Annotated in this window: 105 protein-coding genes, 3 tRNA genes and 1 other RNA gene (2 of these 109 cut by a window edge); 76 read left to right on the forward strand and 33 right to left on the reverse strand. The window is 57.7% G+C overall.

What is annotated here, in order from left to right:
* Positions 1-574: the 3' end of a cell envelope integrity protein CreD gene (gene creD / locus ACFSAG_RS02075; RefSeq protein ID WP_381510974.1), read on the forward strand. 833 nt of this gene lie to the left of the window's left edge; only the last 574 of its 1407 coding nucleotides appear in the window; its start codon lies beyond the left edge, outside the window; its stop codon occupies positions 572-574.
* On the opposite strand, the gene ACFSAG_RS02080 is transcribed toward creD, so the two are convergent.
* The 4 genes from ACFSAG_RS02080 to ypfJ are packed head-to-tail and all read right to left on the reverse strand — an operon-like array spanning position 555 to position 3923.
* Positions 555-1703: an alpha-hydroxy acid oxidase gene (locus ACFSAG_RS02080; RefSeq protein ID WP_381510976.1), complete on the reverse strand. Its 1149-nt coding sequence runs from the start codon at positions 1701-1703 to the stop codon at positions 555-557. The genes creD and ACFSAG_RS02080 overlap by 20 nt on opposite strands.
* Complete coding sequence (locus tag ACFSAG_RS02085; RefSeq protein WP_374610761.1) at positions 1703-2917, reverse strand: FAD-dependent oxidoreductase; 1215 nt, start codon at positions 2915-2917, stop codon at positions 1703-1705. The genes ACFSAG_RS02080 and ACFSAG_RS02085 overlap by 1 nt, the downstream gene beginning before the upstream one ends.
* Positions 2918-2932: 15 nt before the next feature.
* Complete coding sequence (locus ACFSAG_RS02090; protein ID WP_381511270.1) at positions 2933-2983, reverse strand: hypothetical protein; 51 nt, start codon at positions 2981-2983, stop codon at positions 2933-2935.
* Positions 2970-3923, reverse strand: coding sequence for a KPN_02809 family neutral zinc metallopeptidase (ypfJ, locus tag ACFSAG_RS02095; protein WP_381510978.1), 954 nt, complete (start codon positions 3921-3923; stop codon positions 2970-2972). The genes ACFSAG_RS02090 and ypfJ overlap by 14 nt, the downstream gene beginning before the upstream one ends.
* Positions 3924-4025: 102 nt before the next feature.
* Here ypfJ and ACFSAG_RS02100 point away from each other — a divergent pair, with 102 nt between their 5' ends.
* The 3 genes from ACFSAG_RS02100 (at position 4026) to katG (ending at position 8529) form a co-directional block, all read left to right on the forward strand.
* Entirely contained in the window at positions 4026-4811 is a 786-nt protein-coding gene (locus ACFSAG_RS02100; protein WP_381510979.1) for a 3-hydroxybutyrate dehydrogenase, read from the forward strand.
* 27 nt (positions 4812-4838) lie between these two features.
* Positions 4839-6158, forward strand: coding sequence for an amidohydrolase (locus ACFSAG_RS02105; protein ID WP_381510981.1), 1320 nt, complete (start codon positions 4839-4841; stop codon positions 6156-6158).
* Positions 6159-6339: 181 nt separating this feature from the next.
* Positions 6340-8529 carry a catalase/peroxidase HPI gene (gene katG, locus ACFSAG_RS02110; protein WP_381510983.1) on the forward strand — a complete coding sequence of 730 codons (2190 nt, stop codon included), beginning with the start codon at positions 6340-6342 and terminating at the stop codon, positions 8527-8529.
* A gap of 91 nt (positions 8530-8620) precedes the next feature.
* Here katG and ACFSAG_RS02115 read toward each other — a convergent pair whose 3' ends face one another.
* The 3 genes from ACFSAG_RS02115 to ACFSAG_RS02125 all read right to left on the reverse strand — a co-directional run bounded on the left by ACFSAG_RS02115 (position 8621) and on the right by ACFSAG_RS02125 (position 10962).
* On the reverse strand, positions 8621-9034 hold the full coding sequence (locus tag ACFSAG_RS02115) for a hypothetical protein (protein WP_381510985.1): 414 nt from the start codon (positions 9032-9034) through the stop codon (positions 8621-8623).
* 140 nt (positions 9035-9174) lie between these two features.
* Positions 9175-9336 (reverse strand): hypothetical protein, encoded by a 162-nt coding sequence (locus ACFSAG_RS02120; protein ID WP_298600070.1) that lies wholly within the window; start codon positions 9334-9336, stop codon positions 9175-9177.
* 24 nt (positions 9337-9360) lie between these two features.
* On the reverse strand, positions 9361-10962 hold the full coding sequence (locus ACFSAG_RS02125) for an isocitrate lyase (RefSeq protein ID WP_374610772.1): 1602 nt from the start codon (positions 10960-10962) through the stop codon (positions 9361-9363).
* A gap of 155 nt (positions 10963-11117) precedes the next feature.
* On the opposite strand from ACFSAG_RS02125, the gene ACFSAG_RS02130 reads away from it, so the two are divergent.
* A complete protein-coding gene (locus tag ACFSAG_RS02130) occupies positions 11118-12500 on the forward strand; it encodes a helix-turn-helix domain-containing protein (protein WP_374610774.1) in 1383 nt (460 codons plus the stop codon).
* Positions 12501-12530: 30 nt separating this feature from the next.
* Here ACFSAG_RS02130 and ACFSAG_RS02135 read toward each other — a convergent pair whose 3' ends face one another.
* The gene (locus tag ACFSAG_RS02135) at positions 12531-13400 is read right to left on the reverse strand and encodes a sterol desaturase family protein (protein ID WP_381510988.1); all 870 of its coding nucleotides are present in this window, start codon (positions 13398-13400) and stop codon (positions 12531-12533) included.
* A gap of 166 nt (positions 13401-13566) precedes the next feature.
* Here ACFSAG_RS02135 and ACFSAG_RS02140 point away from each other — a divergent pair, with 166 nt between their 5' ends.
* From ACFSAG_RS02140 to arsB, 5 genes are all read left to right on the forward strand, one after another.
* Positions 13567-14130: a hypothetical protein gene (locus tag ACFSAG_RS02140; RefSeq protein WP_381510990.1), complete on the forward strand. Its 564-nt coding sequence runs from the start codon at positions 13567-13569 to the stop codon at positions 14128-14130.
* Between the two features lie 83 nt (positions 14131-14213).
* Positions 14214-14567 carry an ArsR/SmtB family transcription factor gene (locus tag ACFSAG_RS02145; protein ID WP_381510992.1) on the forward strand — a complete coding sequence of 118 codons (354 nt, stop codon included), beginning with the start codon at positions 14214-14216 and terminating at the stop codon, positions 14565-14567.
* Positions 14564-15052: an ArsI/CadI family heavy metal resistance metalloenzyme gene (locus tag ACFSAG_RS02150; RefSeq protein WP_374610782.1), complete on the forward strand. Its 489-nt coding sequence runs from the start codon at positions 14564-14566 to the stop codon at positions 15050-15052. Before ACFSAG_RS02145 ends, ACFSAG_RS02150 begins: the two co-directional genes overlap by 4 nt.
* 8 nt (positions 15053-15060) lie before the next feature.
* The gene (locus ACFSAG_RS02155; RefSeq protein WP_381510995.1) at positions 15061-15564 is read left to right on the forward strand and encodes an arsenate reductase ArsC; all 504 of its coding nucleotides are present in this window, start codon (positions 15061-15063) and stop codon (positions 15562-15564) included.
* A 1-nt stretch (position 15565) separates the two neighbouring features.
* The gene (arsB, locus tag ACFSAG_RS02160) at positions 15566-16630 is read left to right on the forward strand and encodes an ACR3 family arsenite efflux transporter (protein ID WP_381510997.1); all 1065 of its coding nucleotides are present in this window, start codon (positions 15566-15568) and stop codon (positions 16628-16630) included.
* 26 nt (positions 16631-16656) lie between these two features.
* Here the strand turns inward: arsB and ACFSAG_RS02165 are convergent, their stop codons facing one another.
* Together ACFSAG_RS02165 and ACFSAG_RS02170 are read right to left on the reverse strand one after the other, a co-directional pair.
* The gene (locus ACFSAG_RS02165; RefSeq protein WP_374610788.1) at positions 16657-17334 is read right to left on the reverse strand and encodes a response regulator transcription factor; all 678 of its coding nucleotides are present in this window, start codon (positions 17332-17334) and stop codon (positions 16657-16659) included.
* Positions 17335-17456: 122 nt separating this feature from the next.
* Positions 17457-18488, reverse strand: coding sequence for a mannose-1-phosphate guanylyltransferase/mannose-6-phosphate isomerase (locus tag ACFSAG_RS02170; RefSeq protein WP_381511000.1), 1032 nt, complete (start codon positions 18486-18488; stop codon positions 17457-17459).
* Between the two features lie 181 nt (positions 18489-18669).
* Between ACFSAG_RS02170 and ACFSAG_RS02175 the strand changes: the two genes are divergently transcribed.
* The 4 genes from ACFSAG_RS02175 to ACFSAG_RS02190 are packed head-to-tail and all read left to right on the forward strand — an operon-like array spanning position 18670 to position 25446.
* Complete coding sequence (locus tag ACFSAG_RS02175) at positions 18670-20058, forward strand: TIGR03013 family XrtA/PEP-CTERM system glycosyltransferase (protein ID WP_374610792.1); 1389 nt, start codon at positions 18670-18672, stop codon at positions 20056-20058.
* The gene (gene prsK / locus ACFSAG_RS02180; RefSeq protein ID WP_381511002.1) at positions 20058-22151 is read left to right on the forward strand and encodes an XrtA/PEP-CTERM system histidine kinase PrsK; all 2094 of its coding nucleotides are present in this window, start codon (positions 20058-20060) and stop codon (positions 22149-22151) included. Before ACFSAG_RS02175 ends, prsK begins: the two co-directional genes overlap by 1 nt.
* Before the next feature lie 2 nt (positions 22152-22153).
* A complete protein-coding gene (prsR, locus tag ACFSAG_RS02185) occupies positions 22154-23515 on the forward strand; it encodes a PEP-CTERM-box response regulator transcription factor (protein ID WP_374610796.1) in 1362 nt (453 codons plus the stop codon).
* Positions 23515-25446 (forward strand): tetratricopeptide repeat protein, encoded by a 1932-nt coding sequence (locus tag ACFSAG_RS02190; RefSeq protein WP_381511004.1) that lies wholly within the window; start codon positions 23515-23517, stop codon positions 25444-25446. Before prsR ends, ACFSAG_RS02190 begins: the two co-directional genes overlap by 1 nt.
* Here the strand turns inward: ACFSAG_RS02190 and ACFSAG_RS02195 are convergent.
* The gene (locus ACFSAG_RS02195) at positions 25439-25780 is read right to left on the reverse strand and encodes a GntR family transcriptional regulator (protein ID WP_374610800.1); all 342 of its coding nucleotides are present in this window, start codon (positions 25778-25780) and stop codon (positions 25439-25441) included. The genes ACFSAG_RS02190 and ACFSAG_RS02195 overlap by 8 nt on opposite strands.
* A 63-nt stretch (positions 25781-25843) precedes the next feature.
* Positions 25844-26413 (reverse strand): nitroreductase family protein, encoded by a 570-nt coding sequence (locus ACFSAG_RS02200; RefSeq protein WP_374610802.1) that lies wholly within the window; start codon positions 26411-26413, stop codon positions 25844-25846.
* Positions 26414-26562: 149 nt separating this feature from the next.
* Between ACFSAG_RS02200 and ACFSAG_RS02205 the strand changes: the two genes are divergently transcribed.
* From ACFSAG_RS02205 to ACFSAG_RS02220, 4 genes are read left to right on the forward strand one after another with little or no spacing between them, the layout of a single operon-like run.
* Positions 26563-28128 carry a peptide MFS transporter gene (locus ACFSAG_RS02205; protein WP_381511272.1) on the forward strand — a complete coding sequence of 522 codons (1566 nt, stop codon included), beginning with the start codon at positions 26563-26565 and terminating at the stop codon, positions 28126-28128.
* A gap of 2 nt (positions 28129-28130) precedes the next feature.
* Positions 28131-29534: an amidohydrolase gene (locus tag ACFSAG_RS02210; RefSeq protein ID WP_381511007.1), complete on the forward strand. Its 1404-nt coding sequence runs from the start codon at positions 28131-28133 to the stop codon at positions 29532-29534.
* Positions 29531-30823 carry an amidohydrolase family protein gene (locus ACFSAG_RS02215; RefSeq protein WP_374610806.1) on the forward strand — a complete coding sequence of 431 codons (1293 nt, stop codon included), beginning with the start codon at positions 29531-29533 and terminating at the stop codon, positions 30821-30823. Before ACFSAG_RS02210 ends, ACFSAG_RS02215 begins: the two co-directional genes overlap by 4 nt.
* A 25-nt stretch (positions 30824-30848) precedes the next feature.
* Positions 30849-31532: an NnrU family protein gene (locus tag ACFSAG_RS02220; RefSeq protein WP_381511009.1), complete on the forward strand. Its 684-nt coding sequence runs from the start codon at positions 30849-30851 to the stop codon at positions 31530-31532.
* Here the strand turns inward: ACFSAG_RS02220 and ACFSAG_RS02225 are convergent.
* Both ACFSAG_RS02225 and ACFSAG_RS02230 read right to left on the reverse strand, forming a co-directional pair.
* Positions 31527-32522 (reverse strand): aldo/keto reductase, encoded by a 996-nt coding sequence (locus ACFSAG_RS02225; RefSeq protein WP_381511011.1) that lies wholly within the window; start codon positions 32520-32522, stop codon positions 31527-31529. The two genes, ACFSAG_RS02220 and ACFSAG_RS02225, sit on opposite strands and share 6 nt — an antisense overlap.
* Positions 32519-33763, reverse strand: a complete 1245-nt coding sequence (locus ACFSAG_RS02230; RefSeq protein WP_381511013.1) for a dicarboxylate/amino acid:cation symporter — start codon at positions 33761-33763, stop codon at positions 32519-32521. The genes ACFSAG_RS02225 and ACFSAG_RS02230 overlap by 4 nt, the downstream gene beginning before the upstream one ends.
* Before the next feature lie 155 nt (positions 33764-33918).
* Between ACFSAG_RS02230 and glmM the strand changes: the two genes are divergently transcribed.
* From glmM to ACFSAG_RS02265, 7 genes are all read left to right on the forward strand, one after another.
* Positions 33919-35256 (forward strand): phosphoglucosamine mutase, encoded by a 1338-nt coding sequence (gene glmM / locus ACFSAG_RS02235; RefSeq protein WP_381511015.1) that lies wholly within the window; start codon positions 33919-33921, stop codon positions 35254-35256.
* Complete coding sequence (locus tag ACFSAG_RS02240; RefSeq protein WP_374610816.1) at positions 35256-35480, forward strand: DUF1272 domain-containing protein; 225 nt, start codon at positions 35256-35258, stop codon at positions 35478-35480. The genes glmM and ACFSAG_RS02240 overlap by 1 nt, the downstream gene beginning before the upstream one ends.
* On the forward strand, positions 35477-36610 hold the full coding sequence (gene thiD, locus ACFSAG_RS02245) for a bifunctional hydroxymethylpyrimidine kinase/phosphomethylpyrimidine kinase (RefSeq protein WP_381511018.1): 1134 nt from the start codon (positions 35477-35479) through the stop codon (positions 36608-36610). Before ACFSAG_RS02240 ends, thiD begins: the two co-directional genes overlap by 4 nt.
* Positions 36607-37161, forward strand: coding sequence for a ribonuclease HII (locus ACFSAG_RS02250; RefSeq protein WP_381511274.1), 555 nt, complete (start codon positions 36607-36609; stop codon positions 37159-37161). Before thiD ends, ACFSAG_RS02250 begins: the two co-directional genes overlap by 4 nt.
* A 231-nt stretch (positions 37162-37392) precedes the next feature.
* Positions 37393-38535, forward strand: a complete 1143-nt coding sequence (locus ACFSAG_RS02255; protein ID WP_374610822.1) for a site-specific DNA-methyltransferase — start codon at positions 37393-37395, stop codon at positions 38533-38535.
* Positions 38532-39623 (forward strand): dihydropteroate synthase, encoded by a 1092-nt coding sequence (folP, locus tag ACFSAG_RS02260; protein ID WP_381511021.1) that lies wholly within the window; start codon positions 38532-38534, stop codon positions 39621-39623. Before ACFSAG_RS02255 ends, folP begins: the two co-directional genes overlap by 4 nt.
* A 66-nt stretch (positions 39624-39689) precedes the next feature.
* Entirely contained in the window at positions 39690-40106 is a 417-nt protein-coding gene (locus ACFSAG_RS02265) for a DUF2177 family protein (protein WP_374610826.1), read from the forward strand.
* Here ACFSAG_RS02265 and ACFSAG_RS02270 read toward each other — a convergent pair.
* Positions 40103-41524 carry a sigma-54-dependent transcriptional regulator gene (locus tag ACFSAG_RS02270; RefSeq protein ID WP_381511023.1) on the reverse strand — a complete coding sequence of 474 codons (1422 nt, stop codon included), beginning with the start codon at positions 41522-41524 and terminating at the stop codon, positions 40103-40105. The genes ACFSAG_RS02265 and ACFSAG_RS02270 overlap by 4 nt on opposite strands.
* A 166-nt stretch (positions 41525-41690) precedes the next feature.
* Between ACFSAG_RS02270 and ACFSAG_RS02275 the strand changes: the two genes are divergently transcribed.
* From ACFSAG_RS02275 to ACFSAG_RS02305, 7 genes are all read left to right on the forward strand, one after another.
* Positions 41691-41813 (forward strand): aa3-type cytochrome c oxidase subunit IV, encoded by a 123-nt coding sequence (locus tag ACFSAG_RS02275; RefSeq protein WP_374610830.1) that lies wholly within the window; start codon positions 41691-41693, stop codon positions 41811-41813.
* A gap of 1 nt (position 41814) precedes the next feature.
* On the forward strand, positions 41815-42945 hold the full coding sequence (locus tag ACFSAG_RS02280) for an NAD(P) transhydrogenase subunit alpha (RefSeq protein ID WP_381511026.1): 1131 nt from the start codon (positions 41815-41817) through the stop codon (positions 42943-42945).
* 11 nt (positions 42946-42956) lie between these two features.
* Complete coding sequence (locus tag ACFSAG_RS02285; protein WP_374610833.1) at positions 42957-43238, forward strand: NAD(P) transhydrogenase subunit alpha part 2; 282 nt, start codon at positions 42957-42959, stop codon at positions 43236-43238.
* A 3-nt stretch (positions 43239-43241) separates the two neighbouring features.
* Positions 43242-44663, forward strand: a complete 1422-nt coding sequence (locus ACFSAG_RS02290) for an NAD(P)(+) transhydrogenase (Re/Si-specific) subunit beta (protein ID WP_381511028.1) — start codon at positions 43242-43244, stop codon at positions 44661-44663.
* Positions 44664-44748: 85 nt separating this feature from the next.
* The gene (locus ACFSAG_RS02295; RefSeq protein WP_381511030.1) at positions 44749-45447 is read left to right on the forward strand and encodes an aspartate/glutamate racemase family protein; all 699 of its coding nucleotides are present in this window, start codon (positions 44749-44751) and stop codon (positions 45445-45447) included.
* 43 nt (positions 45448-45490) lie between these two features.
* A complete protein-coding gene (locus ACFSAG_RS02300; RefSeq protein WP_381511032.1) occupies positions 45491-46705 on the forward strand; it encodes a parallel beta-helix domain-containing protein in 1215 nt (404 codons plus the stop codon).
* Complete coding sequence (locus ACFSAG_RS02305; RefSeq protein ID WP_381511034.1) at positions 46705-47721, forward strand: SO2930 family diheme c-type cytochrome; 1017 nt, start codon at positions 46705-46707, stop codon at positions 47719-47721. The genes ACFSAG_RS02300 and ACFSAG_RS02305 overlap by 1 nt, the downstream gene beginning before the upstream one ends.
* Position 47722: 1 nt before the next feature.
* On the opposite strand, the gene hspQ is transcribed toward ACFSAG_RS02305, so the two are convergent.
* The gene (hspQ, locus tag ACFSAG_RS02310) at positions 47723-48073 is read right to left on the reverse strand and encodes a heat shock protein HspQ (RefSeq protein ID WP_381511036.1); all 351 of its coding nucleotides are present in this window, start codon (positions 48071-48073) and stop codon (positions 47723-47725) included.
* A 133-nt stretch (positions 48074-48206) separates the two neighbouring features.
* On the opposite strand from hspQ, the gene ACFSAG_RS02315 reads away from it, so the two are divergent.
* Positions 48207-48296 (forward strand) — tRNA-Ser (locus ACFSAG_RS02315).
* A 7-nt stretch (positions 48297-48303) separates the two neighbouring features.
* Here ACFSAG_RS02315 and ACFSAG_RS02320 read toward each other — a convergent pair.
* Positions 48304-49146, reverse strand: a complete 843-nt coding sequence (locus tag ACFSAG_RS02320) for an enoyl-CoA hydratase (protein WP_381511038.1) — start codon at positions 49144-49146, stop codon at positions 48304-48306.
* Positions 49147-49290: 144 nt separating this feature from the next.
* Between ACFSAG_RS02320 and ACFSAG_RS02325 the strand changes: the two genes are divergently transcribed.
* Positions 49291-50790, forward strand: coding sequence for an acetyl-CoA acetyltransferase (locus tag ACFSAG_RS02325; protein ID WP_381511040.1), 1500 nt, complete (start codon positions 49291-49293; stop codon positions 50788-50790).
* On the opposite strand, the gene ACFSAG_RS02330 is transcribed toward ACFSAG_RS02325, so the two are convergent.
* Together ACFSAG_RS02330 and ACFSAG_RS02335 are read right to left on the reverse strand one after the other, a co-directional pair.
* Positions 50787-52274, reverse strand: a complete 1488-nt coding sequence (locus ACFSAG_RS02330; protein ID WP_381511042.1) for an MFS transporter — start codon at positions 52272-52274, stop codon at positions 50787-50789. The genes ACFSAG_RS02325 and ACFSAG_RS02330 overlap by 4 nt on opposite strands.
* A 100-nt stretch (positions 52275-52374) precedes the next feature.
* Positions 52375-53433 carry a LacI family DNA-binding transcriptional regulator gene (locus ACFSAG_RS02335; protein ID WP_381511044.1) on the reverse strand — a complete coding sequence of 353 codons (1059 nt, stop codon included), beginning with the start codon at positions 53431-53433 and terminating at the stop codon, positions 52375-52377.
* Positions 53434-53619: 186 nt separating this feature from the next.
* On the opposite strand from ACFSAG_RS02335, the gene ACFSAG_RS02340 reads away from it, so the two are divergent.
* From ACFSAG_RS02340 to ACFSAG_RS02370, 7 genes are all read left to right on the forward strand, one after another.
* Entirely contained in the window at positions 53620-56334 is a 2715-nt protein-coding gene (locus tag ACFSAG_RS02340; protein WP_381511046.1) for a TonB-dependent receptor, read from the forward strand.
* Between the two features lie 85 nt (positions 56335-56419).
* Complete coding sequence (locus tag ACFSAG_RS02345) at positions 56420-57907, forward strand: tryptophan halogenase family protein (RefSeq protein ID WP_381511048.1); 1488 nt, start codon at positions 56420-56422, stop codon at positions 57905-57907.
* A complete protein-coding gene (locus ACFSAG_RS02350) occupies positions 57904-59694 on the forward strand; it encodes an alpha-amylase family glycosyl hydrolase (RefSeq protein WP_381511050.1) in 1791 nt (596 codons plus the stop codon). The genes ACFSAG_RS02345 and ACFSAG_RS02350 overlap by 4 nt, the downstream gene beginning before the upstream one ends.
* 5 nt (positions 59695-59699) lie before the next feature.
* Positions 59700-61319 carry an alpha-glucosidase gene (locus ACFSAG_RS02355; RefSeq protein WP_381511052.1) on the forward strand — a complete coding sequence of 540 codons (1620 nt, stop codon included), beginning with the start codon at positions 59700-59702 and terminating at the stop codon, positions 61317-61319.
* Entirely contained in the window at positions 61319-62221 is a 903-nt protein-coding gene (locus ACFSAG_RS02360; RefSeq protein WP_381511053.1) for an alpha/beta hydrolase, read from the forward strand. Before ACFSAG_RS02355 ends, ACFSAG_RS02360 begins: the two co-directional genes overlap by 1 nt.
* Positions 62218-63726 (forward strand): tryptophan halogenase family protein, encoded by a 1509-nt coding sequence (locus ACFSAG_RS02365; RefSeq protein ID WP_381511055.1) that lies wholly within the window; start codon positions 62218-62220, stop codon positions 63724-63726. The genes ACFSAG_RS02360 and ACFSAG_RS02365 overlap by 4 nt, the downstream gene beginning before the upstream one ends.
* A gap of 155 nt (positions 63727-63881) precedes the next feature.
* Positions 63882-64832 (forward strand): crotonase/enoyl-CoA hydratase family protein, encoded by a 951-nt coding sequence (locus ACFSAG_RS02370; RefSeq protein ID WP_374610862.1) that lies wholly within the window; start codon positions 63882-63884, stop codon positions 64830-64832.
* Here the strand turns inward: ACFSAG_RS02370 and ACFSAG_RS02375 are convergent.
* Both ACFSAG_RS02375 and ACFSAG_RS02380 read right to left on the reverse strand, forming a co-directional pair.
* The gene (locus ACFSAG_RS02375; protein WP_381511057.1) at positions 64829-67333 is read right to left on the reverse strand and encodes an ATP-binding protein; all 2505 of its coding nucleotides are present in this window, start codon (positions 67331-67333) and stop codon (positions 64829-64831) included. The genes ACFSAG_RS02370 and ACFSAG_RS02375 overlap by 4 nt on opposite strands.
* A complete protein-coding gene (locus tag ACFSAG_RS02380; protein WP_381511059.1) occupies positions 67330-69456 on the reverse strand; it encodes an EAL domain-containing response regulator in 2127 nt (708 codons plus the stop codon). The genes ACFSAG_RS02375 and ACFSAG_RS02380 overlap by 4 nt, the downstream gene beginning before the upstream one ends.
* Positions 69457-69560: 104 nt before the next feature.
* Between ACFSAG_RS02380 and ACFSAG_RS02385 the strand changes: the two genes are divergently transcribed.
* Together ACFSAG_RS02385 and galK are read left to right on the forward strand one after the other, a co-directional pair.
* Entirely contained in the window at positions 69561-70625 is a 1065-nt protein-coding gene (locus ACFSAG_RS02385; protein ID WP_381511276.1) for a UDP-glucose--hexose-1-phosphate uridylyltransferase, read from the forward strand.
* A complete protein-coding gene (gene galK / locus ACFSAG_RS02390; RefSeq protein WP_381511062.1) occupies positions 70625-71782 on the forward strand; it encodes a galactokinase in 1158 nt (385 codons plus the stop codon). Before ACFSAG_RS02385 ends, galK begins: the two co-directional genes overlap by 1 nt.
* Before the next feature lie 5 nt (positions 71783-71787).
* Here the strand turns inward: galK and ACFSAG_RS02395 are convergent.
* A tRNA-Pro gene (locus ACFSAG_RS02395) sits at positions 71788-71864 on the reverse strand.
* Between the two features lie 161 nt (positions 71865-72025).
* On the opposite strand from ACFSAG_RS02395, the gene thyA reads away from it, so the two are divergent.
* The 4 genes from thyA to ACFSAG_RS02415 all read left to right on the forward strand — a co-directional run bounded on the left by thyA (position 72026) and on the right by ACFSAG_RS02415 (position 76623).
* Positions 72026-72949: a thymidylate synthase gene (thyA, locus tag ACFSAG_RS02400; RefSeq protein ID WP_381511064.1), complete on the forward strand. Its 924-nt coding sequence runs from the start codon at positions 72026-72028 to the stop codon at positions 72947-72949.
* Positions 72950-73053: 104 nt separating this feature from the next.
* Entirely contained in the window at positions 73054-74337 is a 1284-nt protein-coding gene (locus ACFSAG_RS02405; RefSeq protein ID WP_381511066.1) for a thiamine pyrophosphate-dependent enzyme, read from the forward strand.
* Entirely contained in the window at positions 74334-75359 is a 1026-nt protein-coding gene (locus ACFSAG_RS02410; RefSeq protein WP_374610876.1) for an alpha-ketoacid dehydrogenase subunit beta, read from the forward strand. The genes ACFSAG_RS02405 and ACFSAG_RS02410 overlap by 4 nt, the downstream gene beginning before the upstream one ends.
* Before the next feature lie 4 nt (positions 75360-75363).
* Positions 75364-76623, forward strand: a complete 1260-nt coding sequence (locus tag ACFSAG_RS02415) for a dihydrolipoamide acetyltransferase family protein (protein WP_381511068.1) — start codon at positions 75364-75366, stop codon at positions 76621-76623.
* A gap of 3 nt (positions 76624-76626) precedes the next feature.
* Here ACFSAG_RS02415 and ACFSAG_RS02420 read toward each other — a convergent pair whose 3' ends face one another.
* From ACFSAG_RS02420 to ACFSAG_RS02435, 4 genes are all read right to left on the reverse strand, one after another.
* Positions 76627-81717 (reverse strand): hypothetical protein, encoded by a 5091-nt coding sequence (locus ACFSAG_RS02420; protein ID WP_381511069.1) that lies wholly within the window; start codon positions 81715-81717, stop codon positions 76627-76629.
* A 50-nt stretch (positions 81718-81767) separates the two neighbouring features.
* On the reverse strand, positions 81768-82814 hold the full coding sequence (locus ACFSAG_RS02425) for a hypothetical protein (RefSeq protein ID WP_381511071.1): 1047 nt from the start codon (positions 82812-82814) through the stop codon (positions 81768-81770).
* 69 nt (positions 82815-82883) lie between these two features.
* Positions 82884-83345, reverse strand: coding sequence for a hypothetical protein (locus ACFSAG_RS02430; RefSeq protein ID WP_381511072.1), 462 nt, complete (start codon positions 83343-83345; stop codon positions 82884-82886).
* 8 nt (positions 83346-83353) lie between these two features.
* A complete protein-coding gene (locus tag ACFSAG_RS02435) occupies positions 83354-84370 on the reverse strand; it encodes a hypothetical protein (RefSeq protein ID WP_381511074.1) in 1017 nt (338 codons plus the stop codon).
* A 266-nt stretch (positions 84371-84636) separates the two neighbouring features.
* On the opposite strand from ACFSAG_RS02435, the gene ACFSAG_RS02440 reads away from it, so the two are divergent.
* A tRNA-Asp gene (locus tag ACFSAG_RS02440) sits at positions 84637-84713 on the forward strand.
* Here the strand turns inward: ACFSAG_RS02440 and ACFSAG_RS02445 are convergent.
* From ACFSAG_RS02445 to ACFSAG_RS02465, 5 genes are all read right to left on the reverse strand, one after another.
* The gene (locus tag ACFSAG_RS02445; protein ID WP_381511076.1) at positions 84702-84983 is read right to left on the reverse strand and encodes a DUF2842 domain-containing protein; all 282 of its coding nucleotides are present in this window, start codon (positions 84981-84983) and stop codon (positions 84702-84704) included. The two genes, ACFSAG_RS02440 and ACFSAG_RS02445, sit on opposite strands and share 12 nt — an antisense overlap.
* Positions 84929-85498 carry a 5-formyltetrahydrofolate cyclo-ligase gene (locus tag ACFSAG_RS02450; RefSeq protein ID WP_381511078.1) on the reverse strand — a complete coding sequence of 190 codons (570 nt, stop codon included), beginning with the start codon at positions 85496-85498 and terminating at the stop codon, positions 84929-84931. The genes ACFSAG_RS02445 and ACFSAG_RS02450 overlap by 55 nt, the downstream gene beginning before the upstream one ends.
* A gap of 23 nt (positions 85499-85521) precedes the next feature.
* Positions 85522-85679: non-coding RNA, 6S RNA (gene ssrS, locus ACFSAG_RS02455), on the reverse strand.
* Between the two features lie 11 nt (positions 85680-85690).
* On the reverse strand, positions 85691-86032 hold the full coding sequence (locus ACFSAG_RS02460) for a cell division protein ZapA (RefSeq protein ID WP_381511080.1): 342 nt from the start codon (positions 86030-86032) through the stop codon (positions 85691-85693).
* Positions 86025-86219, reverse strand: coding sequence for a hypothetical protein (locus tag ACFSAG_RS02465; RefSeq protein ID WP_374610892.1), 195 nt, complete (start codon positions 86217-86219; stop codon positions 86025-86027). The genes ACFSAG_RS02460 and ACFSAG_RS02465 overlap by 8 nt, the downstream gene beginning before the upstream one ends.
* 203 nt (positions 86220-86422) lie before the next feature.
* Between ACFSAG_RS02465 and tkt the strand changes: the two genes are divergently transcribed.
* The 5 genes from tkt (at position 86423) to ACFSAG_RS02490 (ending at position 92286) form a co-directional block, all read left to right on the forward strand.
* Positions 86423-88390 carry a transketolase gene (gene tkt, locus ACFSAG_RS02470; protein WP_381511082.1) on the forward strand — a complete coding sequence of 656 codons (1968 nt, stop codon included), beginning with the start codon at positions 86423-86425 and terminating at the stop codon, positions 88388-88390.
* 14 nt (positions 88391-88404) lie between these two features.
* Positions 88405-89412 carry a type I glyceraldehyde-3-phosphate dehydrogenase gene (gene gap, locus ACFSAG_RS02475; RefSeq protein ID WP_374610895.1) on the forward strand — a complete coding sequence of 336 codons (1008 nt, stop codon included), beginning with the start codon at positions 88405-88407 and terminating at the stop codon, positions 89410-89412.
* Between the two features lie 11 nt (positions 89413-89423).
* Entirely contained in the window at positions 89424-90620 is a 1197-nt protein-coding gene (locus ACFSAG_RS02480) for a phosphoglycerate kinase (protein WP_381511084.1), read from the forward strand.
* 87 nt (positions 90621-90707) lie between these two features.
* Positions 90708-91595 (forward strand): fructose bisphosphate aldolase, encoded by an 888-nt coding sequence (locus ACFSAG_RS02485; protein ID WP_381511086.1) that lies wholly within the window; start codon positions 90708-90710, stop codon positions 91593-91595.
* A 31-nt stretch (positions 91596-91626) separates the two neighbouring features.
* Positions 91627-92286, forward strand: coding sequence for an O-methyltransferase (locus tag ACFSAG_RS02490; RefSeq protein WP_381511088.1), 660 nt, complete (start codon positions 91627-91629; stop codon positions 92284-92286).
* Here the strand turns inward: ACFSAG_RS02490 and ACFSAG_RS02495 are convergent.
* Positions 92283-92669, reverse strand: coding sequence for a hypothetical protein (locus tag ACFSAG_RS02495; RefSeq protein WP_381511090.1), 387 nt, complete (start codon positions 92667-92669; stop codon positions 92283-92285). The two genes, ACFSAG_RS02490 and ACFSAG_RS02495, sit on opposite strands and share 4 nt — an antisense overlap.
* Before the next feature lie 35 nt (positions 92670-92704).
* Here ACFSAG_RS02495 and thiE point away from each other — a divergent pair, with 35 nt between their 5' ends.
* From thiE to ACFSAG_RS02610, 23 genes are all read left to right on the forward strand, one after another.
* Positions 92705-93328 carry a thiamine phosphate synthase gene (gene thiE / locus ACFSAG_RS02500; protein WP_381511092.1) on the forward strand — a complete coding sequence of 208 codons (624 nt, stop codon included), beginning with the start codon at positions 92705-92707 and terminating at the stop codon, positions 93326-93328.
* A 79-nt stretch (positions 93329-93407) separates the two neighbouring features.
* A complete protein-coding gene (efp, locus tag ACFSAG_RS02505; RefSeq protein WP_374610904.1) occupies positions 93408-93971 on the forward strand; it encodes an elongation factor P in 564 nt (187 codons plus the stop codon).
* A complete protein-coding gene (locus tag ACFSAG_RS02510; RefSeq protein WP_381511094.1) occupies positions 93971-94789 on the forward strand; it encodes an inositol monophosphatase family protein in 819 nt (272 codons plus the stop codon). The genes efp and ACFSAG_RS02510 overlap by 1 nt, the downstream gene beginning before the upstream one ends.
* 96 nt (positions 94790-94885) lie before the next feature.
* Positions 94886-95260 carry an NADH-quinone oxidoreductase subunit A gene (gene ndhC, locus ACFSAG_RS02515; protein WP_381511095.1) on the forward strand — a complete coding sequence of 125 codons (375 nt, stop codon included), beginning with the start codon at positions 94886-94888 and terminating at the stop codon, positions 95258-95260.
* On the forward strand, positions 95251-95787 hold the full coding sequence (locus ACFSAG_RS02520) for a NuoB/complex I 20 kDa subunit family protein (RefSeq protein ID WP_381511097.1): 537 nt from the start codon (positions 95251-95253) through the stop codon (positions 95785-95787). The genes ndhC and ACFSAG_RS02520 overlap by 10 nt, the downstream gene beginning before the upstream one ends.
* On the forward strand, positions 95784-96401 hold the full coding sequence (locus tag ACFSAG_RS02525) for an NADH-quinone oxidoreductase subunit C (RefSeq protein WP_381511099.1): 618 nt from the start codon (positions 95784-95786) through the stop codon (positions 96399-96401). The genes ACFSAG_RS02520 and ACFSAG_RS02525 overlap by 4 nt, the downstream gene beginning before the upstream one ends.
* Positions 96398-97609: an NADH-quinone oxidoreductase subunit D gene (locus ACFSAG_RS02530; RefSeq protein ID WP_374610914.1), complete on the forward strand. Its 1212-nt coding sequence runs from the start codon at positions 96398-96400 to the stop codon at positions 97607-97609. Before ACFSAG_RS02525 ends, ACFSAG_RS02530 begins: the two co-directional genes overlap by 4 nt.
* Positions 97610-97632: 23 nt before the next feature.
* Positions 97633-97938 carry a nuclear transport factor 2 family protein gene (locus ACFSAG_RS02535; RefSeq protein WP_381511278.1) on the forward strand — a complete coding sequence of 102 codons (306 nt, stop codon included), beginning with the start codon at positions 97633-97635 and terminating at the stop codon, positions 97936-97938.
* Positions 97938-98606 (forward strand): NADH-quinone oxidoreductase subunit NuoE, encoded by a 669-nt coding sequence (gene nuoE, locus ACFSAG_RS02540; protein ID WP_381511102.1) that lies wholly within the window; start codon positions 97938-97940, stop codon positions 98604-98606. The genes ACFSAG_RS02535 and nuoE overlap by 1 nt, the downstream gene beginning before the upstream one ends.
* Positions 98603-99901: an NADH-quinone oxidoreductase subunit NuoF gene (gene nuoF / locus ACFSAG_RS02545; RefSeq protein WP_381511104.1), complete on the forward strand. Its 1299-nt coding sequence runs from the start codon at positions 98603-98605 to the stop codon at positions 99899-99901. Before nuoE ends, nuoF begins: the two co-directional genes overlap by 4 nt.
* A gap of 3 nt (positions 99902-99904) precedes the next feature.
* The gene (gene nuoG, locus ACFSAG_RS02550) at positions 99905-101905 is read left to right on the forward strand and encodes an NADH-quinone oxidoreductase subunit NuoG (protein WP_381511106.1); all 2001 of its coding nucleotides are present in this window, start codon (positions 99905-99907) and stop codon (positions 101903-101905) included.
* Positions 101902-102948 (forward strand): NADH-quinone oxidoreductase subunit NuoH, encoded by a 1047-nt coding sequence (nuoH, locus tag ACFSAG_RS02555; RefSeq protein ID WP_381511108.1) that lies wholly within the window; start codon positions 101902-101904, stop codon positions 102946-102948. The genes nuoG and nuoH overlap by 4 nt, the downstream gene beginning before the upstream one ends.
* The gene (locus ACFSAG_RS02560; RefSeq protein ID WP_381511109.1) at positions 102945-103403 is read left to right on the forward strand and encodes a hypothetical protein; all 459 of its coding nucleotides are present in this window, start codon (positions 102945-102947) and stop codon (positions 103401-103403) included. Before nuoH ends, ACFSAG_RS02560 begins: the two co-directional genes overlap by 4 nt.
* The gene (nuoI, locus tag ACFSAG_RS02565) at positions 103400-103885 is read left to right on the forward strand and encodes an NADH-quinone oxidoreductase subunit NuoI (protein WP_374610926.1); all 486 of its coding nucleotides are present in this window, start codon (positions 103400-103402) and stop codon (positions 103883-103885) included. Before ACFSAG_RS02560 ends, nuoI begins: the two co-directional genes overlap by 4 nt.
* Before the next feature lie 12 nt (positions 103886-103897).
* Positions 103898-104512, forward strand: a complete 615-nt coding sequence (locus ACFSAG_RS02570) for an NADH-quinone oxidoreductase subunit J (RefSeq protein WP_374610928.1) — start codon at positions 103898-103900, stop codon at positions 104510-104512.
* Positions 104509-104814 carry an NADH-quinone oxidoreductase subunit NuoK gene (gene nuoK, locus ACFSAG_RS02575; protein ID WP_115548499.1) on the forward strand — a complete coding sequence of 102 codons (306 nt, stop codon included), beginning with the start codon at positions 104509-104511 and terminating at the stop codon, positions 104812-104814. Before ACFSAG_RS02570 ends, nuoK begins: the two co-directional genes overlap by 4 nt.
* A gap of 9 nt (positions 104815-104823) precedes the next feature.
* The gene (nuoL, locus tag ACFSAG_RS02580) at positions 104824-106866 is read left to right on the forward strand and encodes an NADH-quinone oxidoreductase subunit L (RefSeq protein ID WP_381511112.1); all 2043 of its coding nucleotides are present in this window, start codon (positions 104824-104826) and stop codon (positions 106864-106866) included.
* Positions 106863-108431 (forward strand): NADH-quinone oxidoreductase subunit M, encoded by a 1569-nt coding sequence (locus tag ACFSAG_RS02585; protein ID WP_381511114.1) that lies wholly within the window; start codon positions 106863-106865, stop codon positions 108429-108431. Before nuoL ends, ACFSAG_RS02585 begins: the two co-directional genes overlap by 4 nt.
* Positions 108431-109873 (forward strand): NADH-quinone oxidoreductase subunit NuoN, encoded by a 1443-nt coding sequence (nuoN, locus tag ACFSAG_RS02590; RefSeq protein WP_381511117.1) that lies wholly within the window; start codon positions 108431-108433, stop codon positions 109871-109873. The genes ACFSAG_RS02585 and nuoN overlap by 1 nt, the downstream gene beginning before the upstream one ends.
* Before the next feature lie 23 nt (positions 109874-109896).
* Complete coding sequence (locus ACFSAG_RS02595; RefSeq protein WP_381511280.1) at positions 109897-110586, forward strand: biotin--[acetyl-CoA-carboxylase] ligase; 690 nt, start codon at positions 109897-109899, stop codon at positions 110584-110586.
* 14 nt (positions 110587-110600) lie between these two features.
* A complete protein-coding gene (locus ACFSAG_RS02600) occupies positions 110601-111389 on the forward strand; it encodes a type III pantothenate kinase (protein ID WP_381511119.1) in 789 nt (262 codons plus the stop codon).
* On the forward strand, positions 111386-113029 hold the full coding sequence (locus ACFSAG_RS02605) for a ribonuclease J (protein WP_381511121.1): 1644 nt from the start codon (positions 111386-111388) through the stop codon (positions 113027-113029). Before ACFSAG_RS02600 ends, ACFSAG_RS02605 begins: the two co-directional genes overlap by 4 nt.
* A complete protein-coding gene (locus ACFSAG_RS02610) occupies positions 113026-113310 on the forward strand; it encodes a DUF1467 family protein (RefSeq protein WP_374610940.1) in 285 nt (94 codons plus the stop codon). The genes ACFSAG_RS02605 and ACFSAG_RS02610 overlap by 4 nt, the downstream gene beginning before the upstream one ends.
* Here the strand turns inward: ACFSAG_RS02610 and ACFSAG_RS02615 are convergent.
* Positions 113307-115343 carry the 3' portion of a coiled-coil domain-containing protein gene (locus tag ACFSAG_RS02615; protein WP_381511123.1) on the reverse strand. The gene runs 255 nt beyond the window's last position, so only the last 2037 of its 2292 coding nucleotides appear in the window; its start codon lies beyond the right edge, outside the window; its stop codon occupies positions 113307-113309. The two genes, ACFSAG_RS02610 and ACFSAG_RS02615, sit on opposite strands and share 4 nt — an antisense overlap.

Consider the following 115343-nt stretch of genomic DNA (forward strand, 5'->3'; position numbering starts at 1 on the left):
GCTGGTCGGCATGCCTCGCCCCGAATTGTTGGTCGACAGCGCACGTTCGGCTCCCTCGGTTGGCGGGCCTTCGCAAGCGGCGACTATCGGTCTGATCGAACCGGTTGATCTTTACAGCCAGGTTGATCGTTCGGTGAAATATGGTTTCCTCTTCATCGGCTTCACATTTCTGGCTTTCCTGATGTTCGATGTCGTGGGCGGTGCGCGCGTGGCAGCGGCGGAATATCTGCTGACCGGGGCAGGGCTGGTGTTGTTCTTCGTGCTGCTTCTCGCCTTTGCCGAGGTGGTCGGCTTCACGATTGCCTATCTGATTGCTGCCGGCGCGATTACCGGGCTGCTCACTGCTTATTCAGCGGCCGTGCTGAAAAGCTGGCTGCGCGCGCGGGTTATTGGTGGCTTGTTGGTCGGGCTCTACGCTACGCTCTACGTGTTACTCAACCTCGAAGCCTATTCGCTGCTCATCGGCTCGCTGCTGCTCTTCGTGGCACTGGCAGTCGTGATGTGGGCCACAAGGCGGATCGATTGGTCCGCCAAGCGCCAGGCGGACGAGGAAACTAGCGCCAGCGCAGCATAGAACGGTCAAGTTCCGCGACGGATCGAACGCCCATGAGTTTCATGCCGCGTTCGATCTCGTCGCGAAGCTTGCCGACGACCCGGTCAACACCGGGTTCCCCGGCTGCGGCCAGTGCGTACAGGTATAGCCGTCCGCCCGAACAGGCCGTTGCCCCGGCGGCGAGCGCCTTCAATACATGGGTGCCACGCCGCACACCGCCATCGCAAATGATGTCGATCTTGCCACCAACAGCGTCGGCTATTTCGGCAATCTGATCGAACGGAGAGCGTGAACCGTCCAACTGTCGCCCGCCATGGTTCGAAACCATGATTGCTGTTGCTCCTATGTCGACGGCGCGTTTTGCATCCTCGACCGACATCACGCCTTTAAGGCAGAATTGCCCACCCCATTCCGCGCGGATTGCTTCCGCCATTTTCCAATCCATCGACTGGTCGAGCATGGTGTTGAAATAATCCGCCACCGATACCGCGACATTGGTTCCTTCACTGACATGGGTGGAAAGGTTGGGGAGGGAGAATTTCTCCCGAAAAAGGTAATTCATTACCCATGCCGGATGCGTCGCATAGCTTAAGACCGACGAGGGCGTGAAACGTGGGGGCGAAGTAAATCCTGTGCGCAAGCAACGTTCGCGATTGCCAGCGACAATGGTGTCGACAGTCAGGGTAATCGCATCGAAATTTGCTGCCTTGCAGCGCTCGACCATAGATTCGTTCAGCCCCTTGTCCTTGTGGATGTAGAGCTGGAACATCTTAGGCGTTTTGATCGCTGCGCCTACCTCCTCGATGCTAACCGTGGCGAGGCTCGATATGCCGAACCATGTATTGAACCTCTCCGCCACTGCCGCAACCGCGCGCTCGCCCTGCCAGTGGAAGAGCCGCTGCAATGCGGTAGGCGAAAGGAACAGCGGCATGCCGATCTTCTTGCCCATAACGGTGGTCGACATATCGATATTCTCGACCCCGGCGAGTACATTCGGAACAAGGTCGCAATCGTCAAAGGACGAAGTGTTGCGCCCTTTGGTCACCTCATCATCGCCAGCTCCATCGATATAATGGAACACCGGTGACGGCAGGCGCCGTTTTGCCAATCGGCGGAAATCTTCGACATTGTGGCAATCGGTTAGGCGCATCAGTAAACTGTCCGGTTCTGTTTGGTTGCTTTGGTGGCCAGCGAAAAACGCGGTTCAACAGGTGTCGCTGCGTTGATGACATGAGCGGCAACGCGTTTTCCAACTGCGGGACCATGTTTGAATCCATGCCCAGATCCGCCGCCGACCAGCCACACATTGTCATGGCCGGGCAAGCGATCGATCAGGAAGTCGCCATTCGAGCTGTTTTCATATTGGCAGACGCGCGCGTGTATCAGCGGCGCTTCGGCAAGATCTGGAAACCGGGTTTTCAGATAAGCGCGCGCGCGGGCGACGCCTGCTGCCGACACCTGCCTGTTCTGGGTGTCCGGATCGACTTCTTCGCCATGTGTGTCGAACGCCATCTTGAATCCCTGGCCTTCCAGATCAGGAAAGCCGTAAGCAAAGTCCTGCGCATTTGAATCTGCCCAAACGGGAAGGGCGGGGGCGGCAAACCTTTTGTCCCCTGGAGCCGCGCCAAAATGGAAAACCTCCTGACGTGTGACGAAGATGCGACCACCCAGCACTTCGGGAAAGATTTTCGGCAACCAAGGACCGCAAGCATAGACCAGGCTTCGCGCGGTGATGCCGGCAACTTCGTAAAACCCATTTTGCAGGCGTTTAGGGCTTTCTGCCTTTCCACGAACAGCCTCAAGCCTTGCATCGGCGACAACCGCTTGCACTCCTCGTCCAGCAATCAAGGCTCCGGTTCCGGTTTCGATAAAGCCGGATTCATTGTCGGCAAACCGCATTTGCTGGAAGCGCGCCCGAAGCGCTGCCGCATCGCCCTCCCACCGACCGAGGCCAGATGCACGCAACCATTCGAGGCTTTGCTTGGCGGAAGCATCGTTGTCAGCCGAAAACCACAACACGCCAACCTTGTGCAATATGGGTTGGCTTTGGCGCTGTGACAGTGCGTCCCACTGCGCGAGTGAATCTACGGCCATGCTCGAATAGAGCGGGTCGCCACCATAGCTGACGCGAATGACCCGGCTCTCGCCTCCAGACGAAGACCGGGCATGTCCGGGCGAATATTGGTCGATCAGGGCGACCGACAGACCGGCCTTTTTGAGGTGCCATGCCGACCAGGCACCAAAAACCCCGGCCCCGATCACAGCCACATCAACCACACCTTGGGTCGAGGTTGCGGCCTTTGCCTGCGCGGCAATGCCGATTGCGCCCGCCGCAGCAAGCGTCTCGCGTCGCGTCAATTTCATCCCCGCCCCCGTAGTTTAGAATATGCCCCTGAAGAAATCGCAATTGTTCGGATCAGCGCTTTTCAGCCCCCGTTGTAAAGCGGCCATCCGTTGTTCGGACGTGCCATGTGTGAACATGCTTTCCACCGGTGCCCGCCCGGCGTCTAGCATCTTTCAGCCCCCGTTGTAAAGCGGCCATCCGTTGTTCGGACGTGCCATGTGTGAACATGCTTTCCACCGGTGCCCGCCCGGCGTCTAGCATCAGCTTGTCGTCGCCGATGGCGTGCGCGGCTTTCATGCCTTCTTCAATATCGCCGGGTTCGATGCGATTGGCATTTCGGCCAGCCCAGACCCCGGCATAGCAATCTGCCTGCAGTTCCATGCGGACCTGGAGCGCATTGCCTTCTTCCTGGCTCAGCCGGGATTGGGCACGACGAACTTGGTCGGCTACGCCTGTCAGGTTCTGGATATGATGGCCCACTTCATGCGCGACCACATAAGCGTTTGCAAAATCGCCGCCGCCGCTCATCTGCTGCAATTGGTCAAAGAAACTGGTGTCAAGATAAACGCCATTGTCGGCAGGGCAGTAAAAGGGCCCCATTGCCGCTTGGGCAGCGCCGCAACCTGATTGCCCGCCACCTTGGTAGAATTCGATCTTGGCGGGCTGGTACCGCTGTCCGGCCTCGGCAAAAATTGCCCCCCATGTGTCTTCGGTCGATTTCATCACCCGGCAGGCGAACAGTTCAGCCTCGGTATCGCACGCAACATTGCCACCACTTGCCTGCTGCGTCGCGTCGCCGGGTGCAACGCCACTGCCGCCAAGGTTCAACGAGCCGCTGGAAAAGAGGAAAAAGCCGATTGCAGCAATTATCAGCAGAGTGCCACAACCCATCTTCCGGCCGAGCAGCATTGGCAACAGGCCGAAAAGCAGCGATCCCAATCCGCCGCCGCCACCCATATTGAAACCGCTGCCGCCCGCGCCTTGGTCATTCGCATTGCTGGTTGGATCAAGATCGTCGAGACGCATGGCGATTCTCCTCTTCTGCGTTCAAATCAAGCATTGCGGTTTTGCCTCAAAAGCGCAAGGAAGAAGGCCAATTTACACACCGCAATCCAAAGGACTTCTCCCATGTTTCTCAAAGGCAAAACTGCTCTGATCACTGGTTCCACCTCGGGCATCGGCTTGGGCTATGCCCGGGCGCTTGCTGCCGAAGGGGCCAGCGTCATGATCAACGGCTTTGGTGATGCTGCGGAGATTAGCGGCTATGTCGAGGAATTGATCCGCACCAGCAATGCGGGCGCACTGCATTCGGCTGCAGACATGACCAAACCTGATGAGATCCGGGCAATGGTGGCCGATTGCACTGCGAAGCTAGGGGCTCCCGATATCTTGATAAATAATGCGGGTATCCAGCACGTTTCCCCTGTTGATTCCTTCCCCGAAGACAAATGGGATGCAATTATCGCCATCATCCTGTCTTCGGCCTTTCACACAACGAAGGCGGTAGTGCCGGCAATGAAGGAAAAGGGTTGGGGCCGGATCATCAATACCGGGTCGATGCACAGCCTCGTCGCTTCGCCCTTCAAAAGCGCATATAATGCTGCGAAGCATGGCATTGCCGGTTTCACCAAGACCATCGCACTGGAAGTTGCGCGCGACGGCATAACGGTGAACTGCATTTGCCCCGGCTATGTTTGGACACCGCTGGTGGAAAACCAGATCCCCGATACGATGAGGGCCCGTGGCCTGACGCGTGACCAGGTGATCAATGATGTTCTGCTCGCCGGCCAGCCGCAAAAGCAGTTCGTGCAGGTCGACCAGCTTGCATCATTGGCGGTCTATCTCTGCTCCGATTCCGCAAGCGCAATTACCGGGGCCAACTTGTCGATGGACGGGGGCTGGACGGCGCAATAAGCTGGCATCAAATCAGGGAGAGAAAATATGCGAACAAAATTGTTGATGGCCGCCGCATTGCTTGCGACTGCATCCCATGCACATGCAGCGAACCCGCTGCGTGATGCAATTGCAAAGGATATGCCGTCGCTGATCGAAATCTATCGCGATTTGCACGCCAACCCTGAATTGAGCTTTGAAGAAGTAAAGACCGCCGCAAAGCTGGCTGCGGAAGCCAAGCGTCTTGGCTTTCAGGTAACCGAAGGCGTTGGCAAAACCGGCGTTGTTGCGGTGATGAAAAATGGTGCCGGGCCGACGGTGATGATCCGCGCCGATATGGACGGGCTTCCTGTTATCGAGCAAACGGGGCTTCCTTACGCTTCAAAAGTGCGCGGGGTAAGCAAATCCGGCACTGAAACGGGCATCATGCACGCCTGCGGCCATGATACGCACATGACCGCTTGGGTGTCGACCGCGCGGCAACTTGTCGCAAACAAGGATAAATGGTCGGGTACGCTGGTGATGATCCTTCAGCCCGCGGAGGAAATCGGGGCAGGGGCAAAGGCCATGCTCGACGACGGCCTCTACACCCGCTTCCCCAAACCGGACTATGCGATCGCGTTTCATGATGCTGCGCAATTCCCAGCGGGCACCATCGGCTATCAGAGCGGTTGGGCGCTGGCCAATGTCGATAGTGTGGATATCAAGGTCAAAGGTGTTGGGGGGCACGGCGCCTATCCGCACACCACGAAAGATCCGATCGTGTTGGCGTCGCGCATCGTAACTGCCCTGCAAACATTGGTTAGCCGCGAAGTCGATCCCCAGGATGCCGCTGTGGTGACCGTGGGCAGTTTCCATGCTGGTGCGAAGCACAATATCATTTCGGACGAAGCAACCTTGTTGCTGACCGTGCGCAGCTATTCGGATGAAACGCGCAAATTGCTGCTCGACGGCATTAGGCGTATTGCGAAAGGCGAGGCTATTGCAGCTGGTGTCCCCGAAGACCGTATGCCGGTCGTTTCGGTCAACGAGGCCGAGTTCACTCCCGCAACCTTCAACACATCGCCGTTGACCGAGCGCGTGGCTTCCTTGTTCAAAAAGCAATTTGGCGAACAACGGGTGATTGAAACCAAACCGGTGATGGGCGGAGAGGATTTCAGCCGTTTCTACCTGGCTGACAAGGCCAATGTCCAAAGTATGATTTTCTGGGTGGGTGGCGTGCCCCAAGCAGAGATGGATGCTGCGGCGAAAAGCGGAAAGCCGCTGCCTTCGCTACATTCACCTTATTGGGCGCCGGATGCGGAAAAGGTGATCGCAACTGCTTCCGAGGCGTTGACCCTGGCAGCCATGGACCTGATGAAAAAATAGCATTGTACAGGTTGAGCACAATCAATCGGTTTGTTTCATTTATGTGAATCGATAAATCGAAACTCTCGATTACAGTTGGCGCTAAAAATCGATGGAATTTCCTGTTGGCAAGGTCCATCTGCACGCTGTGGATGCATGACTGCATCCCCATTGGATATTCTCCAACCGGATAGGAATTGCCATGAACGATCAAACGCCTTTCGATACAAGCGGTGGTTGCCCGGTGCACAAGGGTGCAACCCGTTCGCTCCTCGGCCGCACCAACAAGGACTGGTGGCCAGATGCACTGCCGGTGGACATTCTCCACCAGGGTGGAACTTCGCCCGACCCGATGGGGCCGGACTTCAATTACGCCGAAGCATTCAAAAAGCTCGATTATAAGGCGCTGAAGGCTGATCTGACTGCCCTCATGACCGATAGCAAGGACTGGTGGCCTGCGGACTATGGCCATTATGGCCCCTTCTTCATCCGTATGGCTTGGCATGCTGCCGGTACTTACCGCACGGCCGACGGTCGCGGTGGCGCCAACAGCGGTCAGCAGCGTTTCGCTCCGCTCAACAGCTGGCCCGATAACGGAAACCTCGACAAGGCACGTCGCCTGCTGTGGCCGATCAAGCAGAAATATGGCCAGCAGATCAGTTGGGCGGACCTGTTCATCCTCGCCGGCAATGTCGCGATCGAATCGATGGGCGGACCGGTTTTCGGTTTTGGTGGCGGCCGCGCGGACGTTTATGAGCCTGAGAAAGACATTTACTGGGGTGAGGAAGACCTTTGGGTCAACGAAGGTGCGAAAACACGCATCCGCCCTGAAGACAAAGCTGAATTGGCCAACCCGCTCGCTGCCATTCAGATGGGCCTCATCTATGTGAACCCGGAAGGCCCGGGCGGCAATCCGGATCCGCTGCAGTCGGCCCGCGACATGCGCATCACTTTTGCGCGCATGGCGATGAACGATGAAGAAACCGTCGCTCTTACCGCAGGCGGCCATGCTTTCGGTAAAGCCCATGGCGCGAAGCCGTCGGATACTTTCGGCATGAGCCCGGAATCGGAAGCCATCCACCAGCAAGGTTTTGGCTGGCTGATCGACGCCGACGAGATTGCCAAGGGCAATATCACCACTTCGGGAATCGAAGGTTCCTGGTCGAACAACCCGACCAAGTGGGGTGGTGACTATTTCCGCCTGCTGTTCAAATATGATTATGAACTGACCCACAGCCCGGCTGGTGCGCAGCAGTGGACTCCGATCAATCCCGATCCGGAAGACATGGCACCCGACGCACGCGATCCTTCGAAGCGCGTCCCGACCATCATGACCACTGCCGACATGGCCCTGAAGATGGATCCCGAATACCGCAAGATTTCGGAGCGCTTCCTCAACGACCAGGCAGCGCTTGACGATGCCTTTGCGCGCGCTTGGTTCAAACTGTGCCACCGCGACATGGGACCGAAGGTCCGCTACCTCGGCCCCGAAGTGCCGGCTGAAGACCTGATCTGGCAGGATCCGGTTCCGGCTGGAACCAAGCCTTCGGACGCAGATGTCGCAGCGTTCAAGGCCGCCATCCTGAACAGCGGGCTGACTGTCAGCCAGTTGGTCAAGGCTGCATGGGCGTCGGCTTCAACCTATCGCAAGTCTGACCATCGTGGTGGCGCCAACGGTGCACGCGTCCGTCTTGCGCCGCAAAAGGATTGGGCGGTCAACGAGCCTGCCGAACTGGCGACGGTGCTTGCCAAGATCGAAGAACTGCGTGGTTCGCTTTCGGTTGCCGACGCAATCGTTCTGGCTGGCAGCGCAGCAGTCGAAAAGGCAGCCAAGGATGCCGGCTTTGACGTAACCGTTCCGTTCACCGGCGGCCGTGGCGATGCGACGCAGGAATGGACCGATGTCGACAGCTTTGACGTGCTCGAACCGCAGGTTGATGGCTTCCGCAACTATATGTCGCAGAAGTTCTCGGTGAAGACCGAAGAACTGCTGATCGACCGTGCGGCGCTGCTTGGCCTGTCTGGTCCCGAGCTGACTGCACTGGTCGGCGGCCTGCGCGTGCTGGGTGCCAACCATGGCGGACGCAGCCATGGCGTCTTCACTAACCGCGTTGGCCAGTTGACCAACGACTTCTTCGTCAACCTGCTCGATATGGACACCTTCTGGGATGTCGTCGAAGGCAGCGAAGATGAAGAATATGTCGGTTACGCTCGTGGCGGTCGTACCGAGCGTTGGCGTGCTACCCGTGCAGATCTGGTGTTTGGTTCGAACTCACAGCTCCGCGCCATTGCCGAAGTCTATGCCGAAAAGGGCAACGAACGGAAGTTCGTCGAAGACTTTGTGAAGGCTTGGGTGAAGGTGATGAATGCGGATCGATTCGATCTGAACTGATCACACAGCAGACCTAACGACAAAGGCCGTCGCGGATTGTTCGCGGCGGCCTTTTTCTTTGCCCGTATCGGCTTCGCAATTTTGAGAAATGTTACTCCTCGCCGGAATCCGTTGGGCGCGCAAACCCAGGCTGTGCGTATGTCGTTTCGGCATATGCAGGCATGCCCGGTTGCTGTGGCGCGGCACCGGGAATAACAGGAACGCCATTGTTGCCATTGTTGTCGCGATCGTCGCTCACGCCAAGTGGCTTGGCATCGTTCATGGGTTGGCCGAAGCTTTCAAATTCGTCTTCGCCCCACTCATCGTCCTTGGAATCTCCGTCGTTGGAATCCTCATCGCCATTTTCCGTAGGAGTCGCTTGCGCGATGGTGGGTCGCGGGGTCGAAATTGGCGTCGCCACCGGTTTCACGACCTTTTCGGAATCCTCGTCGGACGAAGGGACCGCCAGGATCACCAACGCGAATAGGCCCAGAACGCCGAGAATGATTTTGAGAACATTGTCCATGATCGAACCCGTAAATGTAAAAATCCGTGATTTCGGTAGCAGAGGGTGCTTAAAATTTCCTTGCCGGATGGTGGCGCAAAAAAGGCCGCCGACCCGATGGTCGGCGGCGCAGTCGCTTTTCCTCCCCAGGAAAACTCGTTTCAACCCAGTTTGGCGGCACTTCCAAGCCGGTGGTAAAGGCGGGCGAACTTCTTCGATTCTTCACCATCTTCCACGGTGGGCAAATATTGGGCCAGCGCCTTGCGGATCAGCTTGAAGTCCTCGGTTGAAAGGACTGCGCGGGAACGTGCGGGTTCACTCATGGCTATCTCCTTCTAGACTGCTAATCAGGCCGCGTTTGCGAACTGGTTCATGGTGTTGTCTTTGCCGCCCGCTTTGAGGGCTGCTTCACCGGCGAAATATTCCTTATGATCATCGCCAATGTCCGAACCTGACATATTCTGGTGCTTCACGCAGGCGATGCCCTGGCGGATTTCCTTGCGCTGGACGCCGGCAACATAACCGAGCATGCCCATCTCGCCGAAATAGTCCTTGGCTAGGTTGTCGGTGCTCAGCGCCGCAGTGTGGTAGGTCGGCAACGTGATCAGGTGGTGGAAGATGCCCGCGCGCTTTGCAGCATCGCGCTGGAAGGTCTGGATGCGACGGTCGGCTTCGATGCCCAGCTCGCTTTCGTCATAGGACGCGCTCATCAGGTTCGCACGGTCATAGGCCGACACATCCTTGCCTTCGGCGGTCCAGGCATCGAACACCTGTTGGCGGAAATTGAGCGTCCAGTTGAAGCTGGGCGAGTTGTTGTAAGCGAGCTTCGCATTGGGAACGACTTCGCGGATGCGATCGACCATGCCTGCGATCTGTTCGATGTGCGGCTTTTCGGTTTCGATCCAGATCAGGTCAGCGCCGTTCTGCAGCGAGGTGATGCAATCGAGCACGCAGCGGTCTTCGCCGGTTCCCGAACGGAACTGGAAGAGGTTGGAAGGCAGCCGCTTCGGTTTCAGCAGCTTGCCGTTGCGGGTGATAACGACATCGCCATTGCCAATCTGGCTGGGATCGATTTCGTCGCAATCGAGGAAGCTGTTATACTGGTCGCCCAGGTCGCCCGGTTCTTTCGAGAAGGCAATCTGCTTGGTGAGGCCAGCGCCGAGCGAGTCAGTGCGGGCAACGATGATGCCGTCAGGAACGCCGAGCTCGAGGAAGGCATAGCGGCAGGCGCGGATTTTCTGCAGGAAATCCTCGTGCGGAACGGTGACCTTGCCATCCTGGTGGCCGCACTGCTTTTCATCCGAAACCTGGTTTTCGATCTGCAATGCGCAGGCGCCTGCTTCGATCATTTTCTTGGCGAGCAGATAGGTTGCCTCGGCATTGCCGAAACCTGCGTCGATATCAGCGATGATCGGAACAACGTGGGTTTCGAAATTTTCGATCTTGTTCAGCAATTCGGCTTCCTTGGCCGCATTGCCTTCTTCGCGAGCCTTGTCGAGTTCGCGGAACAGCAAGTTGAGCTCACGGCTGTCGGCCTGACGAAGGAAGGTGTACAGTTCCTCGATCAACGCGGGAACGCTGGTCTTTTCGTGCATCGACTGGTCGGGCAGGGGGCCGAATTCGCTGCGCAGCGCCGCAATCATCCAGCCGGAGAGATAGAGGTAGCGCTTCTTGGTGGTGCCGAAATGCTTCTTAACCGAAATCATCTTCTGCTGCGCGATAAAGCCGTGCCAGCAGCCCAATGACTGGGTGTAGTTGGCAGGATCGGCATCATAGGCAGCCATATCCTCACGCATGATTTTTGCGGTGTAGCGGGCGATGTCGAGACCCGACTGGAAGCGGTTTTGCAGGCGCATGCGGGCGACAGCTTCGGGGCTGATCGAGTCCCAGGTTCCGTTCTGCGAACCGATGAGTTCGCCTGCTGCCTTGATTTCTTCCTGATAGGTCATTGTGACAAATCCTTGTTTGGGGAGATTGCTATGACGCAAAATTGACAATGTTGGCGCATGGAAGCGAGTCAGATTTGTCAAAAATGTTGTGTGTGCGTCGCACAAAATGCGCCTGAGCTTGTAATATTGTAAATATATTGACATAAGCAGCGCCAATGACCGAGCAGAAACTTTTCGCAGGGCACGCCGTGCGCCGTATCCGCCGCGCCAATGGCCTAACGCAAACCGCGATGGCAGAGGCGCTGGCGGTTTCGCCGAGCTACCTCAACCTGATCGAGCGCAACCAGCGGCCGCTCACCGCGGCGATCCTGCTCCGCCTGGCCGAGCGTTTCGATTTTGATGCGCGCAGCCTGACCGGCGCGACCCCCGGCGGCGGAGTGGAGGCGCTCCGCCGGCGGCTTGCAGACCCGCTATTTGCCGATCTCAACCTCGACAAATTGCAATTGGAGGACTGGATCGCCGCCGCCCCCGATGCCGCCGAAGCCTTCGCCCGGGCCTTTGACCGGCTGTCGGGCGCAGGCCCCGCGCAAGAGGCTGACGCCATCGCCGCGGTACGCAGCGAGATCGAGCGCTGGCGCAACCATTTCGCCGATCTCGACGCGCAGGCAGAGGCGCTGGCCGACGAACTGCGTCTGGCCAATGCCGACCTTTATGGGGCTATTGCCGAGCGGCTGCGCGTCAAGCACCAGCTTTCCATCCGCATCCTGCCCGTCGATGTTCTGCCCGACCGGCTCAAGCGGCTCGACCTGCACGCGCGCCAGTTGCAGCTTTCCGAGCTGCTCGATCCCGCCAGCCGAACCTTTGCCGCCGCGAGCGAGCTTGCCACGCTGGAGGCGCGCGCCGAAATTGACGGCCTCGTCAAAGGCGCAAATTTCGCCGAACGCGCGAGCGAGCGTTTCTATCGCCGCCACTTGACCAGCTATTTCGCCGCCGCGCTGATGATGCCCTATGCGCGTTTCCTGCGTGCATGCGAGGGGACGGGCTATGATATCGAGTTGCTCCAGCGTCGTTTTGGCGCAGGCTTTGAGCAAGTCGCGCACCGGCTGACCACGCTGCAACGCGTCGGCGCGCGCGGCTTGCCCTTCTTCATGCTGCGCATCGACCGGGCAGGGCAGAGCAGCAAGCGCTATGCCGGCGCCAGCGCCTCGCCCCTGGTCGAATCCGACGCGCGCTGCCCGTTATGGCGGCTGCACACCGCATTTGATCGTCCGGGCCAGTTGGTGAAGGATCTGGTCGAGCTGGAAGATGGCGGTCGCTGGTTCACCATCGCGCGCACCGTGCAACCGCAGGCGGGCAGGGAAGGCGGCATCCGCGCCGAATTTGCGGTAGGGCTGGGGATCGATGCGAGCCTTGCCGCGCCGCTTGCCGCCGCGCGCGGGAGAGACCTTGCAACGGGAGAGGCCACCCCAATCGGACTGGGCTGTCGCGCCTGCACCCGCCCCGATTGCCCCCAACGCAGCGCCCCGCCGGCGGGGAGGGTGCTGGTGTTCAACGAACGCGAGCGCGGATTAACGCCGTTCGTATGGGCAGGGGAGTGAGGGGGTTAAGAACCCGCCACACTTTCTAACTCAACCCGTGCCCTGCCGTGCCCGCCTGCGTTCAATCCATGGTTGGAACGGGAACAGGAACTGTTCGAGGATCGACAGCCGCTTGCGATCATCCTGGCCAGCAATGGCCGATTCCCCCTCGCGAAATGTGCCGAACATCCGGTCGAACAGGATGATGCAATTGCCATAGTTGCAGCGCGTGTCTTCAAAGCTTTCCGCCGTGTGGTGCAGGCTGTGGTGCTGGATGGTGGTGAAGAAGAAGGAAAACCATTTCGGCGGATCGGCACGAACATTGGCATGTGCATAATAGGATATCGCGCCCAGCGAATTGAACGCTGCAAACATCGGTGCCTTGTCGAAATCGAGCAAGGCAATCACGCTCAGGCTGATCAGGAACAGTTCAATCGGATTGCCGACATAACCCTTCATCGCATTCAATTGCGTGATGTGGTGGTGCGGCGCGTGGGTGGACCATAAAAAGCCATTGTTGTGCATCCATCGATGCATCCAATACTGCCCGAATTCGACCAGCAGCATCACGATCGCAACCTGCACCAGGAAAGGCAGTTCCGCGATCCATGGCGTTGCCAGGCCCATTGCTTCCTTGGCCTCGCCCATCGGGCCATTGGCAAATGTATCGCTGGCCCATGAAATCGCGGTGATGCCAAGCAGGACGTAGAACAGATCGGTCAGGAATTCTTGCCGGTTGATCCGCCAACCAACGTGGCGTTCAGCGACAAATTCCATCAACTGGACAAAGGTGAGCGCCACCAGGCCCACCGCGGTAATCATCCACCATTTGTCGACCCATTCGGCAGGCGCAAAGGCCCAGAATGCAAGAATTGCCGCTACAGTCGCTGGCGGCAGCAAATTGAACAGAGCTTGTTTCATCAGTCGTCCCCCTCCCAAAGTGATGGGCAGCGCTGTTTTCCAGCGACACTTATTTCGAGCGACCAACGTCAATTTACTTGTAAAAAGCCGTCACGTCGAGCGGAAACCATCCATTTCCCCAATGGGTGGTTTGTGGCACACAGATGCAGAAGGGGAGGCACGATTGATGCGCTATTTGCCCGCACTCTTAGCTGCGCTGTCATTAAGCGGATGCTCCGGATTGGAACACCCCCAACGGGCCAGTACAGAGCAGCCGCTGGTCGCTGCCGAGCGGCTGATCGACGCCTTCTATTCATTCGACCCCAAGCAATTGCGCGCTGCAATGAATGATGCGCCGGCATCACAGCCGCAATTGCTGTATTATCAAGGCTGGGCGCAGGGTGGGAATTACGCGATCCTCGACCGACAGCCCTGCCAGATTGCCAGCGATAGCGAAATCACCTGTGCAATCACCGTAAGGGACGATCTGATTGCAGCCCTAGGCACCGGTTTTTGGGTGACCGACAAATTTCACCTCACAATCCGCGATGGACGGATAGTCGCAGTTCGCAACAGCTCAAACGATCCACCCGAATTTGAACTGGCGCTGAAATGGCTGCAGCGTGAGAAGCCTGAGGTGATGACCGGCCCTTGTCGCGGCTTTTTCGCAGGTGGCCCCACCCCTGGGGATTGTGTTCGCGCTGTGGTCGCCGGGTTCAAAGCCTATCGCGTGAACCACGAGGCGAAGTAGAACATTTCCATAGTTATCGAAATGATGCTTGACTCCGATGTGCGATTCGATATTTCAACGAATATCGAAATGAAGGAGTCGCTATGGACGCCGACGCAATCATCAAAGCGCTTAGTGCGTTGGCGCAAGAGCATCGCCTGGCGGCGTTTCGCTTGCTGGTGCAGGCGGGGGCTTCGGGTCTTCCCGCCGGGGTGCTGGCGGAGCGACTTGGGGTGCCGAACAGCTCGCTTTCCTTCCATCTTGCCCAGTTGAGCCATGCCGGTTTGATCCGGCAGGAGCGGCAGGGGCGTTCGCTGATTTACTCCGCCGATTATGCCGCGATGAACGGGCTGATCGGTTACCTCATGGAAAATTGCTGCGCGGGTGCGGTTTGTGGTTCGGACGATGCCTCGTCTGGCTGCGCACCTGCCATATCCGATGAAAGGAAAAGTGCATGAAACGCTTTCACGTCCATGTCGGGGTCGAAAAACTCGACGCCTCGATCGCTTTCTATTCGGGCCTGTTCGGGCAGGAGCCTTCGGTGGTGAAACCCGATTATGCCAAATGGATGCTGGAGGATCCGCGCATCAATTTCGCCATTTCGCAGAAATGCGGCGCGGTGAAGGGTATTGAGCATCTGGGTATCCAGGTCGAGGACCAGGGTGAGCTCGCCGAAGTCTATGGCCGCCTGAAAGCCGCCGACCGCCCGGTGCTGGAGGAAGGCGCGACCACTTGTTGCTATGCGCAATCGGAAAAAAGCTGGATCGCCGATCCTGATGGCGTGGTGTGGGAGGCTTTCCTCACCAATGGCGAAGCAACCGTTTACGGCGGCAATCCTGAATTGCAGCAGCTGGTTTCGGCAAATGCTGCGGCCAATGCCTGCTGCGCGCCGAAGCAGGAAGCGGCAGCGCCCGCCACCACCAATACTGGCTGCTGCGGCTGAGGTTATAAATGCCAGAGATACGCAATGTGCTGGTGCTGTGCACCGGCAACAGCGCCCGTTCGATATTGGGGGAGGCTTTGTTCAACCTCCACGGAGAAGGGCGCGTGCGCGGCTTTAGCGCTGGGAGCAAGCCCAAGGGGGTGCCGCACCCCGGCGCGCTCCGGCTGCTGGCGCGGCGCGGGATCGATACGTCCACCTTCCGCTCGAAAAGCTGGGATGAATTCAGCGCACCCGATGTGCCGCAAATCGACCTTGCCATCACCGTGTGCGGCAATGCCGCGGGCGAGGTGTGTCCTGTCTTCATCGGCAGCCCGTTAAAGGCGCATTGGGGCCTTCCCGATCCCGCCGATGTGCGCGGCAGCGAAGCTGAAGTCGATGCGGCCTTTGAAGAGACTTGGCGCTTGCTCGAAATGCGGGTGAAGGCCTTCTTCGCGCTTGATCTGGCGGTGATGGACAAGGCGCAGGCGCAGATGGCGCTGGCAGAAATTGGCAGGATGGAAGGGGCAGCCTAATATGGCAGAAAGCAATTTGAAGCGGCTGTCTTTCCTTGACCGCTATCTGACGCTGTGGATTTTTCTGGCCATGGTGCTGGGCGTTGGTCTGGGTTCGACTTTCGCCGGATTGCCGGAGGCGATCAACAGCCTGTCCTGGGGGTCGACCAACATCCCGATCGCCATAGGCCTGATCCTGATGATGTACCCGCCGCTCGCGAGGGTGCGTTATGAGGAGCTGCCGCGCGTGTTTGAGGACAAAAGGGTGCTGGCGATTTCGCTGGTGCAGAACTGGATCATCGGCCCGGTGCTGATGTTCGCGCTTGCGGTGATATTCCTTTCCGACAAGCCCGAATATATGACCGGCCTGATCCTGATCGGGCTGGCGCGGTGCATTGCGATGGTGATCGTGTGGAACCAGTTGGCAAAAGGTGACAACCAGTATGTTGCGGCGCTGGTGGCATTCAACTCGATCTTCCAGATATTGTTTTTCAGCGTCTATGCCTGGTTCTTCCTCGCTTTCCTGCCGCCGCTATTTGGCCTTGAGGGCAGTGTCGTCAATGTCAGTTTCTGGACGATTGCTGAGGCGGTTCTGATCTATCTCGGCATACCCTTCCTTGCCGGCTTCCTGACGCGCAAATGGTTGGCGAAAGCCAAAGGCGAGGCGTGGTATGAACAGGTCTTCCTGCCGAAGATCGGACCCATAACGCTGGTCGCGTTGCTGTTCACGATCGTCGCAATGTTCAGCCTGAAGGGGAATGAGATTCTGACACTGCCGGGTGATACCATCCGCATTGCTATCCCCCTGACCATCTATTTCGTCGTCCAGTTCACCATCAGCTTTTTCATGGGCAAGCTGATCGAGAGCGACTATCCGCGCACCACAGCTGTGGCGTTTACCGCAGCGGGCAACAATTTCGAGCTGGCGATTGCGGTGGCGATTGCCGCCTTTGGTCTGGCGTCACCCGTGGCCTTCGCGGCGGTGATCGGGCCGCTGGTTGAGGTGCCGGTACTGATCCTGCTTGTCAATGTGGCCTTCTGGTTTGGGCGGCGCTGGTTTGCAGACAGCGTACCCGTCAGTCGCTAAGCTCCAGAGAAGCGGCTGTCTCCGGCCTAAAAGCCGTCAAACACATAGCCCATGGCGCGCACGGTGCGCAGACGGTCAGGCACGTCCTGCGCCTTCAACGCGCGGCGCAGGCGGCCGATCCAGACATCGACGGTGCGTTCGTCGATGCTGGCGTCGTCCTTACCCAAAATCTCGATCAGGCTGGTGCGCGACCAGACGCGGTCGGGATTTTCGATGAAATGGGCGAGCAGCTTGAACTCGTTCGGGGCAAGTGCGATGCGCCGGTCGCGATAGCGGACAAGAACCGCGGCGAGATCGACCTGCAATTCGCCTGATTTCAGTCTTGTCGCCGGCGGCACAGTGCCCTGTGACCGGCGATATTGCTGCAGCCTCGTCGCCAGCCTTTCGGCATCGGCAGGGCCCAGCAGATAATCATCCGCCCCGCTGCGCAGCGCGCGCTTCTTCGCTTCGCTGTCATCTTCATCGAGAACCATCGTGATATGGGCATAGCGCGTTGCCGGGGTTTCGCGCAGGCGCCGACACATTTCTATTCCCGATATGTCGGGCAGCAGCCAATCAACGAAACACCAATAGTGCAGCCCCTCTGCGAGCGGCGGTAACTCGGCATGGCAGCCGGCAATATCGATATCCTCCACCCGCGCATGCAATTGCGGCAGGATCGATAAATCGCGTGAAGCGAGGATGACGGCTTCCCTGTGCGACATATCCGGCATTCCCATTTTGCAAACAGGCTGCCTTTTTGCTGCCATCAGATGACAAATTCGTGACGGTCTTGATCACCGCATCAAAGCTGGTGCCCGCAGTAAGAAAAACCGGTTGATGTCTTTTAACTGCTGAACTTTTTGACTTCCTGGCTTTTCCCGCGGGGAAGGATCAGGATTTCATTGTCGTGGACGACAACGATCAAATCGCTGGTGCCGATCATGTTGACGCGCATCGCGCCACTGCGGACCAGATTGCCGTGGCTGTCCAGCAGGCGGGCATTACCCTGCACACTGTTACCATCAGCATCATGTTCGCTGATGTCATAGAGGCTGTCCCAGCTTCCGACATCGGACCAGCCCATGCTGACTGGAGCAACCGCCACACGGTCGGCCTTTTCCATAACCGCATAGTCGATGCTATCCGATGGCGAAGCCGCAAATGACGATTGATCGGGACGGATGACGGCGCCATCGCGCACGGCGTCCGTCATGGAGGCTTTCGCAGCAGCCAGCATTTCAGGTGCCAGCCTTTCCAGACAGCCAAGATAGATATCGGCACGGAAAAGGAAAATGCCGCCATTCCAGGCGTGATTGCCGGCATCGATCATCGATTGGGCGGTGGCGGCATCGGGCTTTTCAACAAAGCGTTCGACGCGCGCGACTGCTGCTGTCAACGGCTCACCCATGCGGATATAGCCATAGCCGGTTTCCGGCGCGGTCGGTTCGATCCCGAACGTGACCAGCCAGCCATCCTCGACAAGCGGAAGCGCTGCCATGATCGCTGCATGGAAAGCAGCGACATCTGCGATCAGGTGGTCGCTTGGCATTACCAGCAGCGGCGCATTGGGCGTATCTGCCGCCAATGCGGCGAGCGCAATGGCGGGCGCGGTGTTGCGTGCGCATGGTTCAAGGATGACGGTTGCATCGGGGACGCCAGCCTCAATCGATTGGGCCGCGATCAAATCGGCGTGCGCGCCATTGCCGACTACAATCGGCGGCGCAAAGAAATCGCGATCCATGCAGCGCGCCAAGGTCAACTGGTACATTGTCGCATCGCCTGCCAGCGTAAGAAACTGTTTGGGCTTGTCGGCGGTGGACGTTGGCCACAACCGCGTGCCGCCGCCGCCCGAGAGGATCACTGGTGTTATCTTCATGGCGAAAAGCCCTATTCGATGGCGAACCATTCCGCAATTACCGAGTGTCGCGCAATTTGACAGTTTCGCGCTATTTCAAAATGTTGAAAATATTCGCAAAAATCACAAAGTGTAAAATTAAGCGACACTTTACCTTTGCCTGTTATCGCATGGGCGAAATGGTGGCAGGTCGCAAACCTCGATGATCAGGTTGTTCAAGCATTATGTCCCTTACGCCGTGTTGTTCCTGGCGTTGGTGGACCTGTGCCTGCTGCTGGTGGCGGCCGAAACCGCCTGGGTCATCCGCGCCAACCAGATTGGCATGCAGGTCGATTATATCGGCAACCGCATCTGGCCGCTCATCACTTTCGCCGCTTCGGTCCAGATCGCCGCCATGGCGGTGGGTGTCTACAGCCAGGAATCGCTGCAATCGCTCCGTTTTGCCATTGCACGGTTGATCGTTGCGGTATCGCTGGGCGTAATCTTCATGGCGGTGATGGCTTTTGCTTTGCCCGGCATGACCTTGTGGCGTTCGAACTCACTCTATGCGATGATCCTTTCATTTGCTTATCTGGCGCTAAGCCGCCTCATCCTCGGAAGTTTGATTGGTGGCGAAAGCTTCAAGCGCCGGCTTTTGGTGCTGGGTGCCGGCAAACGGGCGCAACGCATCAAGGATCTGGAGGCACGCCGCGGCTCGGGTTTTGTCGTCGTCGGCTTCATCGCGATGGACGAAGCAAAGCGGGTCATCCCCGAAGCGATCAACCGTTCGGCGATCTATAACCTTGCCGATTTTGTCGTGAAACTCGGCGCCAGCGAGGTGGTTCTTGCGCTTGAAGAACGGCGCAATGCCCTGCCATTGCAGGATTTGCTGCGGATCAAGACCACCGGGGTGCATGTCAACGACATTTCCAGTTTTCTGGAGCGGGAGACCGGACGGGTCGATCTCGACAGCGTCAATCCAAGCTGGCTTATTTTTTCCGATGGCTTCTCTTCGGGCCGCCGTCTTTCGGGGATCGCCAAGCGCCTGTTCGATATTGCCGCCAGTGCGGTTTTGCTCGCCATGACATTGCCGGTGATCCTCTTGTTTGCACTGCTCATCAAACTGGAAAGCCGGGGTCCCGCCTTTTACCGGCAGGAACGTGTCGGGCGTTATGGCGTTGGCTTCAACCTCCTCAAATTGCGTTCGATGCGCGTTGATGCGGAGGCGGAAGGCAAGGCGATATGGGCGGCGAAAAACGATCCGCGTGTGACCCGCGTCGGCAAATTCATCCGCAAGGTGCGCATCGACGAACTTCCGCAAACTTGGTGCGTGCTGAAGGGCGATATGAGCTTTGTCGGCCCGCGCCCCGAGCGCCCTGAGTTCGTATCCGACCTTGAAAAGCAGCTGCCCTATTTCGCTGAACGCCACATGGTGAAACCGGGAATAACCGGCTGGGCGCAGATCAACTATCCCTATGGCGCGTCGATTGAAGATAGCCGGCAGAAGCTGGAATATGATCTTTACTATGCAAAGAACTACACGCCATTCCTTGACCTGCTGATCCTGCTGCAGACCATCCGTGTGGTTATCTGGCCGGAAGGTGCGCGTTGATGGGTGACGCATTCGCCTGGATTGGTTTTTGGGGCCATTCGGCAGTCGGCTTCCTATATGCAGCGCTTGCCATCTGGGTGTTCCAGCAATTTGGCGGCAAAAGCCGCCAGCAAATTGCGCTGATTGCTGCGCTGTCGGCCACGGCATTTTGGGGCATCGCCACCATTTTGGGTGGGCCGGGAAGCCTTCTGGCCTCTAGCGGGGAAACGCTGCGCAACATGGGCTGGCTGGCCTTCCTGTTCGCGCTGCTTTCGAACGGCGAAGGCAAGCAGCATCCCCGCACCATCAGGATGCTGTATGGTGCGCTGTTCCTTGCGCTGATTTTCCAGCCGATCATCGATTTCGCCTTGCTCGCTGCCTTGCCGGACAGCGCCGAAGCCAGCGCCGCCGCTGCCAAGACCGTGCAATTGCTGCGCATGATTTTTGCGATTGGTGCGATCGTGTTGGTGCACAATCTCTATACGGTCTCCGCGCCCGAAGCGCGCTGGGGGATCAGCCTGCCGATGGTCGCGCTTGCTGCGATCTGGATGTACGACCTTAACCTGTACACTATCGGATATCTCTCCGGCGATTGGCCTGCCGAATTCATCGCGATGCGCGGGCTGATCACAATGCTGCTTGTGCCCGTATTTGCGATGGCGACGCGCCGGAACAGCAATTGGCGCATCCGGCTGTCGCGTTCGGTTACTTTCCAGTCGGTGTCGTTGCTCGCGATCGGTGCCTATCTGTTCGGAATGGTGCTGCTTGCGACAGCGCTCGAACTGGTCGGTGGCAGCTATGTCCGCATGGCGCAGATCACGCTGATTTTCGGCATGTCGCTGGCGGCGATGCTGGTCCTCCCTTCGGGCAAGTTCCGCGCGTGGCTGAACGTCATCATCGCCAAGAATTTTTTCCAGCACCGTTATGATTATCGTGCCGAATGGATGCGCTTTGCCGAAACCATCGGCTTCCCCAGCGATGCCGCGCCATTTCATGAACGTGTGATCAAATCGCTGGCCGACATTTTTGAATCGCCTGCCGGATTGCTGCTTACCCGCGACGATGAATCGCGGCTGGTGTTGCAGGCCCGCTGGAACTGGCCGACCGCCGATATCCCGACCTATGCCGGCAATTCGTTGACCGTGCCCTTTTTTGAGCGGACCGGACACATCCTGCTGATGGAGGATGTGCGCGAGGGCGAGGATGAGCGGGTCGATCATGCCGCCATCCCGCAATGGCTGTATGATGAAAATCGCGCTTGGGCGGTTGTGCCGCTTGTCCATTTTGGCCGTCTTGCGGGTATCGCTATCTTGGCAAAGCCCCCGATAAAGCGCAGGCTCGACTGGGAAGATCTCGACATGATGCGCGTCGTCGGGCGTCAGTTGGCCAGCTATCTGGCCGAGGCCACGAGCCAGGAACAACTGACCGAAAGCCGCCAGTTCGAACAGTTCAACCGCCGTTTCGCCTTCGTGATGCACGACATCAAGAACCTTGTCAGCCAGTTGAGCCTGCTCGCGCGGAATGCAGAGAAACATGCGAGCAACCCCGAATTCCAGGCCGACATGATCGAGACGCTCAAGGGTTCGGTGGGCAAGATGAATGACCTGCTCGCGCGCCTTTCGCAGCATAGCCAGACCCGCCATTCCGCGATCGAGCCGATGGATGTGGAGAGCACCGTCAGCGCCGTGATCCACGCCAAGCGCCTGATCTACCCGATCGAGACCGATTTCTCGCCCGGGCTGTTTGCGCTTGCCGATGCGGGGCGGGTGGAAACGATACTCAACCATTTGCTGCAAAATGCGATCGACGCGACCGATGACGGTTCACCGATCCGCGTCAGTGCTGCACGGCAGGACGATTGGGTCGCTATTCGCGTGATCGACAAAGGTTGCGGCATGAGCGAGGCCTTTGTCGTCAACCAGCTGTTCAAACCCTTTGAATCCACCAAGAGCGGTGGCTTTGGCATCGGCGCCTATGAGGCCCGCGCATTGGCGCAATCACTCGGCGGCCATTTGCACGTCGACAGCCGGTTGGGGAAGGGGACGCGAATGACCCTTCTTTTACCCGCTACGCAAGAAACCCCCAATGACAATGAAGTCGATAAGGCAGCATGATTATGGAACAGACCAAAAAGAAACTGCTCATCGTCGAAGACGACCAAGGGCTGCAGCGCCAGCTGAAATGGTCGTATGAGGATTTCGAGGTGTATTGCGCCTCGAACCGGGCAGAGGCGCTTGCGTTGTTGCGGGCAGAGGAACCCGATGTCGTGACGCTCGACCTTGGCCTGCCGCCCGATCCCGATGGGGTGACTGAAGGGTTCGCCGTGCTTGAGGAAATCCTGCTGGTCAAACCTGACACCAAGGTGATCGTTGCTTCGGGCCATAATGCCCGCGAGAGTGCGATGCGCGCAATTTCCGCTGGCGCATGGGATTTCTACCAGAAGCCGGTCGATATTGATGAACTGCACCTGATCGTCAAACGCGCCTTCCATGTGCGTGACCTTGAACTCCAAAACCAGAAGGCGCAGGCGCCCAAGGCCGACGGCGAAATGCTGTTTGGATCGATGATCACTGCATCGCCGCAGATGCTGAAGGCAGCGCGCACTATCGAGCGCGTTGCCAACACCAACGCATCGGTGATGCTGTTGGGTGCAAGCGGGACGGGCAAGGAATTGCTCGCACGCGGATTGCATGATGCAAGCGACCGCAAGGGCAAGCCGTTCGTCGCGATCAATTGCGGTGCGATTCCTGAAAACCTCCTCGAATCCGAACTGTTCGGCCATGAGAAGGGTGCGTTCACCGGAGCGATCAAGACTACAGAGGGCAAAATCGAGCTGGCCAATGGTGGCACGCTGTTCCTTGATGAAGTCGGTGATATTCCATTGCCGCTGCAGGTGAAGCTGCTGCGTTTCCTGCAGGAGCGGGTGATCGAACGCATTGGCGGGCGCAAGTCGATCCCGGTCGATGTCCGCATCGTCTGCGCCACGCATCGCGATCTCAATCAGATGATTTCCGACAAGGAGTTTCGCGACGATTTGTATTACCGGCTTGCCGAAGTGCCGGTGCATATTCCGCGCCTTACCGAACGCCAGGGCGATGCCGTGCTGCTCGCCAAACATTTCCTCAGCCGCTTTGCGCGTGAAATGAACCCGTCGATCAAGGGATTTGCCGCCAGTGCATTGACGGCAATCGACCAATGGGATTGGCCGGGCAATGTCCGCGAGCTCGAAAATCGCGTGAAACGAGCAGTGATCATGGCCGAGGGCAAGTTCATTTCGGTCGATGATCTGCAATTCGATCTGATCGACGACGATGATCGCATATTGAACCTGAAAGCAGCACGCGAGGCTGCCGACCGGCACGCCATCGGGCGAGCGATTGCACGCACAGAGGGCAATATCTCCAACGCTGCAAAGTTGCTGGGCATCAGTCGGCCGACGCTTTACGATCTGCTCAAGCAGTATGAGATCCATGTTTGATGCAACGCATTTCGCGTCCGTTGTTCGGTTTCGGCTTGGCAGCCATCGCCCTGTTGGGCGGGATTGCGCACGCCGCAATTGAAGCCGACGCGCGCGAAGCGTTTGATGCGGCCAAGGCGCATATCGAAGCTGGTGACCTGAGATCGGCGAAGGTCGAACTGCTCAACGCGACTGCGGCTGAACCCAAATGGATAGAGGCGCAGCTGAAGCTGGCCGAAGTCGCGCTTGAGCTTTTCGATCCGGTCACCGCGAAAGAGCATATCGACAAGGCCATCGCGCTGGGGGCATCCGAAACGGCTTATGCCCATCTGCTGGGGCACGCACTTTGGCTGGCGGGGGATAGCGCGAAGGCTGAAGAGGCGTTGACCCAAAAGGTCATTGCCACAGATAAGCTGCCATATGCCTATCGCATTCTGGGGCGCGTCTACATGGATCAGGGCGATACCATAGCCGCGGAACAGGCGTTCGACAAAGGGCTTGCGCTAGCGCCAAAGGACGGTCGGCTTTGGACGGAGAAGGCACGGCTGCGTTATGTCGTTGCCGATCTGGGCGGGGCCAATGCTGCACTCGAAAAGGCGCTTTCGATCAATCCCGGAAACATTCGCGCAATCGAACTGCGCGGGCGTACGGTGCGTGATCAGTTTGGGTTGATGGCGGCCTTGCCCTGGTTTGAAAGGGGTTTGGAGATCGATCCCAACGATGTCCCGCTGCTCGAAGAATATGGGGCCACGCTCGGCGAACTAGGCCGCTATCGCGACATGCTGGCGCAGGCGCGCAAGATACTGTCGCTCGACACCGGAAATCCAAAGGCATTTTATATGCAGGCGACGCTCGCCTCGCGGGCAGGGGATTATGCGCTGGCGCGTCGGATCATGCAGAAGGTGGCCGGGCGGTTTGGCGAATTGCCCGGACCGCAGTTGCTGATTGCGGTCAGCGACTATGAACTGGGCAATTTCAACAAGGCAGTCGAGCGATTTGCGCGGCTCGCCTCTGCACAGCCGGACAATATCGAGCTGCAATTGCTGTTGGCGCGGGCGCTGCATCGCTCGGGCGATCATGCTGCAGCCTGGGATGCAGTTTCTCCGATTGCGGGCAGGGCAGATTCAAGCCCTTACGCTGCGCAACTGGCCGGTCGGATATTGGAGGCGATGGGCGATCGCGAAGCGGCCGGGGCCTATCTCGATCGTGCTGCTTTCCCGCAGATCGCTCTGCCAAAACCCTTGTCCGCGCAGGCAAATGCCGCGTCAGAAGCCGCGCGATTCCCTCGGGATGCGACCAAGGTCGTGCCTTATGTCCGCCTGTTGCTCGCTTCGGGCCAATATGAGCAAGCGCGCCGGGCGATAGCGCCTTTGTTGGCCGGCAATGACGGGGTGCTGGCTGCGCAATTGTTGGCGGGCGATGTGGAGATGGCGGCCGGTAACGCGCAAGGAGCGATCACTGCCTATCAACGGGCAAGGAGACTGGCGCTCAACGAAGCCGTGTTGGGACGCCTCGTCGCGGCTTATCGATCAGTGGGAAATGCGGATGCGGCGAGCAGCACGATTGCCGAGTATCTTGCTTATAATCCGTCGGGGATCATGGCGCAGCGCTTGGCTGCATTCGACCTAATCGATCGCAAACGGTGGGGTGAAGCGCTGCCCATGCTGTACCGGTTACGCGCACGGACCGGTTTCAACGATTCGGTGCTCAACGCCAATATTGCCCGCACTTTGACGGCATTGGGTGAACATGACGATGCGGTGCGCGAAGCAAGGCTGGCTTACAGGAACGACCCTGCCAACATCATGACGACTTATGCGTATGGCAGAGCCTTGCTGCTGCAAGGGGACGATGCAAAGCGGGCAAGGGATGTTTTGGGCAAGGCAAACAAATTGGCGCCGGAAGACAAGGCAATCGCGCGCGATTACCGCGCGGCGCAAAAGCTCAATTGAGCGCTAGCAGTTCTGACGGTTCGATGCCCGCACGTTGCATCTGTGCACGCACCTCTGGCCAGACATTCTTGATGAAATGATCGCGTTCGGTGTTGCGCAGGCGGGACACGGCACCACGTGCAACGAACAGGCCAACGCCGCGCTTTACATCGACAAGGCCATTGTCCTGAAACAACTGATACGCCTTTGCGACGGTCAGCGGATTGGCGCCTTGCTGCGCAGCAAATGCCCGTACCGATGGCAGCATATCCCCTTCTGAAAAACGTCCATCGAGGATCGCGGCCGCGATTTCATCGCGCAGTTTCAGGTATACGGGCTTGCTTTCGGTTTTCATGCCACCTTACTGCCATAACACAGTAGGTCGCGTCAAGTTAAACGGCCAATTAAATTTTACATTTTACGGCCAGTTTCGAACAATGCTTTCAGGCGCAGGACGCGGCCGTTCTTCGAGCGGCTGGCCAGCGGTGCCGATGAAGAAAAGGCCGGCAATCTGTTCGTCTCCGACACAAATTTCCGATCGGACGATGGGGTCATAACTCGCCCACCCGGTAATCCAGCTGGCGACAAATCCATATGCATGCGCCGCATGGAGCAGGTTCATACCAACCGCGCCAACGCTCAATTGCTGTTCCCACAACGGAATTTTTGGGCTGGGCTGTGGGGCGTAAAGCAGCAACACAAGGGTAGGGGCCATCAGCGCAGGTGCGATGGCTGCCTCGATTTGTGCGGGTCGCGCGTCGGGATTGGCCGCAACAAAGGCGCGTTCCAGCAAGGCGGCAAAGGCCTGCCGGTCTTCTATCTTTATCAAGCGCCAAGGGAACAGCTTGCCATGATCGGGGGTGCGCATGGCGAGGCCCAATATGGCATCGAGGTGGGCGGCATCCGGCCCGGGCGCTATCATGTCGCGCGGCTTACCCGAGCGGCGAGAGGCGAGATAGGCAGGCAGTGAGGACAAGTCGTTGAACATGCCGCCACCGTTCATCGAAAAGCGGTAACAAGCGCAACAAAATTCTTCACAGGCGCAATTTTTCCGTTAGGTTGCCCAACCAATCGCCCCGGGGAGGGCAAAAATCATATCGTTAGGGAAGGTGGGTTCGCGTGACCGATTTGAAACCTATGGGCCTTTGGGTCGAAGGCGACTGGATCGCTGCAATTACTGTCGTCGTTTTGGGTATATTCCTCGCCATTGGAGCGAAAATTGCCATCCAGAAAGAACCCGAATTTGCTGGCCATCCCAAGGGCCTATACATGCTCTTCTTTGCCGAAATGTGGGAGCGTTTCTCCTATTACGGCATGCGCGCATTGCTCATTTTCTACCTGACCAAGCATTGGCTGTTCAGCGACGGCAAGGCGAACCTGATCTATGGCGCCTATACCAGCCTTGTTTACATCACCCCGGTCCTTGGCGGCTATTTGGCCGACCGATATCTGGGCCAGCGCAAGGCGGTTCTGTTTGGTGGCCTTCTCCTTGCAATCGGCCACAGCCTGATGGCAGTCGAAGGCGGCGGCGGGCAGAGTGACCCGGCGATCAACGTATTCTGGGCTGCTTTGGCGTTCATCATTGTTGGCTCGGGCTTCCTGAAGGCCAACATCTCGGTGATGGTCGGCCAGCTTTACAAGATGACCGATATCCGCCGCGATGGTGCCTACACCGTGTTCTACATGGGCATCAATGTCGGTGCGGCGATCGGTACCATCCTTGTCGGTTATCTCGGTGAAACCATCGGCTGGGGCTGGGGCTTTGGCCTTGCCGGCATCGGCATGCTCGCTGGCCTCATTGTCTTCGTGCTCGGCAAGAAGGCTCTTAACGGTGCTGGCGAAGCGCCTGTACCGCTGACCAAATCGCGCGAAATGACACTTTACGGCATCGGAATCGCTGCAGTCGCAGTCTGCTGGGCGTTGGTCCAGTATCAGGATGTCATCCAGGGCTTGCTCGTCGTCTCGGGTGTCGGCCTGCTTGGTTATGTCCTTTATGAAAGCTTCAAGCTCGACAAGGAACCGCGCGAGCGCATGTTCGCCATCCTGTTCCTGATTTCGCTGAACCCGCTTTTCTGGGGCCTGTTCGAACAGGCAGGCGGTTCGATGAACCTGTTTACCGACCGCTTCGTAGATCGTGGCGGCGTGCCGGCGGCAATCTTCCAATCGATCAACCCGATCATCATCATGATCTTTGCGCCGATCTTTGCTGGCCTGTGGGTCTGGCTTGGCAAACGCGGGAACGAGCCTTCGGCACCGGCCAAATTCGGCCTTGCTTTGTTGCAGATGGGCCTCGCCAATCTGGTACTTGTCTGGGGAGCAGAGGCATTTGGTGTCGCGGCGATGACCCCGGTCATCCTCGTCTTTGCTTATTACCTGCTGGCCACCACGGCAGAGCTTTGCCTCTCGCCAGTCGGCCTGTCGGCTATGAACCGGCTGGCGCCGAAATTCCTCGCCTCGCTCATCATGGGTGCGTGGTTCTACATGACTGCGGTTGGCAACTTCGTCGCAGGCAAGATCGGTGAAGCCACTGGCGGGCATGATGGCCAGATGACCAAGCAGGGCCTGCTCGACGTTTATGAGCTGTTCGGCTGGATTTCGATCGGTGTTGCCGTCGTCGTCCTGCTGCTGGCCCCCATCGTCAAACGCTGGATGCATCTCGATACGCTGAAGGATGAAGAACCCCAAGCGGAGAAGGCGGCTTGAACATGACAGGACGTTTTCGCTGGTCGATCCTTGCCGCGCCGCTTGCCCTGATTGCCTGTTCGAACACCTCCGAAGCGCCCAAAAGCGCTTCGGCGGACGCACCGGCAGAAAAGCCTGCAAAGCTCAACAAGGATCCTTATCCTTCGACCTACAAGCCCTATCCGGGCGTCGCCACCGCGATCCGCAACGTCACCATATTTGATGGCGAAGGCGGACGGATTGACAATGGCGTTGTCTTTTTTGCAGGCGACAAGATCCAGTCGGTAGGTGGACCTGATACGCCGATACCGGCGGATGTTGCTGTCTTCGATGGTAACGGCAAGTTCGTGACGCCGGGCATCATCGATATCCACTCGCATCTTGGCGATTATCCGACCCCGTCGGTCGATGCACATGATGATGGCAATGAGGCGACCTCGCCAACCACGCCCGAAGTATGGGCCGAACACAGCGTCTGGCCGCAGGATCCGGGTTTCAGCCGCGCGCTCGCTAATGGTGGCATCACCACGCTGCAGATCCTGCCGGGATCGGCCAACCTGATGGGCGGCCGTTCGGTGGTGCTGAAGAATGTCTATGCGCGCACCGTGCAGGGGATGAAATTCCCCGGCGCACCTTATGGCCTGAAAATGGCATGCGGTGAAAATCCGAAGCGCGTTTATGGCGCGCGCGGACGGATGCCGTCGACCCGCATGGGCAACCTCGCCGTCAACCGCCAGACTTGGATCAAGGCGCAGGAATATCGGAAGAAACGGGATTCGGGTAAGGACTATACCCGCGACATCGGGATGGAAACGCTTGCCGGTGTCCTTGATGGCGACATCACCATCCAGAACCACTGCTATCGCGCTGATGAAATGGCCATCGTCCTCGATATGGCCAAGGAATTTGGCTACAAGGTCTCGACCTTCCACCATGCGGTCGAATCTTACAAGATTGCCGACCTGCTGCGCGAGAATGGCGTCTGCTCGGCGGTGTGGGCGGATTGGTGGGGCTTCAAGATGGAAGCCTATGACGCGATCCCAGAAAATGCCGGCATCCTGCACAATGCAGGTGCGTGCGTGATCATCCACTCGGATGACGAAAACCAGATCCAGCGGCTCAACCAGGAAGCGGCAAAGGCGCTTTCGGATGCGCGCCGTATGGGTTTCCAGATTTCGGATGCCGATGCAATCCGCTGGCTGACCTACAACCCGGCCAAGGCAATGGGCATCGACAAGATGACCGGCAGCCTGAAGCCGGGCAAGATGGCCGATCTCGTACTGTGGAACGGCAATCCTCTGTCGGTCTATTCACGGCCTGAAAAGGTATGGGTCGATGGCGCTTTGCTGTTCGATGCAGCCGACGCCAAGCGGCGACCGGTGAGCGACTTCGAGCTTGGCCAGCCCGGTGAAGGAGATGTGAAATGAGGCATCTTCTGTTCGCAGCAGCGGCTTTGGCTGCTTTGGCTTCGCCCGCATCGGCCGAGACAATCGCCATAACCGGTGGCAAGCTGGTTATCGGCGATGGCAGCGCGCCGATCGAAGGTGGCACAGTCGTCATCCGTGATGGCAATGTAGTCGCCGCTGGTGCTGGTGTCGCCATTCCGGCCAATGCCCGCACCATAGATGCGTCAGGCAAATGGGTGACACCCGGCGTGTTCGCCGGTTTCAGTCGGCTCGGCCTTTCCGAAGTCGATGCCGTCAACGGCACCAACGACAAGAGCGGCGGCAAGAGCGGCTTTTCAGCGGCAATCGACGTTGCTCCAGCTATCGATCCGTTCCGTTCACCTATCGCTGTAAACCGCAGCGCGGGTGTGACCCGCGCGGTGGTTGCGCCTGAAGCTGCGGGGAATATCTTCGCGGGGCAGGGTGCGGTGATGGACCTTGGTTCGGACTCAGATGCTGTAACCAAGGCGCGCGTTTTCCAGTTTGTCGAATTGGGTGAGAATGGGGCAGCCGCCGCTGGCGGAAGCCGTTCATCCTCGCACCTGCTGTTCCGCGCCATGCTGCGCGAGGCGCAGGATTACGCCACTGGTCGCAACGCATTTGACGATGAGTTGTTGCGTGCGGAAGACGCCAAGGCGCTACAAGCTGTATTGCGCGGCGAGCAGCGGTTGCTTGTCCGTGTCGAAGCGGCGAACGACATCTTGCGCGTGCTTGAGTTGAAGCGTGATTACCCGGCAATCAAGATGGTGCTTGTCGGCGTCAGCGAAGGTTGGCGGGTTGCAGATCGCATCGCGGCAGCAGGCGTTCCCGTAATTGCATCCGCGCTCAACGACCTTCCGGCGACCTTTGAATTGCTCGGGGCAACCCAATCGAACATCGGGCGGATGAAGGATGCGGGCGTCAAGGTCTCGATCGGCATGATCGATGACAGGGATTCGCACCAGCTTCGCTACACCACGCAATATGCAGGCAATCTCGTCAGCCTCCAGAAGGTGCCAAGGGCCACCGGCTTGAGCTGGGATGAAGCATTTGCTGCGATCAGTTCTGGCCCCGCCGAGGCAATCGGCATGGGTGACAGGATCGGCAGCCTCAAAGCAGGCCGGGTCGGCGATGTCGTGGTTTGGGATGGTGATCCGCTCGAGCTTTCAAGTGCACCGGTTGCGGTTTTTGTCGATGGGGTCGAACAACCGCTCGGCAACCGACAGAATCGTCTGCGCGATCGCTATCGTACACCGCAGGAAGGCAGCTTGCCCAAAGCCTATGAACATTGACGCCTGACGGCGGGAGGAGGGACAAATGGATAGCCTGTTACCTTTGCTGACAGCGTGTGTGTTTTTCGTTGGAAGCCATTTCCTTTTGTCCCACCCCTTGCGGCGCCCCTTGGTAGGGCGAATGGGCGAAAAGGGCTTTCTTGGCCTTTACTCGCTCGTTTCGTTCGTCGGGCTTGGCTGGATGATGTGGGAATTTTCGCGAGCGCCTGTGGGCGAGTTGTATTGGGCCCCGACCAACGCCATCTGGATCGTCGCCAGCATCCTGACCTTGCTCGCCGCAATCCTGTTTGCCGGATCTTTTCAGGGCAACCCCGCCTTGCCCAATCCAGATGGCGACGTGATCCGCACATTGGCGGCCAAGGTGCCTACCGGTGTGTTTCGCGTGACGCGGCATCCGATGATGTGGGGCTTTGCGCTATGGGGTCTGGCCCACATCCTGATTGCGCCGCGCATGGACAGCTTCCTGTTCAACGGCAGCTTCGTGTTCCTCGCTTTGGCTGGATCGTACGGACAGGATCGAAAGAAAGAAGCCTCGTTGGGCGATGCATGGGCGAAGTGGGAACGCCAGACCAGTTTCCTGCCGCGCCTTTCGCAGTTGGCGAAAGTCGAGCCTCGTTTCCTACTGATCGGCGTGATATTCTGGCTGGGCGCCACATGGGCGCACAACCTGTTTGGCAATTATGGAGCGGGCATCTACCGCTGGCTATAGCCTGACCATCCGCATGCCTGCCTCACCATAGCGCGGGCCAGCGGTGCCACCGCGCGGAGCGGCGGCTTCCAATTTGGCCAGATCGTCCGCATCCAGCGAGACATCGGTGGCTTTGGCGCTGTCCTCCATCGTCACGCGGCGCTTGAAACCGGGGATTGGAACGATGTCCTCTCCCTGGGCAAGCAGCCATGCAAGCGCAACCTGCGCATTCGATGCGCCATGTTTTGCGGCAACATCGCCCACAGCGTCGACTACCTTGAGGTTCGCGGCGAAATTCTCGCCTTGATAGCGGGGGTCATTCCGGCGCCAGTCATTTTCGGGCAAATCATCAAGGCTGCGGATCGATCCCGTAAGGAACCCACGGCCGAGCGGCGAATAGGGAACAAAGCCGATGCCGAGTTCGCGGCAGGTGGGAAGGATTTCCTCTTCGATATCCCGTTCCCACAGCGAATATTCGCTTTGCAGCGCGCTGATCGGCGCAACGGCAGCGGCGCGGCGCAGCGTCGCAGGGCCAGCTTCAGATAGCCCGATATGCTTGATTTTGCCCTCTTTCACGAGGTCCGCCATCGCGCCAACCGTTTCCTCGATAGGCACATTGGGGTCGACACGGTGCTGGTAGAACAAGTCGATGCAGTCGATGCCGAGGCGTTTCAGGCAGCCCTCGACCGAAGCCTTTGCATTGGCAGCGGAACCGTCGACACCAACAATCTTGTTGCCGTCGAAACGGAAGCCAAACTTGGTGGCAATCACCAGCTCATCGCGCTTGCCCTTGATCGCTTCGCCAACCAGTTCTTCATTCTGGAAAGGGCCGTAAATCTGCGCAGTATCGAAAAAGGTGATGCCAAGGTCGATGGCGCGGTGGATCGTCTTGATCGCTTCATCGGGATCGGCAGCCTCACCATACAGGATGTTGCCACCTTTGATCATCGGCATACAGCCGACGCCGATGGCGGAAACCTTCAGGCCATGACCGAGATTGCGATATTTCATGACTGCTCTCCTTCGTGAGCGGGATCATCCTCGCCGACATGCTTGTCGACGGTGGCGGTTACCGCCATGTCCATGGTGACATTGCCCAATGTCCGCATGATATCTGGGAAAGTCTCGATAGCAATCAATAAACCCAATGGTTCGACTGGCACGCCCATGGCGATGCAGATGGGCGCAATCGAACTGATGAAACTGATCGAACCGGGCAGGGACACCGCGCCCATCGTCGTGATTGCACCTGCGGCGAGACCCAAGGCAATCTGCCCGGCGGTGAGTTCGATGCCCATCAGATGCGCGATGTAGAGCGCGACGCCAAAATTCATTGCAGGGCCAGTGGCGCGGAACAGCGCGACGGCGATAGGCAGGATGATTTCCGAATTACGCGTGCGCACGCCGAGCTGGTTCAAGCCCTGCAGCATGGCAGGAAGTGACGCGAGCGAGCTTTGCGTCGAAATTGCCACCGCCTGCGCGGGAATTGCGGCGCGGAAAAAGACGAAAGGGTTCTTTCCAGCGCCTGCAAATGCAATCACAAAGCTGAGTAGCCAGATCACCGAACCGGTTGCCACCAGCACGATGACATAATGGGCAAGGGCGCCAAAGGCCGCGCTGCCCGCGGTGACACCCAGGCCATAGGCAAGGGCAAAAACGCCAATCGGGGCAAGCGCCAGCACCCAACCCACAATCATCACCATTGCATCGGCGACTGCGTCGAAAAGCGAATGGATCGAGCGACGCTTGTCCTCTGGCAGTTTGACCACCGCGAAGGCGAACGCGAGCGTGAAGACGATAAGCGGCAGTACATCGGTGTTCGCCGCCGAACCAATTGGGTTGGTCGGCACGATCTTTTTGATGATTTCAGTGAACGGCTCGGCCTGCTCGATCGGGGCCATGGTTGTCAGGCCTGATATCAGTGCCTGTGCAGCCTCACGCGGGATGGGGAAAGCGGATGTGAGCGTGGGGATCATGAAGGCGGCGATTGCCGAAGATGTCCACAGCAAGGTGATCATCATGACAACGCCGGTAAACGCGATCTTGCCCGCACGCGCCGCCGCAGCAGTCTGAACGATGCCGACGATCAACAGGGCAACGACAAGCGGCACCACGGTCATGCGCAGGGCATTCAGCCAGACTGTGCCGATGACGCTCGCCGCGTCGTTCAATATCGGCGCGGCATCGCCAATCAATTCGCCTGCCAATATGCCCGCCACCAGCATTGCCAAGATAAAGAAAGTCTTGTTCACGGCCCGATTTGCTCCCTGATATTGGATCAACCTTTTATCTGCATGCCCAACCACCGCAAGCCGGTAAAATGACTGGGAGTTTTCACATTTGCAGCTTTGCGGGATGCCGTTCGATGGACTAGGAGAGAGGCATATTCAGGGTTACGGGAGTCGTGATGGGACGCAAATATTTCGGCACTGACGGCATAAGAGGACGCACCAATGCGGGTGCGATGACCGCCGAAATGGCCATGAAAGTTGGGCAGGCTGCGGGCGCGCATTTCTTGCGCGGCGATCACAAACATCGCGTCGTTATCGGTAAGGATACGCGTCTTTCGGGCTACATGGTCGAGAATGCATTGGTTGCCGGTTTCACCAGCGTCGGCATGGATGTCGTCCAGTTCGGGCCGATACCCACACCCGCGGTGGCCCTGCTGACGCGCTCGATGCGTGCTGACCTTGGCGTCATGATTTCGGCGAGCCACAACCCTTATGAGGATAACGGCATCAAATTGTTTGGCCCGGACGGGTTCAAGCTTTCCGATGCTGATGAAATGGCTATTGAGGCGCTTCTCGACCAGCCCCCCAAACTGGCTAAGTCGATGGATATTGGTCGCGCCCGACGCGTAGAGGACGCGCGTGGACGCTATATCCATGCAGTGAAGGCGACGCTTCCCGAGCATATCCGGTTCGATGGCCTTCATGTCGTGCTCGACTGTGCGCATGGTGCAGCTTACCAGGTTGCGCCAGCGGCAATATGGGAATTGGGTGCCAAGGTTACCGCCATCGGCGTCAACCCCAATGGCAAGAATATCAACGATCGCGTGGGCTCAACGCACACGGCGACCTTGCAGGAAACCGTTGTCGCTGCCGGGGCGGATATCGGCATCGCGCTCGATGGTGATGCCGACCGCCTGATCGTTGTCGATGAAAAGGGGCGGGTGGTCGATGGCGACCAGATCATGGCCCTTCTCGGTACATCGATGAGCCGAAACGGCCTGCTTCGCGGCGACGGGATCGTTGCAACGGTGATGTCCAACCTAGGGCTCGAACGCTATCTGGCCAGTCAGCATCTGGAATTGGTGCGCGCCAAGGTCGGTGACCGCTATGTGCTGGAGGAAATGCGCGCGCGCGGGATGAATGTGGGCGGGGAGCAATCAGGCCATATGATCCTGCTCGACCACGCAACGACCGGCGATGGCACTATTGCAGCTCTGCGCGTGCTTGCCGAACTGGTCGACAGCGGCAAAAAGGCGAGCGAACTTCTCCACTTGTTTGATCCGGTTCCGCAATTGCTGCGCAATGTACGCTATTCGGGTGGCAAGCCGCTCGATAATGCCAATGTGCAGTCGGTGATTGCCGAAGCGGAGCGCGAACTGAGCGGTACTGGGCGATTGGTCATACGGCCCTCCGGTACCGAACCGGTGATCCGTGTCATGGCAGAGGGCGACGATGCAAAACAGGTCCGCGCAATTGTCGATCGCATTTGCCAAGCCGTTGAGGAAGCTGCCTGATGCTTGAGATGCGCCCCGATTGCGAACGCTGCGGCACGGATCTGCCCGCACATGTCGGTGGCGCATTCATCTGTTCGTTCGAATGCACATTTTGCGCGGAATGCGCGGATGACATGGACGAGCGCTGCCCTAATTGTGGCGGTGAATTGCTCGACCGGCCGACGCGTTCGAAGAAGCTGCTCGAAAAATATCCAGCCTCCAGCGAACGGAAGCACAAAGGATGAGCACAGCACGCATCCTTATCATTGCGGGTTCCGATAGCGGCGGCGGGGCTGGCATCCAGGCGGACATCAAAACCGTTACGATGCTCGGCGGCCATGCGATGACGGCGATCACGGCAATCACCGCGCAGAACACGCTCGGCGTCGATGCAGTGCACATGGTGCCGACGCAGATGGTAATCGACCAGATTGCCGCCGTCGTCAGCGATATCGGCGTCGATGCGGTCAAAATCGGGATGATTGGGAGTGCGGAAACCGCACATGCGGTTGCGGACAGCCTGTCGGAACTTTCCTGCCCAATCGTGTTCGATCCGGTGATGGTTGCCACCAGCGGAGCCATACTTGCCGATGACGATACGATATCGGCGTTCCAGCGGTTGATGCGTCTTGCGACATTGACAACGCCCAACCTGCCAGAACTTGAAGCATTGGGCGGGCGGGCTTCGCTGCTCGAACGCCATATCCCGCTGCTGATCAAGGGCGGGCATGCGGAGGGCGATTTCATTGTCGACCGGCTCGACCTCGCAATCGGGCAAAGCAGCGAATGGACCGATCCGCGCATCGAAACGCGCAATACGCATGGTACGGGCTGCACCTTGGCAACTGCGATTGCGACCGGCCTCGGGCAGGGTTTCTCGCTTGAACAGTCGATCGAACGCGCGCGGTTGTTCGTGCGGCTTGCGCTGCACGATGCTCCGGGGCTCGGGCAGGGGCATGGCCCGATGGGGCACCAATATGTGCGCGAGGATGCGATGGTGCCGGGGCCTTCGCTGAACCAGGTAACCGTCGGCAGCACCAACTATGCGGCGTCGGTCGATTTCTACAAGGCGCTGGGGCTGCAGCAGATCGTCGATAGTCCGTCCAATGGCTATGCGCGGTTCGAAGTACCCAATGGCGCAACCTTCTCGATCCACGAGAGCGAGGATATCGGCACATCGACGGTGGTCTATTTTGAAAGCAAGCGGCTCGATGCGTGGGTCAGCGAGTTGGTGAGCGAAGGTTTTGCCTTTGAACAAATGCCGCAGGATGAAAGCTGGGGCTGGCGCGAGGCACGCTTGCTCGATCCTTCGGGCAACATTGTTTGTCTTTACAGCGCAGGCGAAAACCGCCGTTATCCCGAATGGCGGATATGATCATAGGCGTTGATGAAGCGGGCAGGGGGCCATTGGCAGGGCCGGTGGTGGCAGCAGCCGTCATCCTGTGCGACGAGGGCATTGAGGGCCTCGATGACAGCAAGAAACTTTCGGCAAATCGCCGGGCTGAACTCGAAGTGGTAATCAAGCGATCGTGCCGCTGGGCAATCGGTGTGGCGGATGTTGAGGAAATCGACCGGATCAACATATTACAGGCGACGATGCTCGCCATGACGCGCGCGGTTGAGGCTTTGTCGGTGCAGCCGCTGAAAATATTGGTGGACGGTAACCGGCTTCCCAAATGGTCTTATCATGCCGAAGCCGTGATCGGGGGCGATGCGCTCCATCCCTGCATCTCGGCCGCAAGCATCATCGCCAAGGAACATCGCGACCGTTTGATGCGCAGCTATGACGCCATGCATCCCGGCTATGGCTGGGCTTCGAACAAGGGCTATGGATCGGCAGGGCATCTGGAAGCGCTGCGGCGTTTGGGGCCGACGCCTTTGCATCGGAAGAGTTTTGCGCCGGTTGCGCAGCTCGAATTATTGTAAATAGATGTAAAATCTTGCTTGGTGAGTCTTTCGGGCAACACCACTAGGGGTTGAGTCCGCTTGGAATCGCCAGACTCCATATCTTGTGCCGGACTCCTTTCGTTCCGCCCAGATTTGCGATTCCGCTAGGGATTCCAACGAGTCGCGGCCTCCAAAATCGCTTGACCTGCGAGTCCGGAAGACTCATCGCTGGCCCCTGATTTGCGCTGTTCAGGCGGGGAGCCTCGTTCAATGGGTGTTATGGAAAAGATTGCGGTCAAATCGAAAGCCGCAACAAAGGTCGCAAAAGTTGATAAGAAGAGCCTGCCTCTCGATCAGATCCTGAAAATGGATTGCATCGAAGCGATGCGCTCATTGCCCGATGCGTGCGTCGACATGGTTTTTGCCGACCCGCCGTATAATCTGCAACTGGGCGGCGACCTCCAGCGCCCTGATGGCAGCCAGGTCGACGCGGTCGATGACGATTGGGACAAGTTCGACAATTTCGCGGCTTATGACAAGTTCACCCGTGAATGGCTCATCGAAGCGCGGCGCATCTTGAAACCCAATGGCACCTTGTGGGTCATCGGCAGCTATCACAATATCTTCCGTGTAGGCGCATCGTTGCAGGACCAGGGTTTCTGGATCCTCAATGACATCATCTGGCGCAAATCGAACCCGATGCCCAATTTCAAGGGCACGCGCTTCACCAATGCGCATGAAACGCTGATCTGGGCGGCAAAAAGCGACAAGGCGCGCTACACCTTCCACTATCGTTCGATGAAGACCTTGAACGACGAGCTGCAGATGCGCTCGGATTGGGTAATTCCCATTTGCGGCGGCAAGGAACGGCTGAAACTCAACGGCACCAAGGCGCACCCGACGCAAAAGCCCGAGGCGCTGCTCTATCGCATCCTGCTGGCGTGCACCAATCCGGGCGACGTCGTGCTCGATCCCTTTTTCGGCACCGGCACGACCGGCGCAGTTGCCAAGCGGCTCCAGCGTCACTGGATTGGCTGCGAACGCGAAGACACCTATTGCAAGGTCGCCGAAGAGCGCATCGCAATGGCTTTGCCGCTTGATGAGTCGGCGCTGGAAACGATGCAATCGCCCAAGTCGCAACCGCGCGTTTCGTTCGGCCAATTGGTTGAGAACGGCTATATCCGCGCAGGGGCTCAATTGACCGACAAGAAACGCCGTTTTGGGGCAATTGTGCGCGCCGACGGTTCGCTCAAATGGACCGACAAATATGGTTCGATCCACAAGATCGGCGCGATGGTCCAGAATGCGCCGAGCTGCAATGGCTGGAACTTCTGGTACTATCAGACGCGCGAGGGCGAGTTGAAGGTTATCGATGACCTGCGGCAGACCTATCTGCTCGCTAACGAGCCGTGAGACAAATCTACCTCCGGCCTTGCGCCTTCATTGAGACGCCGGTTGGATTTGACGGACAGGCCGCCCGCCTTGCCGGCACGATGGTCTATTTCTCGGCGCTGGAGGTAATCCAGACCGAGGGCGGGAAGCGCCATTCGAAAGCGCTTGTCGCGCTATCCGAACTTGAAACGCATCTTTCGGATTTGCCTCAGGAGCTTGGCGACAAAGCCCGGCAGCAATTTGCCCATATCACAGCCTCGCGCCCTGCCATCAAAATGGGCGCGCGTACCATCCAACTCGATCAACCGCGGGTGATGGGGATCCTCAATTGCACCCCCGACAGCTTTTCGGATGGCGGCACGCATGGTGACGTTGAAGCACAAGCGCTCGCCGGCGGGGAAATGGCTGCTGCCGGCGCGTCGATTATCGATGTTGGCGGGGAATCCACCCGTCCCGGCGCACCGCTCATTTGGGAAGGCGATGAAATAAAGCGGGTGCAGCCCGTTATCGAGAGGCTGGCCAATGCAGGTCACGCGCTTTCGATCGATACGCGCAAGGCCGCGGTGATGGAGGCGTCGTTGCAGGCAGGCGCAAGCATGATCAACGACATTTCCGCGCTGCTTTATGATGATCGCGCACTTGCCGTTGCCAAGGCCAGCGACTGCCCGATCGTCCTGATGCATGCGCCGAGCCAGTCGAGCGATCCGCACAAGAATGACGGATATCATGACGTGCTGTTCGACGTGTATGATTGGCTTGAAGAACGCGTGGACGCGCTGGTGGCGGCGGGCATCGCGCGGCAACGGTTGCTCATCGATCCCGGCCTTGGGTTTGGCAAATCATTGTCGGACAATCTGGTGCTCGTGAACAATCTTTCGCTGTTCCACGGAATTGGCTGCCCAATCCTTTTCGGCGCCAGCCGCAAGCGCATGATCGGTGCATTGTCGAACGAGGCTCCGGCTGATGCGCGGCTCGGCGGATCAATTTTCCTTGCGATGAAGGCAGTTGAGCAGGGCGCACATATCGTGCGAGTCCATGATGTCCCGGAAACAGTCCAGGCAATCCATGTCTGGCGCGGGCTGCGCGATTCGGCTTTGACAGCAGGTTAGGCGGCGGGTTTAACCCGTATCGTTTGCCTTCTCCCAGATGCTATCCTGCCGATAGGAGATTGAAGCATGATCGCAAAATATGTTGTAGCCTATGTCGCAACGGGCGTGTCCTTTGCGTTGATCGACAGCGTCTGGCTGCGAACGATGTACGAGCGGTTGTATAAGCCCGAAATCGGCGAACTGATGTATCAAGGCGGTTTTCGGCTTGGCCCAGCGGTAACTTTCTACCTGCTGTACATATTAGGTATGATGATTTTTGCGGTAGGCCCTGCATTGCACAGTGGCAAATGGCAGACAGCGGTGCTGTGGGGCGCGCTGCTCGGCTTTTTCTGCTACATGACCTATGATCTGACCAATTATGCGACGCTAAAGGTGTGGAGCACCAAGGTGACAGTGCTCGACATCATTTGGGGAACATTATTGACCGGTTCCGCATCGTTCGGCGGATGGTGGATTACGACATTAATCTTCGGGAAGAACTAAGCCGCGCTGCTTTCAATGCCGAGATCGGCGAGCTTGCGGTACAACGTCGATCGGCCGATGCCCAATCGGCGCGCAACCTCGGTCATGCGGCCGCGATAATGGCCAATCGCCAGGCGGATGACGTCGGCCTCGATTTCTTCCAGCGGACGCATGTTGCCGTCCTGCTCATAAAGTGAAACGCCGACACCTTCGTTGTGGTTCATCACCGTTTCGGAACGCCGCCCCACCGCCGAAGCGATTTGCGGAAACTCGTCAGGCGTGAGTGCGTCGCGTTCGCACAGCACGGCAGCGCGAAAAAGTGCGCTCTGCAACTGGCGGACATTGCCCGGCCAGTTATAGCTGCGCAGCAATGATAAGGCCTCTTCGGTGATTCCAAGGCTTCGAAGGCCGGGCTGGTTCGCCATGCGGCCGAGGAAATGGCGGGCAAGGGCGGGAATATCGCCGATCCGATCGCGCAATGGCGGGATATGCAATTGGACGACGTTGATCCGGTAATAAAGATCTTCGCGCAGAACGCCGCTTTCAAGCTTTGCCGTCAGGTCATTGTTGCAGGCGGTGATGACACGGACATCGATGCGATAGCTGTGCGGCGATCCCAATGGCTGGATTTCACCCTCGGTGAGCAGGCGCACGAGGCGTACCTGCGTTTCGGAAGGAAGCTGGTCGATTTCATCGAGGAAAACCGTGCCGGTATCGGCTTGTTGCAAGATGCCGACGCGGCGATCAAATGCACCTGCAAAGGCGTCTCTTTCATGCCCGAACAGCACGGAATCGAGCAGGTTCGGGGCGATGGCGCCGCAGTTGACCTTCAGGAATGGCAGTCGCGCGCGCGGTGATGCCGCGTGGATGGCATCGGCAACAACCTCTTTGCCGACTCCGCCTTCACCTTCAATCAATATCGGCGCCTTGCTGCGTGCCGCCTTTGCGGCAATGGCGAGCGCGGTGCGGAAAGCCGGCGCGGAGCCGATGATTTCGTCAAATTCCAGCTGATGGCCGATTTTTTCGGTCAAAGGCTGCAATTCGCCAAAATCCTTGGCATGTTCGGCGGCCAGGCTGAGCGCAGCAATCAGGCGCTCTGCCGCCACCGGCTTGATGATGTAATCCGAAGCACCCGCCCGCATGGCCTCGATCGCGCTGTCGGTTGATCCGATTGCGGTCATCAAAAGGACGGGAAGGGCAGGGCGGCGTGACTTGAGCTCCGCAATCAAAGATGCCGCATCGGAACCGGGAACCCATTGATCGAGCAAGATAGCGTCAAGCATCATGCCATCCTGGGTGCCCAGCATGGCGATGGCGGTCTCAGCATCGCGGGCGAAAACCGTCCGCCAACCAGCACGACTGGCGATAGCCGAAACCAACCTGCACTGGGCAGGCTCGTCATCGACAAGCATCAGCAATCGTGTCTCTTTATCCGCCATCGAAATCCCATCGGGCCCCTGGTGAACCAACGCGGTACCAACAAGTGGTAAAGAGCCTATTAAGCATCCAATAAAAATTCTGTTCGCGGGGTGCTTGAGCAATACCCACCATCTGGCTATTAGCCGCGCATGGCCTATAGCAAGGCGGATATTTAGGGAGGCTGAATTGGCTGGAAATCAGGACATGCGCGACGCGAGCGAAACCTACACCGGATTTCTCTCGTTGCTGAAATGGGGAACCATCGTTTCGATCGCAGTTACAGCTCTCGTATTGCTGATCATCGCATAACGTGACCAAAATTGCAGTTCTCAAAGAGGTCGCTCCCGGCGAAACCCGGGTTGCGGCCTCTCCCGAGACGGTGAAGAAATTTATCGGTCTCGGTGCTAACGTGTCTGTCGAATCCGGGGCCGGGATCAGCGCCTCCATTTCCGATGCAGAATATACCGCTGTGGGCGCGACCATCGGCGCTGCTGCTGCGGTTGTGAAGGATGCCGACATCATACTCGGTGTGCAGGGGCCCGATCCAAAGGCGCTCAAAGGTGCGTCCAAGGGGGCATGGATTGTCGCCGGGCTTGATCCTTTCGGTCAGCGCAAGCGCATCGACGATTATGCGGCTGCCGGTGTCGAAGCGCTGGCGATGGAATTCATGCCGCGCATCACCCGCGCGCAATCCATGGATATCCTCTCGTCGCAATCGAACCTTGCCGGTTACAAGGCCGTAATCGACAGCGCTGCGGCCTATGGCCGTGCCTTTCCGATGATGATGACGGCCGCAGGCACGATTAGCGCTGCCAAGGCGTTCATCATGGGTGTCGGCGTTGCTGGCTTGCAGGCGATTGCCACCGCGCGCCGTTTGGGTGCCGTGGTTTCGGCAACTGACGTGCGCTCGGCGACCAAGGAGCAGATTGAAAGCCTCGGCGCGAAACCCATTTTCGTCGAGAATGTTGCAGGTATCGAAGGCGAAGGTGCCGGTGGCTATGCGACGGAAATGTCTGAAGAATATCAGAAGGCGCAAGCCGAGCTGGTATCGAGCCACATTGCCAAGCAGGACATCGTCATCACCACGGCACTGATCCCCGGACGCGCGGCGCCGCGCCTCATTTCGGATGCGCAAATCGCATCAATGAAGCCCGGCAGTGTGATTTTCGACCTTGCAGTCGCGCAAGGTGGCAATGTCGAAGGGTCGAAGGCAGACGAAGTCGTCGTCAAGCATGGCGTCAAGATCATCGGCTATTCGAACACGCCAGCGCATCTTGCAGCTGACGCGTCGGCGCTGTTTGCGCGCAACCTTTTCAACTTCCTTTCTGCCTTTTGGGACAAGGAAGCGGGCAAACCGGTATTGCCCGACGAAGACGAAATCACCGCAGCCATCCGCCTCACCAAGGACGGCAAGGTTGTCAACGAACGGCTGCTGGGCTGACGGAGCAAGACATGGACTTCATATCAATCCTATCGATCTTCGTACTGGCCTGTTTTGTCGGCTATTATGTTGTCTGGTCGGTCACGCCTGCGCTGCACACGCCGCTGATGGCGGTGACCAATGCAATTTCCTCGGTGATTATCGTTGGCGCGTTGATCGCTGCGGCGGCTTCGGGTGCGCCCGGTGCGAAATGGCTTGGCCTGATCGCGGTGGTGCTCGCCAGCGTCAACATCTTTGGCGGCTTCGCAGTCACTGAACGCATGCTCGCCATGTACAAGAAAAAGGACAAGTAAGAGATGGAACATGCAGTCGTTCCCGCATGGGCCATGCTTGCCTACCTCGTTTCCGGGGTATTCTTCATCCTTGCGCTACGCGGGCTAAGCTCGCCGGCATCCTCGCGCCGCGGCAACCGCTTCGGCATGGCGGGCATGCTGATCGCCGTCGTCACCACGCTTGTAACGCATGAGGTTGCGGCGCTCCCTGAAATCCTGGGTGCTATTGCTATCGGTGGCGGCATTGGTTGGGTCATAGCGCGCAAGATCGCGATGACGGACATGCCGCAACTGGTCGCGGCTTTCCACTCGCTGGTCGGCCTTGCAGCGGTGCTGGTGGGTGTGGCTGCCTATCTCAACCCCGAAGCGTTCGGCATTCTTGATGCCAATGGCGAGATTTTGACCGTTAGCCGCGTTGAAATGGGGCTGGGCGTTGCAATTGGTGCGATCACCTTTTCGGGTTCGGTCATCGCTTTCCTGAAGCTTGCCGGGAAAATGTCGGGTTCGCCCATCCTGCTGCCGGGGCGGCATGTGATCAACCTTGGCACTTTGATCGCGATTATTGGCCTTACCGCCTATTTCGCGATGTTGCCGACGACTGGCACCGAATGGGTATTCTGGACGATTGTCGTTCTTTCTTTCGTAATCGGTTTCCTGCTGATCATTCCGATTGGCGGAGCGGACATGCCGGTCGTCGTGTCGATGCTCAACAGCTATTCGGGCTGGGCTGCAGCCGCGATGGGTTTCACGCTGCACAACAGCGCGATGATCATCACCGGTGCGTTGGTTGGCTCGTCGGGCGCGATCCTCAGCTACATCATGTGTAAGGCGATGAACCGCAGCTTCATCAGTGTAATCGCCGGTGGCTTTGGTGCGGATGCATCATCAGGCGGCGGCGAAGCCAAGGAACAGCGCCCATGGAAGCGCGGTTCGGCTGAAGACGCCGCCTATATGATGCAGCAGGCCGAAAGCGTTATCATCGTTCCGGGTTACGGCATGGCGGTGGCGCAGGCGCAGCACGCGCTGCGCGAGATGGCCGATCTCCTCAAAAAGGAAGGCGTCAGCGTCAAATATGCGATCCACCCCGTGGCGGGCCGCATGCCGGGGCACATGAACGTCCTGCTCGCAGAGGCCAATGTGCCCTATGATGAGGTGTTCGAACTGGAAGACATCAACAGCGAATTTGCGCAAACCGATGTGGCATTCATCATCGGTGCGAACGACGTTGTGAACCCTGCGGCAAAGACCGACAAATCATCGCCCATCTATGGCATGCCCGTTTTCGATGTCGACAAGGCCAAGACCGTATTTTTCATCAAGCGCAGCATGGGCGGCGTGGGCTATGCAGGCGTCGATAACGACGTCTTCTACATGGACCAGACCATGATGTTGCTCGCCGATGCCAAGAAAATGGTCGACGATATTGTGAAGGCCTTGCAGCACTAAGCTGCATCACGCTATCCGCTGAAACAATAGTTCGCCCCGGCCAATCGACCGGGGCGATTCGATTCCGTTTTAGGGAAAGTCTAAGATGCGCAAAATCGGCCTGATTGGCGGTATGAGTTGGCATTCGACCGAGTTTTACTATCGCCGCATCAACAAGCAGGTGCAGCGCCGTGCGAACATGATGTGCAGCGCGCCAATGATCCTCGATAACCTCAATTTCTGCGACATTGCCAAAGCGACAACCGAACAGGATTGGGACCATGTTGCCAATGTCCTGATCAATTCGGCCAAGCATCTTGAAGATTGCGGCGCAACTGCGATCCTGATTGGTGCGAACAGCATGCACAAGGTGCATGACCGTGTCAGCGAGGCCGTGAAGGTGCCGGTGCTGCACATCGCCGATGCCGTCGGCCGCAAGATGAAGGCGGATGGGGTTGAATCGGCTGCCTTGATCGGTACCCGCAATGTGATGGCCGAAAGCTGGTATCGCCAGCGGCTCGTCAAGCATGGGGTAACCTTGCTCCCCTGGGAGGCGGATGACGTCGAGGAACTTGATCGCATCATCTATGAAGAGTTGATGGCGGGGCAGGTCGTGCGCAATTCGGAACGCGCGCTGAAAACGATGATCACCGAAATCGACAAGGATGGCGCAGATGCGGTTGTCCTTGGCTGCACCGAATTGGGGATGATCGTCGATACCAAGGCCAATGTCCTGCCGATTTACGACAGCGCTGAAATCCATGCCGACGCCGGCGTGGACTGGATTTTCGGCGACGCCCCCTGACGAAATCCTTGGCAAGTTGCGATGGATATTGCAGACTTGCCGCATGAGGATGAGAGACAAAGGCGTTTACGCCATCGCCGCTGCCACGCTGGCTATTTCCAGCAGTGCAGCCTTTGCCAAAACCATCGTCGTCGCGCCTGGCGATGACGCGCAGACCCGCTTGCAGGAAGCGCTAATTAGCGCGGCGCCGGGTGATGTGGTCGAACTGGGCGCTGGCCGTTTCAAACTGACCGACGGTCTGTCGCTCGATGTGCCCAAAGTGACGGTGCGTGGCAAAGGTAGCGGCCAGACAATTCTCGATTTCACCGGCCAGTTGGGCGCGGGTGAGGGGTTGCTGGTAACTTCCGATGATGTGGTGCTGCGTGATTTCGCGGTCGAGAACACCAAGGGCGATGGCATCAAGTCCAAGGGTGCCGATCGCATCGTTTACTACCAGATCCGCGTCGAGTGGACCGGTGGACCCAAGGAAACCAACGGCGCTTATGGCATCTATCCGGTCGAAAGCCAGGATGTGCTCGTGGATAGCGTGCTCGTTCGCGGTGCATCCGACGCCGGTATCTATGTCGGCCAGTCGCGTAACATCGTGGTGCGCAATTCGGTCGCGCTCGAAAATGTTGCCGGGATTGAGATCGAGAACAGCTACGACGCCGATGTCCACGACAATCTGGCGACCAAGAATACCGGCGGTATCCTTGTCTTCGATTTGCCCAACCTGCTCCAGATGGGTGGAAAGAATGTCCGCATTTTCGAAAATGTCGTAGTCGACAATTCGACCCCCAATTTCGCACCCAAGGGCAATATCGTCGCCAATGTGCCGACCGGAACCGGCGTGATGGTGATGGCCAATCGCAACGTCCATGTGTTCGACAATATGCTCGGCCAGAACGGCACGACCAATGTGATGGTTGTCGGTTATCGTTATCCGCACCAGGACCCGAAATATGATCCGATTGCGCGCGGCGTTGCGATCTGGGGCAACCAGCATGACAAGGCCGGATGGGATCCGAAATTCCCAGGCAGCCAGCAAATCGCAACCGCTCTGGGTGGCAGCTTGCCCCCGATTTTCTGGGATGGAGCGGGCGGCGATGAGGCCAAGCCAGTCGTCGCGGACCCGGTGCCTGCGCTGTCGCTCGGCCTTGCCGACCTGAAAGCATCGCCTGAAAGCGCGCAGCCGGTGATGCTGCAAAACAGCACCAACCTGCCGCAAGAATTGCCGCGCATCCGCCTGCCGGAATCGATGGAGGCTGCGGTCCGCTGATGCGTCTGTTGCTGGCGGCGGTTGCGGCGCTTGCGCTTGCCGTTTCGGTCAAGGGCAAGCCTGCAGATGTGAACGATACCGCGATTCTTTCGGCTGAATATCCGGCGTCGCTCTCGGCATACGGCTTTTTCACAGGCGGGGCGGATAGACCGTCGCCTGCCTTGCTTCCCTATGCGCTGCGCACGCCGTTATTTACCGATTACGCTGAAAAACAGCGCTTCCTATACATGCCTGCAGACGCGAAATTTAGCGTGGATGGCGACGGGCGCCTGCAATTCCCGGTGGGAAGCGCGCTGATCAAGAGCTTTGGCTATCATGATGCTGCGGGAAAGCTAAATATCATCGAAACCCGCCTGTTGCTGCATCGTGCAGAGGGCTGGGTTGCCTTGCCCTATGTCTGGAATGCCGATGGCAGCGATGCTGTTTTGAAGGTGGGAGGAGCACGCAAGCCGGTTGATTTCACCAAGCCCGACGGCACCAAGATGAGCATCAGCTATTCGGTTCCGAACAAGAATCAGTGCAAGCAATGCCATTCAACCAAGGATAGCGTGATGCCGGTTGGACCGGTTTGGCAAAACCTCTCTTTCACCAATGCGAAGGCGCAGCTCGCGTTCGAGGCACGTGGCGCGGCGCCCGCCAAATTGGCAGCACTCGAAGCGAAATGGGACGATTCCAAGTCGGGCGCTTTGGAGGCACGGGCGCTCGCTTATTTGCGGGTCAATTGCGGGCATTGCCACAAACCCACCGGCTCCGCCTCCAACTCCGGCCTGTTCTATGACGATCATGAACGCAATGCCGCTGCGTTGGGCATCGGCAAGCGTCCTGTCGCGGCGGGCAGGGGATCGGGCAATTTCGACTTCGTTATCGAACCCGGGCATCCCGAACGTTCGATCCTGATCTATCGGATGAAAAGCACCGACCCGGGTATCGCCATGCCCGAATTGGGGCGCGCCACCGCGCATGATGAAGGGGTAGCCCTGCTAGAAGCTTGGATAAAGTCGCTGCCAGTTAGCTAGGCTATTGCCGCATCAATGCGGCGAGGCGGTAAGGCCCGCCGGTCCAGGGTTCGAAATAGCCTTCGATCGCGGGATGGTTCACCGGGCCATTGTCGGCATCGGGCAGCAAATTTTGCTGGCTGACATAGGCGATATAGCTGCTGTCCGCATTTTCGGCGAACAGGTGATAGAAGGGCTGGTCCTTATGCGGGCGCACAGCCTCTGGAATGGCTTCGTACCATTCATCGCTATTGGCAAAGACCGGATCGATATCGAACACCACGCCGCGGAAATCGAACACGCGGTGGCGCACAATGTCGCCGATCGAAAAGCGGGCTTCGGCGACGGGCGGCATTTCAGGATTCGCTTTCATGCACCCAATATCGTTGCCCAATCGCATTCTTGCAACCTTGCGCTTGGCAAAGCCGGAATCATTCGCTAATGGCCGCGCTCTGTCGCACGGGCACGCCAGTTTTTGGCACCGACCAACGCCCGCAAAGACGTGCGGACAGATGCCGGAGTGGTCGAACGGGGCGGTCTCGAAAACCGTTGTGCGCGTGAGCGTACCCAGGGTTCGAATCCCTGTCTGTCCGCCATTTTTCCTCAGGGTTTTTTGATTTCCATCGTCGAAATGGGCAGGCCGTAAACCTGCATGTTATGGCTGTGGCAAAGCTGGTGCAGCGCGAAGATCGTGCTCATCGCCTGCGGGCGGCCCATGGCGTCGTGGGCGGCGTTGATCGCTTCCTTTGCCATTTTCAATGCAAAGCGCGGCTTGGCTGCAATCACGCTGGCCAAGCCGCGCGTAGCGGTTTCCAGTTCGGCCAGCGGCACTACGCGGTTGACGAAGCCAGTCAAAACTGCCTCCTGCGCGCTGATCCAGCCGGCAGTGAACAACAGCTCCTTCGCCTTGCGAATGCCGAAATCATATGGATGGTTGAAAAACTCGGTCCCGCACACGCCAAGGTCGATGGTGTTGTCGCAAAAGGCGGCATTGTCGGCAGCAACCACCAGGTCGCAGGCCATCACCAGCATCAGCCCACCCGAAATGCAGCGCCCCTGAACCTGGGCAATGGTTGGCTTGGGCACATTGCGCCAGCGCTCGCTCAGGTCGAGATAGACCTCTTTCTCAACCGAATAGCGGCCCTCGGCACCGGGAGCAGTGAAATCGGCCCAGTTGCCGAGGACATCGAAATCGGTTGGCTGCACGTCGCGTTGTTTCAGATCGTGCCCGCTGCTGAAATCGGGGCCATCGGCTGCAAGGATGATCACGGCGACGCTTTCGTCACGCGCACAGGCGGTGAATGCGGCATCGAGTTGGTACAGCATCGCGAAATTTTGCGCGTTGCGCTTTTCGGCGCGGTTGAGCACGATCCGCGCCACGCCTTCTGCCGGATGTTCGATTTTGACCAGCGGTTCGCCCGCACTGTTGGTTTTCTCGACAGTCATCGCGCTCCCTCTCCCTCCACGCCGCCGGACTCGGCGTTCGCTTGCCAATGGCTATCAATGCTGCACGTGCGCGGCCAGCGGGAAATTTAACTGATCGATTAATATACAGTTGCGCTGAACCGTCTAATTTGGTCAATGGCCGGCATGACTGATATCGAACGCATCCCCGTCATCATTGGCGTAGGCCAGATCAACGACCGCCCCGAAGACCCTGACAATGGGCTTGATCCATTGGGATTGATGGTCGAAGCCTTGAAACGCGCCGAGGCGGACAGCGGGGTTTCGCTGCTTTCGCAACTGGATAGCGTTGCGGTTGTCGACCAGATCAGTTTCCGCAACCTTAACCCGCTCGACCGCAAATTGGCCGAAGCCCTGGGTGCCAATCCATCGGTTTGCTATCAATCCGAAGCGCCGCATGGCGATACGCCAATCCGCCTGCTCAACGAAGCGGCCAACCGCATCGGGGCAGGAGAGATCAAGCTGGCTGCAGTCGCTGGGGCAGAGGCGCTGCGTACCATTGCCGGTCGCCTCGCCAAGCATGCAACGCCGCAAAAGGATGTGTTTGAAGGTGTGCGCAAAGAGGCCAAGCGCGAGCCTGGTTACGCACAACAACATGGGCTCAATGCGCCAGTCGATGTTTACCCGCTTTACGAGAATGCCGGGCGCGCAGCCTATGGCCAGACATTGGCCGAGGGGCAGGCAGAAAGCGGTGAAATCTGGTCACGCTTCAGCCAGGTTGCAGCCGCCAATGACGGCGCATGGATCCGCAAGCCCGCGTCACCGGAAGAAATTATCACATCAAACGAGAAGAACCGCCCGATTGCATTCCCTTACAATAAGCTGATGGTGGCAAATGCGTCAGTGAACCAAGGCGCCGGCTTCATCGTGGCCAGCCTTGCCGAAGCGCGCCGACTTGGAATTGCCGAGGACAAGATGATCTATGTCGGCATGGGCGCGGCGGCGAAGGAGGCTTACAGTTTCCTCCAACGCGATCGCTATGACCGCTCAGTCAGCATGGAAACCTCGATCCGCCGCACGTTGGAACTCAACAAGATGAGCGGCGCGGACTTCGATTTTGTCGAACTTTACAGCTGTTTTCCGTGCGTGCCCAAAATGGCGCGGCGGATACTTGGATGGCCGGTCGACAAACCCGCAACGGTATTTGGCGGTCTGACCTTTGGTGGTGGACCGATCGCCAACTATATGAGTCATGCTGTCGTTTCGATGGTTGAAAAACTACGCAAGGAAGGCACCAACGGCTTCCTGTTCGCCAATGGCGGTTTTGCGACCGACAATCATTGCATCGTCGTTTCGAACAAACCGCTGGCTGCCGCGCAATTCCCGCAGAATTTCGATTACCAGGCAGAGGCCGATGCTGCGCGTGAAGCTGTCCCCGAACTCGACAAGGACTATGTCGGCACCGGCACGGTGGAAACCTACACCATATTCTATGGCCGCGATGGCAGCCCCAAGGGCGGGGTGGTGGTGGCACGCACCCCGAGCGGCGACCGCACGCTCGCACATGTTGATGTAGCGGACGGCGCGATGGTTGAGTTCCTTACCAGCGGCAAGAGCGAACCGGTGGGCACTCCCGGCGCGGTTGTTGCCGATGCTGGCGGGCGCAGGATCTGGGCCCGCGCTTAAGCGGGCTCCTTCACCCGCAACGTTGCCAGCGCTGCCAGCGCCATGACGACGGCGGCAAAGGCCATGGTCCAGATCGGCTCGGTCGGGAAAAACGCCTTCAGGATCGTGCCCATCACCGTCGCCACCAGCAATTGCGGTACAACGATGAAGACGTTGAACAGCCCCATATAGATGCCAAGCTTGCCCTGCGGCAGGCTGGAAGCGAGGATGGCGTAAGGCATGGCGAGGATCGATGCCCATGCGATGCCAATACCGATTTCGGCGAGCAGCAGCATTTGCGGATCGCGGATGAACAGGAAGGCTGCAAAGCCTGCCGATCCGGCAAGCAGGCAAGCCATGTGTGTTTTGACCTTGCCGAAACGGGCCGCCAATTTGGGAAGCAGGAACAAGGCGGCCAGAGCAGCGACGCCATTGTAGACCGCGAAAAGGATGCCCACCCAGTTGCCGCCTTCGTTATAGGCCGCCGAAGCCGGGTCACTCGAACCAAAAACATATTGGGCAACCACCGGCGTGGTATAGATCCACATGATGAACAATGCCGACCAGCTGAAGAACTGGGCGAGGGCCAGCTTCTTCATGATTTCCGGCATTCCCGAGAAATCGCCGACGATGTGGCTCAGCATGTTGTTGCTGCGGCCGCCTTTGGCCAGTTGGATGGCGACAAGGCTCGCAAGGCCATAGCCCGCCATCAGTGCGCCGAGCAGGTAAACTTCCTTCTCAAGGTCCTCATAGGCAACGACCGCCGCGACCGCAAAGCCCAGCACGACCCAGATCAAAGCGCTGTTGGACGATCGGGCAGCGAGGGCACGGATGGTGGAGTCATCGCCTTCGGCATCTTCCTGCCCGAACGCGCGCAACTCTTCTGGACTAAATTCGGTGGTGCTGAACACCGTCCACAAAACGGAAAGCAGGTAGATCAACCCGCCAAACCAGAAGCTGTATTTGACCGTGTCGGGGATGCCGCCGCCAGCGACTTCATTCGCAACGCCCAGATGGTCCAATACCCAAGGGAAGATCGAGCCGACTACCGCGCCCGCACCAATGAATGCAGTTTGTAGCGAATATCCTGCCGTATGCTGGTCCTTGCGCAGCATATCGCCAACAAATGCGCGGAAGGGTTCCATCGATACATTGATCGAAGCGTCCAATATCCAGAGCATCACGGCCGCAAACCATAGGGCAGGGGCCAAGGGCATCACAAACAAAGCGAGCGAGGCCATGATCGCACCGGCAAGGAAATAAGGACGGCGGCGTCCCAATTTGCCGAGCCAGGTCCGGTCGCTCATATGTCCGATGATCGGCTGGACGAGCAGGCCTGTAAGTGGGGCCGCGATCCACAGCGCAGTCAGATTATCCAGGCTCTCGCCGAGTGACTGGAAAATGCGCGACATGTTCGCGTTCTGCAACGCGAATCCAATCTGGATTCCGAAGAAGCCAAACGAAATGTTCCAAAGGCCCCAAAAGCCCTGACGCGGCTTTTCCATCATCCTCTCCCCACTTTATTTTGCCGCAGGTTGGCAGCGAAATCGCGGCGCGGCAATATGATGGGGTCACGCCATCCGTTACGTATACGAATACGTTCGCTTAATGCGCTCCACAGGATTTGCGGACAATGAGCTTGGCTGGAAGCGTTTTGCCCTCGGCACTCTTGCCTTCGATCAGCTTGAGCAAGGTATCGACCAGCACTTCGCCCGCCAAGCGATAGTCCTGCTGGACGGTAGTGAGTGGTGGGTGCGCAAGGCTGGCAGCCGGGATATCGTCAAAACCGATCACGGCAACATCTGACGGAATGGAAAGGCCAGCCTCTTCCACGGCACGGATAGCCCCGATGGCAATCAGGTCACTCGCGGCAAAGATAGCATCGAATTTCACACCACTCGCGATCAATTGCTGCGCGGCATCATAGCCGGATTGTTCGGTGTTGATGGCATTGACCTGCAGGTCTTTCGAGGTCGAAACGCCCGCCGCGGTCCAGGCCTTCTTGGCTCCCAGATAGCGATCACGAAATTCTGGCGAATGCTCTGAAGCATCGCCGAGAAAGGCGATATTTTTACGGCCGTGGGTAATCAGATGTTCCGCCGCCAGTCGGCCGCCATCGAGATTGTCGCAACCGATGGTTGTACCCATTTCATCCTGCCCGCCGGCGAGCCCCCAGCGGACAAAATGGGTGCCCTGTTCGACAAGTTGTTCGAGTTTCGGGCGGTAGAGTTCATAATCGCCATAGCCGAGCAAGATGATGCCGTCCGCCTTGCGGCTATCCTCATAGTCGACATGCCAGTTGGCGGAGAGTTGCTGGAAGGAAATCAGAAGGTCATGGTTCCGCCGTGCGGCCGTGCGCGTGATTGAAGCCAGCATTGAAAGGAAGAACGGATTGATGCCCGTTTCGTCGGGTGTGGGGTCCTCAAAGAATAAAAGTGCCAGCGTGTTGGAGCGCTGGGTGCGCAAACTCGATGCATTCTTGTCGACTTTGTAATTGAGCTGCTGTGCAATTGCCTCGATCCGTTTGCGTGTTTGTTCGGATACAGAAGGGCTGCCACGGAGTGCACGCGAAACCGTAGGCTGCGAAACCCCGGCGAGTTGCGCGATGTCAAAAGACGTAGGCTTATGTGGTGGCATATGTTGCGACCGGCTCTCCTGCGACATTCCATAAGCAGGGTGCGGCATTCGTGCAACGTCGTTACCGCATAATTCTGAATACGTATGTGAATAACTGTCATTCGCTGCGGCGCGCGTAGTATTTGAATGGTGATGGCCAGACTGGGTGGTCATGCATTTGAAGTTGCAACAAGCGGTGCAGCAACGACTGGGCCGCATATGAGGGGATACAGGATGTCTGCTTCGTGGAAAACGAATGAAGTACGTGCGCGCTTGGCGCAAACGACCAGTGCAACCGCGCTGGCGCTTGCCGCTTTTGCTGCGCTGCCGGGTGCAGCATATGCACAAGATGCTGCGGCCGAAGAAGTCGCCGATGAAGAAGAGGCGATTGTCGTAACCGGCTTCCGCGCAGCACTGGAAAGCGCTGTCGCCGAAAAGAAGAACGCCGAACAGATCGTTGAATCGGTTTCGGCGGAAGATATCGGCAAGCTGCCTGACGCGTCGATCGCTGAATCGATCGCTCGCCTGCCGGGTCTCACCTCGCAGCGCCTGAACGGCCGTTCGGCCTTCATCTCGATCCGTGGTTTCGGCCCCGATCTTTCGCAGACCCTGCTGAATGGTCGTGAACAGACCTCGACCGGTGACAACCGCGCCGTCGAATTTGACCAATATCCCTCGGAAATGGTCAGCCAAGTCAATGTCTACAAGACACCTTCGGCAAACATCATCGGTCAGGGCCTTGTTGGCACCGTCGATATCCGCACCGCGCGCCCGCTGGAAACCGGCAAGCGCGTTCTTGCATTTGGCGTGAAGGGCAGCCTTACCGATCTGGGCAAGCTCAACGCAGGTTCGAACGACAAGGGCTATCGCGTCAACGCAACCTATATCGACCAGTTCGGTGGCGACACTGTCGGTATCGCGCTGACCGCCAACTATGTCGACGAATCCTACCAGGTTCAGGAATATAACGCTTGGGGTTACAATGATTTCTCCGGCGCGCGCCTGATTGCCGGTAACAAGTCGTTCGTCACCTCGACCAACCTGAAGCGTTTCGGCCTTGGCGGTACGTTGCAGGGCGACCTTTCGGACAATGTCCGCATCACTGCAGACCTGTTCTACTCGAAGTTTGATGACGATATCATCAAGCGCGGTATCGAGCTTCCGCTGTCGAGCGCTTTTGGCTGGACTTCGGCGGGTATCAACCCGGGTTACACCGTGCAGGACGGCCATATCGTCAATGGCACCTTCACCAACATCGAAGCGGTTGTGAACAACCACAAGCTGGTCCGTTCGGCTGACCTTTTCTCGAGCGGCTTCAACGTCGATTGGGATATCGGCAATGGCTGGAATGCGACCTTTGACTGGGGTACCTCGCGTACCGATCGTAACGAGCTTATTTTTGAATCCAACGCTGGTACCGGCCGTGGCCAAGGCGTTGGCGCTCGTGACACCATTGGTTTCACGCAAAGCACCACCGGAACTGTGTTCCGTCCGACGCTCAACTATTCCGATCCGAACCTGATCCGCCTGACCTCTCCGATGGGCTGGGGTGGCATCGCGGGCGGCCAGGATGGTTATTACAATGACCGCCTTGTTGACGACGAACTGACCACCGTTCGTTTCGACCTCGAAAAGGAACTGGACGGCTTCTTCTCAGCGGTACGCGCGGGCGTCGCTTACAATGATCGCGGCAAGTCGCTTTATGCGGACGAATATTTTGTCGTCCTTGCAAGCGGTGCGGCTGATCTTCGCGTTCCCGACCAGTATCTGCTGCGTCCGACCAACCTGAACTATCTCGGCCTTGGCCCGGTCATCAGCTATGATCCGCAGGAACTCCTTGAAGGTGGAATCTACCGTCTGGTGCCGAACGCGGTTCAGGACGTCATTTCGAAAAACTATGTCGTCGATGAAGAGCTGATCACCGGCTACCTGCAGGCTGCGATCGATACCGAACTCGGTTCGAGCCAGCTGACCGGTAATGTCGGCGTTCAGGTGATCAAGGCTGAACAGAGCAGCACCGGTGCGCTGTTCTTCAACGGTGTGGCGACCCCCACAACGCTGGGAACCAGCTACACTGACTGGCTGCCGAGCCTCAACCTCTCGCTCCGTACGGCTAGCGACTTTGTCATCCGCGTCGGCCTCGCTCGCGAAATCCAGCGTCCGCGCATGGATCAGATGCGCGTGTCGATCGGCTATGGCGTCGATCGTAGCGGCCCGACCCCCGTCATCCGTGGCGGTGGCGGTAACCCGTTCCTTGAACCGATCCGGGCGAACGCTGCTGACCTGACCTTCGAAAAATATTTCGGTACAAAGGGTTATGTCGCTGCGCAGCTCTTCTACAAGAAATTGCTGAACTGGATCTACAACGCGGAATTCCCGTTCGATTACACCGGCTTCCCGCTGGGTGCCGAAGTCGTTCCGTCGCGCATTGGTACACTCAACGCGCCGCTCAATGGTGACGGTGGCAAGATCTACGGTGTCGAACTTGCTGGTACGCTTCCGTTCGAAACCTTTACGCCCTCGCTTGAAGGCTTTGGCGTAACCGGCGGTGTCTCTTACACCAAGAGCAAGCTGCGTCCGGCTCCGGGTCAGCCTTATGGCGACATTGATGGCTATTCGCGCTGGGTTGCCAACGGCACGGCCTATTTCGAAAAGAATGGCTTCAGCGCCCGTGGTAGCGTCCGTTACCGTTCGACCTTCCAGGGCGAACTGTCCGGCTTCGGTGGCAACCGTGTCCGCCGCCGTGCGCGCGGTGAAATGATCGTCGACGCTCAGTTGGGCTATGACTTCCAGCCGGGCAGCAGCCTTGAAGGCCTGTCGCTGTTCATCCAGGGTCAGAACCTGACGAACGAAGCCTTCTCGACCATCAATCCGGGCGCTCCGCTCGAAGTGATCGATTATCAGACCTATGGCCGCCGTTACCAGGCTGGCATTACCTTCAAGTTCTGATACCTAACCTTGGGGGCGCTGCCATCGGTGGCGCCCCTTTCATTTTCGGGCCATAGCGGCTCCGCAAACGAGGCAGGCAGGACCGATGCGCATAGTCATTGTTGGAGGCGGATCTGCAGGCTGGATGGCCGCTGCAGCATTGTCACGGCTTCTGACACCCGATTGGCAGATTACCCTTGTCGAATCCGACCAGATTGGAACTGTCGGGGTCGGCGAAGCCACTATTCCGCAGATATTGTTGTTCAACGGCGTATTGGGAATCGATGAAAACGAATTCCTGAAAGCGACCAAGGGCACGTTCAAACTGGGCATCGAATTTGATGGCTGGCGCGCACCGGGTCAGCGCTACATGCATGCATTTGGGCATGTAGGGCGCGATCTGGGCCTTATTCCTTTTCACCACTATTGGTTGCAGGCCAAGGCGCGCGGCAAGGCCCGCACGCTTGATCATTACAGCCTTTCCGAATGCACCGCGCGGGCGAACCGTTTTTCGCGTAACGACCCGCTGCCGCAAGCGCCGTTGGGCGCACCCACTTATGCCTATCATTTCGATGCCGGGCTTTATGCCGCCATGTTGCGCAAATATTCCGAGGCGCGCGGTGTTGTCCGTCATGAAGGCCGCATTGTCGACATCCCTCTGAACGGCGAAACCGGCGCTGTAACCGCGGTCAAACTCGAAAACGGCAAACTGATCGAAGGCGATCTGTTCATCGATTGCTCGGGCTTTCGCGGGTTGTTGATCGGCGAAGCAGTGGGTTCGGAATATGTCGACTGGTCCAAATGGCTGCCGTGCAATCGTGCTTTGGCTGTGCCTTGTGAATCCGCTGAAAAGCTTTTGCCCTATACGCGGGCTTCGGCGCGCGAGGCGGGCTGGCAGTGGCGCATTCCGCTGCAGCATCGCATCGGCAATGGCTATGTTTATTGCAGCGATTACATCGATGATGATCGTGCAGCGGAAACGCTGCTCGCGAACCTCGATGGAAAGCCGCTGGCTGATCCCCGTCCTATCCGTTTCACAACCGGCCACCGGCGCGAATTCTGGAAGAAGAATGTCGTTTCATTGGGGCTTTCGTGCGGTTTCCTCGAGCCCTTGGAATCGACCAGCCTGCATCTGGTGCAATCGGGCATCAAACATCTGATCGACCTGTTGCCAGCCGGTGAAATCGCCGGGGCCGAGGTTGAGCGTTTCAACCGCCAGATGACGTTTGAGTTTGAAACGATCCGCGACTTCCTGATGCTTCACTACTGGGCCAATGGTCGCGACGAACCTTTCTGGCAGGCTTGCCGCAATCTCGAACTGACCGACAGTCTTCAGCATAAGCTGGAACTGTTCCGATCAAGCGGGCGTTTGTTCCGCTACAATGAAGAACTGTTCACCGAGACCGGTTGGTTGCAGGTGCTGATCGGGCAGGGGATTGAACCCGCCGCCTACCACCCCTTGGCAAATGCCCCCGGCGACGAGGCGGTCGATAAATATCTGGTGTCTATCGAAGAGGTGATTGCCGCCAAGGTCGCCCGCATGCCTGAACATGCGGACTATATTCGCCAAAACTGTTCTTCCGGAGATTTATGATGCGCAAACTGCTCCTCGCCGCAGCTTTGGCCGCCACCGCCATTTCGCCGCTGGCCGCGCAATCTTTCCGCGACCGCCTGCCCGAAGATGAGGTGATCTATTTCGTATTGCCTGATCGTTTTGCCAATGGTGATCCCAAAAACGATACCGGCGGCATCAAAGGTGACCGGATGAAGCACGGCTTCGATCCGACCCACAAGGGTTTCTACCAGGGCGGCGACCTCAAAGGGCTCACGCAGAAACTCGATTATCTGCAATCGATGGGTATGACCGCAATCTGGTTTGCACCCATATTCAAGAATAAACCGGTGCAAGGCGGCCCAGGGCAGGAAAGCGCTGGATACCACGGTTACTGGATCACCGATTTCACCTCGATCGATCCGCATTTCGGAACCAATGCCGAGTTCAAGGCCTTTGTCGACGCCGCCCATGCACGCGGGATGAAGGTTTATATGGACATTGTCGTCAACCACACGGCTGACGTCATCCAGTATCGGGACTGCCCCGGGGACTGCGCCTATCGCAGCATCGCCGATTACCCATGGTCGCGCAAAGGCGGGGTGAAGGGCGAGGCGATCAACCCCGGTTTCCAGGGCGACAGTGTGCAGACCGACGAGAATTTCGCCAAGCTGAACGACATGAATTTCGCGTACCAGCCGTTCGTGCCGGATGCGGAAAAGAATGTGAAAGTGCCCGCCTGGCTCAACGATATCCGATACTATCACAACCGCGGTAACAGCTATTGGAAGGGTGAAAGCGTCGTCTATGGCGACTTTGTCGGGCTGGACGATGTTGCGACCGAAAACCCGCGCGTCGTGCGCGGCTTTATCGATATATTCGGCAAATGGATCGATGATTTCGGTGTCGATGGCTTTCGCATCGATACGTCGAAGCATGTGAATTCCGAATTCTGGCAGGCTTTCGTTCCCGCGATGATGGATCGCGCAAAGGCGCGTGGCATCCCCAATTTCCATATCTTTGCGGAAGTGATGGTCGATGGCACCGACACGGCAACGCTGGCCCGCTATAACCGGTCTGACCTATACCATACGCTCGACTTTGCCTTCACCTGGGCAGTCGTCGATGCACTGAGCGGAAAGAATGGACCGGAGGCGCTTAGCCGCCTGGTCGCCAATGACATCATTTACCGCGATGGTCCCGGTTCGGCGAAGCGGATGCCGACTTTCCTCGGCAATCACGACATTGCGCGATTTTCCACCAATTTGCGTCGCCGGATGCCCGACATCAGTCCCGATGAGCTTTTGCAGCGGGTCCAACTCGGCCATGCCCTGATGTTCACGATGCGCGGCGTGCCCACCATCTATTCGGGCGACGAGCAGGGATTTGTCGGCGACGGGGGCGATCAGGATGCGCGCGAAACGCACTTTGCATCGCAAGTGAAGGTCTATCTCGACAATGACCTGATCGGCACCGACAACAGCCATGCGCAAGACAATTATGCGCAGGACCATCCGATTTACCGGCATATCGCCGACCTCGCCAAAATCCGTCAGGCGTCGCCCGCTTTGCGCCGCGGAAAGACCATCGTGCGCAATCATGGCGAAAAGCCGGGCCTGTTTGCATTCAGCAGGATCGATGAGGAAAGCGGCGAAGAAGTGATCGTTGTCGCCAATACGAGCACCGATGCGATTACCGGAAACTTTGAACTAAGCCCGGCTGCGCAGTGGTTCGAGCCAGTTCGCGGGACTTGCCCGACCCTCAACGCCCCCGGCTCCGCCAGCATATCGCTCGCACCGCTTGACTATGTAATTTGTACCGTAAAATGAATGATATGCAGAAAATAATGATCTCCTCCACTGCCCTGTCCGAATGGTGGCGTGGAGCTGTGATCTACCAAATCTATCCGCGCAGCTTTGCGGATAGCAATGGTGACGGCGTGGGCGATCTACCCGGTGTCACGGGCAAGCTCGATTATGTCGCCTCGCTTGGCGTCGATGCGATTTGGCTATCGCCATTCTTCACATCGCCAATGCGCGATTTCGGATATGATGTTGCCGATTATTGCGGGGTCGACCCGATTTTCGGAACGCTGGACGATTTCGATGCACTGATCGCCAAGGCGCATGGCTTGGGTCTCAAGGTCATTATCGATCAGGTCTATTCTCACACGTCGGACCAGCATCCCTGGTTTGCCGAAAGCCGTTCGTCGCGCGATAATGCAAAGGCGGATTGGTATGTGTGGGCTGATCCCAAACCGGATGGTTCACCGCCCAACAATTGGCAATCGGTCTTTGGTGGGCCTGCATGGACGTGGGATGCCCGTCGCGGCCAGTATTACATGCACAATTTCCTGCGCGAACAGCCGCAGATGAACGGGCACAATCCCGAAGTGCAGGAAGCGTTGCTGGGTGTCGCAAAATTCTGGCTCGATCGGGGAGTCGACGGTTTCCGCGTTGATGCGATCAACTTTGCCATGCATGATTTGCAATTGCGGGATAACCCGCCCGCACCATTGGGCAATGGCGTGCGCACCCGCCCGTTCGATTTCCAGCTCAAAGTCCACAACCAATCGCATCCCGATATTCCGGGTTTCATCCAACGCATTCGTGCGCTTACCGATCGCTATCCAGATCGTTTCACCGTTGCTGAAGTCGGCGGGCCGGAGCCCGACAAGGAAATGAAAGCGTTCACCGCGGGGAATACGCATTTCAACAGCGCCTATGGCTTTGATTTTCTTTATGCCGAAAAACTGACGCCGGCGCTGGTCCGCGAAGCGGTTGAGAACTGGCCCTCAGGCGAGGGTATTGGCTGGCCAAGCTGGGCATTTTCCAATCATGATGCGCCGCGTTGGATCAGCCGATGGGCACCCGAAGGCGCGCGCGACGAATTTGCCCGTATGGCAATGCTGTTGTTCCTGTGCCTGCGCGGGAATGCGATCATCTGGCAGGGTGAGGAACTGGGGCTATCGCAAGTCGATATCCCGTTCGAAAAACTTCAGGATCCTGAAGCAATCGCAAATTGGCCGCTGACCCTGTCGCGTGATGGAACCCGCACACCGATGCCATGGTCTGCGCGCGAGGAAAACTGCGGCTTCTCTACGCACGAACCTTGGCTGCCATTCGGCCCAGATCATGCGTCGCACGCAGTTGACCAACAGGCCGGCACTGCGGGGTCGATGCTCGAAGAGACCAAGCGTTTCATTGCCTTGCGCCAGTCCAATGAAGCTCTGCGTTCTGGCGATATCCGTATTCTTGATGCGAATGGATCTGTTTTGGCGTTCGAACGCAAAAGCAAATGCCAGACATTGCTTTGCATCTTTAACCTCGGTTCCGAAAACATAGAATGGCCCAGCCAACAGCCTGCCAATTGGCGCAAGGTGGAAAGCCTGAACCAGGCCGCAGACTGGACGATCGGTGCCTATGGGGCGCTCGTGTTGGAGAAAATCGGCTGATGAATGCCCTGTCGCGCATCGTGATCGGTCTTTTCAGCCTTTTCTTCGCCGTGCTGGCGGCGCCCGATGCCGATGCGCGTATCGTAAAGATAGAGAATTTCGCCTCTTCATTCGTCAAGGCCCGCAATGTCAGCATATTGCTGCCGCCCGATTATGACGGGTCCAGCAAACGCTATCCCGTGATCTACATGCATGACGGGCAAAACCTGTTCGAGCCCGGCTATGCATATGGCGGAAAGGAATGGGGTGTCGACGAAGCCATGGCAGGCCGGAAGAAGCAGGCGATCATCATCGGCGTCTGGAACACCGATTTGCGGGGCAGGGAGTATCTGCCGGCGAAGGTGGCGGCGAACCTCCCCGCCGATTTGCGGGCGCGGATAGAAGGCCTCCATGGCGGCGCTTCGTTGGCAGATAATTATCTGCGCTTCCTGGTTGAAGAACTGAAGCCCTATATCGACCGAAGCTACCGCACGAAGACCGACCGCAAATCCACATCCTTGATGGGATCAAGCATGGGTGGCCTGATCTCGCTTTATGCTATGGGCGAATATCCCGAGATATTCGGAAATGCCGCTGCGCTCTCGATCCACTGGCCTTTGGCCGATCCGACCAAGGCGAGTGAAGCCGATCGCGATGCAATCGTTGCAGCATTCGACAAATGGATGAAGCAAAGCCGCATGCGTCCCGGCCCCAACCGTTTCTACACCGATCACGGATCGGTCAATCTCGACAGTTTCTACGCGCCCTATAGCAGCCGCATGGACAAGCTGTTTGCAGCCGCGGGCTGGCGCCGCAATCGCAACTGGTCGAGCCGGGTTTTCGAGGGCACCGATCATAACGAGGCCGCATGGCGCGAAAGGGTGGACATCCCGCTCGATTTCCTGCTTTCTCGGACGAAATGAACTCGACCAAAGCTTTGCACATTTGCATCATGGGTGGCGGCACAGCCGGTTGGATGGCCGCGTGCCTGCTGGGCAAACGTTGGCCGCAACACCGCATCACCGTTATTGAATCGCCTGAAATCGGAATAATCGGGGTGGGCGAAGGTTCCACACCGCAATTGCGTGCTTTTTTTGAAACGCTTGGTATCGCCGAAGCCGAATGGATGCCTGCCTGCAACGCGACGTACAAGGCGGGGATTTCATTCCACGGATGGTCGAACAAACCGGGCTTTGAAAGCTATTTCCACCCTTTCCAGACCGAACTTGATCACCACACCGTGCCGCATTTCTATTTTCACACCCGCGCGCGCCGCACGGGGCGTGACGTGTGGGCCCATCCCGATCGGTTTTTCCTTTCGAGCCAGTTGGCGAAGTTGAAACTGGCCCCAATCCCCAATGAAAATTTCCCCTTCGACCTCGGCTATGGCTATCATTTCGATGCCAATCTGGTCGGCGCTTACCTGCGCGGGTACGCGACGGGCAAACTCAATGTAGATCATATCGCACGCACCGTAGTTGAGGTGCAGCTCGATGCGAACGGGCGGGTCGCGGCGCTGCAACTTGAGGATGGCGAGGCCGTTACGGCGGATTTCTTCGTCGATTGCAGCGGCTTTCGTTCCACAATCATGCAACAGGCGCTTGGCGAACGATTTCTCTCCTTTTCGGACAATCTGTTCAACGACAGCGCCGTCGCAATGCCCACCCCGAATGATCCAGAGGGGATAACGTGCCAGACCAAGGCAACGGCGCTTTCGGCAGGTTGGGCCTGGCACATCCCGCTGACCAATCGCGCCGGCAATGGCTATGTTTATTCAAGCCAGTATATCAGCGCCGACCAAGCCGAGACCGAACTGCGCCAGCATCTGGGCATGCTCGAATCCGATGTCGAGGCCCGGCATTTGAAGATGAAGGTGGGGCGAGTGGCCAATAGCTGGGTCGCAAATTGCCTCGCCGTCGGCCTAAGCCAGGGCTTTATTGAACCACTTGAAGCAACCGCGCTGCATATCGTGCAGGCAACGGTCGAAGGATTTGCTGACGCCTTCGAGGCTGGCGGCTTCTCGGATGTAAACCGTGACGAATTCAACCGCAGCATAGGTGCGCGCTATGACGGAATTCGTGACTATATTGTTGCGCATTACCGGCTGAATACCCGGGGCGACGGCGAATATTGGCGCGCCAATGCCAATCACGACAATCTCTCGGATTCGTTGAAAGCGCTGATGACTTGCTGGTTCAAAGGCGGCGAACTGGATGTTGAGGTGCAGCGGCAGGGCATTTCCAAATATTATGCTCCCTTGTCATGGCACTGTCTCTTTGCCGGTTATGGCACTTTTCCCGACCAGAATATGCTGTTTCCGGCTGAACCCGAGCTGCCACTGGCAGATATGGGCCGCATCGATGATTTTATCCGTCGGTGCTGCCTGAACTTCCCCAGCCTGACCGATGCAATGGCGGAATTGAACTAAATCGTCCAAACATGGAACGTTTGCCAGCGCTTGAGCTGCGTAAATTTTCAGACTTCGCCTGATCAGAACGCTATTTTCCCCTTGTTTGTGGGCAATTTGTGCTATGGACGATTTGCCGGTTGGGGTGGCCAGGCATCATTCGCATTGGGAGCGAGATGGCTAGCTATAACCCCTTGTCCGACATTTCGTCGCGCATGACTGTTGATTATTCCCGACCGAATTTCGGTAGCGGGGACCAGTTTGGCCTGCCCATTATCGGTCGCAAGTTCGACGAAATCATTCTTCGCCATGACAAACATGACCAGATTTTCTGGTGCTTCATGAACCAGCGCGGTCGCCCTAGCTATACCTATAGCCTGGGCGCAGAAGTGCAGGAGGTTCAGGACTGGATTTCGGACAATTATGGCCGCCCCGCAAATGGCGGCCCCGATGATTTGCGCTATTTTGTCTGCGGATCGAAGACACCGGGTATCTATAACTTAGGCGGCGACCTGCGCCATTTTGCCGAGTGCATCCGTTCGCGCGACCTCGTCGCAATGCGCAAATATGCAGAGACATGCGTGCGGATGCAGTTTGCCAATTCCAATGCTTTTGGCGCGCCGATCATTACCATGGCACTGGTCCAAGGCGACGCGCTTGGCGGCGGCTTTGAACATGCGCTGGCATTCGACATTCTGGTTGCGGAACGCAGCGCTCGGCTTGGATTGCCCGAGATTGTCTTCAACCTGTTTCCAGGAATGGGTGCTTACAGTTTCCTGTTGCGCCGGGTCGGCCGCAAAATGGCGGAACAGTTCATCCTTGAAGGCAAGATCCACACCGCCGAAGAGTTATACGAACTCGGGATTGTCGATATCCTTGCCGAGGACGGGCAGGGCGAAGCAACGATCGTCGATTATTGCCAGCGCAACCGCAACCGCTTTGCAGCTGAACGGGCGGTCTATCGTGCGCGCCGTGCCGCCGATCCGGTCGAACTGGATGAATTGATGAGGATTACCACCGTCTGGGCAGAGACAGCGATGACTTTGACTGAGGCTGATGTCCGGAAGATGGAACGCCTTGCCGATGCGCAGGAGCGGCGCATCCGTCGCACCCTGACTGCGGTTTAGGCAGCTCCCGAACGTCGTTCGACGGCGGCGATCTCTCCCAATTCCGCTTTCACGCGATCAAGCTCGCGCTCTACCTGGACAAGGTAGATGCGGCCCTTTTCGTTGAATTCGGCTTCGGTGATTTTCTCCAATCGGCCACAAAGGCTTGAAAGCTGGTTGGCGCCGATATTGTTGGCGGCACTTTTGAAGGCGTGCGCTGCAAATCGGAAGAGCGATGGGTCACGTTGGTCGACAGCCTTTGCCATGCTGGCATTGCTCTCCAGCGAATCTTCCAGAAAGCCCTCAAACATGCTGGCAACGAAATCCTGGCCACCTATCGAGTTGAGATAGTCAATATGTTGCTGGTTGATGGCAGCATCTTCGTTGCCGGATTTGGCCGCAGCTTCGATCGGAACAACGATATTCAGCGGGTCCTGTTCCTTGCTGGGCAATGCACCGGCCGCATCGACAGGAGCGCAGTATTTTTCGATGGTGGCGAGCAGCAGCGCCGAATTTATCGGTTTGGTCAAACGCATGTCCATTCCGGCGCTCAGGCAGCGCGCTTCTGTCTCTGACGTTGCGTCGGCGGTGACGCCAATAATGGGCAGATGGAACCGATTGCCCTCAATCTGACGCCACATGCGGCAAGCATCGATGCCATTCAAGCGCGGCATGTTCACATCGAGCAAGAGGATGTCAAACGGCTGCTTTTCGAGGATGTCTAGTACTTCGTCGCCGTCGCAAACCTGCGTCACCTTGTGGCCAGCAGCCTCTAGTATCGCGGTCAGGATGTTGCGGTTGGTGCGGTTGTCATCGGCCACCAGCACCGACCGAGGAGTGTAGCTCGCCTCGACCATGTTTTGCGCCCGCGCCTTGCGTGCATCAAAATGCGGCTTGTGGGCAAAGGAACAACCGATCCGAACGGCGCTGCGCAGCTGGCTAAAGCTCGCATCGGCGGGGATAACCGTCGCAAATGCGGCGCGCAGTTCGATTTCGCCGAGGTCAGGTTCCTTATCGTGGGATACCAGGACGGCTGCGACCTCTGCATTTGCGAAGGTTTGCCAAATGGCAGCATCAGAACCAAAGGCACGTGCCACGCGGTCGTCGATCATCGCAATATCGAAATCCGCAAGATCGAACTGGGAAACCGCCTTTTCCAGTTCCTGCGCGTTGCGGCAGGTAACAGCCTTGACGCTGTAATTGCCGGCATTCTGTGCCTTGGCCAGCAATTCATGCTCGAACATGCCACAAGCCAGGATGCGGACGGGTTGTTCGACCAGCGCCTCGCCATTGCTGGCTTCGTTTTCGATCGCGGTCACTGGAATTTCGACGGTGAAGCAGCTGCCTCGGCCGATGGTGCTGTCGACGGAAATCGATCCGCCTACTTGCGTAACAAGCTGCTTACAGATGGCAAGGCCAAGGCCGGTGCCACCGAAGCGGTTCATAACGGTGTCGTCTGCCTGCTGGAACGGCTCGAATATTTTGTTGACCGCATCGCTGGCGATCCCGATGCCGGTGTCGCTCACGCTGAACCACAACATTGTCTTATCGTCGCTGCTGCGTAGCCCGGCATTTACCGACACGGTTCCGGATTCGGTGAACTTGATCGCATTCCCGGTAAGGTTCAGCAAAATATTGCGGATGATGTCTGCCGGGCCATCGACGCTCTGGTCGCTCATCGGTTCGGCGGCGATCTGCAAGGCCAGCGATTTATCCTTTGCGCGGACCAACATGATATCCCGAATTTCGGTCAGCAGTTCCGTGATGCGCAAGGGGCGTATTACCACCTTGGCGGCCTTGCTGTCGCTTTTGGCAACCTGGATCAATTGATCGATCAGGTGCAACAGATGTTCACCGGCCAAGACGCTGGCTTCGACCATGTCGTGCTGGGTCTTGGGCATCGACATCTGGCGCAAATGATTACCATAGCCGATGATCGCATTCAGCGGCGTGCGCAATTCGTGGCTTACGCTCGCAAGGAAATAGCCTTTGGCACGGTTCGCCTCTTCGGCTTCTTCCTTCGCTTTCGACAGCTTGCGGATCAGCGTCGAGCAATAGGCCGGAATGACAATGAGCGCGAGCGTGAGGCTGTAACCAAGTACCCGATTGGGCGCCCAGTAATCGGTGGTCATGACCACTGTACCAAAGGCAAGCACCGAAACGGCGGATGCGAATACGAGGTAGCGGACGCCATATCGGAAACCGTTGCCGAGAATGACCCACAACAATAGCGGGTAAAAGAACGACATCGTCTCGGTCGCCCGCATCATTACGGCAAAAGCCATGCCGACATCGAGCATGATGGCCGCGATCCAGCGGCGCTCTTCCGGCCAGATGCCTTTGTGGCGCATTGTGAACAAGGTCGCGTTCAGCGTCAGATAGACCGCAAAGGCAGCAAGAATGAAGCTGTTATAGGCCAGGAAATAGACGGCCAGGCACGATGCCGATCCCATGACGAGGCGGTTCAGCAGGATTTCCTGCTCAGGGGCCAGTGGTGCCCGTTTTCCGAAAAGCCGCCTCATTGCTGCACCGCCGCGGCTTGGCCGAATGTTGCGCGCAACTGGTCGACAGTCAGCGATCGGCCGAACAGATAGCCCTGCAGTTCGTCGCAACCCGATGCACGCAGCAACATGCGCTGCGCTTCATTTTCCACGCCTTCGGCCACGACCCGCATGCCCAAGGCGTGGGCGAGGTGTCCGATGGTGGAGATGATGGCACGGTCGGTTGCCGAATGTTCGATGCGCGAAACGAATGTCTGGTCGATCTTGAGCCGATTGGCCGGCAGATCTCGCAGATATTGCAGCGATGAATAGCCGGTTCCGAAATCGTCAATCGACAGTTCGATGCCGTTGCGTCGCAGGCTGCGAAGCTGCTCCATCAACTTCACGCTTTGGTCGAGCAGCAATTCTTCGGTGATTTCGACGACAATCTGGCCAGGCTGAATGCCATATTGCGCAATCTTGCCGAGTATTTCGTCACACAATTTGCCCGCGTGGAATTGACGCGGGGAAATGTTGATCGCGATATGGGGCAGGCGAATGCCTTCTGCCTTGAATTCCGAGATCTGACGGCAAACGGCGTCTATGACCCATTGGCCGATGCGATCGATAAGGCCGGAATCGTTGGCGACGCGCATGAATTCATTCGGCATCAAGCGGCCCCGCACCGGATGTTGCCAGCGGAGCAGCGCCTCAAGCCCGGTATAGCTCGCGTCGCTTGCTTCAACGATCGGCTGATATTCGAGGAACAGTTCGTCATTGTCGATTGCGCGGCGAAGATCGGCTTCGACGCCTGCATTGAACTGCGCAATCTGGTTCAGCTTGGGCGAGAAGAAGCAATGGCGATTACGCCCGCTTGATTTCGCTTCATACATGGCGAGGTCGGCAAGGCGCAGCAGCTCATCGGGGGAATCGCTGTCATCGGGGATCATCGCAACCCCGATGCTCGCCCCAATCAATTGGTCGGAATCGCCGATCGCATAGCTTTTGCCGATCTGGCTCAGCAGATGGTGGCACTTGCTGCTGACATCCTCTACGCTTTTGATATCGCGCAGGATGATCGCAAATTCGTCGCCACCAATGCGTGCGGCGAGTTCATTGGCGTCGAGCGAGCTGCTTATCCGCTCGGAAACCTGCCGCAACAAGGTGTCGCCTGCCTGGTGTCCGCGGGTGTCATTGATGACCTTGAAGCGATCAAGGTCGACGAGCAGCAGCGCCGCCTTGGATTGGCTGCTGTTACATTCTTCGATTGTCTGGCGCATATGCTCAGCGAGCAAAGCGCGGTTCGGCAATCCGGTCAGCAAGTCGTGCAGCGCCAGATGGGTACGGTGTTCCTCGGCAAATTTGCGCGCCGTGATATCGACAGCAGAGGTCAATACCCCGATCACCTGGCCGTCCTTGTTGAGCAAAGGCGACTTGTTGCAATGGAAAGTCAGCTGAACGCCATCGCTGACATAGGCTTCTTCATAATTGGGGATCGAAGGTGCACCTTCGATAATCAGGGCGTTGCGACGTTGTTCGCGCTCCGCCAATTGCGGCTCGAGAATGTCGGAAATCGAACGCCCGATCAGCGTTTCGGTTTCCTGGCCAAGCATCGCAGACTGGTAACTGTTAATGAACAGCACTTTGCCGTTGCGGTCGGTGGCGACGATCATCACCGGAGTGGTATCGATGATCTGCTCAAGCATCGATTTCCCGGCAACTTGTTCGTTGCGCTCTTCTTTGCTTACGGCGGAAATGGTTGCGCGCTGTTCAAGCTCGATGCGCTTGCGGTGCTGTCCGATGAGCAGCTCCGCACGTTCCTTGAACTCGGCATGCGTCACGGGGCTTTGCAAGAAATCGGTCGCACCTGCGTCCAGCGCAGCAATGCGGCATTCGCGATCTTGCCGGGCTGTAATCACGATAGCCGGAATGTTGTGGCTATCGGGGCGGCTGCGAATGCGGCGAATGAAATCGGCCCCTGTCATTTCGGGCATGCGATAGTCGACAATCAGCAAGTCGGGGGTTTCATTGTCGAGCCAGGCCAACGCCTCTACGGCACTCTGGAAGCATACAGAGCTATAGTCCGAACCCATCATTGCTACGAACTGCGCATAGATGCGAAGATTCGTCGCCCGGTCGTCCACGATGACAATGCGTGCATGCATGCTGTCCGCGTTAACGAGGCATCGTCAACGAATGGTTAACCGCAATTTATTTTTGTAAAATGCGAACTTATGTCGGTTGGAATTGCTTGGGCTTTACGCCAACAATGGTGGTCGCTCGTTTCGAAGAGGACAGGGTTTTGAAACAGTCACCACATCGCAGGTTCAACCCATTGAATGGTAAGTGGATTCTTGTCTCGCCACACCGTTCACAACGCCCATGGCTGGGGCAGGCGGAGGCGGTTTCCGTTCCGGAGACAGTGGCGCATGATCCTGACTGTTATTTATGTGCCGGAAATGAACGTGCGAATGGCACCATAAATCCCGAATATTCGGGCGTTTACGTGTTCGAAAACGATTTTGCGGCGCTGTTGCCTGAGGGGAATGCGGCTGCTGCAGAAAATGAACGATTGTTCCGGTCCGAGAGCGCTTCTGGCACTTGCAGGGTGATCTGCTTTTCGCCGGATCACGGGAAGTCGCTGGCGCAGCTCGAATGCGATGAAATTGCGGCTATCGTCGATGTCTGGGCCGAACAGACCGAAGCATTGGCGCAGAACCACGCCTGGGTGCAGGTTTTCGAGAATAAGGGTAGTGTGATGGGGTGCTCCAACCCGCACCCGCATGGGCAGGTGTGGGCCACACGGCATGTCCCCGATGAAATCGCTACCGAAGCCGACAATCAGGTCGCCTATTTCAAAGCGCATGGAGCGCCGCTTTTGCTCGATCTTGTTTCGCAAGAAAAATATAAAAAAGAGAGAGTTGTCGTAGATACCGAATATTGGATGGCAATAGTTCCCTGGTGGGCGAGCTGGCCATTTGAGTTGCTTTTACTGCCCAAATTTGCGGTGTCCTCGCTACAACAACTCGAGCGCGCACAGCGCAACGACCTCGCTGTCGCATTGCAAGAGATTACCATTCGTTACGACAATCTTTTCCAATGCTCTTTCCCCTATTCGATGGGCTGGCACGGCGCACCTTTTGATGGCGGAGACTATCCAGGTGTCCAGCTTCACGCACATTTCTATCCGCCGCTTTTGCGATCTGCGAGCGTTCGCAAGTTCATGGTCGGTTTTGAAATGTTGGCAGAGGCGCAAAGGGACCTGACCCCCGAACAAGCGGCGGCGGCTTTGCGACAGACGAGCCAAGTGCATTTTCTGGCAGGGGATCAGTGATGCATCCCTCTGCAGCCGAGAATGCACGAAGGGCTTTTGTCGAGCATTTCGGTAACGAGCCCGCGCATATCGCCTACGCGCCGGGCCGGGTGAACCTGATCGGCGAACATACCGACTATAATGACGGCTTCGTGCTGCCCTGCGCCATCGGCTTTGGCACTGCGGTGGCCATTGGCCCAAAGTTGGGCGATTTGATTGACGTCATGGCGGCAGATCTTGCGTCAGAGGACAGCTTTTCCGCGGATTCTCCGATGGCCGATTGCCCGGATTTGGAATGGACAAAGCATGTGCGCGGCATGGCGGCGGTGCTGCGGGACAGTGGTTATCAGCTCAGCGGCGCAAATATGGCGATCAGTGGCAATGTGCCGCAGGGGGCAGGGTTATCCTCGTCCGCCTCGCTTGGGGTTGCGCTTGGGCTGGCGTTGAAAGCGCAATTCGGTCTCGATGCTCTTGGCATGGTCGAAATTGCCCTTGCGGCGCAAAGAGCCGAAAATGTGCATGTCGGCTGCGCCTGCGGCATCATGGACCAGCTTGTTTCGGCTTGTGCTCAGGAAGGGCGTGCTCTCTCGATCGATTGCCGTTCGCTTGAGACGCTGCCGGTCGCGATCCCATCTGACGTGTCGATACTGATCGTGCATTCTGGCGTGCGCCGCGAGCTGGCGGAAAGTGCCTATAATGATCGTCGGCAGCAATGCGACGATGTCACCCGGCATTTCAGTGCAAAAGCGCTTCGCGACGTCGGCCTCGACCAACTTCTAGCTGAAAAGCAGAACATCCCGGATGTGCAGTTCCGCCGTGCGCGGCATGTGGTGACGGAAAATGCGCGTACACTGGCCGCGGCGAATGCGCTCAGTCGTGGAGACCTATCGGAAATGGGCAGGTTGATGGCGCAATCGCATGATTCCATGCGCGATGATTTCGAAATCACCGTCGAGCCTGTCGATCGTCTAGTTGCCTTGTTGCAAAGCGCGATTGGGCCTGAAGGGGGAGTGCGCATGACTGGCGGCGGCTTCGGGGGCTGTGTGGTTGCCATCCTGCCACAGGCAAAGCTGTCCGACGCCATTGCCGCGGTAAAGCGCGATTACCGCACACCTGATGGTTCAGAGCCGCTCATCATAGAGACGCAGGCCGCAGGCGGGGCTCGTCTGATTGTTTGATAAAATGGTCGGGGAAAGAGGATTCGAACCTCCGGCCCCTGCCTCCCGAAGACAGTGCTCTACCAGGCTGAGCTATTCCCCGACCGATGCTTAAAGCCGGTCCAGGACCGGCAAGGCAGGCGGTGCCTATAGAAGGGCGTTTCCAGCCTTTCAAGGGTAAAGATAGAATAATCTGGCCATTGCCGCCGAGGCGATCTGCGAATAGCTTCGTGATGTACAGACTCGATGGGGAAGGCGCTCTTTATGAGCCATTATGAAGACCAGTATCTCGACCTGATGCGGCGCATCTGGACCGAGGGAACGGTGCAGGAAGACAGGACTGGCGTGGGTACGCGGTCTTTGTTCGGTGCAACGATGCGTTTCTCGCTGGCCAATAATGCCATTCCATTGCTGACCACCAAGCGCATCTTCTGGAAAACAGCAGCGCGCGAGATGCTTTGGTTCCTCACCGGTGACACAAATATCCGCAACCTGTTAAAACAAAAGGTGCGTATCTGGACCGATTGGCCGTTAGACCGGTATCGCCGCGAAACCGGCGAGCAGATCAGCCAGGAAGATTTCGAACAGCGCATCGTTGACGACATCAACTTTGCCGAGAAATGGGGCGACCTGGGACCGGTATATGGCGCGCAATGGGTCAATTGGCCGAAATATGAGGATGCAGGGCAGGGGCTGTATCGTCGTGCTCAGAAAGGCATCAACCAGATTGAACTGTTGGTGCAGAGCCTGAAGAACAATCCAGGCTCGCGCAGGCATATCTTCGAAGGCTGGAATGTAGCCGAGCTAGACCAGATGGCGCTTCCGCCTTGCCACAAAACCTACCAGTTCCACGTCGCCGATGGCGTGTTGAGCGGGCTGTTGTTCCAGCGCTCATGCGATTTGGGCCTGGGCTTCGGTTTCAATGTCTTTGCAGCGTCGATGCTGATCCGGATGCTGGCAGACCAATGCGGATACCAGCCCGGCGAACTCATCTGGCAGGGCGGCGATGTGCATCTCTATCTGAACCATGGCGAACTGGTCGAAGAACAATTGTCCCGCACCCCTTCGGGCGCACCCAAATTGCACTTACTGCGCAAGCCGGACAGTATCTTTGGTTATGAGATCGAGGATTTCGAAGTCCTCGATTATCACCCGCAAGCCCATATTTCCGCGCCTGTCGCCGTTTAGGTCAGGGTTATTGACCTAAAAAGGAGTCTGAAATAATATAACAAGGGCGGACAACAAACAAATGTGATTCGCGTAGAGCCCTGTAAAGGGAACGAGAGGAAGCGATGACAGGCACCAAGTCCAATCTTGAACCCTTGCGGCTGCACATTCCGGAACCAAAGTTCCGCCCTGGCGACGAAGCCGATTTCAGCGATATTGCCATTCCAGAGGTCGACGCGATCACCCGCCCCGATGAGGCTTCGATGCCCGCCGATATAAGAGCGCTGGCTTATGGGCTGGTTCGCGTGCTCGACGATGATCATCAGGCCAAAGGCAGCTGGAACCCCGGGCTGGATGCAGAGCAGTTGAGCCTGATGCTTCGCAACATGATGCTGACCCGTGCATTCGACGATCGGATGTTCCGTGCCCAGCGGCAGGGCAAAACCAGCTTCTACATGAAATCCACCGGGGAAGAGGCGACATCGGTTGCAACCGCCATGGCGCTAGCCGGCGACGACATGTGCTTTCCCAGCTATCGCCAGCAAGGCATCCTCATCACACGTGGCTATCCGCTCGTGAAGATGATGAATCAGATCTATTCGAACCGGCAGGACCATCTCAAGGGACGCCAGCTGCCGATCATGTATTCGGCACCGGAGCACAGCTTTTTCACCATTTCAGGCAATCTGGCGACGCAATATCCGCAGGCCGTAGGCTGGGCAATGGCCAGCGCTTCGCGCGGGGATACGCGCATTTCTGCGGTCTGGTGCGGCGAAGGTTCCACTGCGGAAGGAGACTTCCACAGCGCGATGACCTTTGCAGCGGTTTATAATGCTCCTGTCATCATGCAGGTGGTGAACAACCAATGGGCGATTTCATCCTTCTCAGGCATCGCCGGTGGAGAGCGTACGACCTTTGCCGCGCGCGGATTGGGCTACGGCATTGCCTCGCTGCGGGTTGATGGCAACGATCCGCTGGCGGTTTACGCTGCAATGCGTTGGGCCGCGGACCGGGCGCGCACCAATAACGGCCCGACCTTTATAGAATATTTCACCTATCGCGCCGAAGGGCATTCCACTTCGGACGATCCGGCTGCCTATCGCGCTGCGAAAGAGTTTGAGAAATGGCCGCTTGGTGATCCTGTTGACCGGTTGAAAAAGCACCTGATCGGCCTTGGTGAATGGAGCGAGGAACAGCACCAGGCACTTCACGAGGAATTGGCGGAGTTTGTGAAGAAGTCCCAGAAGGAAGCCGAGGCGAACGGCATTTTGGGCCATGGCATGCACCAGCCCTTTGAAACCATGTTTGAAGATGTGTTCGAGGAAATGCCCTGGCACCTGAAAGAGCAGTGCGCGCAGATGATTGAGGAGCAGCACCGCAAATTCGGCCCGGAATGGGAGCCGAAATGATGTCGGAAACAAAGACCATGAACATGATCGAAGCGATCAACAATGCGCTCGATATCATGCTGGAGCGCGATCGCGATGTCGTCCTGATGGGCGAGGATATCGGCTATTTCGGTGGCGTTTTCCGTGCGACGGCCGGCCTGCAGAAGAAATATGGCAAGACCCGCGTATTCGACACGCCGATCAGCGAATGCGGCATCATTGGTGCCGGGGTCGGAATGGCAGCCTATGGCTTGCGGCCGGTGCCTGAAATCCAGTTTGCCGATTATATCTATCCCGGTCTCGATCAGTTGGTGAGCGAGGCGGCTCGCCTGCGCTATCGTTCTGCGGGTGATTTCATCTGCCCGATGACGGTACGCTCTCCATTTGGTGGCGGCATTTTCGGCGGGCAGACCCACAGCCAATCGCCTGAGAGCCTTTTCACCCATGTCTGCGGTATCAAGACGGTGGTGCCGTCGAACCCTTATGACGCCAAAGGGCTGCTGATTGCGGCAATCGAGGATAATGATCCGGTAATCTTCTTCGAACCCAAGCGCATCTATAATGGCCCATTCAGCGGCTATTACGACCGCCCGGTAGAGCCGTGGTCGAAACATGCGGCAAGCGCTGTTCCCGAAGGCTATTATCGCATCGAACTGGGCAAGGCTGGCATCGTACGCGAAGGCGAAGCGCTGACCATCCTCACCTACGGCACGATGGTGCATGTGGTGCAGACGGTTGTCGCCGAAATGGGCATCGATGCAGAGATTGTCGATTTAAGAACACTTCTTCCATTGGACGTAGAAACCATTGAAGAATCAGTTAAAAAGACAGGTCGATGCTTGGTTGTACACGAAGCCACCCGCACCAGCGGATTTGGCGCGGAGCTGGCCGCTTTGGTGCAGGAACGGTGCTTCTATCACCTTGAAGCTGCGGTCGAGCGGGTCACCGGCTTTGATACGCCTTATCCCCACAGCCTTGAATGGGCCTATTTTCCCGGCCCGGTGCGCATCAGCAGCGCCATCGAAAAGATCATGAAGGACTGACGCCATGGGCAAATTCACATTCAAGCTTCCCGATATTGGTGAGGGCATCGCCGAGGCGGAGATTGTCGCCTGGCATGTAAAAGTTGGCGACCGGATCGAAGAGGACCAGCCGATCGCAGATATGATGACCGACAAGGCGACCGTCGAAATGGAAAGCCCGGTATCGGGCGTGGTAACGGCGGTTGCTGGTGAGGAAGGTGACGTCATCGCCATCGGTTCGATGCTGGTTGAGATCGAAACCGAGGGTGCCGGGAATGAGGAGGATGACGCCAAGCCTGCACCGCAAATGGCAAAAGCGGAGCCAGAGCCGGTTGCGCCCATCGCCGCTGTTGAGGTTCAGCCTGCTGCGCCCGCCGAAGTTGTGAAGCCTGTTTTGATTGAGGACGTTCCTGCGCAAAGCCGCGAAAAAACCACGGCTTCTCCTGCAGTTAGGGCGCGCGCCAAGGAACTTGGCGTTGATCTTAATGACGTCAAGGCGTCGGGCGGGCATGTGCGCCATGCGGATCTCGATGCCTATTTGAGCTATGGATCAGGGCAGGGCTATCGCGCGCCCGGCGCATCTGCCAAGCGGGCGGATGAGGTGGTTAAGGTAATCGGCATGCGCCGCCGAATTGCTGAAAATATGGCGGCGTCAAAGCGCCACATCCCGCATTTCAGCTATGTCGAGGAATTTGACGTCACTGCACTCGAAGCGATGCGCGCGGATTTGAACGCCAATCGCGGCAACCGCCCGAAGCTGACGATGCTGCCTTTCCTGATCGTGGCGATTTGCAAAACGCTGCCCGATTTCCCGATGATCAACGCGCGCTACGATGATGAGGCAGGCGTGGTGACTCGCTATGGGTCGGTGCATTTGGGAATGGCAACACAGACCGATGCCGGATTGATGGTGCCAGTCATCCGCGATGCGCAGGATAAGAATGTTTGGCAGCTGGCGAGTGAAATCGGCCGCCTTGCCGAGGCAGCGCGCAACGGCTCCGCCAAGAGCGAGGAGCTTTCCGGTTCGACTTTGACCGTTACATCGCTCGGCCCTCTTGGCGGAATTGCGACTACGCCGGTTATCAACCGTCCAGAAGTGGCCATCATCGGGCCGAACAAGATTGTCGAACGGCCGATGTTCGTGGGTGACACGATCGAAGCCCGCAAACTGATGAACCTGTCAATCAGCTGCGATCATCGCGTAGTCGATGGCTGGGATGCGGCGAGCTATGTGCAGGCGCTCAAGAAACTCGTCGAAACGCCGGTGCTTTTGTTCGCCGATTGAGGATTAGAGACCGAGACCTTGGAAGCTGGTCTGGTCAAACTTCAGCTTGAACGTCAGGAAGGGGCCGCTGCGGGTGTAGCGGGCTTCTTCGAAGTCGCGATCCTCGAAGCCGACGAAGTTATAACCCAGCGTGACATTGGCGTTCTTGAATGGTGTAACCGTCAGCGTCGGTCCGCCCGACCAGGCGATGTTCTTGCCATTCGTTCCGATACGGGCCGTTCCGGACGCGCCGATATCGGCAACGTCTGATAGATCGAAGCGCAAGTCAGCGCCGATGACATTGCTCCAGCCTTTGACATCGTCGGCACCAAAACGGTCGCTGTTATAGCGCGTTCCCCAGAACAGGGCATATTCGCCACGTTCGATAAAGCTGCCACCGCGTTCGTCGACAGGGGTGTAGTTCAACGACAGGCTGTTGATGATGCGGGTCGATTTGACGTCACCATCGACGAGTAATGGCGCGCCGCCAACCGGGCCAGGAAGTCCGGCTGTTGCATTCTTGACGGCGTCATACCGATATTCGGTCTTGTTGAGGAATGACCACATGCTGTCAGCGGGGCGGTGCGCCCAGCTGATTTCAGCCTGTGCGGTCGTCGTCGTTGCACCGCCATCCTGCTTGGCCTTGAACCAGTTCAACGCTCCGCCGACGGCTTTGCCTTCACCGATCTGGCGCAAAATGGCATTGGTGAAGCCATAACGCCGGGTCGTATCCCCGTCGCGCCACTCGGCACGGCCAGTCCAGCTCCAGCGCTCACCATGATAGCTCGCGCCGCCGGTAACAGCGATGAAATCCTCGGTCAGCGTGCCGTCGCTGCCCAGGAAACCGCCTGATGCGACAGGGTGCAACGGATTTACAACGTCGCTCCGATCAAAGCCGCCCACGGTCTGGTTGCCGTCGACAGTGAAATCCACCGACCATTTGTCACTGATCTTGAATGATTGCGCGAGCCCATAAGATGCAAAGGTACGGCCGCCAAATTCGCCGATATCCTGCTGGTTGGCGCTGGCGATGATCCGGCCCCCAGCCCAAGGTGCAAGGTCAAAACCAATGCGTGCGGTGCGGGCATCGATATTTTCGCCCTTGGCAATCTCATAGCTTCCCACCAGCGCGATATCGCTGCGGATCGCATAGCGTGCGCCAAAGCGATGGCGGGCGGGGAAGTCGACACTTTCGTCCTGACCGCCAAGTGCAAATTCGGTCTGCGCATCGAGTTCAAGCTTCTCTGTCAGCTTATGCGAACCGGCAATCCGTGCGAGCGTTGATTTGTTCGTCGAGCCGTCGGCAAGCTTGTCATTTGCATGGGTCAGCCCGGCGCGCAGCGAACTCTTCTCGTTCCGATATTCTAGTTCGGTGGAAGCTGCGATGCGGCGGGCACCGGTTTCGATATAATCTTCGTGATAACCGATAGCCGAAATCGAGAGCTTGTCGGTCAAGCGATAGCGACCATCAAGACCGATCTTTTCCGTGCCAACTTCGCTGCGATTATTCTGCCCCACCCCGAAGTTAGCTGATTGGCGACGGTAATAAGCAAGCAGGTCGAGCTTCGATCCATGATGTTCCGCTTCGAGAAGGACAGCTGATGCGCCACCGGCATCTGCAGTTGTGCTTCCAGCGCGGGCATTGCCATCGGTTGCCGCAAATTCAGCGCGGAGTTCGGTGCTTGTTGTCGGGCGATAACGGATATCGGCGCCTACCAGATTGGTTTTATCGGTGTCGGTCTCGTCATGGATAGCGGTTGCAGCAATCTGCAGTTTCTGGTCCGGCGACTGCCATTTGACGCGGCCACCGGCATTGTTGACGCGCTGGCCGATGCCATCCACCTCATATTCGGCGATGATGAATTGCGGATTCAGACCGCTGGAGCGCGACAGGATAGGTTCGCGGAAACGCAGCGTTCCTGCGAGGTAATCGATGTCATAATCGATATGACGAACCAGGTTCCTGCGCTCGATGATGATGTTCGATTGCAGGCGATCGCGCGTTTCGATGGTGATGCGTTCGCTGTTTGCAAGGATATCGCGCGCGGCGAGGGCATAAGGCCCAGTCAAGCCGGTGCCCTGGATTTCCTCGCGGCGATAGCGGTAAGGCGTATCCGCGGCAAAGGCCTGCGCGTGGATCTCATCGTTGCGATACTCGGCCTTGATACCATTGAAGCTGCGCTGGTAGCGTGCCAATTCAGGCTCATCTATGCCGGTCTGATAGTCGCCGAACAGTGCATAGAATTGCGGCCGTTCCAGCTTCAGGTAAAGGCGGCGGATCGATGCGGCGTCGTAGCGCTGCTCGCTGCGATCGGCATAAACGGTGTAATAGCGGCGCGGGTCGATGGTTCCGGCAAAGCGGGCATCTTCCGATTTCTTGTCGCTGTCATAAGCCAGCGTCATCAGCCATTTGCCACTAACCCGGCCCTTGGCATAGAGCGCAATGCGACCATCGACATTGAGGGCGTATTCTTCGCCTGCAATATCTTCAAGGCCTTCTTCCAGCTTGTTGAAACCGATCGTTCCTGCAGCAAAGCCAACGACAGTCCAGGGGCGATCACCCGGATCGAGCCAGGTTTCTATCCGTTGGCTGCGCTTCACTTCTCCATCCTGCATGGGCAAGGTGATGGCCACGGTTCCCGAGGCGGTGGTCGGTTCGAGTTCGATATAGGCAATGCCTTCATCGCCATGCACGCGCCAGACCGGTGCAGCACGTTCGAGGCCGGAAAGCTGGCTGGCTTGCTGGGCATCGATTTCGACGGCTGGGCGATACGGGTCTGTTACCTCGAAATCGCCGACCGCACCATGTGGAATCGGCCGGCCATTGCGATCGGTAAGGCGTACGGCGATGCGCGGGCGCGTAACGCCGTCCGCTACCAGCACCGATTTCTCTTTCACCAGTTTGGCGTTGATCGGTGCATTGGCAAAATAGACGTCGTGCTCAAAAGTTTGCACAGGGTTGCCGTCATCATCAGTTACCTTGGCCACAAGACGATTGTTGCCCGCTTCGATGGCGATACCGCGCCATATTGCTGCGCGCATCTTGCCATCGGCGCTTTTCTTCGTGCCGTCATAGTTCAACGGATCTACCGGCTTGCCATTCACCGTAAGCTCGATCTTTTGCCGGGGCAGGTGCTTGAAAACGACGCGAACGGATTTGACGCGCGGATTGTGGCCGGTTTCGGGGAACAGGAAGCCGACGCCCGGCTGTTGTCCCGCGAACCAATCGCGCTCCGCGCCAGCGGCTTCCTGATCGGTCGCAGCAGCGGGAAGGGGGATCGCCTTGGCAACGGCATTTTCGCGTGGTGCAACCTGTTTGGCACGGAAATCGGCGCGTTTCAGGCTGCCACCGCGCCCTTCAACAAAGCGGGAAATGGCGCTGCCTGCGCTGCGCGTATTCCGGGCGCAATCAACCGGGGCTTGATCAAGCGGGAAAGTCGAAGGATCGACCTGCACCACATGCAATCCGGGGACTATCCCTTCGAAATGATAGCGTCCATCCTTGTCAGTGACGGTGTAGGTACCGTCTTGCAGCATCACACGGACGCCCGCGATGCCTTTTGCCTGACGCGGATCAACTTGGCAGCCGCCTTCGGTTACCCGTCCGATAATCGTAAAGCGTTCGGTTATTCCATCACGCACGATACGGATCGCCGTGTCAGCGGTGTTGCTGATGGTTCCGCGATTGTCGCGGGCCGACGCGAGGTTGACGGCATCACCCGAGCGGGCGTCTGCGCGAACTTCGGTCAGATAGGTCAGTAATCCCGTGGAACCCGCAGAAATCGGCGGAATAATGACCGAGAATTGCGTTCCATCGGCGGTTACATTGGGCGTGATGGCCGTGCCATTGTAGCGGACGCTTCCCAGCCGCAGGCGCATCGAATTCGGCAAAATATCGGTAACCGTTACCGGTCCGCTATTGCGGGTTCGATCCGCGTTTCGAACTTCTATCCGGTATTGAACAATGTCACCTGGCGCAGCTGTCGATGCCGAGGTCGTTTTGCGCAACTGCAGGTTGCCGCCAGGGCGATCCATGGGGATATCGACGCGAACCGGTGCAGGATCGCTCAAAGTGATGATCCCGCCATAAGAACCGGGGGCAATGACAAATTGGCCTCCATCGGGCCGAGTCAGTTGCGCAATCTCAGCCGGGGTCGCCACTGATGGATGTGTGTAAGGCGCTGGCGGCGTGACGAGCAGGCGGTAATTACCCGGCCTCAGGAAGGGGAAACGGTAAAAACCTGTTGGAAAATCATATATTTGTCCGCCAGCATCGCGCACCTGTGAGCCAGCGATAATGGTGCTTGGAAACCGCGAAACGCCGTCGTCTCCAAACACATCTGCCGGCAGCCCGGTGGCTGCGTCGACAATTGTTACCTGTGTGCCATCGACAGCCGTTCCGTCGGCACTGTCGAAGGTCAGGCCAAAGGGATCGACCAGAATATTGATTTCTGTGCTCGCAATTACCCCGCCGCCCAGCGTTTCATCCAGTTCGACCCGCAATTGATCACCAGGTCGTACCGATAAGACGCAATCGCCCCGGATCGGCGTTGGCGGAATGGCACTGGTATTGATCATCGCGACAAAAACCGAGCTGTTCGCTGCTGTTTCGGTCAGCATTATGTGCTCAAGATCGTTGCTGTCCGTGACCACTTCCGCTTCGAAACTGTCAATCGCACTCGGATCGCGGTTTCTTGCTGTCGAAACCAGCCTCAAAACGATCGGCTCGCCCGCACGAATGGCGGATGTTGCGTTTAGGGAGGCAGGATTCGTCGAAAAACCGGCAAAAGCACCCTGCAGATTGATTGGTTGCAGTCCCGACGTGGTTCGACACATGGTTTGCGGCACTGCAAATGAAGCATTTGCATCCGAATTTGCGAAGTGGAACACGTCCAATGCCGTAGGCTGTGGTACGACACCGCGGTTGACGATGATGTCGACATTATTCGACGGTTGCGAAAGCGTTTGTCCACCCGAGGTCCATTCCGCTTGTGCGGTGTTGCTGATGACATCGGGCAGAGTTTGGGCATGCGCGGGAAGGCAGGCGGCAGCCAAGTGGGCAGCTGCCGCCAGCGCTCCTGCGCGCTTGATAAGATTCTTGGTAAACGGCTTCATAAGAAGTTGGGGCGACAGGCGGCGAAGCCACCCATCGCCCTTCGTTCAAATCAATCGATGGTTACGCGGAAAACAAGCGTACGGGTCTGGCCCGCAGCGATGTTCGTCAGCGTGCCCGAAACCGTGTCGGTGCCGGCATTATACGAACCCGTTCCAGCGCCCGGAGTGCAAGTGCTGGTGCCTGCATTGACGACGGTGCCATCGGTTGCCGGCGTAAACGAACCCTGGAAGGTGACGCCGCTTACCGTTGTCAGATTGTCCGAAATGTTGACGTTGGTTGCCGTTGCCGCACCGGCGCCATTGCTGACGGCGATACAATATTCAACAACCGCGCCCGGAATGGCTTTCGGATTGGTTACGCTGACGCCATCGGAAACGACGCGGCTGTATTTAACAACCGAGAGGTTGGCGGCGGCTACCGTGAAATCGTCACCATCGGTTTCGATGCCATCGCGCCCACTGTCGGCGAAGATGGTTTCGATGCCCGCCGTATTGGCAGTCAAATCGGTCGCGGCAGTGATGGCTGTACCGTCGCTATTGCGCGCTGTGGCCGTAAGGGTAACCCCAGCCACCTGGCCATTGGTTTGAGTCAGGGGAATATCGCCGATCACGAAGACGCGCACGCTGGCATCGGGTGCCAGATTGTCGATCGTCGTCGCAATATCGGTGCCCGCTTCGTAAGTACCATTGTTGTTGGCATCCACGAAAACCTGCAAGTTGGCGACGTCAAACACATCGGTGCCACCATGTTCTGCGGTGCCGCCCGACAGTTGAGCACCGGTCAGGTTGAAATCGAGCGTGTCGTTGGTCGTGTTGGTGACAACAAAGGTCGTCACGGCATCCTGTTGGCCCGGCGAAACCGAAGTGGTTCCGGTAGTAGCAGCTTCGGCGACAGAGAAGATCACCTTACGGTCGACATCGAATGTGTTTGATGCAGTGGCAGCGGTCTGGTTGACGCCGCCAACCTGGAAATCGACCGTTACATTGTTTTGTACGTCGGTGCCTACAAGTGTCCCTGCAGCGTGAGCGGAACCTGCGTTCATCAACACCGCCGTGACAGTACTTGTGGCAACGAGGAATTTAAGCTTACTGGTCATGCTTATGCTCCTGTTGCGGTTGGGTTGATTGCAATTTGCCGCCGCAATCCTTGCGGTTTTCGTTGGAGGTCATCTCACGACCCCGCGAAATACGAGCTTGCCAGCAGATCCTGCGGCAAGCGTTTGATTGAGGTTCCATTTGACGTGCGTGACGTCTGAAGGGAGCGCCTGGCGAAAGGCGCCGTCGGCCTTGGGAACTTTCAACTGGGCAAGTGTGCCCCAGTTTTTGCCACCATCGACCGACACGATTTCGGTGCCATCCGCTGTTCCCGAAAATGCCACAGCGCGAGGAATTGGGTTGGTTACGCTCAGTTTCGACGCCGGCTGTGCGCTGGCATTTTTGTAGCGAACGACAAACACAAGTTGATCGCCAGGAACGACGAGTTTCGGTGCTTCCAGAACGGTCGCGGTCGATCCATCGGCACGCTTCTGGACACGCTCGACAAACACTTCGCTCGCCAATTCGAGAGGCGCCGAAAATGCAGGAGCTGCGAGGCAGAAGGCGATCAAGGCTGAGAGGATTTTTATCATGTCCTGGCTCACTGGATCCGTGTCTGGAATGTTACTGTTCGGGTTTCGCCCGAAGGCACATTCCCCAAGGTCACGCTCACGCGGGTTCCGTTGAAATTGCCGGCATCGGTGTCGGCTGCATCGGTCAACGATGCTGCCTGCAGCGTAAGGCTACCGGCCACATAGCTTGTGCCCGCAGGTAATGGATCGTTGATCACCAGATTGTTGAGCGTTCCCGTTCCACCGACGGTCGCAACAAGCGTGTAGGTGATGATCGAACCGGGGACAGCGTTGGAACCACCAAAGGGATCAAGAATGGTCGCCGATTTTGCCAGCACGACAGAAGCAGCGTCCACTCGGATGAAGCCATTGGCATCACCATCGGCGCCCGTCGTTCCAACAACGGCATCGCCGCCACCTTCACCCGCACCGGCAAAAGTCGTTCCCGGCGCGCCGGTTCCCGTACCTGCGCTGGCTACAAGGCTGACGCTAGCGCGATCACCATTCGCTTGCGTCGAAGGGATGTTCGTCAGAACGAAGACATTCACGCTTTCGTCGGGCTGCAACAATGGATCGTTGGTGCCAGCGACATAAACGGTGTCGACGCCAGCATCATAAACGCCGTTATTGTTGGTATCGATTACGATTTGGCCGAATACAGGATCAAAATCGTCACCGCTGTTTGCGACATTGACTGTCAGGCGAAACGATTCCGGACCGTTGCCATTGTTGGTCACACGATAGGTAAGCGAAACCCCGGTGGCTCCGGGTGTCGTCGTTACGTCCCCCGGATCCGTGCTGGCGACGGTGACGTCGAGCAACTCGTCAACGAGGATGACCGACGTGTTCGATTGGATGTCGACTGTACCCGAGCCGGTATCGAAGCTTGCGGTTGCGATATTCTCGATATTCGTGCCGGCAAGCGTACCCGCCGCCCATGCAGGCGTGTGTGCAATTGCGCCAATGGCAAAGGCGCAAACAGACAGCGTCGCAAAACGCGGGCATGCGGCTTGAAGCCGATTATGAAGTGAGCTGGTCCTCAACATGCCACCCTTATGGCAAAAGGGGGTCAAGAAAAGGTTAAGCCACCTTTGCAGGCGTTAATCAGTTAAATCACTGAATAATAGAGATATATATTGTATAAAGCTTGTGGATTCGTGTAAAATCAAACGAGAATGGTAAATGATGGCTGAAGCCGCCGTTATAACCACAGGCACTGACGCGAACCGAATACGCAAGAAAATTTCGTTTCTTACATTCTCGCTGTTGACAGCCGGAGCCACCGCTTCTAGGAGCGCCGTCACCGCATCAAGCGGGTGTAGCTCAGTTGGTTAGAGCGCCGGCCTGTCACGCCGGAGGTCGCGGGTTCGAGCCCCGTCACTCGCGCCATTTTCCGGTTTCCATCCAGATCAGCAATGGCCGCAACGGGGCGATCCAGATCGTGCCCAAAAACAGGTATGCAATAGCCTGCAGCCATATTGGCCATCCGCCGATTGTATCAGCCTGGCTTGCAACGATTGCGGCCAAAACAGCGATCATCAGCAGGATAAGAAACATTCCGGCCGGCTTGCGCCATGTGGGCGGGGGAGGGGGATTGGGATGGTTCATCGGCTGATCCAGCTCTTTTCTGTAAGTATCGCATCCAGCGGAATATCCCATGGATCGGTCGGGACTAGGTCCACTTCCTGAATCGACCAAGCGATTCCGATGGCTGCACTGTTTTCGAGAAGGCTCAGCGCGCGGTCATAATGGCCTGCACCTTGCCCCAACCGCATCAGCCGCGTGTCGAACGCGACTAGCGGTGCCAAAATGATATCAGGACGAACCTCTGGAGCATCGGCCAGCGGCTGAGACAGGCCGAAGGGGCCCATTTCGAGCGGCTCGCCCGCTGACCAGTGAAGGAATCGCATCGGCGAAACCTTGCTTGTGACATGGGGAAGAGCGATGATGCAGCCTTGCGAAGCTGCGCCAGCGAGCAGGTGCGACGGGTCTGCTTCCGATCCAATGCTGATATAGCCTGCCACAACTGTGCCCTTCAGGCATAGCTTCGCGAGCGGGCTGGGGAGGTGGCTGAATGCCAAAGCCTTTTGACCTGGAGCCATAGCCGCAACAAACCGGTCACGCTCGGCCCGGCATTTGCGCCGCAAAGTGGATTTCACATCACCTTCTGGCACCCAAATAACCCTTTGAATAATGTAGCGGAACCACCATGGGTCGTTTCCCGGAATATCCTCTGACGCCATGACGTCAGGTGGGCGCCGTATAACCTGAACCAGGGCTCAGGCAGGGACAGCTCCCATGGATGATCTTATCGCCTCAGGGATGTTCTCATCAGTTCGTGCCGGGCAGTTCCGCCGACAGCCAATCTAAGCGCGCCGGGTCGCTTGCTCAAGCCCCGAGGCAAAAGATTCGACGCGTTCGGCCAGCTTTTCGATCGATTGGGCCATTCGCGTGGCCGTCGCATCGTCGATCGAGCCGGGTTGCGCTTGTGCAGCAGATGCCGAACCACCGTTATCGTTAACCTGGTCCGCCAACAGCAATGCGGCAAATAAAAGCTGGCGGCTTTCATTCAGCCCGCCCGCGCTTCCGCCTGCCTCGCGCGCTTTTGTATCGACCATGCGGCCGAGCTCGAGAAGGCGTTGTTCCTCCCCGTCGCGGCAGGTTACGATATATTCGCGTCCGACGATATTGAGCCTAACCTCAGCCATGAACACCGCCCTCCTTGGCCAATAGCCGGTCGATTTCGGCAACAGCTTCCTGCGTCGCCGATTTCAGCGCGGCATAACGCTGCTCGAGTTCCGGATTGTCAGATGCCGTCGGCAGACTGGCTTGTTCCAGACGCGAAACCGCGCGTTCCAGCCGCCCTATTGCCTCGATCATTTGTTGTTGTGCCATGGCTTGTACCCCGTTCTTGCCACAAACTAGCAAACTAGCGGCAATTGGCAACGCGCTATAGGTACGAAATAGGCGGAAAACATGGCGACTATGGCTTGACCCTTGCCGCCTCGCTCCCCAAAGGAAGCGCGAGCCGACTCGTGCAGTCATCATGGAAAAATTGTGCAGGGGCCGCTCTGTCTGGCGGCAAAAGGGGTAAATGCATGTCCGCCGATCTTCAGATGATGGCAAACGCAATTCGCGCGCTTTCGATGGACGCTGTCCAGGCAGCCAATAGCGGCCACCCGGGAATGCCGATGGGCATGGCCGATGTGGCTACTGTTCTTTACACCAAATATCTGAAATATGATGCTTCTTCGCCAAAATGGGCAGACCGGGATCGTTTTGTACTCTCGGCTGGTCATGGCTCGATGCTGGCTTATTCGACGCTTTATCTCAGCGGTTATGCCAGCCCGACGATCGACGACATCCGCAACTTCCGCCAGCTGCACAGTCCTTGTGCAGGCCATCCCGAAAATATCGAGCTTGAAGGCGTAGAGAGCACCACCGGTCCGTTGGGGCAGGGGCTTGCTATGGCCGTCGGCATGGCGCTGGCTGAGCGGCACTTGAATGCAGTTTTTGGTGATGATCTGGTCGATCACCGGACATGGGTGATCGCCGGTGACGGTTGCCTGATGGAAGGTATCAACCATGAGGCGATCGGTCTGGCGGGGCATTTGGGCCTCGGTCGCCTGATCGTGCTGTGGGATGATAACCGCATCACCATCGATGGTGGCACCGATCTTTCGACGAGCGAGGATATCAAGGCGCGTTACGCCGCAACCGGTTGGCATGTCGAAAGCTGCGACGGCCATGATTTTGCTGACATTTCGAGGGCAATAGATGCTGCTATCGCCGATAATCGTCCCTCGCTGATCGCGTGCAAGACGCTGATTGGCAAGGGCGCGCCCAACAAGCAGGGCACATCAGCAACGCATGGCTCGCCGCTCGGCGCGGATGAAATTGCGGCAACGCGTGCGGAACTGGGTTGGAACCATCCGCCATTCGAAATTCCTGCCGATATCCTCGACGCCTGGCGTGCCGCGGGCAGCCGCGGCGCAGCGGCGCATCAAGATTGGCAAAAGCGTTTAAACTCAAATGCGAATGGCGCTGAGTTCACACGTCGTATGAATGGTGAGTTGCCGCAAACCAGCGCGATGCAGGACTATCTGGCTTCGCTGGTCGCCAATCCCGCCAAGGTTGCGACCCGCAAAGCCTCCGAAATGGCGCTCGAGGCGTTGACAGCAGCCATTCCCGAATTGGTTGGTGGTTCAGCGGACCTTACGGGTTCGAACAACACCAAGACCAAGTCGACCGGTCCGCTGACGCGCAACGATTATTCGGGCCGCTATGTTTATTATGGCATTCGCGAGTTCGGCATGGCTGCTGCAATGAACGGCATGGCGCTGCATGGCGGGATCATTCCCTATGGTGGCACCTTCCTGGTCTTCTCCGATTATTGCCGCAATGCCATTCGCTTGTCCGCTATCCAGCAGCAGCGTGTTGTCTATGTGATGACGCATGACAGCATCGGGCTGGGCGAGGATGGACCAACCCACCAGCCGGTCGAGCATCTGATCAGCCTGCGCGCAATGCCGAACCTGACGGTTTTCCGCCCATGCGACACCGTCGAAACCGCAGAGTGCTGGGATCTGGCGTTGAAAAACAGCAAAGGCCCGACATTGCTGGCGCTTTCACGCCAGAATTTGCCGCAACTGCGCAATGACGTCAGCGAAAACCAGAGCGCCAAGGGCGGTTATCGCCTCCGTGCAGCTTCGGCAGCGCGAAAGGTGGTGCTGATTGCGACTGGTTCCGAAGTCGAACTGGCAATGAAAGTTGCCGATGCGCTTGAAGCGGTCGGGCAGGGCGCCGATGTCGTATCGATGCCGAGTTGGGAGCGTTTCGATGCGCAGGCTGATGGCTATCGTGCCGAACTGCTGTCTGCCGACGTGCTGAAAGTGTCGATCGAAGCTGGCGTTACCCTTGGTTGGCAGCGCTATACCGGCAATGATGGCCTCAACATCGGAATCGACAGTTTCGGGGCCTCCGCGCCCGCCGAAGCGTTGTTCGACCATTTTGGCTTCTCGGTCGATACGATCGTGAGCAAAATCCAAGCTAAGTTAAAAGCTTAAAGGGAGTATTTAATATGGCTACCAAAGTTGCGATCAACGGATTCGGGCGTATCGGACGCCTTGTGGCGCGTGCGATCCTGGAACGGAATGATCACGATCTCGAACTGGTGGCGATCAACGATCTGGCAGATGCCAAATCCAATGCGTTGCTTTTCAAGCGCGATAGCGTCCACGGCGCATTTCCTGGCACTGTTGAAGCTGACGGCAACGACATCATCGTCAACGGCAAGCGTATCCATGTGACCGCCGAGCGCGATCCGGCAAACTTGCCGCATGGTGCAAATGGCGTGGATATCGCGCTCGAATGCACCGGTTTCTTCACCGATCGTGACAGTGCAGGCAAGCATCTGACCGCTGGCGCCAAGCGCGTTCTGATTTCGGCGCCTGCAAAGAATGTCGATAAGACAATCGTTTATGGCGTCAATCACGGCGTCTTGACGTCAGATGACAAGATCGTTTCGAACGCAAGCTGCACCACCAACTGCCTCGCGCCGCTCGCCAAGGTTGTTCACGAAACCGTGGGTATCGAACGCGGCCTGATGACTACTGTGCATGCCTACACCAACGACCAGAAGATCCTCGACCAGATCCATGGCGATATGCGCCGCGCACGTGCTGCCGGGATGTCGATGATCCCGACCACTACGGGTGCAGCCCGCGCGGTTGCTGAAGTGCTTCCCGAATTGAAGGGCAAGCTTGACGGCTCGGCGATCCGCGTGCCCACACCCAATGTCAGCCTTGTCGACCTTACCTTCACGCCCTCGCGCGACACCACCGTTGAAGAGATCAACGCAGCGTTGAAGGCGGCGTCGGAAGGCGCGCTCAAGGGTGTTCTCGGCTATTCGGACGAACCGCTGGTTTCGATCGATTACAACCATTGCCCTAACAGCTCGACCATCGACAGCCTCGAAACCGCAGTTATCGAAGGCAAGCTGGTGCGCGTTGTCAGCTGGTACGACAATGAATGGGGCTTCTCGAACCGCATGGTCGATACCGCCGGCGTGATGGCTGGCCTGCTCTAAGGAAAAACGACATGGCCTTTCGCACGATCGACGATCTCGGCGACCTCACCGGCAAGCGCGCGCTGGTGCGCGTTGACCTGAATGTCCCGATGGCGGAAGGCCGCGTCACCGACCTGACGCGCATTCACGCCCTTGCACCCACGGTCAATGACCTGTCGGCCAAGGGTGCGAAGGTGCTCTTGCTAGCGCATTTTGGCCGTCCCAAGGGGCAAAAGCATAGTGAGATGTCGGTTTCGATGACGCTGGATGCGCTGCAGGAAGTGCTTGGCCGCGAAATCATGTTCGTGCCCGAAATCTATGGCGATGTGGTTGCCCAATCCGTTTCCATTCTTTCCGATGGCGATGTAGCGCTTTTGGAGAATAGCCGTTTTTGGGCGGGTGAGGAAAAGAACGACCCCGATCTTGCCAAGGCAATTGCTGCCAACGGTGACATTTATGTCAACGATGCTTTTTCGGCTGCGCATCGGGCACATGTAACCACAGAAGGGTTGGCGCATCTGCTGCCTTCCTATGCCGGGCGTTCGATGGAAGCCGAATTGAAGGCGCTCGAGGCGGCGCTGGGTAAGCCCGAACATCCGGTCGCCGCGGTTGTTGGCGGGGCAAAGGTTTCGACCAAGCTTGATGTTCTCAACAACCTTGTCGCGAAAGTCGACCATCTGATCATCGGCGGCGGCATGGCGAACACTTTCCTCGCCGCGCGCGGAATCAATGTTGGGAAGTCGCTCTGCGAGCATGACCTGGCCGATACTGCCAATGCCATCATGGATGCTGCCGATGCGGCGGGTTGCACCGTGCATCTGCCTTATGACGTGGTTGTGGCAAAGGAATTCCGAGCCAATCCGCCGGTACGTACTGCCAATGTGCACGAAGTCGCCGCGGACGAAATGATCCTCGATGTCGGCCCTGCTGCAGTTGAGGCATTGGCCGATGTTCTGAAAACCTGCCGCACACTGGTCTGGAATGGCCCGATGGGCGCGTTCGAGATCGAGCCTTTCGATGCAGCCACGGTTTCACTGGCGCGCACGGCGGCCGCTTTGACCAAGGAAGGTTCGCTGGTTTCGGTTGCTGGTGGTGGTGATACTGTTGCAGCCCTTGCGCATGCCGGGGTTACGCAGGATTTCACCTTCATATCGACGGCAGGTGGCGCGTTCCTAGAGTGGATGGAAGGCAAGGAATTGCCCGGCGTCAAGGCGCTCCAAACCAGCTGAGATTTTTTCACGCATCTCCGGGTTGCCAGCTTTGGAAGCGATGGCTATGGGCCGCGCAACATACGTATGCATAAACAGGGAGTTTCCATGAACACCGCTGACATGACCGCCAAGATTGCCGCCGGACAGGGCTTCATCGCCGCGCTTGACCAGAGCGGTGGTTCAACCCCCAAGGCGCTCAAGGGATATGGTGTTGACGAAGGCGCGTGGAGCAATGACGAGGAAATGTTCGGATTGATCCACGAAATGCGTTCGCGGATCATCCGGTCAAAGGCGTTCACGGGCGACCGCGTGATCGGCGCAATTCTTTTCGAGCGCACCATGGATGGCAGTGTTGATGGCAAGCCGACCCCCGCCGCCTTGATCGACAAAGGCGTGGTGCCGTTCATCAAGATCGACAAGGGCCTCGAAGACGAAGCCAATGGCGTCCAGATGATGAAGCCGATGCCCGAACTGGATGCGCTGCTCGCACGTTCGAAGGCGCTTGGCGTGTTCGGCACTAAAGAGCGTTCGGTTATCAACTCCGCCAATCGCGAGGGGATTGCTGCGGTAGTCGCGCAGCAGTTTGAAGTTGGCCAGCAGGTGCTTTCGCACGGTATGATGCCGATCATCGAACCCGAGGTGAACATCAAGAGCGAAACCCGCGCCGAGTGCGATGCGATCCTTTTGGAAGAAACGCTGAAGCAACTCGATGCGCTGGGCAGTGACCAGCAGGTGATGCTCAAGCTTTCCCTGCCGGTTGAGGCTGGCAAGTTTGATGCGCTGGTTGATCATTCCAAGGTGCTGCGCGTCGTGGCGCTGTCGGGCGGTTACAAGCGCCCCGAGGCCTGCATCGAACTCGCCAAGAATCGTGGCATCATTGCATCGTTTAGCCGCGCGCTGCTCGAAGATCTGCGGCACCAGATGAGCGATGACGAATTCGATGCGTCGCTCGATGAAGCAATCGAAGCGATCTACAAGGCTTCGATCGCTTGACAGCAAATAACGGCGCTTCCACTGGTTTCGCATGAGCGAAGCCAGTTGGACAGTGGTCGATGAATATGTATCCAGCCATTTATTGAAGGCTGATGCCGCGCTGGCGGAAGCATTGCTGAACAACAGCGAAAACAACCTGCCGCCAATCGATGTTTCGCCCGTACAGGGCAAAATGCTGATGCTGCTCGCGCAATTGGCAGGGGCCAGGCATATCCTGGAAATCGGCACTCTGGGGGGATACTCGACGATCTGGCTGGCGCGGGCCCTGCCTGCTGATGGCAAGCTTGTTACCCTTGAAGTCGATCGCAAGCATGCACGCGTAGCAGCAGAAAATTTGGAGCGGGCGGGGCTGGCCGACAAGGTCGATATCAAAGTCGGTCCCGCAAAGGACAGCTTGGCGGCTATGCCTGCAGGCGATCCGTTCGATTTTGTTTTCATCGATGCCGACAAGCAGGGAAACATCCATTATGTCGAACAGGCGATCCGCCTTGGCAGATCGGGTACCACGGTCATTGTCGATAATGTCGTCCGCGAAGGTGCGATTGTCGATGAGGGCAATGACGATCCGAGGGTCATCGGGACGCGCAAACTGTTCGAGTATGTCTCAAGCCATCCGAAGCTGAATGCAACCGCAATCCAGACGGTTGGCAGCAAGGGTTGGGACGGTTTCCTGCTTGCGCGCGTGGCTTAAAGACCGCCGGCGAACGCCAGACTGAAGCGGTAATCGCCAGCGTCGATTTTCCCGTCTTTGGGACGTTCCGGGCGAACCGCTGTCAAAGTCATTACGCCGTCTGCAATCGGGGTTGGACCTTCGGTCGACAGGATGAATTCACGGGGGCCATCACCGCGCATCCACAACATCTTCACCCGCACCCGACCGGCCCAAACACATTGGGCACTCTTGAGACAGCGGCTATCTTCGATAACTGCGATCGGTTTCACAATTGGTCCATCGACGTACACGGCATCACCTATGCGGGAATTTGCCGGATCGCGCGAATGTGTGCCGGGGAAAGTGGCACAGCCGGCGAGCAGGGGAATGGCAATGAGCGACGGCAGGATACGCATTTGCATTTACAGCGATTTGCAGCTGCCGCTATGAACGCCGCATGACCAATATTGCTTGCCAACTCTATCTCATTTCCCCGCTTGAAGTCGGTGGTAACTTCCCCGCTTCGCTCGAAGCGGCTTTGTCTGCTGGGCCCGTTGCTGCATTCCAGTTTCGCGTGAAAGAAATAGACCAGCATGAAGCAGCACGCCTGGCCGCTCCACTTCAGGAAATCTGCGCGCGGCATGACGTCGCCTTCATCGTCAATGACAGTGTTTCGCTGGCAAAACGGATCAAGGCCGATGGTGTGCATCTGGGGCAGGATGACGGCGATCCGCGTGAGGCACGCGAGATATTGGGCCGCGATGCGCAAATTGGCGTCACCTGCCACAATAGCCGTCACCTGGCGATGGAGGCAGCCGAGGCCGGCGCTGACTATGTGGCCTTTGGTGCCTTTTTTCCGACGACAACCAAGGAAGTAAAACACCAGGCCGACTTGGAAACACTCGAAATGTGGTCGCAGTTCACCGAAGTGCCTTGTGTCGCAATTGGCGGTATCACGCCCGATAATGCCAAAATGGTGATCGATGCGGGGGCAGACTTCATCGCTGTCAGTGGCGCTGTCTGGAATCACCCTGAGGGACCGGCAGCAGCGGTGAAAGCTTTCAACGCGCTGCTTGCCTAATTGGCTGCATCCCGCTAAAGGCCGCCGCCAACGGCGCTAGCTGCGCCATGCTCTTTCCACCAGTAAAGCGAGTGAAGCGATGAAAATCAGCGGCGTTGATATCCGTCCGGGTAATATCCTAGAATATGAAAAGGGCATTTGGCGCGTTGCCAAGACCCAGCATACGCAGCCCGGCAAGGGCGGTGCGTTCATGCAGGTCGAAATGAAGAACCTGATCGACGGCCGCAAGACCAACGTCCGCTTCCGCAGCGCTGATACCGTGGAAAAGGTCCGGCTCGACACCAAGGAATATCAGTATCTCTACACCGATGGTGACAAGCTGGTGTTCATGGACAATGAAAATTACGAGCAGATCCTGCTCGACGTCGACATGCTCGGCGATGAAGTCGCTTTCCTGCAGGATGGCATGGAAGTGACCCTCGAACTTTATGACGAGCGCCCGATTTCGGTGCAGCTTCCCGACCAGATCGAAGCCACTATTGTTGAGGCTGACGCCGTGGTCAAAGGCCAGACGGCCTCATCGAGCTATAAGCCCGCGATCCTCGACAATGGCGTTCGCGTGATGGTGCCGCCGCACATTTCTTCGGGTACGCGCATCGTCGTCGATGTTTACGCCAAGGAATATGTCCGGAAGGCTGACTGATGCCTGCACTTAGCGGCCTGATGTCGGTCATGGAAAAGGCTGCCCGCAAGGCGGGTGGCCGGTTGCGCCGTGACTTTGGTGAGATTGAACATTTGCAGGTTTCCAAAAAAGGGCCTGCGGATTTCGTTTCAAAGGCGGACAAGAAGGCAGAAGACACAATCTTCCGCGATTTGGAAACCGCACGCCCCGATTGGGGCTTCCTGATGGAAGAAACCGGGGAGATTGCGGGCCGCGACGGCAAGCCGCGTTTCATCGTCGACCCGCTCGACGGCACCAGCAACTTTCTGCATGGCATCCCGCATTTTGCGATTTCGATCGCAGTGCAAGATCCGCATCCTGAGGGTAAGGGCTGGGGCGACGTTTTTGCAGCCCTTGTCTACAACCCGATTACCGACGAAAGCTTTTGGGCGGAAAAAGGCAAGGGTGCGTGGCTGGGCAATCGTCGCTTGCGCGTTTCCGCACGCCGTAACCTCAATGAAGCCCTGATTTCGACCGGGGTCCCCTATAAGGGCCATGGCGATATCGAAGAGTGGAGCAAGATCTACTCCGCTATTGCCCCCGAAGTTGCAGGTATCCGCCGTTTCGGCGCCGCCAGTCTCGATCTCGCATGGCTTGCTGCAGGGCGATACGATGGCTTTTGGGAAAGCGAGCTTTCGCCCTGGGATACAGCTGCGGGGTGCTTGCTGGTACGCGAAGCGGGCGGCTTTGTAACCGACTATCGCGGCCGTTCTCCGGCGATTGCCGACGTGCAGGTGCTGGCGGGTAACGACCAGTTGCATAGCCGTTTGCACAAGCTGCTGGTTGGCGCGCTTAAATAATCACAAAAACGGTGGAAAAAAGGCGCGTCCGCCCCTTGCGGCGGTGCACAATCGTCCCTAAAAGCGCGCCAAATTCAGGCCTGAAGCGAGTCCGTTTTGACCGATCTGTCGCAATATCTGCCGATCCTCCTTTTCCTGGTGATTGCACTGGGATTGTCGAGCCTTTTCGTGTTTCTGCCGATGGTGGTTTCGCGCCTTACTGGTGCGCACCAACCGACAGAGGCAAAGCTTGCCGAATATGAATGCGGCTTTCCCGCATTTGAGGATTCGCGCAGCCAGTTTGACGTTCGGTTTTACCTTGTCGCCATCCTGTTCATTATCTTCGATCTCGAAGCTGCCTTCCTTTTCCCTTGGGCGGTCAGCCTGGGTGACACCGGATGGGTCGGTTGGGGCACGATGATGCTGTTCCTATTCGAACTGGTGATCGGCTTCATTTACGCATGGAAAGTGGGAGCGCTGGAATGGGAGTGATCGCAACACCGCCGGCACCCGGCACTGCGCCCGACATGGATTTCTTCAAGGATCTGTCGAGCGAAGTTGAGGATAAGGGCTTTCTGGTCACCTCGACCGAAGACCTGTTCAACTGGGCCCGCACAGGTTCGCTCTGGTGGATGACCTTTGGCCTTGCCTGCTGCGCGGTCGAAATGATCCATGTGAACATGCCGCGCTATGACATGGAGCGTTTTGGCGTTGCCCCGCGCGCATCGCCGCGCCAATCGGACGTGATGATCGTGGCCGGTACGCTGTGCAACAAAATGGCCCCGGCGCTGCGCAAGGTTTACGACCAGATGTCGGAACCGAAATATGTCATTTCGATGGGCAGCTGTGCCAATGGCGGTGGCTATTACCATTATAGTTATAGCGTCGTTCGCGGTTGTGACCGGATCGTGCCGGTGGATATCTATGTCCCCGGTTGCCCCCCGACCGCTGAAGCGCTGCTTTATGGCGTGATGCAGTTGCAGCGTAAGATCCGCCGCGTCGGGACGATCGAGCGATGAGCCATTCCGCCCCCAAATATGCGCCCAATAAAGGCGTTGCTGCTGCCGTGAAAAAGGCCCTTGGCAAGAATCTGATCGCTGTTGACGAGGCGCATGGCGAGATTGCGGTAACCGTAAAGCGCGATGCGCTGGTTCCAGCGATGATCGCGCTGCGTGATGTCTGCGAATATCAGCAACTGATGGAAATCGCCGGGGTCGACTGGCCCGACCACGATCCGCGCTTTGAAGTCGTTTATTGCCTGCTGAGCGTCACCAAGAACCACCGCATACGCGTCCATGTCTGGACCAATGAGGATGAGCCGGTTCCTTCGGTAACGGGCATTTGGCCGGTCGCTGGCTGGCTCGAACGTGAAGTGTTCGACATGTACGGCGTGACCTTTGCCGGCAATGATGACCTTCGTCGTATCCTTACGGACTATGGCTTTGTCGGCCATCCGCAGCGCAAGGATTTCCCGCTGACCGGCTATGTCGAGCTGCGTTATTCGGAAGAAGAAAAGCGCGTGAAATATGAGCCGGTGCAGCTGGCACAGGATTTCCGCAATTTCGATTTCATGTCCCCTTGGGAAGGCGCGGACTATGTCTTGCCGGGCGACGAGAAGGGAGCGAGCAAATGAGCCTGCAACCTGAACTTTCGCCGACCACCGGCGACGAAGCGATCCAGAACTACACGATCAATTTCGGTCCGCAGCACCCGGCTGCACACGGCGTTCTCCGCCTTGTCATGGAACTTGATGGCGAAATCGTCGAGCGTATGGACCCGCACGTCGGTCTGCTGCATCGCGGGACCGAAAAGCTGATCGAGTATAAGACGTACCTGCAGGCTTTGCCCTATTTCGACCGGCTCGATTACTGCTCGCCGCTGGGTATGGAATATAGCTATGTGCTGGCGATCGAGAAGCTGCTCGACCTCGAAGTGCCATTGCGCGGGCAATATCTGCGCGTGCTTTTTGCCGAACTGACGCGCATCTGCAACCACATGCTCAACCTCGGTTCGCACGTCATGGACGTTGGTGCGATGACGCCGAACCTGTGGATGTTCGAGCTGCGCGAGGATTGCCTCAACTTCTTCGAACGTGCATCGGGTGCACGTATGCACAGCGCGTGGTTCCGCCCGGGTGGCGTCCACCAGGATGTGCCGCTCAAGCTGCTCACCGATATTGCTGAATGGTGCGATACCCGCTTGCCGAAACTGTTCGGCGATGCTGTCAGCCTTGTTGCCGACAACCGCATCTTCAAGCAACGCAATGTCGATATCGCTGTCGTCAACAAGGAAGACGCGCTGAAATGGGGCTTTTCCGGCCCGATGATCCGCGCGGCAGGCATCCCTTGGGATATCCGCAAATCGCAGCCTTATGATGTCTATGACCGGATGGAGTTCGACATTCCCGTCGGCACCAATAGCGATTGCTATGATCGCTTCATGGTGCGCGTCGAGGAAGTCTACCAATCCGCTCGTATCATCAAGCAGTGCATCCAGCACATGCCCGAAGGCCCCGTCGCCTCAACCGACCGCAAGGTCGTGCCGCCGAAACGCGGCGAGATGAAGGCATCGATGGAAGCGCTGATCCACCACTTCAAGCTCTACACCGAAGGCTTCCATGTGCCTGCGGGTAGCGTCTATGTCGCGACCGAAAGCCCCAAGGGCGAATTCGGCGTTTACCTTGTCAGCGATGGCAGCAACAAACCCTATCGTTGCAAGATCCGTCCGACTGCCTTCAGCCACCTGCAGGCCATGGAAATGATGTCGAAGGGCCATATGCTCGCCGATACTACCGCCATCCTTGGTGCAATGGATATCGTATTCGGGGAGTGCGACCGGTGAGCAAGCTGGCCATCGCCGAACAGATGATCGCGCATTACAATGCGCAGGATGCCGATGCCTATGTCGCGCTGATGACCGATGATGCCTGCGAAGCCGGTTATCGCGGTGCGGTCATCCGCGAAGGCAAGGAAGGCACGCGTGCAGGCCTGAAGGCGATGTTTGCCGAATTTCCGGAGAACCGCGCGGAAATCCTCAAAGGATATGAATTGGGCGATTTCGTCGCCTTGCATGAGCGTGTCTATCGCTCTGCTGCTGCCGAGCCATTCGAAGTTATGTCGATTTACAGTTTTGAAGGCGACAAAGTGTCGCGCGTGGAGTTTGTCCGATAATGGCTGACGTTGTCCACATTCCAGACGAAGCCGAAGTCCGCGCCAAATGGGGCGGCTTCGCGTTTACGGCGGCGAACAAGAAAAAAGCCGACGGTTATATCGCGCGCTACCCTGCTGGTCGCCAGCAGTCGGCGGTGATGGCGCTGCTCGACCTTGCCCAGCGCCAAGTTGGGGAAGATACCAAGACGCAGGGCTGGTTGCCGGTTCCAGTAATCGAATATGTCGCCGCATATTTGGGCATGCCCTTCATGCGCGCTTACGAAGTCGCCACCTTCTACACTATGTACAATCTCGCGCCCGTTGGCCGCTATCATGTGCAGGTGTGCGGAACCACGCCATGCATGCTGCGCGGGTCGGACGATGTGATGGCTGCGTGCAAGAATAAAGGCCTGGTGAAGGGCGGAACAACGCCGGATGGCCTGTTCACATTGAACGAAGTCGAATGTCTGGGGGCTTGCGCCAATGCGCCGATGGTGCAGATCAACGACGATAATTTCGAAGACCTGACCTATGACAGCATGTCGGCGCTGCTCGACGCGCTGGCGAATGACAAGCCGGTCAAGATCGGCCCGCAGATCGACCGCCAGACCAGCTGCCCCGAAGGTGGCCCTACGACGCTGAAGGAAATGGTCACCGCCAACCATGATTACCGGAAGGACTGGAAATGAGCCTTCAGGACAAGGATCGCATCTTTACCAATGTCCATGGTTTCCAGCCTTGGAACCTGAAGGCTGCGCAGCATCGTGGCGATTGGGACAAGACGAAGAAGCTGCTCGAAATCGGTGCGGACGAGATCATCGAACGCATCAAGGCTTCGGGCCTGCGCGGACGCGGCGGGGCGGGCTTCCCGACCGGCATGAAGTGGAGCTTCATGCCCAAAACGCCGTCACCCGAGCGGCCCAATTTTCTCGTTATCAATGCGGACGAGTCCGAGCCCGGCTCGTGCAAGGACCGCGAGATCATCCGCCACGATCCGCACAAGCTGATTGAAGGGGCGCTGGTCGCCGGTTTTGCGATGCGCGCGCGGGCGGCCTATATCTATATTCGCGGCGAGTTCATCTACGAAGCCAAGGTGCTCGAGGCAGCAGTTGCAGAGGCCTATGCCGCTGGTCTGATTGGCAAGAACGCCTGCAAGTCAGGCTACGATTTCGACGTCTTCGTCCATCGCGGCGCGGGCGCCTATATTTGCGGTGAAGAAACCGCGATGATCGAAAGCCTCGAAGGCAAAAAGGGCCAGCCGCGTCTGAAGCCGCCATTCCCGGCAGGGGCCGGTCTCTATGGCTGTCCGACCACGGTCAATAATGTCGAAAGCATCTCGGTCACGCCGACAATCCTGCGTCGTGGGCCGGAATGGTTCTCCAGCTTTGGCAACCCGAACAATGCGGGTACCAAGCTGTTCCAGATTTCGGGCCATGTGAACACGCCTTGCGTGGTTGAGGAAGCGATGAGCATCCCCTTCCGCGAGCTCATCGAAAAACATGCCGGCGGCATCCGTGGCGGGTGGGATAATCTGCTCGCGGTGATCCCCGGTGGTTCGTCGGTGCCGCTCGTTCCCGCCGCGCAAATCATGGACGCACCGATGGATTTTGACGGGCTGAAAGCGCTCGGCTCCGGCCTTGGCACCGCCGCCGTGATTGTGATGGACAAGTCGACCGACATCGTCCGCGCGATTTCTCGCCTGTCCTATTTCTACAAGCATGAAAGCTGCGGCCAGTGCACGCCGTGCCGCGAAGGAACTGGCTGGATGTGGCGCGTGATGGAGCGCCTGCGCGAAGGCCATGCCGACGTATCGGAAATCGACACATTGTTCGAAGTAACCAAGCAGGTCGAAGGTCACACCATCTGCGCGCTTGGCGATGCGGCAGCCTGGCCGATCCAGGGCCTGATCCGCCATTTCCGCCCCGAAATCGAACGCCGTATTGCAAATGCAAATGGCGGTGAAATGCTGGAGGCGGCGGAGTAAGATATGCCTAAAGTCACCGTAGACGGCGTTGAAATCGAAGTTCCGCAGGGAGCCACCGTCCTGCAAGCGTGCGAGCTTGCCGGCAAAGAAATACCGCGTTTCTGTTATCATGAGCGGCTGAGCATCGCCGGCAATTGCCGCATGTGCCTGGTCGAGGTCGCTCCCGGTCCGCCAAAGCCGCAAGCTAGCTGCGCGCTGCCTGCAACCGAAGGGCAGGTTATTCGCACTGACAGCGAGATGGTCAAAAAGGCACGCGAAGGGGTGATGGAGTTCCTGCTCATCAACCACCCGCTCGATTGCCCGATTTGCGACCAGGGTGGCGAATGCGATTTGCAGGACCAGTCGGTTGCCTATGGTCGCGGTGCCTCACGCTATGACGAGAATAAGCGCGCGGTGACCGAGAAATATATGGGTCCCATCGTCAAGACGGTGATGACCCGCTGCATTCAGTGTACTCGCTGCGTACGTTTTGCCGAAGAAGTGGCTGGTATCGAGGAAATCGGCGCGATCTATCGCGGCGAGAATATGCAGATTACCAGCTATCTCGAACGTGCGGTGACAAGCGAACTTTCAGGCAATGTCGTCGACCTGTGCCCAGTCGGCGCGCTAACCAGCAAGCCCTATGCGTTCAACGCACGCCCCTGGGAACTGAAGAAGACCCCGGCGATTGACGTGATGGACGCGGTGGGCACCAATATCCGCCTCGACAGCCGGGGCAGGGCGGTGCTGCGCGCGGTTCCGCGTATCAACGAAGACGTCAATGAAGAGTGGGCACATGACAAGACCCGCCATGCGGTTGATGGCCTCACCCATCGCCGCCTCGACAAGCCCTATGTCCGCAAGGGTGGCAAGCTGGTCGCAACAAGCTGGCAGGAGGCATTTGACGCGATCAAGGCCAACTGGTCGGGCGACGCTGCCGTCGTCGCAGGCGATATGGTCGATTGCGAAACGATGTTCGCCGCTCGCGAATTGGCGGGAAGCAATATGCTTGAAGGCCGCCAGACCGGCCTTGCCTATGACACGTCGTCGCTTTCGGCGGTCAATTTCAACACCACCATTGCGGGCATCGAAAATGCCGATGTGATCCTTTTGGTGGGCAGCGACCTTCGCCGTGAAGCACCGCTGGTGAATACGCGCATCCAGAAAGCGGTCCGGAAGAAGGGTGCAAAGGTTTTCGCCATTGGGCCCCAAACCGACCTGACTTACAAGGTTGAGTGGCTGGGTGATGATCTCGGCGCTTTGGCAAAGGCGCCCAAGGCACTGGCTGACGCGCTGAAAACCGCCGAACGCCCTGCCATTATTGTTGGCGGCGGCGCACTGCGTTACGAAGGTGTCCACGGTGCAGCGCTGGCATTTGCGAAGAAGTACAAGCTGGTCAAAGATGGCTGGAATGGCTTCAACGTCCTGCACTTCGCGGCTGCACGGATGGGCGGATTGATGCTCGGCTATGCCTATGCCGGCGGTATCAAAGCGCTTGCCGCAAAGAAGCCAAAGCTGGCTTTCTTCCTTGGTGCGGATGAGGTTGACTACAGCCTCTTTGCCAAGACCTTCAAAGTCTATGTCGGTCACCATGGTGACAATGGTGCAGCCAATGCAGATGTTGTTTTGCCGGGTGCTGCTTATTCGGAAAAATCCGGTACTTGGGTGAACCTGGAAGGCCGTGTCCAGCGTGGCGAACGTGCTGTCTTCCCGCCGGGGGATGCACGCGAGGATTGGGCGATTTTCCGTGCGCTTTCCGACGTTCTGGGCAAGCGCCTGCCGTTTGACAATCTTGACCAACTGCGCGCTGCGATGGCGAAGGCCGTACCAGCGCTCGGCCAGGAAGGTCTCGCCGACTATGGCTGGTCTGAACCCAAGCTTGAAACCAAGGTTTCGGGCAAGATCGCCGATTATCCGATCAAGGATTTCTACCTCACCAACAGCATCTGCCGCGCATCTCCGACGATGCAGCGCTGCTCGGCTGAACTGGTGCATGGCCAGGAATGGCTGGAGGCTGCGGAATGACCGCCTTTTTCCAAACTCTCGGCATGTCCTATGAATGGGCGTGGTTCGTGGCCACGATCTGCGGTATTCTGCTGATCGCATTGCCTTTGATGCTTGCCGTTGCGATGATCATCTACGCCGACCGCAAGATCTGGGCGGCGATGGCGCTCCGTCGTGGACCAAACGTTGTGGGCCCCTTTGGCCTACTCCAGTCCTTCGCTGATGGCCTCAAGGTATTCCTGCAGGAAACGATCATCCCCTCGGCATCGAACCGCGGCCTGTTCCTGATCGCGCCGATCATCACCTTCACCGTAGCGCTTATGGCCTGGGCAGTGATCCCGTTCAATTCGGGCGCGGTGCTGGCGGATATCAATGTCGGCCTGCTCTATATCCTCGCGATCAGTTCACTCGGGGTCTATGGGGTCGTTATTTCGGGTTGGTCGTCCAACTCCAAATATCCTTTCTTCTCCGCGATGCGCGCCGCCGCGCAGATGATTTCCTACGAAGTTTCAATCGGTTTCATCCTGATCTGCGTCGTCCTGTGGGCCGGCACGTTTAATATGCTCGGCATTATCGAAGCACAGAAAGCGCATGTGCTGGGTTTTGTGAACGCCTTCGGCCTCAACCCGCTGCTCTTCCCGATCGCGGTCATGTTCCTGATCAGCGCGATGGCGGAAACCGCGCGTGCGCCGTTCGACTTGACCGAGGCGGAGTCCGAGCTCGTTGCCGGATACCAGACCGAATATAGCTCAATGAGCTTCGCACTCTTCTGGCTCGGCGAATATGCAAACGTCCTGTTGATGTGCACGCTCAATGCCGTGCTCTTCTGGGGCGGTTACCTGCCGCCGGTCGACTGGGCTCCGCTCTACGCGGTTCCGGGGATTATATGGCTGTTCGCCAAGATCCTTGTCTTCTTCTTTGTCTTCAGCTGGGTAAAGGCCACGGTTCCGCGTTATCGCTATGACCAGCTGATGCGGTTGGGCTGGAAGGTCTTCCTGCCGATCTCGCTGTTCTGGGTATTCCTGGTGAGCGGTTACCTAATGTGGACGGGGCATTTCGGATGAGCCTGACTGCAACCCTAATAGCTCAGTCGATCGTAACGGCCGCCGCGCCAAACGCAGATGCGCTGCCCGGTACGGCGTGGAATTGCTCTTACAACGATGCAGAAGGCAATGCCTTTTATCTGGAAGGCGATTTTCCTGAAGCGCCCAAAGGCTGGGATCCGAACACTGGGCTGCCCACCAAAATTGCGGGCAATGGCAAAGAACTGTTCCTTGGCGACAAGGAAGTGAACGCGTTTGAAAGTCGTGAGGATATACGCACTTATGCGGTGAGTTTCCTGCATGGAGACGGTTCACGCTACAATCTGATCTTCGATTTCGTGAAAGACAGCCACGGCCTATCGACGGTTACGCATTATGTTCCGTCTGCCGATGGGCGTGGGAAGCTCCACGCCTATGCGACCGGCTACTGCAATTCGAATTTCCATGCCCTCGGCAAAGGGAAAATAATCAAATGAGCGTCACCCACCTCATCAAAAGCTTCACGCTGTGGGAATTCGTCAAGGCGCATTGGCTGACCTTGCAATATTTCTTCAAGCCCAAGGCGACGATCAACTATCCGTTCGAAAAGAACCCCATTAGCCCGCGTTTCCGCGGCGAGCATGCGCTGCGCCGTTATCCCAATGGTGAAGAGCGTTGCATCGCGTGCAAGTTGTGCGAAGCGGTTTGCCCGGCGCAGGCGATTACCATCGAGGCCGAACCGCGCGAGGATGGCAGCCGTCGCACCACGCGCTACGACATCGACATGACCAAGTGCATCTATTGCGGTTTTTGCCAGGAAGCTTGCCCGGTCGATGCGATCGTCGAAGGTCCGAACTTTGAGTTTTCAACCGAAACCCGTGAAGAGCTGCTTTATGACAAAGCCAAGCTCCTCGAAAACGGGGACAAATGGGAACGCGCGATTGCGGCAAATATTGCCGCTGACGCGCCCTATCGATAAGGGGCGCGTATCGTGATTCAGGTGATCTCCTTCTATATTTTTGCGGCTATCCTGCTCGCTTCGGCGTCGATGGTGATTTTCGCGAGGAACCCGGTGCATAGCGTGCTGTGGTTGATTGTGGCCTTTTTCAACGCTGCCGCGCTGATGGTGCTTGTCGGAGCCGAATTCATCGCGATGTTGCTCGTCATCGTATACGTCGGCGCTGTCGCAGTATTGTTCCTGTTCGTCGTGATGATGCTCAACATCGATTTCGCGGAGTTGCGCGCAGGTTTTGTCAGCAATCTTCCACTCGGTATCCTCTTGGCCATCGTTTTGGCGGTTGAACTGGTGCTCGGCATTGGCGCCTATCGCGCAGGGGCGATCGAACTGGGCAGTGCGGTTGCTGCAGCTACACCAACTGACAAGCCGAATATCGAGGCGATCGGTGCTCTGCTCTATTCCAAATATGTCTTCCTGTTTGAAACGGCAGGTCTGATCTTGCTGGTTGCAATGGTTGGCGCAATCGTGCTGACCCATCGCCAGCGTAAAGGCGTTCGTCCGCAGAATATCGGCAAGCAGAACCGCCGTCGTCCGCAAGATGCCGTGCGCAATGTGAACCAGCCCGTGGGGCAGGGGGTAGAGCTATGATCGGCATCGAGCATTACCTGGTGGTCAGCTCCATCCTGTTCGTGATGGGTGTGTTGGGCATCTTCCTCAATCGGAAGAATGTCATCATCATCCTGATGGCGATCGAGCTCATCTTGCTGTCGGTGAACATCAACCTGGTCGCGTTCAGCGCGTTTCTCGGCGATCTTGTCGGGCAGGTGTTTGCGATGTTCGTACTGACCGTTGCGGCGGGTGAAGCTGCGATTGGCCTTGCCATTCTTGTCATTTACTTCCGTGGTCGCGGCACGATTGCCGTTGACGATGTCAACCGGATGAAGGGGTAAGCCGGTCTTATGTCGTCCATCGAAATCATCGTATTCGCGCCATTGCTCGCGGCTATCGTCGCGGGTCTGGGGCAGAATTTCATTGGCAAGACGGCTGCAAAGCTGGTCACGACCGGTGGCTTGTTTCTCGCTTGTGCGCTCAGCTGGCCGATCTTCATCGGTTTCCTGACCGGCAATGAGAAAGCTTATGTCGAGCCTGTCATGCAATGGGTGCAGTCGGGTTCGCTGACCTTTGACTGGGAATTGCGCGTCGATGCGCTGACGGCTGTGATGCTGGTGGTTATCACCTCGGTATCGGCGCTCGTTCACCTCTATAGCTGGAGCTATATGGAGGAAGACCCGGACCAGCCGCGCTTCTTCGCCTATCTCTCGCTCTTTACCTTCGCGATGCTGATGCTGGTGACGGCAAACAACCTCGTCCAGATGTTCTTCGGATGGGAAGGCGTGGGCCTTGCCTCCTACCTGCTGATCGGTTTCTGGTACAAGAAACCCAGCGCCAATGCCGCGGCAATCAAGGCGTTTGTCGTCAACCGCGTCGGCGACCTTGGCTTCATGCTCGGCATCTTTGGCGTGTTCTGGCTGTTCGGAACGGTCTCGATCCCCGATATCCTCGCTGCAGCTCCTGAAAAGGCCGGATCGAGCATCGGCTTCCTCGGCATGCGCGTCGACACGATGAGCCTGCTTTGCGTGCTGCTGTTCATCGGTGCGATGGGCAAGTCGGCACAGCTCGGCCTGCACACCTGGTTGCCAGACGCGATGGAAGGCCCGACCCCGGTTTCGGCGCTGATCCACGCGGCAACGATGGTAACGGCAGGCGTTTTCATGGTGTGCCGCCTGTCGCCGCTGTTTGAAACCAGCCAGTTTGCATTGAATGTCGTGACTATCGTTGGGGCGACGACGGCGCTGTTCGCCGCTACGGTCGGCCTCGTCCAGACCGACATCAAGCGCGTGATCGCTTATTCGACCTGTTCGCAGCTCGGCTACATGTTCTTTGCAGCAGGCGTAGGTGCCTACAGTGCAGCGATGTTCCACCTGTTCACGCACGCTTTCTTCAAGGCGTTGCTGTTCCTTGGCGCAGGCAGCGTGATCCACGCGATGCACCATGAACAGGACATGCGCTATTATGGCGGCCTCAGGAAGCATATCCCGATCACCTTCTGGGCGATGACGGCAGGCACGCTCGCGATCACCGGTGTCGGCATTGTTGGCATCGGCGGCTTTGCCGGCTTCCACTCAAAGGACGCGATAATCGAAGCGGCCTACGCTTCGACCGCTCCCTGGGGTGGCTATGCCTTCTTCATCGGTGTGTTCGCGGCGCTATTGACCAGCTTCTACAGCTGGCGCCTCGTGTTCCTGACTTTCTTCGGCAAGCCGCGTTGGGCGGGTAGCGAACATATCCAGCATGCGGTTCATGACGACCATCATGGCCATGATGATCATGCGCACGGTCACCATGATGCGCATGGCGATGGCACAGCCGGCTATCATCCGCACGAAAGCCCGTGGCCAATGCTCGTTCCATTGGGCGTGTTGACGCTTGGCGCGATTGCTGCCGGTTATGTGTTCAAATATGATTTCATCTATGCCGAAGAGGGCGGAACCGCTTTCTGGGCTGCATCGACGCTCTATTTCAACGAGCACCTGATCCACGCGATGCATCATGTACCGCTTTGGGTGAAGCTGGCTTCTACCGTAGCAATGCTTACAGGCCTGTTCATCGCATGGATGATGTACATCCGCTCGGAAACGGCGCCTGCAACGGTCGCCAAGCATTTCGAGCCGCTCTACAAATTCTTCCTCAACAAGTGGTATTTTGACGAGCTGTACAATCTCATCTTCGTCAAGCCGGCCTTCTGGTTCGGTCGCCTGTTCTGGAAAAGCGGTGACATCGGCATCATTGATCGTTTCGGCCCGAATGGCTCCGCATTTGCGGTCAGCCTGACCAGTCGCCTCGCCGTCCGCATGCAGTCGGGCTATCTCTACACTTATGCGTTGGTGATGCTGCTTGGCCTCGTCGCCGCAATCAGCTGGTTTATGGTGCAAGCGCGATGAACGCCGCCGAACTTCCAATCCTTTCGATCATGCTCGCCGTGCCCATGCTCGGCGCAATCGCCTGCCTTTTCGTTCGAGACGAACTGGCGCGAGTTGTGGCCTTGGGCGCGACGCTGCTGAACCTCGTTCTTGGTATCTGGCTTTGGGCCAGTTACGATCCTGCAGGTGCGCAGTGGCAATTTGTCGAGAGCGCCCAGTTATTCGGGCCGATTGGCTGGAAACTGGGCATCGACGGCATTTCGCTGCTGCTGATCATGTTGTCGGTATTCCTGATGCCGATTTGTATCGGTGCCAGCTGGCGTTCGATTACCGAGCGGGTCGGCCTCTACATGGCCAGCTTCCTGCTGATGGAAACGCTGATGATCGGCGTGTTCGCGGCGCAGGATTTGCTGCTTTTCTACATCATGTTCGAAGCAGGCCTTATCCCGATGTACCTGATCATCGGTATTTGGGGCGGTAAGGACCGCATCTACGCCTCGTACAAATTCTTCCTCTACACGCTGCTCGGATCGGTCTTCATGCTGCTGGCGATGCTGTGGATGATCCAACAGGCAGGCACTGCGGATATCCCGACACTGCTCAACCATGATTTCCCGGCTGAGGCACAGACCATCCTCTGGCTCGCATTCTTCGCATCCTTCGCGGTGAAAATGCCGATGTGGCCGGTACACACCTGGCTTCCTGACGCGCACGTTCAGGCGCCGACCGCAGGTTCGGTGATCCTGGCGGGCGTGCTGCTGAAAATGGGAGGCTATGGCTTCCTGCGTTTCTCGCTGCCGATGTTCCCTGAGGCTTCAGCGCAGTTCATCTGGCTGATCTTTGGCCTTTCGATGGTTGCAGTGGTTTACACCAGCCTCGTCGCCTTGGTGCAGGACGACATGAAGAAGCTGATTGCCTATTCATCGGTCGCGCACATGGCGATTGTGACCGTGGGCCTGTTCACTTTCAACCAGCAAGGCATTGAGGGCGCAATCATCGTGATGCTCAGCCACGGTCTTGTGTCAGGCGCGCTCTTCCTTTGCGTCGGTGTAATTTACGACCGCCTGCATACCCGTGAAATCAGCCGTTATGGCGGGCTCAGCATCAATATGCCAAAATATGCGCTGTTCTTCATGCTGTTCACAATGGCGAGCGTTGGTTTGCCGGGGACCAGCGGTTTCGTTGGCGAATTCCTGTCGCTCGCGGGCGCATACAAGGTTTCGACCTGGGCGACGCTGATTGCCACCACCGGCATCATCCTGGGCGCAGGCTATATGCTCTACCTTTATCGCCGGATTGCTTTTGGTGAGCAGGTGAACGCCGATGCGGCTGCAATGCCCGATCTCGACAAGCGCGAATTGTGGTTGCTTGCACCGATTGCGGCTGCGGTATTGTGGATGGGTGTTTATCCGGAAAGCTTCCTTGCCCCGATCCGTCGCGACGTTGCGACGATCGTGGATCGCATAGAGCGTGCAGCGCCTGCCGGTGACAGCAAACTCAAGGAAAATGACAAGACCACCGCCAAATATCGCGTCCATGCGCATGGCGGCGAGCATCAGAAAAAGGCCGAGGGGGCCGCACACTAATGGACCTTTCAACCTCGCTCACACTGGTCCGTCCAGAGCTGATCCTCAGCTTTTCCAGCCTTGCGCTGTTGTTGATCGCTGCATGGCGCCAGGATGCCGGTCGCCTCGTCAGCATCCTGTCGGTCGCTGCGCTGGTGGGCGCCGGCGTAACTTCGGCGCAGTTTTTGGCAGCAGGCACCGACGCGACGGCTTTTGACGGATTATATCGCGCGGATGCATTCAGCAGCTTTGCCAAGATCCTTATCTATATCGCCGCTGCGGTGGCGTTGGTGATCGCCCCGAAGGCTCTTGAGAAAATGGGCGCGATGCGCGCCGAATATCCGGTTCTGGTTGTGCTTGCCGCTGTTGGCATGGGCATCATGGTGTCAGCTTCCGACTTGCTGACCCTTTATATCGGCCTCGAACTCAACAGCCTTGCCGCTTATGTGCTCGCCAGCTTTGCGCGCAATGATGGTCGTTCGGCAGAGGCGGGCCTCAAATATTTCGTACTCGGCGCGCTTGCCAGCGGCATCCTGCTTTTCGGCATGTCCTTGCTCTATGGCTTTACGGGATCGACCAGTTTCGAAACCATCGGTCAGGCAATGGCAGGCGAAATTGGCACCGGCCTGCTGTTTGGCCTTGTGTTCGTCCTCTCAGGTCTCGCGTTCAAGATCAGCGCTGCGCCGTTCCATATGTGGACGCCAGACGTATATGAAGGCGCGCCTACACCGGTTACTGCATTCTTTGCCAGCGCGCCCAAAGTAGCGGCAACCGCGCTCCTCATCCGTGTAACTATAGAGGCATTTGGTTCGCAGGCACAAGCCTGGCAGCAGATCGTCATGGTCGTTGCGCTGATGTCGATTGTGATCGGTGCAGTCGGTGCGATCGGTCAGCAGAATCTGAAACGACTGCTCGCTTACAGCTCGATCAACAATATCGGCTTCCTGTTGATCGGCCTCGCTGCCGGGACCGAGCAAGGCATTTCGGCGATGCTGGTATATCTTGCAATTTATGTCGCAATGACGCTCGGCGGCTTCATCTGCCTGATGCAGTTGAAGGGGCGTGATGGCGAAATGAAGGAAGGTATGGCGGACATCGCCGGCCTGTCAAAGACGAAGCCACTGCTTGCCGCTGCATTTGCAGTGTTCATGTTCAGCCTTGCCGGTATTCCGCCGCTGTTCGGTTTCTGGGGCAAGCTGGTGGTGTTCAACGCCGCAATCGAGGCCGGGATGTTCCCGCTGGCCGTGATCGGTATTGCCGCTTCGGTGATTGGTGCCTTCTATTATCTGAAGGTCGTCAAGACGATGTATTTCGATGAACCTGCGGATGCGGTCGATACATCGGATGACAAGGTGCTGAGCTGGAGCGGCGGCGCATTGGCGCTGGCGGTTTCGCCGCTGGGCTATTTCGCCATACCGGCGCTGACGGCTGTGACTGCACAGGCTGCTGGAGCCTTGTTCTGACCATTCAATTTGAGCAGGTCGGGCTGACAGGCTCGACCAACGCCGATTTGCTTGCACGTGCCGCCGCGGGCGCACCCGAAGGCTTGTGGCTGCAGGCGGATCAGCAGGATGGCGGACGCGGCAGGATGGGGCGTGATTGGATCAGCCCTATCGGCAACCTCTATGCCAGCACGATCATTCGCATCGGTGCCATCGACCCACCGCCGGCAAGCTTGGCTTTTGTGGCTGGCCTCGCCGCGCACCAAACGATCAGGCAGGTGGCACCGGAAGTTGCTATCCAGATCAAATGGCCGAATGATATTCTGACGTCTGATGGTGCCAAATTGTGCGGTATATTGTTGGAACGCGCGGGCGACGCCATCGTTGCAGGCTTTGGAATCAATCTTGCGCACCATCCTGAAAATATCGGTCGTGCAACATCGGATTTGCGGGCCTTAGGGGCCAATCCTCCAGACGCGCAGTCTGTGTGCGAAATCCTTGGGAATTTCCTGGAAGAATGGCTGCGCAAATGGCGGCAGGGACCGCTGGTAGATCTTTTGCGGGCTTGGGAAGCTGCGGCCCATCCGTATGGCACTGCCTTACAGGTCAATTTGCCCGATGGTGAGCAACTTCAGGGCCTGTTTTCGGGGCTTGCCGATGATGGCGCCCTCAGGCTGCGCTTGGCGGATGGTGAAATCCGTGCCATTCACGCCGCCGATATTTTCCTGATCTGATAAGGATAAATGCGATGCTGCTTGCGGTTGATAACGGCAATACCAACGTCAAATTCGCACTGGTCGATGACAGCGGTGAAATCGTGCAGCGTTGGCGTATTGCGACCGATGCCCGGCGCACTGCAGATGAATATGCGGTCTGGCTTGATCAGTTGCTGCAAATGGAAGGGCATAAGCGCAGCGAGATTGATGCGGTCATCATCGCGACAGTTGTCCCGCGGGCGCTCCATAATCTTCAGGTGTTGAGCCAGAAATATTTCGGCACTGATGCCTTGGTTGCAGGTCGCCAGCCGGTCGGTTGGGGGATTGCACTGAAGGTTGATGAGCCGCGCGCATTGGGCGCGGATCGCGCTGTGAATGCCATCGCGGCGCAAGCGCTGGAACCGGGTGTAGACAAGATCGTCATCAGTTTCGGAACGGCGACCACCTTCGATCATATCGGCGTCGATGGAGCCTATTTGGGCGGCAGTATCGCCCCAGGCATCAATCTGTCGCTGGATGCATTGTACAACGCGGCCGCCATGCTGCCGCGTATCGCTATCGAGCCGCCGCCGTCGTCGAGCGTCATCGGGCGTGATACGGTGGGGCAGATGCAGATCGGCATCTACTGGGGCTATGTCGCGCTGATTGAGGGCCTGCTTGGGCGAATGAAGGCTGAAATCAACAGGCCGGTCAAAGTGATCGCAACCGGCGGCCTTGCCGCACTGTTTCAGCAGCACAGCCATCTTTTCGACAGGGTTGAACCCGATTTGACGTTGCGCGGGCTTGCCAAGCTCTATGCAAACCGCGAAAGCGGGGCATGACAACTCCAAAAAATGAATTGCTATTCCTCGCGCTAGGCGGGTCGGACGAGATTGGCATGAATGCCAATTTATATGGCTGCCAGGGCAAATGGATCATGGTCGATCTGGGCGTAACTTTTGGCCACGAAGACTATCCCGGTATTGACCTGATCATGCCCGATATCGAGTTCATCGAAGATCGAAAGAATGACCTGCTCGGTATTATCCTGACGCATGGTCACGAGGATCATATCGGTGCGGTCCCGTACCTTGCGGCTGATCTGGGCGTGCCGCTGTATGCAACACCGTTCACTGCGGCGCTGATCCGCGGAAAGCTTGAAGAACAAGGCATTGCAGACGAGGTTCAGCTTAACATCGTGCCGATGGAGGGGCAGGTCAATCTCGGTCCGTTCGATATCCGTTTTGTTCCGCTGGCGCATTCGATACTCGAAATGAGCGCGCTGGTTATCGAAACACCGCACGGCAAGGTCTTCCATACAGGGGACTGGAAGCTAGATGATAATCCGATCATTGGCACGCCCGCCAGCGCCGAGCAGCTGACAGCAATTGGCGATGAAGGCATCCTCGCCATGATCTGCGATTCAACCAATGTGTTCAACGCTACACCAAGCGGAAGCGAAGCAAGCGTCCATGCCGATTTGCTGAAACATGTGACAGAGGCGAAGGGCAGGGTGGTCGTGACCACCTTTGCATCCAACTCTGCCCGCCTGCAGACCTTGGCCGATGTCGCCAGAGAAGCGGGCCGCAAGCTATGCTTTGCGGGCCGTTCGCTGCACAAGATCGTCGAGGCTTCGCAAGCGACAGGCTATCTTAAAAATCTGCCTGAAACCGTCGATATGGAATCGGTCGATGCCTATCCGCGCAACCAGGTGATGGTGGTGGCTACCGGTGGGCAAGGGGAGGCGCGGGCCGCGCTTGCCCGCATCGCCGAGGGCAATCATCCGGTGAAGCTTGAGGAGGGTGATACGGTTATCTTCTCGTCCAAGCAGATACCGGGCAACGAAATGGCGATCGGCCATGTGATGAACCAGCTTGCGCGCCGGAACATCATCATGATCACCGAAAAACAGGCGCATGTGCATGTGTCTGGCCACCCGGGACGCAGCGAGTTGGCAAAACTCTACGAATGGGTAAGGCCCGAAATCCTTGTGCCTGTGCATGGTGAGCGGCGCCACATGGCCGAACAGGCCCGGTTTGCACAATCACAAGGGGTTCCCAAAACCATCGTCCAATCCAATGGCGATGTAATCCGTCTTGCGCCTGACGGCCCTGAACAGGTCGGCCATGAACGCACCGGTCGCCTTGTCCTCGATGGCGATACCATTATCGCTTCCGATGGCGAAGCAATCACCCAACGCCGCCGCCTGTCATGGTACGGCATCATCAATGTCGCGGTTGCGCTCGACGGCGATAACAACCTTCTCGGCGATCCGGTCATTCGCTTGCATGGCATCCCGATAGAGGCGGAAATCGATGATTTCCTCGACGAGGCCAGCCAAGCCGCCGAAAAGGCAGTCAAGGATTGGCGCGGCGATTTGAGCGACCTACGGGAAAACCTACGTCTTGCGGTGCGCCGGGTTGCCACTAACTGGACAGGCAAGAAGCCTATTGTGGACGTACTGGTTGTGGAGACAGCATGAACTGGACATCGATAATCGCAATCTATGCCTTGTTCTGGGTGTTGAGCGCATTTGTCATCCTGCCCATTGGGGTGCGCAGCTATGAAGAACTCGGCATGGAGAAAGTGCCTGGCCAAGCCGATGGCGTGCCCGGCAACTTCAGGCCGGGATTGATCTTGCTGCGGACAACCTTGCTGTCAGCAGCGGCGTTCGGCGTGTTTTACGCCAACTATGTCTATGGCTGGATCGACCGCCACACGTTCGATTTCCTAATCGCGGGGCCTGAGGCGTCGGCGGATTAATTCCGAAGACGTTCGATTGCCTGAGCGAGGGCAACGTAAAGCTTGCCCACATCCGAAGACAATAAGGTCACGCCAATCGCATTGCCATCACGGGTGCTAAGCAAAACGCGCATCATCGATTCAAAATCGTGAATGTAGCGGTTCACATGTTCGCGGAATTCGGCGTCGTCGTCATAATGTGCGGCGATAATCTTGGCTTCGCCGCTGTCGAGTAGTCGAACGGCACGGCGGGTGAACACGCCGCGGTCGCCCTTCAGATAGGCGGCCCACGCCGTATCGGTAACTTCGTTGGACAGGATCTTCGCGACGTCAATCGCTGCAGAATTGAGCGATTCGGTGAGTAGGGCCATGCGCCGCGCAAAGCCGTCATCATCGATGGCGCCAAAGGAACTATGTGCCTCCTGTACCCGATGCTCAAGATTGGCAGCCATCTCGTCAACGCGTTGCAGCTGCGACGCGATCCGCTCTTCAACGTCAGAGGCCAGCGCAAGATTTCGATCAAATGCCTCGCGCATGGCTGTGTCGAGTGCCTTGACTTGGTCGTCCACCGCAGCGCTGATTGCAAGCCGACCACGTTCGTTGAGCTTGTCGGCGACTGCAGACAGTTCTTCGTCAACGATCTTGCGGCTCGCTTCGGCGGCCTGTTTTGTGGTTTCGCGCACGCGCAACAGTGCAGCGACCAGTTGCTCATTGGCGATGCCCGACAATTCCTCGAGGGTCGAACGGGTATGCACGATGGCGGCAGACAGGATATCGACCTGTTCCTGCTGCGAAGTCAGGTAAGTTTCCGATTGGCTATTGAGCTGTTCGATCGCGGTGCTTTGGGTCGCAACATTTTCCTCAAGCGTCGCAACAGCCTGCACCAGCGTTTCCGTGCCATTTTCCGCGGTGGAAAGTTCGCCGTTCAAAACCGCAAATGCTTCGCGCGTTTCAGCAAAAAGTGAGGTTATCCGGTCAATTTTGGGTGCAAGCGTGCCTTCGGACGCTTCGGCCATAGCTTCGATACCCGAGCGCAAATCGTCGGTTTTTGCGATTAGCGTTTGCGTCTGGTCCTTGGTGGAGGCCAAGCGCTTGTCCAACTCTTCACCGCTTTCGCCAAGGGCTGAAACCGCGAAAGCCAGCTTGGCGATCTGATCGCTGGCATCATCGCCAAAGCGGGCGACTTCAGCTCGGCATTCCGCGAGCGAAGACTTCACGCTTTCAAGCAGAGTGCGAGCCGTCGAATCTTGGGCGTCGCTAACAGCTTCCAAATGAGCGATTGCTTCGCTGAGGCTGGTCAGATTGCCTTCCAGTCGCTGATGGCTCGCTGCCATGCGATCATCAAGGCGCTCGGACGTTTGCATCAGGCGCCGCTCGGCATCGGTCACGCCCGACGAAAGATTGGCAAGCAGCAGGTTTGCGCGCTGCTCCGAATTCTCGACCGATTGCGCGAAATGCTCGCTTGCACCAGTCAGATTGTTTTCGAGTGCCTGGGAACTTGTGTCGATACGGCTGTTGAGCGTCTCAAGTGCGGTGCCGGCGGTCGCAGCGCGCTCGTCCATTTGCTTCAACGCGTCGATGATAGTCTGGATCTGCCCGTGCGCGGTATTGCCGGCAATGCCGATCTGATTGGTCGCATCTTTCGCAGCGCTGGTAACAACAGGCAAATGGTTACGCAGCTGTTCCAGATTGGTCACTGCGGCGTTGCTCGCAACCTGCAGCATCTTTGCGCGCTCGTCGGAATCATGGAGCGCTGTATTCAACTGTTCGGCAGCTTCGGTGAGCTTTTGGGCTGAGACGCGGCCTACCGATTCCAGTTCCTTTGCATTTTCGGCAAGGAAGGAGCGGGCGAGGGCGATTTCCCCATTAACGGTACGCATGCGTTGTTCGAGCGCTTCGCTTTCGGTGCGCAGCAATGCTGCAACATCGCCGAAACGGCGCGCCTCGGTTGAGCTCATGCGCATGACCAGCAGCCATGCAAGGGCAAGAACTGCCGTTGGAGCCGACCACTCCACAATCAGTTGGCTGATCCGGGCAGGAAGCGGGGCTGCGAC

This window comes from Sphingorhabdus buctiana, from assembly GCF_042680825.1.
Taxonomy (GTDB): Bacteria; Pseudomonadota; Alphaproteobacteria; order Sphingomonadales; family Sphingomonadaceae; genus Sphingorhabdus_B; species Sphingorhabdus_B buctiana.

Coding starts and splice junctions, on each gene's coding strand:
- prsR (WP_374610796.1), top strand. CDS start 22,154: ATGGAACAGACCAAAAAGAAACTGCTCATCGTCGAAGACGACCAAGGG.
- ACFSAG_RS02355 (WP_381511052.1), top strand. CDS start 59,700: ATGCAGAAAATAATGATCTCCTCCACTGCCCTGTCCGAATGGTGGCGT.
- ACFSAG_RS02525 (WP_381511099.1), top strand. CDS start 95,784: ATGAGCCATTCCGCCCCCAAATATGCGCCCAATAAAGGCGTTGCTGCT.
- ACFSAG_RS02200 (WP_374610802.1), bottom strand. CDS start 26,413: ATGTTCAACGACTTGTCCTCACTGCCTGCCTATCTCGCCTCTCGCCGC.
- ACFSAG_RS02135 (WP_381510988.1), bottom strand. CDS start 13,400: ATGAAACAAGCTCTGTTCAATTTGCTGCCGCCAGCGACTGTAGCGGCA.
- ACFSAG_RS02605 (WP_381511121.1), top strand. CDS start 111,386: ATGACAACTCCAAAAAATGAATTGCTATTCCTCGCGCTAGGCGGGTCG.
- ACFSAG_RS02125 (WP_374610772.1), bottom strand. CDS start 10,962: ATGACCTATCAGGAAGAAATCAAGGCAGCAGGCGAACTCATCGGTTCG.
- ACFSAG_RS02420 (WP_381511069.1), bottom strand. CDS start 81,717: ATGAAGCCGTTTACCAAGAATCTTATCAAGCGCGCAGGAGCGCTGGCG.
- nuoG (WP_381511106.1), top strand. CDS start 99,905: ATGCCTAAAGTCACCGTAGACGGCGTTGAAATCGAAGTTCCGCAGGGA.
- ACFSAG_RS02460 (WP_381511080.1), bottom strand. CDS start 86,032: ATGGCTGAGGTTAGGCTCAATATCGTCGGACGCGAATATATCGTAACC.
- ACFSAG_RS02365 (WP_381511055.1), top strand. CDS start 62,218: ATGAACTCGACCAAAGCTTTGCACATTTGCATCATGGGTGGCGGCACA.
- ACFSAG_RS02140 (WP_381510990.1), top strand. CDS start 13,567: ATGCGCTATTTGCCCGCACTCTTAGCTGCGCTGTCATTAAGCGGATGC.
- thiD (WP_381511018.1), top strand. CDS start 35,477: ATGAGCACAGCACGCATCCTTATCATTGCGGGTTCCGATAGCGGCGGC.
- ACFSAG_RS02165 (WP_374610788.1), bottom strand. CDS start 17,334: ATGTCGCACAGGGAAGCCGTCATCCTCGCTTCACGCGATTTATCGATC.
- efp (WP_374610904.1), top strand. CDS start 93,408: ATGAAAATCAGCGGCGTTGATATCCGTCCGGGTAATATCCTAGAATAT.
- ACFSAG_RS02255 (WP_374610822.1), top strand. CDS start 37,393: ATGGGTGTTATGGAAAAGATTGCGGTCAAATCGAAAGCCGCAACAAAG.
- prsK (WP_381511002.1), top strand. CDS start 20,058: ATGGGTGACGCATTCGCCTGGATTGGTTTTTGGGGCCATTCGGCAGTC.
- ACFSAG_RS02530 (WP_374610914.1), top strand. CDS start 96,398: ATGAGCCTGCAACCTGAACTTTCGCCGACCACCGGCGACGAAGCGATC.
- nuoK (WP_115548499.1), top strand. CDS start 104,509: ATGATCGGCATCGAGCATTACCTGGTGGTCAGCTCCATCCTGTTCGTG.
- gap (WP_374610895.1), top strand. CDS start 88,405: ATGGCTACCAAAGTTGCGATCAACGGATTCGGGCGTATCGGACGCCTT.
- nuoN (WP_381511117.1), top strand. CDS start 108,431: ATGGACCTTTCAACCTCGCTCACACTGGTCCGTCCAGAGCTGATCCTC.
- ACFSAG_RS02120 (WP_298600070.1), bottom strand. CDS start 9,336: ATGAGTGAACCCGCACGTTCCCGCGCAGTCCTTTCAACCGAGGACTTC.
- ACFSAG_RS02195 (WP_374610800.1), bottom strand. CDS start 25,780: ATGAAAACCGAAAGCAAGCCCGTATACCTGAAACTGCGCGATGAAATC.
- nuoF (WP_381511104.1), top strand. CDS start 98,603: ATGAGCCTTCAGGACAAGGATCGCATCTTTACCAATGTCCATGGTTTC.
- ACFSAG_RS02465 (WP_374610892.1), bottom strand. CDS start 86,219: ATGGCACAACAACAAATGATCGAGGCAATAGGGCGGCTGGAACGCGCG.
- ACFSAG_RS02425 (WP_381511071.1), bottom strand. CDS start 82,814: ATGACCAGTAAGCTTAAATTCCTCGTTGCCACAAGTACTGTCACGGCG.
- ACFSAG_RS02345 (WP_381511048.1), top strand. CDS start 56,420: ATGCGCATAGTCATTGTTGGAGGCGGATCTGCAGGCTGGATGGCCGCT.
- arsB (WP_381510997.1), top strand. CDS start 15,566: ATGGCAGAAAGCAATTTGAAGCGGCTGTCTTTCCTTGACCGCTATCTG.
- ACFSAG_RS02485 (WP_381511086.1), top strand. CDS start 90,708: ATGAACACCGCTGACATGACCGCCAAGATTGCCGCCGGACAGGGCTTC.
- ACFSAG_RS02270 (WP_381511023.1), bottom strand. CDS start 41,524: ATGGCGGATAAAGAGACACGATTGCTGATGCTTGTCGATGACGAGCCT.
- ACFSAG_RS02335 (WP_381511044.1), bottom strand. CDS start 53,433: ATGTCGCAGGAGAGCCGGTCGCAACATATGCCACCACATAAGCCTACG.
- ACFSAG_RS02150 (WP_374610782.1), top strand. CDS start 14,564: ATGAAACGCTTTCACGTCCATGTCGGGGTCGAAAAACTCGACGCCTCG.
- ACFSAG_RS02510 (WP_381511094.1), top strand. CDS start 93,971: ATGCCTGCACTTAGCGGCCTGATGTCGGTCATGGAAAAGGCTGCCCGC.
- ACFSAG_RS02100 (WP_381510979.1), top strand. CDS start 4,026: ATGTTTCTCAAAGGCAAAACTGCTCTGATCACTGGTTCCACCTCGGGC.
- ACFSAG_RS02215 (WP_374610806.1), top strand. CDS start 29,531: ATGAGGCATCTTCTGTTCGCAGCAGCGGCTTTGGCTGCTTTGGCTTCG.
- nuoL (WP_381511112.1), top strand. CDS start 104,824: ATGTCGTCCATCGAAATCATCGTATTCGCGCCATTGCTCGCGGCTATC.
- ACFSAG_RS02155 (WP_381510995.1), top strand. CDS start 15,061: ATGCCAGAGATACGCAATGTGCTGGTGCTGTGCACCGGCAACAGCGCC.
- ACFSAG_RS02115 (WP_381510985.1), bottom strand. CDS start 9,034: ATGGACAATGTTCTCAAAATCATTCTCGGCGTTCTGGGCCTATTCGCG.
- ACFSAG_RS02380 (WP_381511059.1), bottom strand. CDS start 69,456: ATGCATGCACGCATTGTCATCGTGGACGACCGGGCGACGAATCTTCGC.
- ACFSAG_RS02210 (WP_381511007.1), top strand. CDS start 28,131: ATGACAGGACGTTTTCGCTGGTCGATCCTTGCCGCGCCGCTTGCCCTG.
- katG (WP_381510983.1), top strand. CDS start 6,340: ATGAACGATCAAACGCCTTTCGATACAAGCGGTGGTTGCCCGGTGCAC.
- ACFSAG_RS02385 (WP_381511276.1), top strand. CDS start 69,561: ATGGTGGTCGCTCGTTTCGAAGAGGACAGGGTTTTGAAACAGTCACCA.
- ACFSAG_RS02410 (WP_374610876.1), top strand. CDS start 74,334: ATGATGTCGGAAACAAAGACCATGAACATGATCGAAGCGATCAACAAT.
- ACFSAG_RS02285 (WP_374610833.1), top strand. CDS start 42,957: ATGGACTTCATATCAATCCTATCGATCTTCGTACTGGCCTGTTTTGTC.
- ACFSAG_RS02340 (WP_381511046.1), top strand. CDS start 53,620: ATGTCTGCTTCGTGGAAAACGAATGAAGTACGTGCGCGCTTGGCGCAA.
- ACFSAG_RS02325 (WP_381511040.1), top strand. CDS start 49,291: ATGACTGATATCGAACGCATCCCCGTCATCATTGGCGTAGGCCAGATC.
- ACFSAG_RS02205 (WP_381511272.1), top strand. CDS start 26,563: ATGGGCCTTTGGGTCGAAGGCGACTGGATCGCTGCAATTACTGTCGTC.
- ACFSAG_RS02265 (WP_374610826.1), top strand. CDS start 39,690: ATGATCGCAAAATATGTTGTAGCCTATGTCGCAACGGGCGTGTCCTTT.
- ACFSAG_RS02220 (WP_381511009.1), top strand. CDS start 30,849: ATGGATAGCCTGTTACCTTTGCTGACAGCGTGTGTGTTTTTCGTTGGA.
- ACFSAG_RS02480 (WP_381511084.1), top strand. CDS start 89,424: ATGGCCTTTCGCACGATCGACGATCTCGGCGACCTCACCGGCAAGCGC.
- ACFSAG_RS02520 (WP_381511097.1), top strand. CDS start 95,251: ATGGGAGTGATCGCAACACCGCCGGCACCCGGCACTGCGCCCGACATG.
- ACFSAG_RS02430 (WP_381511072.1), bottom strand. CDS start 83,345: ATGATAAAAATCCTCTCAGCCTTGATCGCCTTCTGCCTCGCAGCTCCT.
- ACFSAG_RS02290 (WP_381511028.1), top strand. CDS start 43,242: ATGGAACATGCAGTCGTTCCCGCATGGGCCATGCTTGCCTACCTCGTT.
- ACFSAG_RS02350 (WP_381511050.1), top strand. CDS start 57,904: ATGATGCGCAAACTGCTCCTCGCCGCAGCTTTGGCCGCCACCGCCATT.
- ACFSAG_RS02560 (WP_381511109.1), top strand. CDS start 102,945: ATGAGCCTGACTGCAACCCTAATAGCTCAGTCGATCGTAACGGCCGCC.
- nuoE (WP_381511102.1), top strand. CDS start 97,938: ATGGCTGACGTTGTCCACATTCCAGACGAAGCCGAAGTCCGCGCCAAA.
- ACFSAG_RS02295 (WP_381511030.1), top strand. CDS start 44,749: ATGCGCAAAATCGGCCTGATTGGCGGTATGAGTTGGCATTCGACCGAG.
- ACFSAG_RS02535 (WP_381511278.1), top strand. CDS start 97,633: ATGATCGCGCATTACAATGCGCAGGATGCCGATGCCTATGTCGCGCTG.
- ACFSAG_RS02085 (WP_374610761.1), bottom strand. CDS start 2,917: ATGAAATTGACGCGACGCGAGACGCTTGCTGCGGCGGGCGCAATCGGC.
- ACFSAG_RS02305 (WP_381511034.1), top strand. CDS start 46,705: ATGCGTCTGTTGCTGGCGGCGGTTGCGGCGCTTGCGCTTGCCGTTTCG.
- ACFSAG_RS02170 (WP_381511000.1), bottom strand. CDS start 18,488: ATGAAGATAACACCAGTGATCCTCTCGGGCGGCGGCGGCACGCGGTTG.
- ACFSAG_RS02330 (WP_381511042.1), bottom strand. CDS start 52,274: ATGGAAAAGCCGCGTCAGGGCTTTTGGGGCCTTTGGAACATTTCGTTT.
- galK (WP_381511062.1), top strand. CDS start 70,625: ATGCATCCCTCTGCAGCCGAGAATGCACGAAGGGCTTTTGTCGAGCAT.
- ACFSAG_RS02495 (WP_381511090.1), bottom strand. CDS start 92,669: ATGCAAATGCGTATCCTGCCGTCGCTCATTGCCATTCCCCTGCTCGCC.
- ACFSAG_RS02610 (WP_374610940.1), top strand. CDS start 113,026: ATGAACTGGACATCGATAATCGCAATCTATGCCTTGTTCTGGGTGTTG.
- ACFSAG_RS02435 (WP_381511074.1), bottom strand. CDS start 84,370: ATGTTGAGGACCAGCTCACTTCATAATCGGCTTCAAGCCGCATGCCCG.
- ACFSAG_RS02370 (WP_374610862.1), top strand. CDS start 63,882: ATGGCTAGCTATAACCCCTTGTCCGACATTTCGTCGCGCATGACTGTT.
- ACFSAG_RS02415 (WP_381511068.1), top strand. CDS start 75,364: ATGGGCAAATTCACATTCAAGCTTCCCGATATTGGTGAGGGCATCGCC.
- ACFSAG_RS02240 (WP_374610816.1), top strand. CDS start 35,256: ATGCTTGAGATGCGCCCCGATTGCGAACGCTGCGGCACGGATCTGCCC.
- ACFSAG_RS02445 (WP_381511076.1), bottom strand. CDS start 84,983: ATGGGATATTCCGCTGGATGCGATACTTACAGAAAAGAGCTGGATCAG.
- glmM (WP_381511015.1), top strand. CDS start 33,919: ATGGGACGCAAATATTTCGGCACTGACGGCATAAGAGGACGCACCAAT.
- thiE (WP_381511092.1), top strand. CDS start 92,705: ATGACCAATATTGCTTGCCAACTCTATCTCATTTCCCCGCTTGAAGTC.
- ypfJ (WP_381510978.1), bottom strand. CDS start 3,923: ATGCGTCTCGACGATCTTGATCCAACCAGCAATGCGAATGACCAAGGC.
- tkt (WP_381511082.1), top strand. CDS start 86,423: ATGTCCGCCGATCTTCAGATGATGGCAAACGCAATTCGCGCGCTTTCG.
- ACFSAG_RS02405 (WP_381511066.1), top strand. CDS start 73,054: ATGACAGGCACCAAGTCCAATCTTGAACCCTTGCGGCTGCACATTCCG.
- ACFSAG_RS02175 (WP_374610792.1), top strand. CDS start 18,670: ATGATCAGGTTGTTCAAGCATTATGTCCCTTACGCCGTGTTGTTCCTG.
- ACFSAG_RS02490 (WP_381511088.1), top strand. CDS start 91,627: ATGAGCGAAGCCAGTTGGACAGTGGTCGATGAATATGTATCCAGCCAT.
- thyA (WP_381511064.1), top strand. CDS start 72,026: ATGAGCCATTATGAAGACCAGTATCTCGACCTGATGCGGCGCATCTGG.
- ACFSAG_RS02300 (WP_381511032.1), top strand. CDS start 45,491: ATGAGGATGAGAGACAAAGGCGTTTACGCCATCGCCGCTGCCACGCTG.
- nuoI (WP_374610926.1), top strand. CDS start 103,400: ATGAGCGTCACCCACCTCATCAAAAGCTTCACGCTGTGGGAATTCGTC.
- nuoH (WP_381511108.1), top strand. CDS start 101,902: ATGACCGCCTTTTTCCAAACTCTCGGCATGTCCTATGAATGGGCGTGG.
- ACFSAG_RS02375 (WP_381511057.1), bottom strand. CDS start 67,333: ATGAGGCGGCTTTTCGGAAAACGGGCACCACTGGCCCCTGAGCAGGAA.
- ACFSAG_RS02130 (WP_374610774.1), top strand. CDS start 11,118: ATGACCGAGCAGAAACTTTTCGCAGGGCACGCCGTGCGCCGTATCCGC.
- ACFSAG_RS02585 (WP_381511114.1), top strand. CDS start 106,863: ATGAACGCCGCCGAACTTCCAATCCTTTCGATCATGCTCGCCGTGCCC.
- ACFSAG_RS02225 (WP_381511011.1), bottom strand. CDS start 32,522: ATGAAATATCGCAATCTCGGTCATGGCCTGAAGGTTTCCGCCATCGGC.
- ACFSAG_RS02360 (WP_381511053.1), top strand. CDS start 61,319: ATGAATGCCCTGTCGCGCATCGTGATCGGTCTTTTCAGCCTTTTCTTC.
- ACFSAG_RS02145 (WP_381510992.1), top strand. CDS start 14,214: ATGGACGCCGACGCAATCATCAAAGCGCTTAGTGCGTTGGCGCAAGAG.
- ACFSAG_RS02250 (WP_381511274.1), top strand. CDS start 36,607: ATGATCATAGGCGTTGATGAAGCGGGCAGGGGGCCATTGGCAGGGCCG.
- ACFSAG_RS02080 (WP_381510976.1), bottom strand. CDS start 1,703: ATGCGCCTAACCGATTGCCACAATGTCGAAGATTTCCGCCGATTGGCA.
- hspQ (WP_381511036.1), bottom strand. CDS start 48,073: ATGAAAGCGAATCCTGAAATGCCGCCCGTCGCCGAAGCCCGCTTTTCG.
- ACFSAG_RS02320 (WP_381511038.1), bottom strand. CDS start 49,146: ATGACTGTCGAGAAAACCAACAGTGCGGGCGAACCGCTGGTCAAAATC.
- ACFSAG_RS02190 (WP_381511004.1), top strand. CDS start 23,515: ATGCAACGCATTTCGCGTCCGTTGTTCGGTTTCGGCTTGGCAGCCATC.
- ACFSAG_RS02105 (WP_381510981.1), top strand. CDS start 4,839: ATGCGAACAAAATTGTTGATGGCCGCCGCATTGCTTGCGACTGCATCC.
- ACFSAG_RS02600 (WP_381511119.1), top strand. CDS start 110,601: ATGCTGCTTGCGGTTGATAACGGCAATACCAACGTCAAATTCGCACTG.